This is a genomic window from Streptomyces enissocaesilis (assembly GCF_039533765.1).
Classification (GTDB): Bacteria; Actinomycetota; Actinomycetes; order Streptomycetales; family Streptomycetaceae; genus Streptomyces; species Streptomyces enissocaesilis.
On record NZ_BAAAUD010000031.1, the window covers coordinates 57,203 to 166,222 of the forward strand.

Genomic DNA, 109,020 nt, shown 5'->3' on the forward strand with positions numbered 1-109,020 from the left:
AGGGCCGCGCCCTCTACCCCGCCCTGCTCGCCCTGATGGCCAGGGGCGACAAGTGGTACGCCGACCCTGCCGGGCCACCCGCCCACGTCCGCCACGACACCTGCGGACACCTCGCCACACCGCTCGTCACCTGCGACGTCCGCGGTGACCCGCTCACCGTCGCCGACACCACCCAGCTCCCCGGCCCCGGCGGCCGGACGGGCCCCGGAACCCGGCTGCTCGGCCCCCTGCTCACCGCAGGCGGCAAGCGCGACGAGCACGCCGAGCACCCGTCGACGGGAGAACCCGGCCGGCCCTCGTGATCACGTCAGCCGGTGGGCCGCGTCAGTTGCCGGCCAGGGCGAGTCCGGCCTCGCGCGCCTGCTCCTTGGCGGCGGTGTGGTGCTGGTCCGCGAGGTCCCGCAGCTGCTCCATGGCCGGTGTGGTGGCAGCCAGGGTCAGCTCGCGCTTGACCAGGGTGAGGTCGGCCTGCCACACGTCGCGGATGATGCGCTCGAGGTACGAGGTGGAGTGGTCCCATCCTTCGCGCGGCGTGCCGGGGCCGTAGCCGCCGCCGATGGTGGTGATCAGGGCGGTGGGCTTGCCCTTGAGCACCGGGTCGGTGGGGCCGGCTCCGGCGATCACGAGGTCGACCCATGCCTTGAAGTGCTGGGAGACCCCGAAGTTGTAGAACGGCACCGCGAGGACGACCGCGTCCGCGTCGCGCAGCTCCTCCACGAGCGTGGCAGCGAGAGCCGCCGCCTCGCGCTGGGCCGGGCTCCGGTCCGCCTCGGGGGTGAAGCCGGCCGTGGTCGCCAGGGCCCATGCCTCGGAGGGGAGGGGGTCGGTGGCGATGTGCCGTCGCGTCACGGTGGCGCCGGGGTGTGCGGCAGTCCACTCGGCCTCGACCAGGGAGGCCAGTTCGGCGCTGGCCGAAGTGGTCGGAAAGATGCTCGCGTCCAGACGGAACAGGTTCATGCTGGAACTCCTCAAGGGCAGTCTGTAGAGGGCGGTCGGCGGGAAGGCCCGGGGCGGGCACCTCGCCGCCGCCATAAACGGACTATACCCCGCTTAGCGCGGAGGGCGGTAGGTTGGACAGGTGAACGGATCACTCATCCCCCTGGGCCGGCCCCGCCCCGAACGCGCCGACGCCGTGCGCAACCGCGAGCTGCTCCTCGCGACCGTCCGGGAGATGCTGGCCGACGGGGGCGCCTGCAGCGTCACGATGGACGCCCTCGCCGAACGCGCCGGCCTGGGCAAGGGCACTGTCTTCCGGCGCTTCGGCACCCGCGCCGGCATCTTCCGCGCCCTGCTCGACGCCGACGAGCGAGCCTTCCAGGAACAGGTGCTCTACGGCCCGCCTCCGCTGGGTCCGGGTGCGCCGGCGCTCGACCGCATGGTCGCCTACGGGCAGGCCAGGATCGCCTTCCTGCTGGACCATCACAGCGTCGCCCGCGCCGCCCTCGACCGGAACCAGCCCGTCCCCGCCGGCCCGGCATCGATCACGCGTGCGCACCTGCGCGTCCTGCTGGGACAGGCCGAGGTCGATCTCCCCGACCTGGACAGCCTGGCCGTCCAGCTGACCGGCGCCCTCGAAGGCCCACTGCTGCTGTTCCTGGCCATGCCCGAGACCGGCAGACCCCTCTCCTCGGCCGAAGGCCGCCCCCTGGCCGACAGCTGGAGCGTCCTCGTCCACCGACTGCTGAGCGCCCCACCCGACCGCGAGAGCGGCTGACCGGAAGCGCGGTCACGGGCCCCACGGGCGAGGTGATGATGGCGTAGGAACGCTTCACCGGGGCGTGGGGACCGTCCGTGCGCCCCGGCGGTCAGCCGGTCACCGACGCGCAGGTTGCCGGGGTGGCGCGCGCCGGGTCGAGCGCGTTGGCCATTCCGTGGAAGGCGATGAGGTCGGTCGAGCGACACCTTCGCGTCCCTGCCCGCCGACTCCAGGCGCTCGGCCATCTGCTTCCAGCCCGCGTCCAGGGCCCGCACCAGCTCCGCCAGGTGCTCGGTGACAGGCATGTCCAGGCTTAGCCCGGCCAGCACGTCCTCGCACACCGCGTCCCACGCCGCGCCGTCCAGGAGCCGGGCACGCGGGTCGGACCACCGATGCGAGGGGGGAGGCGAACACGTTGCGGTTGTTCAGGGCCCGGTGCAGCTGCTCCAGCACGCACACCACGTACGCGTCCCGGTCCACCGCACCCTGCGGCAACTGTATTCGAAGCGCGGCATGCCCGGCGTGAAAGACGAACAGCACGTCGGCTTCGGCCTCACGGCTTCCGTCCGCGGAGCTCCTGTCCACGGGTCCGGTCGCACCACGCGCCCGGCAGCACGCCTACGGCCCTCACTCGTCCGGGCGGACCCCCATCCCTCGCCCGCGCTTCTCCGCTCCCCCACCGGCCCTCGAGCCCTTACCGGTGCGCACCGCCAGGTATCGGTCCCTCGAATGGCCCGGCCCTGCGTGCACGCCGCCCGGGCCGCTCCAAGACTGAAGCGGCCCCGACGCCCGCCCACTACAGAAACGAGGCGCTCATGAGGACGATGCTGGTGATCCACATGGACACGGAGAAGACCAGTGAGCTGATCGAGAACAACGGGATGGAGCAGTTCATGCAGTCCGTGCTGGAGCGCCTGCGGCCGGAGGCGGCGTACTTCGGTCCGCACGAGGGCATGCGCACCGGGTTCGTCGTCATCGACCTGGAGGACCCCTCCCAGCTCCCGGTCATCTCCGAACCGTTCTTCTCGCAGCTGGGCGCCAGGATCGAGATGTTCCCGGTGATGACCCCCGACGACGTCCGGACGGGCCTCCAGCGGTACGCCGCGGGCTGAGCCGCGCGCGGGGAGCCCGGAACGACCGAGGCCGTCCGGGCTCCGCCCCCGTCCGGCGGTGGGTCGGGTATCACGAGCGTCAACACCGCCTCGTACGTGACAGGGGCCGGCCGGCGGGGTCCGGCTTCTTCTGACGGTGTACGCCCGGGGCGCCCTGGAGCCGGTGGGCGGCCCCCGCCGGCGCGGATCGACGAGCCCCGGCGGATGCCGGCCGTTCGGTCCCGGGCGGCCGCGGCCGGGCCGCCCCGCCCCGGTTACGGCGACGACCAAGTCAAGGCAGGGCAGGGGCTTCGGGCGGACCGTCCGCACGGGCCCGGCACAAGTGCCGCTCCCCGGGGGACCTCACCCCGGCGGAAGGGTGAGCGGTCCCGGCGTGGCCGCGTGGGGTGGGGATGCCCGCAGAACCTGAGGGGCCAGTCATGGGGCGGGCTGCCGCTGCGGCAGGCGATTGATCCCGTGGCCCGCCGACGGGGCATCGCCGCCGGGACTCTCGGCCGGATCGCGGTCGCGACGGTACGGAGCCAGGACCGCCGGCCGTTCCTGCGCAGGGGAACGGGGCTCTGCGTGCCCTGTACGGCTGTATCGAGCGGAGCTCACTGGTTCTTGCCGGCGGGCACACCGCGCGTCGGGGACCGGCGCCTCCTTCCGAGGATGGACAAGGGTTCGCTTCTCCTCTTGAATGAACGCGTCCGATCAAGGCGATCGCATGTTCGAAAAATAGGGGTGGGCAGTAGTTTGGATCGCACACGAAGGCTGTTACTCGGCGGTGTCACGGTGGGTGCCGTGTCCGTGGTGGCGGGAACGGGGAGCGCCGCCGCGGTGGAGCCCGGGGCAGCCTCGGCACTCGGCTGGCACGACGTCAAGACGTACGGCGCCGAAGGGGACGGCGCGAGCGACGACACCGCCGCGATCCAGGCGGCACTTGATGCCTGCGAACCAGGCAACAGCGTGTACCTGCCCGCCGGGCAGTACCGTACGAGCACGCCCGTACGGGTCCCGCCCTACGTCACCCTCCGCGGCTCTCACGGTTCCGGCGAGAACGAACACGACGTGCCCGACCCGCCGTTCGGCCTGAAGCCGCTCCCCGGTTTCACCGGCGAAGCCGTGGTGCTGATCCTCGACCAGATGCGGGGCGGTTACACGCGCCGGGCGGTGGAGCCGCGGATCTTCGACCTCACCATCGACGGCTCCTCCCTGCCGCGCGACGGGGCGGAGATCGACGGCATCAGGGCCGTCGGCCAGATCCAGCACCTCCAGCTGCGGGACGTCCAGATCCGCAAGGTCACCGGCATCGGCATCAACACCGTCTACAACACCGGCGTGCCCAAGGGGCCGCAGGCCCCCTTCTGTCTGCACTTCGACCGGGTCTCCGTGCAGTGGACCGGCAGTTACGGCATCGCGCTGAACAACTGCACCGATTCCGTCTTCCACGACGTGTACGCGCTCGGCTGCAACGGAACCGGCTGGTGGATCGCCGGCACCGGCAACTCGACGTTCACCAGCTGCCGGGCGGAATGGTCGGGCGGCGACGGGTTCCTGATGCACGGCTGGGAAGGCGTCATCCAGTTCATCGGCTGCTCCACCGACCGCAGCATGCACAACGGCATCAAGGTCGAGGCCAAGAACACCCGGGCCATCCTGCAGCTCACCGGCTGCCGCCTGGACCGGGACGGACGCAACCAGGACCTCGGCGGCGGCGGGTACGCCGGACTTAAGGTCGAGGGCGCGACCGCCAAGGTGCTCGCCGACGGACTCGTCGTCACCGCCGGCAACAACGACGACGGCCGGAGCAAGGCCTCCCCCGCTCGCGGAGTCTCCGTAACCAACTCCGCGTACACCGTCGTCAACTCCGGCTACATCGACGGTGTCGAGATCGACTGGCACGACGGCGGCGGCAACACCGTGCTGAAGAAGGGCCCCCTCGTCTAGGACCCCTTCCGCCCGTACCGGCGCAGACCGTGCCCCACGCGCGGCGCCCCTTTCCCCGCGTCCGGAACGTCCTGACGCAGGCAGCGCGATCGAAGAAAGCTGAGCATGAGACACACCCGCAGAGCGTTCACCGCCCTTGGCGCATCCGCGCTCGCCGCAACCCTTCTCACCGCCCCCGCCACGGCGGCCGAGAGAGCACCGGAACAGGCCGTCTACGGCGAACTGGCACGCAACGGCACCTTCACCACGGACACCGAAGACTGGTGGGGAAGCCCCGGCTCATCGGTGGAGGCGGCAGACGGCGCGCTACGGGCCACGGTTGAACCCGCCGCCCCGGACCAGGTCGGCCAGTGGCACCACACGGTCGTGGGACAGAACCACATCAGGCTGCGCCCGGGCGCCACCTACACCCTGTCCTTCGACGCCAGGGCATCCAGGACCACGAAGATCAAGTCGACGGTCCAGCTGGGGACCCGTCCCTATCCCTCGTCCCTGGACAACGAACTCGACCTGACCACCACCACCCAGCGGTTCAGCTGGACCTTCACGTCCTCACTGGATTCGGACGACGGTCACATCGACTTCCAGGTCGGCGGCCAGGACGTCAGGACCGACATCATCCTGGACAACGTCTCGCTGACCACCTCGACGGCGCGCGAGGGCTTCTACACCGACCCCGACAGCACGGCGATGAAGTGGGTACGGAACACCGAGGAGGACCCCCGCGCCACGAAGATCAAGGCGGCCATCGGCGACCACACCACCGTGAAGTGGTTCGGCAACTGGGACGCCGACGGCAACGCCGCGACCGGCATCCGGACCGAGGTGAGCAACTACGTGGGCGCGGCCGCGGCCCAGGGCAGGCTCCCCGTGATCGTCGCGTACAACATTCCCGGCCGTGACTGCGGCGGCGCCTCCTCGGGCGGCTCCGCGGACGCCGACCGTTACAAGGAGTGGATCGACGCCTTCGCCCAGGGCATCGAGGGCCGTCCGGCCGTCGTGATCCTGGAGCCCGACGCGGTCGCCCAGTCCTCCGACCCCGGGTGCATCTCGGGCGAAGCCCTCGAAGCCCGCTTCGACATGCTCTGGTACGCCAATCAGCACCTCCAGGCGCAGGGCACCTTCGTCCAGACGTACCTCGACGGAGGCAACGCCACCTGGACCCTGGGGCAGGACCTCAGCGGCACCGACGGCAACGGCGGCATCGGCCTGAAGCGGATGGCCTACCTGCTCAACCGCTCCGGTGTCTCGATGGCCCGCGGAGTCTCCCTCGGCGTCTCCAACTTCCACTCCACGGAGATCTCCAACCAGTACGGCAGCAGACTGGCGGCGCAGCTCAAGGCCGACTTCGGCGTCGACACCCGGTGGGTCGTGGACACCGCACGCAACGGCAACGGCGCCTATGTGACCCCGGGTGTCCCGAGCAGCGGGCACGTGGGCTTCTGCAACCCGGCCGGACGCAAGCTGGGCGTGACCTCCCGGGCCGGGACGGGCGGGGCCGAGTACCTCCTGTGGATCAAGAACCCGGGTGATTCGGACGGCGACTCCGCCCAGTGCCCGGCGGGCTCCCCGTCGGCCGGATCCTTCTCCCCGGACCTCGCCGACGCGCTCATCGACGGCCGCTGACCACGTCCCGTCGGAGCCCTCGCCGCCTTCCTGAACCGTGGCCGCCGAGCTGGGCCGCCTTCGCGGCGGCCACGGGGGGGGCGGCCGCCTGGCAGGACTCGGCCGTCCTGCCGTAGCGGGTGGCGCTGCCGCGCCATTGCCCGAGGCGGTCGAAGCACCGTTCCACCACGTGGTGTCGCGTGTGGACCTGCTGGCCGAAGGCCGGGAGTCGGGGTCGGCCACCACGACTGCCGCGCTTGATCCGGTGGCGGCCCTGCTCGGCCCGGAGCACGTGGGTGAAGGTGCCCTCCTCTGCCCAGCGACGGAAGCGCGTACAGGGGTGGCCCCCCGAGTCGTACCGTTCGGGTACGGCTCGCCAGGCCACCCGCTGTACGGAACTTCCACAAGATCCCGTCGAGGGCCGTCCGGTCGTCCAGCCGCCTGCGACCCCGCAACGAGACGGGCAGCAGCGCCCGGACGAAGTCCCTTTCCCTGTCCGGCAGTTCATGACGGCGTATCACCCGTCCATGATCCGCCAGCCGGGATCACATGGACTGCGGACTCTGGGCAGAGGGGCGGGTGACCACGTTGATGTTGAACGTGTGGGCTCCCAGACCGCCCGCGATGCCCATGAAGAGCAGGGCGAAGTGCTCCTGCCCGCGTGCGGTGGTGATGCCGCCGATGTCCAGTTGGGACGACGGGGGCCAGCCGAGGTCGGTGAGCAGCCGGCCGGTGGTCCGTTTGGCTTCGGCGCCGTTGCCGGAGAGGAAGACGGTGCTCGGGCCGTCGAGACCGTCCGGGGCGGTCATCGCGGTGGAGTCCATGGTGCACAGCGTCTTGACGACGGGGGTCAGGGGGAAGGCTTCCTGGATCTGTTCTCCCGGGCTGCTGTTGGGGTGCGAGAGTTCGGTGAAGTCGTCGGAGGCTCCGGCGGCAGGGGCGGGCCGGGGGTGAGAGGCGTGAGGTGCGGGTGGTCGCCCGTATTACGCGGCCGGTGACCGCGGCGGTGGCCGGGGTGCGGGCCTGCCGGTCGAGCAGGGCAGTGCGCCGGGCCATCGGCCGCGCTCTCGCCGGGAGCACGCTTCCTGGTCCGCCTGCGGCTGCCGACACGTCGTGAGGCCGTTCCTGCGCCGGTGCGATGGAGCGGGTGGGCCGTGGCTGCACGACTCCGCGCAGTTCATACCGAATTCTTCGAGGATGGCCACGACGACGGCCCCCGAGTCCGGGGTCGGAGCGACCTCCCTCATGGGCAAGGGTACGGTCGTGCCCGTGGGTGCAACCTGCCAGCTTCCGGCCAACTGTGTTACCCGCACGGCGAGTAGGAGAATGTGATGACCTCTGACGATGTTGAGTTCCGCAAGCAGATACGGTCGGACATACCGCATTCCGCACGGGTGTGGAACGCGTGGCTGGGTGGGAAGGACAACTATCCGGTGGACCGGGAGCTGGCCGACGCGGTCACGGCCGCCTACCCGCAGATGGCCGACATCGCGCAGGCATCGCGCGCGTTCCAGGCCCGGGCGGTACGCCACCTCACCACCTTGGGAGTGCATCAGTTCCTGGATGTGGGAACAGGGCTCCCGGTGGAGAACAGCACCCACGAGGTCGCACAGTCCGTCGCGCCGCACGCCCGGATCGTCTATGTGGACAACGACCCCATCGTCCTGGTTCATGCCGCCGCGCTGCTGACCAGTGCCCCGGAGGGCAAGACGGCCTACGTGGATGCGGATCTGTCCGACACGGACGCGGTGGTGGACGAGGCGGCGAAGACGCTGGACCTGTCCGAGCCGGTGGCGGTGCTCCTGCTGTCGACCCTGGGACATCTGCCCCCGGCCGACGGGATCAAGGTGGTCCAGCAGTACATGGCCCGGATGCCGTCGGGGAGCTACCTGGTGCTCTGCGACACGGTGAAGACGCCGCAGACACTGGCCGCGCAGGAGGCGTACGACTCGGGCGACAACCCGCCCTACCTGGTAAGGGAACCGGAAGAGATCACAGGATGCGCCGAGGGCCTGGAGCTGATCGAACCGGGCTTCGTGTCCATCGCGTTCTGGCGTCCGACGCAAGAGCATCCGGCAGCCGTCGACCAGTGGGGACTCGTCGCCCGTAAGCCCTGAAGGGCAAGACAGGCAGGTTGCTGACCCTGTTCCGGGCCGGGGTGTCCGCGGTGCCGCGCCGCGTCCATGAGGCAGAGACCGCCGAGGTCATGCGTATGGCCGGGGCTCGAACCGCTGAAGTCCCGGCCCGTGGCAGGTGAGGGGAGCCGGCCGTGCCGGTGCGTACGCTGCGGGCAGGAAGTCGCCCCGCACCACCAACAGCACGGTACGAGCTGTGACGGACACACAGGGGACACACAGGGCCGGGACTCCATCGGGTGCCGGCCCTGTGTGGCGTCCGAGCGCGGGAAGCCCCAGAAGGCGGGCAGGGCGGCGAAGGCCGGGAAACTGACGCCGGATCACGGATGGTCGCCGTCGGTCCGCCGTCCGGGGCGCTGGAGCCGTGGCCATGCCCGTGCGGAGAGACGCGAGGAGTGCGGGCAGAAAGCGGAGCCGACGTTCGCGAAGGTCCAGGAGGGCGGCCGAGGTCGGCCGAATTCGAGGGCAGCCCGCCTCACCGCCCGGGGGCGGGCCCGCGCCCGGACCGTCTACTCCGCCCTCACGATGCGTTCGACCGCGGCCGCCACCAGTTCTTCGCGCTCCGTCTCCGTGAAGACGTCCGGCAGGGTGAGCTGCTCGACGATCAGCCAGTTCAGAGCCAGTATGAGCAGCTTGACGGCCATGGCGTCGCCGGGGAGACCGGAGGCCTCGTGGTAGGCGACGTTGGCGTCGACGTCGGCCCGGACTCGCGCGGTGAGGACCTCGCGCAGGGCGGGGCGGCGGGTGGCCTCGAGGCGGAGTTCGAGCAGCGCGAGGTAACCGGTGCGGAAGGAGGCGACGCGGCCGACGAGTTCACGCATCAGCTCCACGTACGTCTCCCGGTCACGGTCGGCCGCCTGGTGGCGCACGATCGTGGCCTCGTCGGGCTGGAGCCGCTCATAGACGCGGGCGCCGGACTGGGTGAGCAGATCGTCACGGTTGGCGAAGTAGTTGGACGCGGTGCCGGCCGGCACCGCGGCCTCGACGTCGACCGCCCGGAAAGTCAGGCCTCGCGCACCTTCCCTGGCCAGCACCTCGATCGCGGCGTCGACGAGGGCGGCGCGCCGCTGGTCGTTCCTTCTCACCATTGACACCACTCCATTCGCAGCACCACATTGAAACCACTGCAATCATAGTACTGCATGTGGAGTGGGCGGAGATGCGAAAGCTCGTGTACTACGCAGGCGTCACGCTCGACGGCCGTACCGCCGGCCCCAGTGGCGAGTTCGACTCCTTTCCGGTCGGCGACGAACAGCAGACCGGCGCCTACTCCGCCCGGACCACCACGCTGTACCCCGAAACCGTCCCGACCGCCTCCCGTGCCACCGCCGGCCCTTCCGACGCGCCCAACCGGCGCTTCGACACGGTCGTCATGGGCCTCGGCACCTACCGCCCCCCTCTCGACGCGGGGATGACCAGCCCATACGCGTACCTGTGCCAGTACGTGGTGTCAAGCACTCTTGAGCCCGACATCGACCCGGATGCCACCGTTGTCCCGGGCGACCCGCCCGCCCTCGTCCGCGAGCTCAAGCAGGAGGAGAACGCCGGCCTGGACATCTGGCTCTGCGGCGGCGGCAAGCTCGCGGGCGCGCTCCTCCCCGAGATCGACGAACTGGTGGTCAAGAGCTACGCCCTGGTCACCGGCGCCGGAATCCCGGCCTTCGACCGCGCCTTCGATCCCGTCGTCTTCGACGTCTCCGAACGCACCGCCTTCCCCAACGGTGTCACCCTCACCCGCCTCATCCGCCCTTACCGACCGTTTCAGAATGAGTTCGGTGTGAGAGCTCGGCAGTTGAGTAACGGTCACGACACCGGCCCTCGCCGGGGCTGTTCACGGAGGGGGTGCTCCAGCCGTGGCCGGCTTCCGAACCCCGGCCGAAGCCCGGCACACCGTACGCGCCCATGCCGCAGCCCCAGGCTCAGGCATCATTCACGCCCGGGACCGGGGCGTGCGCCCGGGGACAGGTCTTCGTTCAACCGGGTGCGCGGGAACAGGAGCGCCCGGGTGTCGGCCTGCCGGGCCAGCCGCTCGGGCAGCGCCCGGATCCGCGGATCATCGCCGTTCCGGACCGCTTGCACGATCTCGCCGTCCGGCTCAGGCGGTGGAGGCCGCAACCACTGCGCCACCTGGTCTGCCACGGGCTGCCGGTTCAGCTCAACGCCACAGCCACCATGGCCCACACGGCCGTGATCACCGCGGCGCAGAGCATCACAGCCCGTTCTCGCCGCGGGGGCGCCTCCCCCACCGGCCAGACGAACGCACCGGATACGGAACCGCCCGGCTCCGTCCTGGCATGTCCGGCCACCGGGTCGTCACCCAGCCGGTCTCGGGTACCTGTCTGCCGCAGCAGCGCACACAACGCGCAGTCGTCACCGTCGTGCACCGGCGAGTCCAGCCAGTACGCACACGCCGACAACCCCCGAGCGATCTCACCGTGGGAACCTTCCATGCCGGGCCAACGTCCGGGTACCGGGAAAAGAACGCCCCTCAGCAGTAGTGCAACCTCACCGAGACGCAGTCGTTAGCAAGCCGCGCGCACATCCACATCAGCGGTCCGCCCAATGCGGCCGGCCCAGCCTCTTCGCCTGCCCGGGCCGGCCCACCTGGTCTTCGTACGCCCCCGCCGTCGGCTCGCCGAAGCGCCACGGCGCTCAGGGCGCCCGCATCATCCGGTCACCGGTGCGGTACCGCGGTGCCACCAGGTGGACGAGTTCCGGCTGGGGAGCGGCGCGGGTCACTGTGACGTACCGCAGCCGACGCGGCACGCCCGCGCCGCACGGCCCGGGGGCGGTGCGGCGCGCCGGTGCGACGAGTGACGATCTGCCGGAGGTCGAAGAACTCCGGGCTGTTTCCTGCGGATGCCTGTGACGGGCTGGTCGGTGTCACGTTCGACCAGTCCTTCGCCATCGGTCATGGAGACGCCCGGGCATGGAGATGCCCTGCCGACCGGCAGTACGGGCGACAGGGCGGGAGCAGGGTGGGTTCAAGCGTGTCGTCGGGTCCACAGAGGGGTGACGCAGGCGACGAGGACGGCAGCGACGCCGATCTGGAAGATGTGCCGGATCCAGTCGATACCACCGGTGTCCCGTACGCCGAAAGCACTGGCCAGCGCATTGCCGACGAGAGCACCGACGACGCCGAGCACGATCGTCAGCCACAGGGGAATGGGCTGGCGGCCGGGCAAGACGAGCTTCGCCAACAGGCCGATGATGAGTCCCGCGATGATGGCCCACAGGAACGACACGACAACTCCTCCTGTCCACTGCCCCGGCTTTCGGGGCCTTGGAACCCGCGTGCCCCCCGAAGCTCGCCGTACTCGTCATCAGAAGGACGGAATCCAGCACAGAAACGATCACTGCCATTCCTGCGCGACCGCGACAACAGCTCTGCGTCCGACCGGGCACCACGAGACACCGGGCTCAACTCACCCTGGGGAAAGCGTCGGCGCGAACATGGGGCATGGCCCTGCTGGCAACACGGTAGCGGCCGTCGGGAAGGTTCGCTGAGGCGATGACGCGCACAGTGAGCGGGCCGGCCCATTCGTAGCCCTTCTCCTCGCCGTGGCGAGCCAGAGCATCCGTCAGCGCTTGCCCCACCCGGTCGCCGTGCCGGACCAGCTCCTCGTATATACGATCGTCGATCCCGACTTCATAGGCGTTGGGCGCTACGACGCGGTTTTCGCTGCACACCACGGCATGGTCGTCGCATTCACGCCGCAGAGCATCGAGCAGCTCGACCGGTTCGCTGTGGGAAACCTTGGCGAGCAGTGCGTTCTGCCAGCGTTCGAGGGCTTGTTCCCATTGATTCAATGCTTCCATGACCACACGCCTGCCCCGGGCGCCTCCCCGCACGCCTCAGTTGCTCGCGACCCCCACCCGCACCGCCGGCCGGTTTCGCCCGGGGGAAGTCGGCCGTCAGGCACGTGTGCGCGGACCCGGGGGAACTGCGCCGCTTTCGGCCGCGTCAGCGAGCGGCACCAGCTCGCCGGTGCAGTGCCCGCAGCGGCGCGCACGGGCAGGGACGGGGTTGAGACATGCGGGGCAGTCCCGCTTGTCCGCCTGGACATCGTGATGCGGGGCGAAACGCTCGTGGACTTTGTTGACCGGCAGGACGACGAGAAAGTACAGCACGCAGGCGATGAGCAGGAAGCTGATCATGGCGTTGATGAAGTTTCCATAGGGAAATATGGTGTGGCCGATCGTGAAGGTTTTGCGGCTGAAGTCGCCCGCCGCACCGGTCGCCAGGCCCACCACGGGGGTCAGAAAAGCTTTCACGAAGCCGTTGACCACAGTGGTGAAGGCGGCGCCGACGACGATGCCGACAGCCAGGTCCACGACGTTTCCGCGCAGAATGAAGCTGCGGAACCCTTGCAGCAAATCCTTCATCAGCTGAGTCCTTCCTCCGTGTCCGCCCGGACAGCGCAGCCGGTCTGCGCCTGCTCTCACCTCACGCATGCCCCTTTCGGCGCCGGCACACCAGCAGCGTCGAGCCGAGCCACCCGGGGACCGGGTTCTGGCCACGGTTCGGGAGGGCAGTGGACCGCGGCGAGGACTTCACGCGGGACCGCGCCGGGCGCCCCCACGGCGAACAGATCGGTCACGGCGGCGATGCGGTGCGGCGTTCCTGGCGCGGCGGGGGCTCCGAGTCCGGCTGCGGGCTGGCAGACGAAGGGGCAGCTGATGAGGCGGCAGCTGAGCTCCTGAACGCGGAGAGCCGTGTGAACGTCAGGCTGTCGCCCACCCCCAGGGCCTGTGCCCGTCCGCCGGGATGGACGATCCGAGGACTGAGTACCTCTGCGGTGGGCAGACGAGTGGAATGGCTGACCTTGGAGAACTTCTGCAAGTAACCATGCGCCGCCGTCGCCTGACCGTGCAGGCCCTCGCGGAGCGAACCGGAATCCGTACGCCACGGATCAGGGCGTTCGTGGAGGACGGGGCGAGCGGACCCGTCCATCCCACTGAGCGGGAGCTGGCAGAACTCGCCGGCGCCCTGGAACTGCCGCTGCCCGAAGTCCTTCACGCAGCCCGGGTTCTCGACAGGGCCGTGGCCTGACACCGCCTGGTGCTCATGGCAGTGATCGCGGTGCTGTTGCCGGCACTCTTCCTCGGCTTAGTGCTTGTGCTGGGCCGATACGAGGAGCGTCTGTTCATGCCCCGGCCTGGCCGTCGGCACCGCCACTCCCGCACGGCCCGGCATGCGAGGCGATGAGACAGGAGCCCGCCCCCTGGGGCGAGTCCCTGTTGTCTTTCCCGGGATGTCTTTCCCGGGCCGGGTTCTGACAGAACGTCCGCGCCCGTCTACAGCTCTGCAAGCCGACGGGCTGGCACGGAAACACATCAGTGGACGCCATGGAGGCGCGTGACCGCGCGGTCGGCACCGGAGGACGCGGAGCGGGTGCCGCCGACTCCGCTTCCCTTGCCCGGTCACCGGTCGCGTGACCGGCAGGCCGGCCCGAAGACGCCCACATGAGACTGAGCCCGTGGTCGCGATGAGCGACACCCGGCGCAGAGAACGATGTTCAGGATCCGGCTTTTTCGGTTACCCGGGTGCCATGGCATCAATGTGGCAGCAAAAGCATGAGGACACGCAGCACCGGCGGACAGACCGTGGAACGGAACTGGGTTCCGGTACTGATCCGGAGCCCGGCCCGGACCCGCAGGTGGAGCGCGACGCACCGGATCGACCCACCGAGATGCGCACGAAGTCGTGGTGGGCGGTGCTCAAGCGGACGGTGGCGGAGTTCGAGGACGACGAGCTGGCCGACCGCGCCGCGGCCCTGACCTACTACGGGGTGCTGGCACTTTTCCCCGCCCTGCTGGTACTGGTCTCACTGCTGGGCATCGCCGGTGAGTCAGCGACCAAGAGCATCCTGGACAACCTCAAGCAGATGACCCCCGGCTCGGCGCGGGACATCATCTCCAGCGCGGTCACACAGCTGCAGGGCAACGGCGGCACCGGATCCGTCCTGGCGGTCATCGGCCTGCTGGGCGCGCTGTGGTCGGCGTCCGGCTACGTGGCCGCGTTCATCCGCTCCTCCAACGCCGTCTACGACATGCCCGAGGGCCGGCCGGTGTGGAAGATACTGCCGGTGCGGGTGGGCGTCACCCTGGTGCTGATGGTCATGGCGTGCGCCAGCGCGCTCATCGTGGTGTTCACCGGCGGCCTCGCCCGGCAGGTGGGAACGGCACTGGGCATCGGAGACTCCGCTTTGACGGTGTGGTCGATCGCCAAGTGGCCCGTACTGGTCCTCCTCGTCACCATCATGATCGCGCTTCTTTACTGGGCCTCCCCCAACGTCAGGGGCCGCGGCTTCGCGTGGGTCACCCCTGGCAGCTTCCTCGCCCTGGTCATCTGGATGATCGCCTCGGCCGGTTTCGCCCTGTACGTGGCTAACTTCGGCTCCTACAACAAGACCTACGGCACGCTCGCCGGAGTGATCATCTTTCTGGTCTGGCTGTGGATCACGAACCTGGCGGTCCTCCTCGGCCTCGAGTTCGATGCGGAGATGGCCCGCGAACGCGCCATCATCGGCGGTCACCCCGAACACGAGGAGCCGTACGTCCAGCCCCGCGACACCCGTAAATGGACCGACGAAGACCGCAAGGAAATGGGTGGCGCCTGATCCCGGCTCCGCCCGGCCCCGGCGCGCGCCGATCGAACTGGGGTAGGGATGCGGACTACGGGGAAGCAGGTGATCATGCGTCCACTCCATGACTTCCTCACACTCGACCGGCAGCTGACCCGTCGGGCCGCCTCCTGGGACTCCCCCTGGGTCCGGCAGGCGCTGCCGGCGGTCGAGTCCGCAGCGGAGAAAACGAAACTCTGGTGGGGTATCGCCGCCGTCATGGCCGCCGCAGGTGGAAGCACCGAACGCAGAGCCGCAGCGGCGGGCCTGGCCGGCATGCTCACCGCGCAGGTGCTCGGCAACGCGGTGTGCAAGCAGCTCTACGACCGGCGCAGGCCTCCCGTGGAGCTGATCCCGCACGACGATGTCGAGGACCGGCCGGAGAGCTCTTCCTTCCCCTCCGGACACACCGCAGCCGCCGTGGGTTTCACCGCCGGAGTGGCCCTCGCCTCCCCATGGTGGGGAGCGGCCTCCGCGGTTCCCGCCGCGATGGTGGCCGTGGAGCGTGTTCACAGCGGAGCCCACTACCCCAGCGACGTCGCGGTCGGCGCCGCCATCGGCCTGACCAGCGCCTGGCTGGTCCACCGCACACCCCGGCTGCTGCTCCACAGGCTGGTGTAATCCCCTGTACGGGGCGCCGGGCGCCCGCATGGCAAGACAGAACCCGGGTACGCGGCGGGGAACGCCCCGTACCCGACACGAGCGGAGAGTGAGGTGTCATGGCGGCACCCTTTGAGATACGGCACCGGCCCGGCAAGGGCTACCACTTCGCTCTGTCCGTCACCAGCGAGCACTACGAGACTGACCGCGCCCGCCCGAACGGCACCGACTCCGTCACACCCCACGCCGACGCGCCCCTCCCTGCCGTCGCCCCCGGCACCGGCAGGGGAAGGTGACACCCGGGATGCGGTCACCGGCGGTCGTGCCGGGGCACGTCCACGCCGTGCCCCGGCTGAGCATGGAAAGGCAGGCAGGACGATGAGCACGTCCATGGCCCCCCGGCCGCGTCAGAGCTCCGAGGCGGAGGAGCCGGTGGGTCAGCTGGTCAAGCAGGCGTCGGAGCAGGTCTCCCAGCTGATGCGGCAGGAACTGCGCCTCGCCCGGGCCGAGATGCAGCAGAAGGGCAAACGCTTCGGGATCGGCGGCGGCCTGCTCGGCGGAGCCGGCGTGGTCGGCTTCCTCGCACTCCAGGCCCTTGCCGCCACCGCGATCGTGGCGCTGAACCTGATGTGGCCGCTGTGGGTCTCCGCGTCGACCGTGACCGCGGTCCTGGCGGCGCTGGCTGCGGTGCTCGCCGCCGTGGGCAGGAAACAGGTCGGCCAGGCGGCCCCGCCCGTCCCTGAGCAAGCTATTGACGGCGTCAAGGCCGACGTCGCTGAGATCAAGGAGAAAGCGCACCGATGACCGTCGACCCGCAGGACAACGGCTCCACGCCCACCCCCGAAGAACTGCGCGAGCAGGTGGAAGGAACCCGCGAGAAGCTCGGCCAGACCGTCGAAGCGCTGGCCGCCAAGGCCGATGTCAAAACCCAGGCGCAGCAGAAGGCCGTACAGACCAAGGAGCGGATCGCGCAGGCAGCGGCCGCCGTGGCAGACAAGTTCCAGGAGAAGACCCCGGATCCGGTCCTGGAGAAGGCGTATCAGGCGCCGGAGAGCGCGCGCAGCAACCGTGGCCTGCTCATCGCCGGAGTCGCTGCGCTCGTCGTGCTCGTCCTCGTGCGCCGTAAGAGGAAGGGGCGCTGACGAAAGCGTCCAAAGTGCCGACAGACCCATCGGCCTGGTGCTCGGAGCCGTCAGCGAGGTCGTGGTCGGCGCGCCCTTCGAACAGGTCTGGAAAGTCAAGGACAGCATGCGGCGGGCACACCTACAAGGGTGGCCGCCGCCCAGGTGAATACGGTCCGGTGCACCCGCTCCCGGCGGTCGTCGGCCGACTCTGCCGCACCCCGCACGACCTGGCCGGTGCACCCGGGCCGACCGGCTCCAGCAGGTCCTGATGAAAGTCACCTGCGCCACAGGAACAGTCCCCGGCTACTCGTGAGCACACCTGGGCGCCGGCAGCTCGGCGCCGGCACCCAGTGCAGGTTCTGCGATTCAGTGAGCACTGTCGTCGGATCACGAGCACTGAATGATCAAATCCAGGCAATCATGAGCACTGACAACGGCCGCTGACGGGCAGCGCGTCGATTCTTGCAATCGGGTCACGCCGCGGGCTCGAGGGAGCGCCCGCCCCAGCGGTTGCCCTTCTCGCAGCGGATGCGGGCTCGCTCACACCGTTCGGCGGCCAGGACTTCCCCATGGCGGGCGTCGGCATTTCGCCAGCGCGGGTTGGAGTGCAGGGCCTGGCTCCGCACAAGGTGGCCGGGGTGGAGTTGGTGAGGGTGAACCGCCGCCGGGGGTCCAGGTCCCTGAACCCCCGGCGGACGCGGGCCGGGGTGAGCCGGGCGGGCTCGGCCCGCTTCTCCCAGGGGCGGCGGAGTGGGACGTGAAGTCGAATGCCTCGTGCCGGGCATCGTGGTGCAGCAGACGCACCTCCGCGACCTTCGCACGAGTGCGGTTCCGTGACGGAACGTATGCCCATGCGGGGGCCGTCCGTCTGTCCGGCGAAAGCCCGTCTGAGTGATTGAGTTCGGGACACCGTTCGAAGCCGCATCGCGTGACGAGAGCTCAGCTTCTGGGCGTCTCGTCGATGACGGGCATCGGCTTCCCGCCCGGATGCCACCGGTTGAGGAAGCTGGCCTGCCGGGTGACGTCAACGAGTTCGATCCGGGCACCGATGCTGTCCATCTGGTGGTAGGCGAACGGCCGGCCGTAGGGACAACCGGAGAAGTCCACGGGCATGCTCGCTTCTTCCAAACGCTGGGAACCGTGCCGTACATCGCTGGTCCAGAAGCCGATGTGGTCGAACCTGGCTCCCCCGGACGCATTCCAGGGACTGCCCGGCGGCCCTTCAATGAGCTCGATGAAGGGCGGCCCGCCTGCGGTGAAGACGATGCGGTAGTCCCACTCACCGAGCCGGTCGGACACAGGATCACTCCACTCGGCCCCGGCCGCACGCTGGAAGTCCTGCATCGCCTGCTCGATGTCCGGCACCACGAAGCACACATGGTAGAAGGCAGTCATCCGCCCATGATCGAGCACTTCACCCCAGAGGCCCGAAGGTCAAAAACAAGCTCAGAGGACGGCCTTCAGGGTGGCCATGGCCCGTTCGCAGAGGACGGGTCTCTCCCTCGCTCGGACGAGGCCGAGAGCTTAGGGGCAGTTGCTCTCCGCCCTTCTCGTGAAGTTCAGAGCATGATGAGCAGGCGCGTCTTCGGCTTGAGCTTCCTGTTCACCGAACGACTCTGCACATACACCTCCAACTTGGGATTGTGCCCCGCCTTCACGGAGACGGTGCCCTGGACACCCGTGCCGAACAGAAGACTGCGGGCCGCGTCGCCCGTGTATGCGCGGTCAGTGTCCTTCTCGACCACGATGACTTCCTTGTCGGGCTGAACCTGGACTCGGTTACCCAACTGGTAGTAACACGACCCGCGTTCGTACGTCACGCCCGGATGCGAATCGACGAAGGATCGAATCTCGGCCTCCGCGTCGACCTTCAGGAGTCGGTACTTGTCGGCCGGGACCGGTTCGAGGTTCGCCCGCACATCGTCGATCGATATGTCCTGGCCGACCGCGAACAGGTTCTTCGTGCCCCGCACGCCCTGCTCGCGGCCACGGAGGAAGCTGGTGGCGGCAGCGCGCACGGTACCGATCGCCTCCTCGACACCCTCCTGGGAATCAGCATCCCAGATGGCGATGTTCCCGGCCGGGAAGCCGTAGTTCTGGGCGGTTCGCTTAGCCAGGGAGTTCGGAACGAGGATCGCGGAAGTCCAGTGGTCCGGAAGCGCGCCCATCTTCGCCGCGATCCTGTCGAGCCAGGGACCGAGGATGGCCATGTCGCCGTCGTGCCGCCTGTCACCGCCGGAGGCGTTCTCCTCGCCGTCCGTCACCACGATCTGGAGGAAACTGTGTTCGCCGTACGCCTCCCAGATGTGGCCCAGGTCGTCCAGGGACTTCAGGGAGGCTTCGATGAGGGCCGTAGCACCATTGTTGACCTTGTACAGACCCCGCATGGACGGCAGATGCTTCACGTCCATGTCCCAGACCAGGTTCTCCACCTTGTGGTCGAAGGAGTAGAGGCTGATCCGGGTCTCATGACCGAGGCTGTCCGACTCGGCCTTCAAGCCCGCCACGAACTCGTCCACGACACGGATGAGTTGGCTCTGGTGCTGACGCATGGAACCCGAACAGTCCACTACCAACGCGACGTGGTTCACCTTGTGCTGGATCTTGTTGGCGGACACGTTTGTGCTCCTTCTCCGAGGTTCCCGAGTGATGTCTCCACACTATGAGGAGGCACTGACAACGGAGCTTGACGAACCCTCACCCGCCCGCTCCGCGACAGACTCCGGGCTCGGACAGGAGGCCGCGGCAAGAGCGGACACCCGTGTTCCGAGCACACAGTTTGCACAGGGTGAACATTCCCGCCTCCTTCCTCACGTCCACGCGATGCACTCGACCGCGCAGCGGCACAGGCGGGTGCTCGGGTGCCGCAGAGGTCGAGCGCGCCGTCGGGGGCCGTCGCGCAGTGCGCAGCGATGTCGGACCACCGGTTCCGGCCGTGGAGGCGGGCATGCCTGCTCTGCCACGTCGCCGGCCGGTCCGCCGACGTCCGGGTTCTCACCGGTGGCCGGCGCTACAGCAGCCCTCGTCCCGAACCGGAAAAGGGAGGACCGCGACCGGGTCTTCGCAGGGACACGCGCTGAGGAGGAACAAGCTTCTCGTGAGCGCCCGAGAGAAGCGCATCGGCCGCCTGGTACTCACCCCCTGCGAAGCCCTCGGCAACCACCCGCCGGGCACCCGGGGCCGGATCCCGCAGGCCGCGGTCCACGTCCCGGGCGGGCTGTTTCTGCTCCTGTCGGTCCCTCCGCTCGCCCTTCCTCGCCGGGATGCAGAGCTCACCGGGCGGCATTCGGGCGGGACCGGACCGCCGGCTCCGCTCCTCCGAAGACACATTGGTCTATACCTTGACACGACCACATCAAGCGCGCTTGAGTGGGTGCACAGCCCCCCACCGCGGCCGAGCCCGGAGCACAACCGCTGCTCCGGGCAAGGCCGTTGTGCTCAGAGGAGTGATCGAGTGCTGAGAACCCGCCTCCTGGCCCTGTTGACGGCGATCCTCGTCGCCACCGGCCTCGCCGTGGTACTGACGCCCTCCGCGTCCGCGGCCTCCCCCTGCGACACCGCGCCCAACTGGCAGCAGGGCGCCCGGTACACGACTGGCAACGTTGTCAGGTACAACGGCGCGTACTACGTGGCCGAGCACGACAATCCGGGCTACGACCCGACCGTCAGCACCTGGTACTGGGACCCGTACAACTGCGGCGGCGGGGGCGGCAACCCGTCGCCTTCCGGCTTCGTGGTCAGCGAGTCGCAGTTCAACCAGATGTTCCCGAACCGGAACGCGTTCTACACCTACAGCGGCCTCACCGCCGCCCTCAGCGCCTACCCCGGCTTCGCCACCACGGGCAGCGACACGGTGAAGAAGCAGGAGGCCGCGGCGTTCCTCGCGAACGTCAGCCATGAGACCGGCGGCCTGGTCCACGTCGTCGAGCAGAACACGGCCAACTACCCGCACTACTGCGACTGGAGCCGGCCGTACGGCTGCCCGGCCGGCCAGGCGGCGTACTACGGCCGCGGACCGATCCAGCTCAGCTGGAACTTCAACTACAAGGCGGCGGGCGACGCACTCGGCATCGACCTGCTGAACAACCCCTGGCGTGTGCAGAACGAGGCGGCCGTGGCCTGGAAGACGGGCCTTTGGTACTGGAACACCCAGAACGGCCCGGGCACGATGACCGGTCACAACGCCATGGTGAACCAGGCCGGCTTCGGTCACACGATCCGCTCCATCAACGGCTCGCTGGAGTGCGACGGCAAGAACCCGGCGCAGGTCCAGAGCCGAGTCGGCAAGTACCAGCAGTTCGCCCAGATCCTGGGCGTGCCCACCGGCTCGAACCTCTACTGCTGAAGCCGGGCCGGCACTGAACGGGCCGGGGGCCGGGGGGAGGCCNAGATCTTGTCCCCGTCTTCCGGGACCGAGAGGCACCCGGGCCGACCGGGTTCCTGGACCACGGAGTCGAGGAGGGGACCGTTGATACGTGCCCGAAGGATATGGGCCACCGCGATAGCGGTGCTCACGGTGGTGGGGGTGTCGCCCGCGGTGGCGCAAGCCCGGCAGCCACCCGATGTCCGGACCGCCACTGCGACGGACGGCAACGACCCTGACCTGCCGCCCGGCTGGCGGATCACCCACGGCGACGGGAACAGCGCGTTGGAGTGGCGCTCACCGCGTCCGGTACCGGTGGGCGACGCGCGCGTGGAGTTCCACGCCGACGGCAAACTGGTCGGCGCTCCCGAGCCGGGCAACGACGGCCGGACCTTCCGGCTGCCCCTCGACGACGCGCGCACGGCGGAACTGACCGGCCTTCAGGTGTTGGCGGCCGGACGTCGTCTGGACCAGGGGGCCGATACCGCACCCGACGCCCGCGACCGGCGTTCCGCGAAGCCACCCGTCCCGAAGTCACCGGCCGGACTCCCGGCGGGCTCCGTCGACCCCGGCAGGCCCGGCGCGTACCGTACGGCCACCGGTGAGTACACGCTCGACCCGGTCCGCCTGCCCGGATTCCCCGCACCGGTCGAGATGCGCGGCGTCGTCGTCGCGCCGAAGGGCGCCCCCGGCAAGCGGCCGGTCGCGCTGTTCCTGCACGGTCGGCACGCCACCTGCTACGTACCGGGCGGTGACGAGGTGACCATCGACTGGCCCTGCGCCGGGGGCGCCGAGCCGATCCCGAGCCACCGGGGCTATCTGCGCGACCAGAAACTGCTGGCCTCCCAGGGCTATGTGACCGTGTCGATCTCCGCCAACGGCGTCAACGGCCAGGACTGGGACGCGGAGGACGGCGGCGCGCAGGCCCGTTCGTCGCTGGTGCGGACGCACCTGGCCCGCTGGGCCGACTGGGCCGCCGAGCCGGCCACGGCCCCGGCGGCCGTCCGCAGGGCTCCGCAGACCGACCTGTCGCGCACCCTGCTCGTCGGCCACTCGCGCGGCGGCGAGGGCGTCAACCGCGCCGCCATGGACAGCCTCTACCCGCCTCCGGCCGGCCAGGACGGCTACCGCGGCAAGGTGCGCTGGCATGTCCGCGGCACCGTGCTCATCGGGCCGACGGTCTTCGGCCAGAACCCGGTGCCGGACGTGCCGTCGCTGACGATCCTGCCGGGCTGCGACGGCGACGTCTCCGACCTCCAGGGACAGGTGTACGCCGACGGCACCCGCGGCGTCAGCCGGGGCAAGGCCCTGCACAGCTCGGTCTACATGGTCGGCGCCAACCACAACTACTTCAACAGCGAGTGGACTCCGGGCCGGGCCCAGGCGCCCGCCGACGACGATTTCTGGCACGACCCCGAGCAGCCGGATCCGGTGTGCTCGCCCGGGACCGCCACCCGGCTGACCGCCGACCAGCAGCACCGGGCCGGCGCCACCTACATCGCCGCCGCCGCCCGGCTGTTCGTCGCCGGGGACGACCGGGTGCGCGAGCTGCTCGACGGCTCGGGCCGCCGGGCCCCCTCCGCCGACCCCGCGCGGGTGCTGACCCACGCGGTCGGCGCGAACCGCGGCGCCGGGTTCCTGCCGGACGGCCCCGTGAAGGTGACCGGCGGGCGGCTGTGCTCCGCGATCGACCCCGACCCGCGCGTCTCCTGCCTGGACACCGGGGCGGGCGGCTCCTCTCCGCACTTCGCGTACTGGCAGCCGGAACGCGAGACCGGCCGCCGCGCCGTGGCGCTGCGCTGGTCCGCGCCGGGCTCGGCGGTGAAGGTGCGCTCCGAGAAGCCGCTCTCCGTCAAGGGGGCCAGGAGCCTCGCGCTGCGCGTCTTCGTACCTCCGAACACCACCGGGACCCAGCTGGACGTGTCCGTCACCGACGCCGCCGGCAAGCGGGCGAACCTCGGTCGCGTCCGGGTGGACGGGCTGCCGGGCAGCGACCGCACCTCCTCCTACTGGGCGCGCGAGGTGCGCGTACCCCTCGCCTCGGCCACCCGCGCCGGTCTCGACCTGCGCCGGGTCGCCTCCCTGGAGCTGACCCCGCGCACCGGCTCCGGGCAGGCGTGGCTGATGGACGCCTGGGCGTGGAACCCCGGCACCCCCGCGGTGCGCGAAGCCCCGCTGACCCGCGTCGACATCGGCCGCCTGAAGGTCAAGGAGGGCGACTCCGGCGTCCGTACGCACCACGTGCCCGTGCGGGTGTCCGGCAAGGGCAGCGGCACGGTACGGCTGTACGTCCTGGACCCCGTCACCGGCACGGCGGAAGACCGCCTGGTGACGGTCCGGCCCGGCCGCAGCAGCATCGACGTGCCGGTGAAGGTGAAGGGCAACAAGCGGTACTCCTGGGACGTGTCCCACGACGTGCTCGTCAAGGCGGTCCGGGGTTCGGTCGTCGGCTCGCACGCGGGCGGGGTCACCACCGAGAACGACGACCCGGTGCCCGAGATCACCGTGGAGCCGGCCGCCGTCAAGGTGACCGAGGGGCAGCCGCTGACCTGGCGGGTCTCCCTGTCCGCGCCCGCCGACGTGGAAATGACGAAGACGCTCCGGATCGCGCCCGTCCCGGGCCGCCCCGAGTTGTCCACCAAGGACGTCGACCCGCAGTGGCTCCTGGACCTGACCGGCGAGGTGCCCGACGGCGAGGTCCCGCTGTCCCGGCTGGACTACGCCTACGTGTGGGCATCGGTGCCCGCCGGACAGACCCTGGCGGAGGTGACCGTACCCACGATCCGCGACCAGGTGGCCGAGCAGACCGAGTACGTCGGCCTCCAGCACACCGACGACGAGGGCGAGCCGCACGGACCGGTCCTGACCGGCACGGTGCTCGACGCTCCGTAGCTCCGCGCCTCACGGCAGGGTGACCCCGCACCACACCGCCTTGCCCGGCCGCGTCGGCCGGCACCCCGGGTGCCGGCCGACGCGGCCACCACCAACGGCAGTCCGCGCCCCGGCGGTACGCCGTCGTACATCAGCGCGTTCGCCGCCGGCCCGACCAGGCACAGCGTGATGTCGCCGGCCCGACGCGCCGGGCACGGCCGCTGCCGGGCTTTGCCGGCGAGGTACGGCTCGTCCCCCGGTGCCGCCCCTGCCGCCGTCGCGTCGGGGACCGCCAACTCCGGGCACCCGTCGGCCGATTGGCGAGATCCGCAGGACTGCTCCCGACCGGCACCGGTATCGGTACCGAAGTGCGCCCGGAACATCAATAGGGTGACCCCATGTCTGCCACGTTGAGTTCCCAAAAAACCGCCACCGCGCTCCGGACATCGGCACGCGTCTCCGTTGAGTTGCTGCTGGTCCTCGTGATGACTGCGGTGGTTCTGTGGATCATGGGCCGGATGTGGTCGGTGGTCTGGCCGCTCATAGTGGGTCTGCTCCTCACCACGCTGACCTGGCCCCTGGCTCGTTTCCTGCGCCGGCACGGGTGGCGCCCCGCTCTGGCCGCGTCGGCTGTGACCGTACTGTTCCTCCTGGTCGCCACGGGCATCGTGGCGCTGATCGCGGTGCCGGTGGCGTCCCAGTCCGGCGAGCTCGCCGACGGTGTGGTCGAAGGCATCCAGAAGCTCCGCGAGTGGGCCGCCGGGCCGCCGCTGAACATCGGCGACGACCAGATCACGCGGGCCTTCGACACCGCGATCGCCCGCATCCAGGACAGCATCGGCAGCATGGTCACCACTGTCGTCACGGGCGTGAGCACCGTGTTCAACGGCGTGGTCACTGCCGTCCTGGCGCTCTTCCTGATGTTCTTCTTCCTCAAGGACGGCCCGCGGTTCCTCCCGTGGCTGACCCGTCAGCTCCCCGGCCGGCTCGCCACCGACGTCCCGGTCGTGGCCTCGCGCGGTTGGGACACCCTGGGCGCGTTCGTGCGTTCCCAGGCGTTCGTCGGCCTGCTCGACGCCGTCCTCATCGGTCTCGGCCTGTGGATTCTGGAGGTACCGCTGGTGCTCCCGCTGGCGGTGCTGACCTTCGTGTCCGCGTTCGTGCCGATCGTGGGCGCCCTGTTCGCCGGCTTGGTCGCGGTGCTCATCGCGTTGGTGTCGAACGGCCTGACAGACGCACTGGTCGTGCTGGCGATCATCGTCGTGGTGCAGCAGCTCGAGGGCAACGTGTTCCAGCCCATGATCCAGAGCCGCGGACTCGGCCTGCATGCGGCGGTGGTCCTGCTCGCGGTGACGTTGGGCGCCAGTCTGGCCGGCGTCGTGGGCAGCCTGCTCGCCGTACCGGTGGCCGCGCTGATCGCGGTGGTCTGGAACTATCTGCGCGAGCAGCTCAGCGACCCTCCGCAGGAGCCGGAGACCGGCGAGTCCCCCACCGGTGCGGCCGTCCCGTCGTAGCGCCCCGCCGCGCCCTGGCCACGGCGCGGCCGAGCGGGATGCCGCAACCGCGCCGTTCATCCCTGGGCGTCCCTGGGCGTCCCTGGGCGGTCGCGGACCGCGCTTGCCCCGATCGACCGGCGAAGGCCCGGTGCGGGCGCCGGAGAGCCGGTCCGGGAGTCGGCCGCAGTCGCGTTCACGTCCGCCCCCGGGCCTTCCAGCCTCTGCCCGCAGGCCACCATGGCCGGCGCCCCATCGACACGCTCGCGGAGCAGGCCGCCACCGGTGCCGGCGCCGGCGCCGACGGCATGACCGTCCGCGTCTTCCCTCCCTGGTGACCAGGGAGGGAAGACGTTCCCCGCAGGCTGACACCGTCGTACGTGATCTGCGTACGCCCCGGTCCGAAGCGCGGACCGTATAGCCCAGCGCTTGCAGAACCGATAAATCATTAGGCCGAATTACTCCCTATGCGACAAGGCAGCCACCCATTTGCCGCGCATCCCGCCCAATGCGTGTTCCGTTGGACGGATTATGACGAATGCAATTTCACCGGTCTCCTCGGGGCGTCTCCTGCCCGGCGCAAAGACCCCCGCATGCGCTGTTCGGCCGGGGAAATCGGTTCTCACCCCGATGGTCGGCCAGCCCACCCGGCGGCCTCTTCATGGCTGAGTCGCGCGGCCGTCACAGTCGCGCAGAGGTTCCCTCTTCCCCAGGCTCCCCAGGCGACTGGTCCCACCCGACCGACAGCCATCCGCCTGCGGGAACCTGGGCTCATCCCCCGACCCTGGCCGACCAGTTGGACGCGCACTGGGATCCGGCAGAGGAACTCGCCCACCTCCTGCACGAGGCTATCGAAACCGAGAAGAGCGCCGGTCCCCCGCCCGCGGATGACGCCGGCCTGCCGCCCACCGAAGGGGCCGACACCCCCCTCGCCGGCCTGACCGAGATCACCGCCGAACTTCCGCCCCTGCGCCCCCCGCCCTCACGCCGCCGCGCCCCCTCGCGGAAGAAGCGCACCACCGGGGCGTTGCGGACCACCAGCTTCTTCCTTGCCGCGCTCACCGCCGCCGTGGCGTCCATGGTGTGCGTTTTCAGCGGTATGGCCGCCTACGACCCCCTGCACCACCTCGCCGCATACCGCACCTCCGGCATCACGGCCGGGTGGTGGCCCCTGCTGGTGTACGGACCGTGGATGGTCGCATCCCTGTCGATCCTGCGCGCCGCCCTCCACCAGCGCCGCGCCGCCCACTCCTGGACTGTGGTGCTGCTGTTCTCCACCGTGTCCATGCTCCTGTGCGTGGCCCAAGCGCCCCGCACCCTGATCGACGCGGCAACCGCGGCACTCCCCTCGCTCGCCGCCCTGGCCTGTTTCCAGCAGCTCGTCCGGCAGATCACCCTCACCCGCCCGCCCCGCCAGACCAAACCACGCCACCGCACCCGGCAGACCCCGCGCCGGCCGAGTGCTGCGGGGCGATGAGAAGCACCCGTCCCGAAGGAGTGACCCGAAGGAGTAAATCGCCACAGGGCGGTGTCCCACGCGGTTACCGAACCTGAACTCGTGCGGCCGGCCGGGCCGGTCGGCCCGGCGTGTGGGGGTGCGCCCGTCGTCGGCGACGAAGGCAGCGGCTCGACTCCCGACGGCCGTGCCGTAAGTGCTCGGTTCCCACGGTCCGGGCTCCACCCGCAGACCGTGGGAACAGCCTGGATGACCTTGCTGGGCCGGGCCCGCCGAAACCGGCCCGGCAAGGTGTCGTGCCTGGTCGGGACGGCGGGCTGAACGGCGGTGCCGCTCGTCCGGACGAGGGAGCACCACCTTGGTCCTCTGCGAGTCCTTGATCGAGTACGCCGACCACCTGGCCGTACGGCCAGGCTCCCGCGCCTGTGCGGCCAACACCCGGAGTGCCCGTACCCGTGCTCGTGCCGCACGTGTGTCTCCTGGGTCGGACTCCCTGTGCCGTCAAGGGGCTTCGTAGAACCACCCCTGAACTGGAGAGCCGATTCCGTCCCGGCCCGGGCAGGCGGCCCGGAGGTCAGCCGATCGGACGACCCCCAGGTCAACCGTCCCGCGTGACGCGTCCAACCAGTACGCCGACAGGACGGGGCCCTGGGCTGGCCCGCCATGGATCTCAGAGCGGGACGGCCCGTACGGCCGGGCCCCGGCCGACCGTCCGGATCCAGGAGTTCGGCACCCATGAAACACGCCGAGAAGGCCTCCACGCACACCCGCGCCGTCACCGGTGGCGCGTCTCCGTTTCCGTTTTCATCTCCGTGGTCGACCGCAACGGCACCACCTTCGCCGCCCTGCGCGGCGACGACGCCGGTGCCGGCCCGCAGTCCTGCGAGCCGGCCGAGAAGGAGGCGCGCACGGCCGTGTCCTGGAAGTCCTGGAACGTGCCCGCTTCCGAGCCGGCCAAGTGCCTGGAGCAGGCGCCGACCCGAAGGCACCGCGTACGAAGTCGACCGCATCATCTTCGGAACCGGATCCGAGGTCGGTGTCCCGGGGATCACCTCCGGACGCCTGCCGGTGCACGGCGCGGGAGCATCACCCTGACCGAGGCGTGGAAGGACGGCCCCCGGACGCTCCACGGCTTCTGCGGCCACGGTTTCCCCAGCCTCTTCCCGCTCGGACCGCTGCAGAACGCCAGTTCCGTCGCCTTCGTCCACGTCCTCGACGAACCGGCGGTCCACGTCACCGAGGTCGTCGCCGAAGCGCGCAGGCGCCGGGCCCTCCGGGTGGAACCGACCGCCGAGGCCGAGGCCGCGTGGGTCGCGACGATCCGTGAAAGACCGCCGACCTGTACGCGTTCCAGACGGAGTGCACCCCCGGTTGCTCCAACGACGAAAGCATGCCCAGGAAGCGCAACGAGTCGTACGGGGACGGGCCGGTCGCCTTCCGCGCCCCGCTCCGGGACCGGCACGCGAACGGCGGGTTCCCAAGGCGCACGGACCCTCCCTGACAAGCCAGTTGACCGGCGCGAACATCGACCGGCCGGGCAGCGCGGAGGAACAGGCCGCCGCCATCGTCTTCCTGGCTTCGGACGCCGCCGCGTTCGTCGACGGCGCCGTCCTCCCGGTCGACGACGGCTGGGCCGCCGTCCGACGAGGCCCTCTTGCCCCAAGCCCTGTGGCGTGCCCGTTCCGGCAGCACCCGTACACCAAGAAGTGCATGTGCGGCGCACTTTCCGCCCCCTGGGCGCGACAGAATCCCCTCTGCGAGGCCGGAAGGAAATCTGTCACGACGGTAGTAGACATTGCCGTCTGATGAGGTAGGGTTCTGTTCGTAGCCAAGACAGCGAGTGAGGCGCGGCAGGGACGAACTGCCGCGCATGCAGGTTCAAGCGAGTTGTGGCACGGCGGTGGAACCTCAGGGCCGGATGTACGCGGGGTCCTCGGGTTGACCGCCGGGCCGGACGGCCCACAGGGGCGGATTGTGGCACGGCAGTGGAGCGAGAGGGCCGGACGCAGAACAGGGGTCCTGTCGCTGACTGCCGGGCCGGCGACTCCAGGAGTCGCGAGCAGTCCCGCAGTTCCAGCAGTACGACAGATTGATCACAAGAAACAAGGAGGCAGACGCCATCAGGATCGCCCGGGCGAGGAAGAGTCCGCCCGGGTACCGAAGGACCCGGAAAGGAAGGTGGTCCCCGGTCACGCATCCGCGATCCCCGCACCCCGCCCCTCCCCCCGGGCGAAGATGCGGAAACAAGAGCCCGGCACAGCAGTAGCCGGCAGATGGTGTTGATCCCCTGGGACCCTGGTGCCGTGCGGCACCAGGGTCCCTTCACGCGTTCAGGCGAAACCGCGGCGCGCCTGGGCGTGTTCTAGCCGGCCGCGCCGCCACGACGCCCGGCACCGCCGCTCCCGGACAGGACAGCGGGCGGGCCGCCGGCTCACGGTGTGACGGATTTCCCGGTCGCCGCGTGCGCGCCGAGGGCGTCGGCGGCGCTGGAGTAGGACGGCATGAGTGTGCTGAGACCGGTGAGGTCCAGCATCCGGGCCAGCCGGCCGGGGGTGGCGGCCAGGGTGAGGGAGCCGCCGGCGTCCTTCGCGCAGCGCATGATGCCGATGAGGGCGTTGAAGCCGGAGGAGTCGCAGAAGGTCACCTGTTCCAGGTCCAGGATCAGGTACGGATGGCCCTGGGCGATGAGCCGAAGCGCTCCGGTGCGCAGGGCGGGGGCACTGTCCACGTCGATCTCACCGGCGGTGGCCACCAGAACGAGGGGGCCTTCGGTGCGCTGGACGGTGAGCGTGAGGGCGTCAGTCACGAGGGGTCAGCGCTCCTGGCCGATGGGGGTGGCGCCCTCGGGGGGCGCCGGGGCGGCGAGGGTGTGGGTGGTCACGGCGGTCGTGGGCTGCTCGGCGGCCGCCCGGTGGGGGACGGACAGGGCAAGCAGGGCAACGTCGTCACCGGCGCCCTGGGGCATGTCCGCGATCAGAGCCACGGTCTCCTCCACGAGCGCGGCGGCCGCCGAGGTGTCGCGGGTGGCGAGGAAGGCGGCCACCCCGTCCTCGCCCAGCATCGCACCGTCCGCCAGGCGGGCCTCGGTGAGGCCGTCGGTGTAGAGCAGCAGACCGTGGCCGGGGGCCAGATACAGGGTGTGGGAGGCGAAGCGGGCCTGGTCCAGGGCTCCGACCAGCATGCCGCCCGTGGGCCGCACGCCCTCCACCCGCACGACGGCGTCGCCGTCGTGCTCCAGGTGGAACAGCGGGGGGTGGCCGCCGGTGGCCACCACCACGGTGAATCCGCCCTCCGGGGCTGGGGTGAGGGTGCCGAAGACACAGGTGCAGTACCGGCTGCCGACCGACGGGTCCAGCAGCAGGGCGCTGTTGAGGGCGTCGAGCACATCGATGGGATCACTGTGGTGCTGGGCCGCCTCGCGCAGGGTGTAGCGGGTCAGCGAGGTCACCGCTGCGGCTTCGGCTCCCTTCCCGCACACGTCGCCGAGGAAGAACGCCCAGCGGTCGCCGCCCAGCGGGAAGACGTCGTAGAAGTCGCCGCCGACGTCGCGCGGAGAGGCGGTCTGGTAGTGGCAGGCCAACTCCAGGCCGGGCACCGCGGGCAGCGCCGGCGGCAGCAGGGTCCGCTGCAGGGCGGAGGCGAACGAGGTGATCGCCTCCTTGTCCCGCTCGGCCTGCTTCCGCGCCTCCTCCTGCTCGATGCGCCGCTCCTGCTCCTCGCGCAGCCGGTACAGCGCCGACAGGCGCAGCTCCAGCGCGTCCACGACCATCGCGGCCAGGTCGGCCAGGGTCGCGGTATCGGCTGCGGTGATCAGGCGCGGTCTGGTGTCGAGGATGTTGACCGTACCCAGCCGGTGCCCGTCGGCGGTGACGATGGGGGCGGCGGCGTAGAACCGCACCCCCATGGGACCTGCCACCAGCGGGTTGGAGCAGGCCACCGGGTCGGCGAGGGCGTCGGGGATCACCATTGTGTCGTCGGTGAGGATCGCCGAGGCGCACAGGCCCGGATCCCGGCCGATCTCAGTGACCCCTTCCAGGCCGTGAGTGGCCTTGAACCAGATCCGGTCCTCGTCCACGATCGTCACCGTCGCGACCGGCACGTCGAACAGGCGGGCGGCCACCGCCGCGACCCGGTCGAACGCACCGTCGGGCGGAGTGTCGAGGATGTCGTAGCGGCGCACCGCCGCCATCCGCGCCGTCTCGGCCGACACGGCGGAAGGGAATCCGAACGGCGTTATGACAGGCACACTCGCTTGGTCGGACATATACCTCGTTTCATCTTCCCCCGTCAGAAAAGGCGACTGTCGGACAACTGCCGCTCCAAGCACCCTACCCAAGGCCACGGACACCTCGGGCTCCCCGGCGTCCCCGTCTCGTCGGCCGGGGGTGAGGTGCGGAAACCGCCACCCCGGGCCGTACGCTCGTCCGCCCGGGGCGACACCGCGGTCGACGACGCCCCTGACCACGGCATCGTCGGCGGCAACCCCGCCGGGCTCGCACGCCGCCGTCACAGCGAGGAGGACATCGCCCGCCTCCTGGCATGGTGCGCGTGCCGGAACGGAGTGCTGCTGGCCACCGATGCCTACGGCGCCGGCCCCCGACCCGCCCCGGCCGTGCTCGTCCGCCTGCCGTACCACAAGAACAGCCGGTACGTCTTCTTCGAGAAGGTCGCGGAGCGGTTCACGGAGCGCGGTTGCGTCATGGCGGTCCAGGACGTCCGCGGCAAGTTCCGCCCGCAGGGCGAGACGCTGGGCTGGACCGGCGAGGCGGTCGTCGGCCGGCGCCCCGCCCTCCGTGCGAGCGTCCCCCGGGCGACCTGCACCAACAGCGTTCCGGGTGTGGCCAGTCACGACACCGGATCCGGCCGCCAGCCCCTGCGGCCGGAGGGCGCCGGCCACAGTCGTACGTCTGGATCGACAACGGCAGCCACGCGTTCGGGACGGACCTCACCAAGCGTCCGCTGATCGCCGCGTACGAGGAGGTTTTCGAGGCCACCGGGAAGCGCTCGGCGGGCTTCGACCTGGTCGTCGGCGGCATCCCGCCGCCCCCGTACAACGGACCGCACCCCCATGACGCGCGTCCGGTCCCCGTCCCGCACTGCGTGGGCTGGTTCGACAACCTCGGCACCGCCCCCATGCGCGACCACACCGAACCGGCCGAACGCCCCGGCTGGGCGGCGGTGCAGTACCTGGTCGCCGACACGACCGACCACGAGAACCGCTTCCTGGAGAACGCCCCCGTCTCCCCCGGGCCGGCCACCTGGTCATCGAGGCCGCTCTGGACGGCATGCCCGACGCGCACACCGGTGCGACACTGGGGCCCTTCGACATCTTCCTGAAGAGCACCGCGCGGCCCGAGTCGCTCCCGCGGGTGCGCTGGAAGCCCGGCCTCGCCGCGGTCGTCGAAGGCAGTTGGTTCCAGCGGGCCCGGACCCGACGAGAAAACCGACACGACGACGAGGAGCCTCGCCCCGCCAGAGATCCCGCCGCCCGCCGGGCCTCCCCCGCTGCGGCACGGACTGGGGACTGGTCAGAACCGGACAGGCGCCCTCGGCGTACGAACAGTGGTGATCGCCGCATAATGCCGCACGGCGCGGTATGCCGGGCGCGGGCGGCGACGGCGTGACGGCCCACGGTTGGAGCGCCCAGCGGCCACACTCCCGAAAGGGCGCGGGGTGAAGACTGCCTCGTGGGGCGGCCGGGATCGATGGGGCGTGTGTGCAAAAGCCACGACGTCAGTACCGCGCCGGGGGCGCGGTCTGCCCGTGCCCAGGGGACGGCAGGATCGCGCCCCCCGGCGGGCCCTTCACCCCTGGACGGCCGTGAGCAGCAGAAAGGGAATCCCATACTCCGGCCGCTGGGCGACAAGGCCGCCGCACAGGACTCCGCCGCTACCGAACCGGTGAACAGCTGATGTCCCACCAGCAAACGCTCGCGGTACTTCATCGCCTCACCACGACGCCCCCGCTCCGCCGGTTCCGCCGCCACGGATCTCGTCGGGCAGGACCGCCGCGACGGGCTTCGCTCCGCCGCGGGGAACACACCCTCCGACGGGCGCGCACAGAGCGGCCGAAAGGCGCCCTTGTTGACGCCCCGGCCGCACCGCAGGATTCCTACCACGCCGATTGACAGGCTCATGACCGCTACGGATGGTCATCCTGCACCGGCGTTCTGATGGGCCCGCCCACCCAGCGGGCCCCGGGATCCCCCACCGGAGGATGTAGTGAACTTCAAGCGCCTCGCCCCCCTCGGCGGCATCACGAGACGTGCCCGGCTGATCGCCGTCGCATCGACTCTGCTGACCGTCTCCGCGCTTGCCACCCCGATCGCCGCGGCCGAACAGGGCGACGACACACGGGCCACCGCCACCCAGCTCGCCCAGACGGACGACGCGGTACTCGGCGCGAACGTACCGGGCACCGCCTGGTACACGGACAAGGCGTCGGGCAAGGTCGTCGTCACCGCGGACAACACCGTCTCGGCCGCCGAGATAGCCAAGATCAAGAAGGCGGCGGGCGCCCAGGCCGACGCCCTGGAGATCAAGCGCACGCCCGGCACGTTCAACAAGCTCATCGCCGGCGGCCAGGCCATCTACAGCGGCAGCGGCCGTTGCTCGCTCGGCTTCAACGTCCGCAGTGGCAGCACGTACTACGCCCTCACCGCCGGCCACTGCACCAACGGCACCGGTACCTGGTACACCAACTCCGGCCGGACCGCGGTGCTCGGTTCCACCACCGGCTCCAGCTTCCCGAACAACGACTACGGCATCATCCGCCACTCCAACGCCTCCGCCGCGGACGGCCGGGTGTACCTCTACAACGGTTCGTACCGGGACATCACCGGCGCGGGCAACGCCTCCGTCGGCCAGGCCGTCCAGCGCAGCGGCAGCACCACCGGCCTGCGCGGCGGCACCGTCACCGGCCTCAACGCGACCGTCAACTACGGCGGTGGAGATGTCGTCTACGGCCTCATCCAGACCAACGTCTGCGCCGAGCCCGGCGACAGCGGCGGCGCCCTGTTCGCCGGCAGCACCGCGCTCGGCCTGACCTCCGGCGGCAGCGGCAACTGCTCCTCCGGCGGCACGACGTTCTTCCAGCCGGTCACCGAAGCGCTCAGCGCCTACGGAGTGAGCGTCTTCTGACCCACGCGGCAACAGCCGGCGGACCCCTTCGGGCGGTCCGCCGGCTTCTGCGTTGCCTACGCCGTCGGACGCCGCCACCCTGACCGGGGCCCCCTGCCAGCCGGAGACCGCCGCCTGCGCGGCACACTGGTGAAGCCGAACCATCCCGATACTTCGATCAACAGGCTGGGGCCATGCACACCGAGCACCACTGGATCACCACCCCCCTCACCGCGGACCTCCTGCGCGGCGCCCTCGACCTGGAGCGCACCGAGCACGGCCTACTGCCGCACCGCCTGCCCGCCCGGGCCCGCGCCCAGTGCACCGACGGACAACTGGCCATGGCCGAGGCCCAGCCGTCGGGCGTGCGGCTGGCCTTCCGCACCCGGGCCACCGCCGTCGAGCTGGACACGCTGCCCACCAAGCGGGTCTACGTGGGCGCCCCGCCCCGCCCGGACGGCGTGTACGACCTGCTCGTCGACGGTCACCTGGCCGGCCGGGCCGGCGTACCGGGCGGCAACACCCTGATGATCGACATGACCACCGGGGCCGCCGAGAACCGGCCCGGCCCGGTCGGCACCCTCCGCTTCACCGGCCTGCCCGACCGCGTCAAGGACGTCGAGATCTGGCTGCCGCACAACGAGACCACCCAGCTCGTCGCCCTGCGCACCGACGCCCCCGTCGAGCCCGCACCGGACCGGGGCCGCAAGGTGTGGCTGCACCACGGCAGTTCGATCAGCCACGGCTCCGACGCCGCGAGTCCCACCACGACCTGGCCCGCACTGGCCGCTTCCAGGGGTGGGGCAGAGCTGGTCAACCTGGGGTTCGGCGGCGGCGCCCTGCTCGATCCGTTCACGGCCCGCACCCTGCGCGACACCCCCGCGGACCTGATCAGCGTCAAGATCGGCATCAATCTCGTCAATCTCGACCTGATGCGCTTGCGCGCCTTCACACCGGCGGTGCACGGCTTCCTCGACACCATCCGCGAGGGGCACCCCACCGCTCCGCTGCTGGTCGTCTCGCCCATCCTGTGTCCCATTCACGAGGACACCCCTGGCCCCGGCGCTTTTGACTTCAGCGCTCTCAGTGCCGGAAAGCTGCGGTTCCGGGCTACGGGGGACCCCGCCGAGCGCAGCGCCGGAAAGCTGACGCTCAACGTCATCCGGGAGGAGCTCGCCCGCATCGTGAAGCAGCGTGCGGCCGACGACCGGAATCTGCACTATCTCGACGGCCGCGACCTCTACGGCGAGGCGGACTTCGCCGAGCTGCCGCTGCCCGACCAGCTCCACCCGGACGCCGCGGCGCACCACCGCATCGGCGAACGCTTCGCCGCCCTGGCCTTCGGCACCGGCGGCCCGTTCGCCGCCGACCGTGTCCGGAACACCCACTCCTGATCCGGCTCCGGGCAGGAGCTAACCCTTCAGCCGCTCATGCAGTTCTTCCGCATCGGCGAGGAACCAGGTCTGCCGCCCGCGGTTGCATTCCCTGACGAAGTCCCGCAGCGCCGAACTGGACGCCAGGTGCCGGGAGATGTCGCCGAGCACGACGACACCCACGCGGTAGTTGACGAACTTCTGGATGATCTCGCCGGCGACACGGGTGCGCAGTCGGAAGAACGTCTCGTCGAGCCGCCCGGCGGGAATGACGACCCATTGGGCGCCCTGGTAAGCGGCGTTGCCCACGAGGTCCAGGACGTCTCGTTCGCCGCAGATCGCCTCGCCCTCGGGGTCACAGATCAGGACGGGCACGTCATGGATCGTCCGCAGGGTGCTCATGGAAGCCGAGGTTAGTTCCGGATGCGGACGCCGTCGACGTGATTCTCCGGACAGAGGCCGCCTGTCAGCGCAGGTCGAGCCGCATCAGGATCCGGGGGTGACCGGCCAGCACCGAGGTGGTGTCGGCGGCGTGGACGAACCCGGCGCGCTCGAAGTTCTTCCGGATCCCGGCGTACGCCATCGTCATGTCGACCTTGGCGTCACCGTTGTCGAGGGGGTACGCCTCGATCGCCGGTGCGCCGTGGGCGCGAGCGAACTCGACCGCACCGGCGATGAGGGCATGCGAGATCCCCCTCTTCCGATGGCCGGGGCGGACGCGGATGCACCACAGCGACCAGACCGGCAGGTCGTCGACGTGCGGGATCGTACGGTTGCGCGCGAACGAGGTGTCCGAGCGCGGTGCCACGGCGGCCCATCCGACCGGCTCGCCGCTGTCGTGGGCGAGCACCCCCGGCGGGGGCTCCGCACGGCACAGCTCGGCGACGTACTCGCCGCGGGCCGGCCCGCGGAGCTCGTTGTTGAGCTTGGACGGGATCCGGTAGCTGAGGCACCAGCAGACGTTGGCCCCGGGGGACTTCGGGCCGAGCACGGTACGGACTTCTTCGAAGGCCGAGGCCGGGCGAACTTCGATGGCCATGGCACCACGATGTCACGGCATGCGCGGCGGCGCCGCTCGGTATGACGGCTGTGGTGACAGTGCCGTGGAAGGGATGGGCACGCCTGCCGTAACCGGAGCAGGCGGGCCGGCCCTTCAGCCCATGAACCGTGTGTCTGATCTGCCGCCCTCGCCGGCCAGGTCCGCGTCGGCCTGCACTGCGTACAGAAGGACGGGAGGACGGGAAGGTGCGAGGGCGGGATGCGGTCCCGGGCGCCGTCGGCCGACCGGCGCCGGTGGCGTGCGCGGCCGGTCTTCCAGCTGCCGAACCGCTCGGGAAGGTCTCGGCAGGGGCCCGGTCCGCACGCGGGCACGGCTCCAGCCGCACCCGCTCCGCGTTCGTCGGATCACCCCGCCCTCTGCCGGGCCTGACGGCCGGACAGCTCCTCAGGGGGCGATGGGCAGCCGGCGCTTGTGATCGGTGAGGCGGTAGCGGCTGACGATCGTCTCGAAGACCCGCTCGTCCACCGGCTTGCCCTCCAGGAAGTCGTCGATGTCGTCGTAGGCGACCCCGAGCGCGTCCTCGTCGGCCTTGCCCGGGTCGAGGTCCTCCAGGTCGGCCGTCGGAATCTTCCACACCAGCTCGGCGGGTGCACCCAGCGCGTCCGCAACGGCGCGCACCCGGCGCTTGGTCAGGCCGGTCAGCGGGACCAGGTCGGCGGCGCCGTCGCCGAACTTGGTGAAGAAGCCGGAGACCGCCTCGGCGGCGTGGTCGGTGCCGACGACCAGGCCGCCGTGCGCGCCGGCCACCGCGTACTGGGCGATCATGCGCTGCCGGGCCTTGATGTTGCCGTGCACGAAGTCCTGGTGGTGGGCGTCGCGGAAGTCCACGCCGGCGGCCAGCGAGGCTTCGAGCGCGGCGTCGCTCGCGGGCTTGATGTCCACGGTCAGCACGTGGTCGGCCCGGATGAAGGAGAGCGCGAGCTGGGCGTCGTGCTCGTCGGTCTGCACTCCGTAGGGCAGCCGCATCGCGTAGAACCGCGCCTCGTGCCCGGCGGCCCGGGCCCGCTCGACGGCGAGCTGGCACAGCCGGCCGGCGGTGGTGGAGTCGACGCCGCCGCTGATGCCGAGCACGAGGGAGCGCAGACCGGTGGAGGTCAGCCGCTCGGCGAGGAAGGCCACCCGGCGTTCGATCTCCCGCTCGGCCTCGAAGGTCTCGGCGACCTGGAGTTCCCGGGCGATCTCCTGCTGCAGGGCGATGGACGCCGACTCACTCACGTCTGCTCCTTGTTCCGGTTCACGATGTGCTGCCGGGCCCACCCTACCCAGGAGTGTCCGGCGGATCTCGACCGACGGTCGCCGGGGGCGCGAGACAGGGAGCCGGACCGTCCTTGCGCCAGGCGACGGCATGACGGCCCGCGTGATCAGATCCGGGGAGACGGGGGCGTCCTGCCGACAGCGGGCGGGGTGGTCCGACCGACCACGAGTGGTCACGGCCGGTCCTGCGGCGCCCCGGTCCTGATCCGACGTACCGGCCCTGGTTCGGAGGACGCCCGCTGCGTTACGACTGCCACGCCCGTGAAACGCACCGCGTCACCGCACACCAGCCCTCGCCCGCCCGTTCCGGAGGCCGTCCTCGCGGTCATGCCCCTCGCCACCGGATTGTCACCACCGGACCGGGCCCTCACCACCTCACGGCGTACCGCGCTCGCCCGTAGGCCCGTCGGCTCTTGCACTACGGCTACTTTCGGCCGTCGCTCCCGCAGCCCGGCGGGGCGCCGCCCGCCCCTCGTGCCGCCCGCTGCCTCTCCCACCCCACCCGGCCCGCCAGGAACGGCTGACAGGCGCCCTGCCCCACCCCACCCCCGCGCCCGGATCCTTCAGACATGGGGGATGTCGACCTGCCACAGACCGACGAGGAATGGGCGGCGCTCGCCCGGCACACCGACGCCGAACAGGCACACGACGAAGGCGCCACCGCGGCCGGTCCGCCGGCCGGACCCGACTGCCCGGACTGCGGACTGGCCGGTGACCGGTACCTCACCCACTACAACGGGTGGATCCTCCTCGAACCGCTCCCCGCCCTTCCCGCGCACGCCATACCGCCCCGGCAACGGTGGCTCGTCGGAAACAGCACCGACGGCGAGGGCCTCGCGTGGAACACCGGCGACGAGGAACCCCGGCCCGGAGCCGAGTGCCGCATCGCGCACCGCCTGGTCTGCCCCGGGATCCGGTGTGGTGATGTGCTGCCCCGGCTGGCGGCGCTGCGGGAGAGAAACCGGCTCCGTGCGGCACGCCTGGACGCGAGGCGCACCCTGCCCGGCGACCTGCCCGAAGCCGGGTGACCGCTCCGAACCGGCGTTGCCGGCGTCCTCGGTCACCGTGAAGGGGAACGGGCGCGGCCCGATCCCGTCGTCGAAACCGGCGCGGGTTCCGCTCTCGCCCGGCGGCGCCCTGGTCACCTGACGCGAGTGCCCTGATCACGTAGGGTCGGCGGATGGCGAAATACTTCGACGTGCATCCCGAGAACCCCCAGCGGCGCACCATCGGCAACGTGGCCGACGGTGTCCGCTCCGGCGAGCTCATCGCGTACCCGACGGACTCCTGTTTCGCGCTGGGGTGCCAGCTCGGCAACCGTGACGGCCTCAGCCGTATCCGGTCGATCCGGAATCTCGACGACCGTCACCACTTCACCCTCGTGTGCCAGGATTTCGCACAGCTGGGCCAGTTCGTGCACATCGACAACGACGTCTTCCGCGCGATCAAGGCGGCGACGCCCGGCAGCTACACCTTCATCCTCCCCGCGACGAAGGAGGTGCCGCGCCAGCTGCTGCATCCCAAGAAGAAGACGGTCGGGGTCCGGATCCCCGACCACGTCGTCGCCCAGGCCCTGCTCGCCGAACTCGGCGAGCCACTGCTCTCCAGCACCCTGCTCCTGCCCGACGAGGACGAGCCGCTGACACAGGGCTGGGAGATCAAGGAACGGCTCGACCACGCGCTGGACGCCGTGGTCGACTCGGGTGACTGCGGCACCGAGCCGACCACGGTCATCGACTTCTCCAGCGGCGAAGCCGAGATCGTACGCCGGGGGGCGGGCGACATCTCACGGTTCGAGTAGCCGCCCCGTCGTCATCGCCGTGTGCCGGGGCGCAGGTGCGGCGGCCGGGTCCGCACCGTCAGGCGTGGCCCCCACTGCTTCGCCGGTCCCTCCGTCAGCACGATGTTCGGCGCGTCCACCGGGGTGCTGCCCGGTGTCGTCGCCGAGGAGGGGTACGACCAGTCGTTCGCCGCGTTCCACGCCCCCGTCGAGCCGATCCGGAACTGCACCTCCTTGCGGTACGCCGACTGCCCGGCCGGGGCGATCGTCGCGGCCGGGCAGTCCACGCTCACGTAGTAGACGTTGTCCTCGTACTCGGCGGCCCGCGTGGGTCCGGAGACCTTGCCGCACTGGTTGTAGTGGGTGCTGTGCTGATCCGGCCCGGCGTGACGCCCGGTTCCAGGGTGAAGCAGTAGCGCAGCGAGGCGTCGGCCAGCGCCCGCGCCGGCCAGGCCGACTCGTTGACGAGATACGCCTTGATCTCCGTGAAGTTCGGCCCGGTGGCGTTCACCGACGCCTGTACGGAGATCTCCGGGCCGTCCGGTCGCTCCGCCTTCGGGAAGTCGGCGAGCGGGCTGCCGCCGTACTCTCCGTAGAGCCGGGCCAGCGCCCCGGTGAAGGCCGCGTTGCAGTCGGTGGCGACCTCGTTGTTCACGTAGTTCGGGGGGTTCCCTTCCGTACGTCAGCCGGTTCTGGTCGGGCGGGCCGGGTGGGCCGGGTGGGGCTGTTCGCCCGGNGGCGGGCGGTGTGCCCCAGGCGTGGCGGGTGCCCGTGTAGGCGGGGATCGCCGGGGCGTCCGCGTACGCCGTGGCCGTCGAGTGGCTGTGGTCGTCGGCCTCGTTGAAGTTCGACCAGTCCGACTTGCTCATCCGCACCTGGATGTCACCGGTGTCCTTGCCCGCCGCGAGGGAGCCCCCGGCGAACGACACCTCCAGGTAGGCGTCCGCGCCCGCGACCGGCGTGGTCAGCGGGACGACCTTCAGCTTCACCTGCGCGCACCCGACCGCCGCGTAGTCGCAGAACGCGCTGACCGACGGGGCCCCGCCGTCGCGGGTGAAGTAGTAGCGCGCCGACACCGTGCTCAGGTCGAGGGGGGCGGAGCCGGTGTTGACGATCTGGAGCCCCGGGCGGATGGCGTTGTCCGTGGCCGAGCCGTCGTTGTTCTTGTGGCGGACCTTCACCGTGCCCGACGGGCCGCCGCCACCACCGTCTCCGGCCCCGGTCGTCACGCTCAGCGGCGCCGACGGCGCCGACACGTTGCCCGCCGCGTCCCGTGCCCGCACGGTGTAGCTGTACGCGGTCGAGGGCGAGAGGCCGGTGTCCGTGAACGACGTACCGGCCACCGGCGTCGTGTTCACCTTCACCGTGCCCCGGTAAATGTCGTAACCGGTGACCCGCACGTTGTCCGTCGACGCCGACCACGACAGCGACACGCTGCTCGCCGTCTTCGCCGTGCTGGTCAGGGCAGTGGGCGCGGTCGGCGCGGTGGTGTCCGTCGGGTCCGGGCCACCGCCACCGTCCCCGTACACATCGGTCAGGCTGACGCCCGTGGTGCTCCCGGCGCCACCCAGCGGGACCTCGTGGTCGAGGCTGACGAACTTGCCGCCGTGCTGCCACAGGGCGGGCTTCAGCAGGGCGTACTTCTCCTCGTCCCACGACTTCCAGTCGCCCAGCAGGAGACCGCCGGTGTCGCCGGAGTTGGGGTTGACGCACCAGAAGGTCTGGTGGATACGGTTCTCCACGATGAGGTCGCGCAGCGCCTTCATCCACTTCTCGTTCGGTCCGCCGTCGAGGAAGCCGCCCCATTCGCCGATGAGGAGCGGCGACTTGTTCTCCTTGTGCAGGTAGAGCCAGTTGGGGTCCCAGACGTCCCGTTCGAGCGTGGTGCGGTCCCAGTTTCCGGTGAACCAGGGCTGGGCGTGGACGAGCGGGCCGTAGTCGTGCGGGGAGTACACGAGCTGGTCCCTGTTGGCGCCGAGGTCGACCGGGTGGTCGCGTACGCCGCGCAGGTTGCCGCCCCACCAGGTGGAGTAGTAGTCGGTCGGGGTGGTGGAGGTCCAGCTCACACCGGCCTTGGGGTACACCTCGACGCCCTCGCACAGCACCAGGACGTTCGGGTTGATCACCAGGATCCGTTTGCCCGCGGTCTCACAGGCGTACTTGAAGTTGTCCTGGTCGGTCGAGCCGTCCCATTTGGCGCGGGTGGCTTCGTTCGCCTTGCCGTGCGGCTCGTTCTTGATGTCCATGGCGACGAGGGTGTCGTCGGCCTTGTAGCGGGCTGTCACCCACTCCCACGCGGCGTAGAACTGCTCGGACGTGATGGCACCCTTCCACCACACCGGGTAGTTGTGACCGGAGTTGTCGGCCTCCGCGCTGTGCACGTCGAGCATCACCTTGATGCCGTACTGCTCGCACAGGCGCAGCCAGTAGTCGAAGACCTCCAGTGAGGTCTTGCCCGCGATCTCGGGGTTGGCGTGGTTGTTGACGCCGGACGGGACGGCCGCCTGCCCGTTCTTCCACTCCAGCAGGAGCTGCGTCGAGATCGGCACCCGGACCATGTTGATGCCCCGGTCGGCCATGGACTCGGTGATGCCGGTGATGTTGCCGGACCACAGTCCGTGGAAGACGCGTTCCGAGGCGTTGAAGCCGAACCAATTGGCGCCGGTGAGCCAGACCTCGTCCCCGTTCGCGTCCACGATCTTGTTGCCCTCGGTGTGCAGCCAGTCGTCACCGGCCGCGGCGGCGCCGTTCGCCGCGTCCTCGGCCACCGGGGCCGTCTCGGCCGTATCGGCCGCCTGGGCCGCTGCTCCGCCCGCGAGGCCACCCACCGATACGAGTCCCGCGGTCACGACCGCGGCCACCAGCCTTCGGAGGCGCTGTCTTCCTCTTCGTTCGCTTCGTACGCTTCGTAACTGTCCCGACTGTCCCACTGTGTGCCGCCCTTCCGTCTGTAGCGGAGAGAAAGGAGTTGCACGTGCTGGATTGGGAGCGCTCCCAAGGGTTCGGCCAGGACTGTAGGGGCGCCTCGCCTCGCTGACAAGAGAAGTGGCACGTTCACGGGGATGCGCGTGGAGTGGCGGGAACTCCCTTGCACCGCAAGGGCGGCGAGGGCGAGGGCCTCCCGCGGCCCGAACGGGTCAGTACGCCACAGAGGACCGAGTCCGGGAGCCTCTCAACGGGTGCGGTGCGCGGCACGCCACTCGGGTGCGAGCACCGACCAGATCTCGGTGTCCTGCCGTACGCCCCGGTAGGGGTCGTTCCGGCGCTGCACTCCGTCGAGGCTCATGCCGAGCCGCTTGACCACGTTGATGCTCGCAGTGTTCTCGGAGGACACCAGCCACTCCACCCGGCGCATTCCGCGTTCCAGGACCGCCCAGTCGATGATCACGCGTACCGCCCGGGTGACCAGGCCGCGTCCCGCCGCGGCCGGCTCCAGCCAGCAGCCGGCCTCGCAGTTGCCCGTGTCCGCGTCGAAGACCCTGAAGAGGACGCCACCCACGAGGAGTCCGTCGAGCCGGATGCCGTACAGCCGGCCGGTGTCGGCCGCGGTCCTGTCGGCGTACACCTGGAGCCAGTTCCGTGCGGACTCCAGGTCGGCCGTGATGTCGGGAGTCCTACGTACCGGCCGATGTACTCGCGGCCGCGGTCCATGTGGGCGAGGAACTCCCCGGCCTGCCAGGGCTCCAGCGACCGCAGGTCAGCTCCGTCACCTAGGGGTGTCGCGAACATCCTCATCCTCCGCAGCGGCCGTGAACGGTTCCTGGATCCTCGCACGGCCGTCCGCGCGTTCCGGTGGTCGGTCGCAGGTACTCGGCCACCCGGGTCCCGCCATGCGCGCCCGAACGGCGGGGCCCTTCGAGGGCCGCATGCCGGATGCGCGACGGACCGGGAGGACCGGTCAGGCGGGCGGTACCGCGTCGACGCGTTCGGCTGCCCGGCCGTGATCGCCGGCAGGTGGCGTCGCGCGGGTGTCGGTGCGGGTGGCACCGATTCCGGCGATCACGACACACATGACACCGACCGCGGAGACGGGGCCGGGGATCTGTCCGAGGGCGACGGCGCCGATGACGAGTGCGACGGCGGGCTCCAGGCACATCAACGTGCCGAAGGCAGTGGTGGTGAGCCGGCGCAGGGCAAGGAATTCGAGACTGAAGGGGACGACGGGGTGGAGCACGGCCAGCGCCAGTCCGGTGAGTACCAGGGGCCAGGTCACATCGCCCAGTGCGGAGGGGCCGGCGGCGAGGGTGGCGACCAGGCCGGCAACGGGCATGGAGACGGCCAGTCCGCTCAGGCCGGTGACCCGGTCCCCGACCCGTCGGGTCAGCAGGATGTAGGCGGCCCAGCAGACCGCGGCGGCGAGGGCGAACCCGACCCCGACCGGGTCGACGGCGCCGTGCCAGGGCTCGGTGAGCAGCAGGACCCCGAGCGCGGCCGTAAGGGCCCACACCCTGCGCCCGCCTCTGCCCGCGTACATGGCTACCGCGAGTGGTCCGAGGAACTCCAGGGCACTCGCGGTTCCGAGGGGGATGCGGGTGACCGCGCACATGAAGAGGATCATCAGTCCGGCCGTTGCCGCACCCAGCACGACGGACGCCAGCAGGTCCTCGCGGGTGAAGTCCGAGGGCCGGGGCCGTACCAGGGCCAGCAGGAGAACACCCGCCCACGCGAGACGCAGCCACGCGGTGCCCAGGGGCCCGAGCTGGTCGAACAGGTGCACCGAGAGGGCCAGTCCCAGCTGGACGCAGAACATGGACGCGATGGCCATCACGGCCCCGCCGCCGGCTCCGACGGGCGGGTGCGGACGGCTGGCGGTGCGTCGGAGGGTGGATTCCGGCGGGGTCATGGGGGTCAGTAGACGGTCCGCGCATCATTGCTGTCCACGTGCCGATCGTGGACATTCCGTTCGGGAAACCTGAACAATGAGGAGATGGAGACACGGCGACTGGAAATGCTGGCGGAACTGTCGCGGCGGGGGTCGATGCGCGCCGTCGCGGATGTGCTGGGAACCACGACTTCTACGGTGTCCCAGCAGATCGCCACTTTGTCCCGGGAGACGGGCACGGTGCTCATCGAGCCCGAGGGGCGCCGGGTCCGGCTGACGCCCGCCGGCCGCCGACTGGCCGAACACGCGGTGACGATCCTTGCCGCGGTCGAGGCCGCGCGTCTCGACCTGGGCCCCGGGGCGGAGCCCAACGGCACCCTGCGAGTCGCCGGATTCAGCACCGCCGTCCGTACGTTTCTGCTGCCCGTCATCACCGGCCTCGCGGCCGGCCACCCGCGGGTGCGGGTCCTGGTCCGGGAACACGAACCCGCCGAAGCCCTCGCCCTTCTCGCCACGGACGAGGCGGACCTGGCGCTGACCTACGACTACAACCTGGCCCCGGCCGCCGACGACCCCACCGTCCGGACGACACCACTGTGGACGGCGAAGTGGGGCCTGGGTGTTCCCGCCCGTATCGATGTCCCGGGCGGCACCACGCTGGACGTCTTCGCCCGGTTCGCCACGGCGGAGTGGATCACCAACTCCCGCAACACCGCCGACGAACACGTCGTCCGCACCCTCGCCTCCATGGCGGGGTTCAGTCCCCGGGTGACCCATCAGGCCGACAGCCTCGACCTGGTGCAGGACATGATCGTCGCAGGCATGGGCGTGGGGCTGCTGCCCATGGGCCATGAGACTCTCCCCGGCGTCCGGCTGCTCCCCCTGACCTCCCCGGACGTCGAGCTGCGGTCGTACGCCGTCGCCAGGCACGGCCGCCTCGACTGGCCTCCGCTCGCCCTGGTGACCGGCCTCCTCGCCGCGCGCACCGGCCGCCGCACGGCGCCGCCGGGTGCGGATGCGTATATTCGGCTGCCGTGAAGCGGTGACCGGGCTTCCGACGTGGTGTCGCGCCAGATGGTGGAACGTGGAAAAGAAGCAGGAAGAGGGTCCGATGACGACGACCGCCCGTGCGAGCGTGCAGCACGAAGACGATCAGGTGCGTGTCACGCGCTGGGATTTCGAGCCCGGCACGCGCACCGGCCGGCACGTGCACGCGTACGACTATGTCGTCGTGCCGGTGGTGGACGGCCACATCAGCGCGTTCGCCCCGGACGGGTCGGTGAGCGAGTCGCACCTGCGCGCGGGACAGTCGTACGCCCGCCCCGCAGGCGGCGAACACGATGTCGTCAACACGGGCGGAGCCTGGCTGGCCTTCGTCGAGATCGAGCTCAAGGGCTCCTCTCCGGTCTCGTGAACGCCGTGCCCCGGGCGGAAAAGCAGGCCGGCGGCAGGGCGACGGGGCGGGAAGGCCGGTGCGGGAGACGTATTCTCGCCCGGGGCACCCCGCGCGAAGGACGGACGGTACAGGTGGCGGACAGCAGCAGGACCGGCCCGGGCCGTGGCACCGACGGTCCCCCGCGTACGCCGGCCCCGCTCAGTGCGCAGGCGCGCGAAGCGATCCGGCAGCGGATCGTCGACCGGCGCTACCCGCAGGGCTCCCGCCTCGTCGAGCGGGAGGTCGCCGAGGAACTCGGCATGTCCCGGGTGCCGGTGCGGGAAGCGCTGCGCGCACTGGTCACCGAAGACCTGCTGGAGCTGCTGCCGCACAGCGGGGTGCGCGTGCGCCGCTTGGAGAGCACCGATGTGGAGCACCTGTACGAGGTGTGGGAGCCCCTCGCGGTCCAGGCGTCGCGGCTGGCGGCGCGGGCCGCGGCAGGCGACCCCGAGGGCCTGGCCGCCCTGGAGACCACTCTGCGCCAGGCCGAACAGGCGGCCGCGGCGGACGAGGGGGCACGCGAGGTGGCGGCCCACACGGCTTTCCACGAGGGCGTCGTGGCGCTGTCGGGCAACCCGCTGCTGGCCCGCACGATGGAGCAGTTGAGCTGGCAGCTCCAGCTCCTGTTCGGCTTGCGGGAGGAGCCTGCGCACATGCGGGCGCAGCACGCGGAGATGTTCCGGCACATCGCGGCCGGCGACGGGGACGCCGCGGCGGCGAGCACCCTGCTGCATGTCCGTGACAGCAGGACGGTGGCGCTGCGCTCCCTCTTCAAGTCCGACCGGTGACTTCTTTGTATACCAGAAGTCGGCCTTCCGAGCCGAGACTCCACCCGGACGCAACAAGCGGACTCCACGGGGCCCGCCGGGACGGCCGGGAGCGGTACTGATCCCCACTTCCGCCTTCGCGGAACGGAACATTCCTTGCCCGACTCCTCGTCTTGGTATACAAACAGTGGGTCCGCGGTATCCACACCCCGAGGAGCCCCCATGTGCGTCGAAGCTGCGCCACCGCCGTCCAGCAGGCTGACCCGCCGCGGAGTCCTCGCGGGCGCGGCCGCGCTCGCGGGCACCGTGACGGTGGCCTCCCCCGCGTCGGCGAGCCGGCGCGGCACGGAACGAGGCGGCACCGAACGGGGCGGCGACCTCGTCATCCAGGGCGGCACGCTGCTCGACCCGGCGACCGGCGACGTCACCGAGGACTCGGTCGTCGTCATCGAGGGCGGGGTCGTGCGCGCGGCCGGCCCCCGGGCCCGCGTCGCCGTACCGAAGGGAGCGAAGACGCTCGGGGCCCACGGCAAGTGGGTCCTGCCCGGCCTGGTCGACGCGCACATCCACCTGAGCACCGCCGCCGAGGCCCGCGACGCGGTCCGTGCGGGCGTGACCAGCGCCCGCAGCGGTTCGACGAACTTCTACCAGGACATCGCCGTACGGGAGCTGGCGCGCCGGCTCCCCGCACGGGCGCCGCGGCTGAGGGCCGCCGGGGTCTTCGTCACCCCGGACCTCGGTGACACCGTACTGGCCGACCCGGACCTCACACCGCTGGCCCGCCTCCGGGACGGCGTGCGCTCGGCCGAGGCACTGCGCCGGGTGGTCGAGGTGAACCTCGCGCGCGGCGCGGACGTCATCAAGACGCGCGTCAACGAACGCGCGGGGCTGCCCGACCAGGACCCGCTGACCCAGGTGTACTCGCGCGAGCAGTTGTCCGAGGTCGTCGCCGCGGCCCGGCGCGGCGGCAAGGGCGTCCTGTGCCACAGCTACAGCGAGAAGGGCTGCCACGACGCGGTGACGGCGGGCGTGCTCTCCCTGGAGCACGGGGCGTTCGTCGGTGAGCGCACGCTGCACGAAATGCGCCGCAGGGGCACGTACTTCACGCCGACGCTCACCGCGATCGCCGGCCTGGCCGCATCGTCGGACCCGGTCCTCGCCGAACGGGGCCGCGCCTACCTGCCCGTTCTGAAGCGGGCGGTTCTGGCCGCGCACGAGCTGGGCGTGGAACTGGCGGCGGGCACGGACTCCTCGGGCGGGAAGGTCGTTCCCGTGGGCCGCGAAGTGGAGCTGATGCGTGAGGCCGGCCTGCCGGCGCTCGACGCGATCCGCACGGCCACGACCGCCGCGGCGCGGCTGCTCGGCGTGGAACGCACGGTCGGCCGGCTCGCGCGCGGGTTCGCCGGCGACGCGATCGTCGTGGACGGTGACCCGCTGGCGGACGTCTCCGTGCTGAAGACACCGGTACGGGTGGTGCGCGCGGGCGTCGCGGTCTGATCCGGAGGGTCTCCCCCGGCACCACCACAGCATTCCGCTTTCCCTCCCCCGCCGCACCACCGAAGGAGTGCCCATGAAGCCGTTCCCCAGCCCTTCCGGCGGACTGTCCCGGCGCAGCATGCTCGCCGGCGCGGCGCTGGCCGGTACCACGGCCGCGCTGCCCACCGCCGCCTCCGCCGCGGACCGGGGCGGCGCCGTTGCCGGCACGGACGCGCGCGGGCCCGGCGGCCGCCCCTCCCGGGCCGTGGTGTTCCGTAACGTACGTCCCTTCGGCGCGAAGACCCCGGTGGACCTGACGGTCGTGGACGGCCGGGTCACGGACCGCCGGGCGCCGGCGGACGCCGAGGTCGTCGACGGCGCCGGCCGTATCGCGCTCCCGTCGCTCGTGGACGCGCACATCCACCCCGACAAGACGACGTGGGGCGGCCCCTGGGTGACGCGCAGGCCGGCCGGCGGCATCGCCGACTACGTCGAACAGGACGTGGAACTGTTCCGCAGCCAGCCTCGCCCCGTCGCGGAACGCGCGTACGGCCTGATGGCACATGCCGTGACCCGCGGCACCCGTGCGATGCGCGCCCATGCGGACGTGGCCCCGGCCTACGACCTGGCCGGCGTCGAGGGTGTGGGCGCGGCCCGCAAGCGTCTGCGGCACGCACTCGACGTCCAGATCGTGGCGTTCCCGCAGCACGGCGTCGTCCGCACCCCCGGCACCGTCGAACTGCTGGAGGAGGCCGCCCGTACGGGAGCCGTCGACATGATCGGCGGCATCGACCCGATCGGTTTCGACGGGGCACTCGACGAGCAGCTCGACCTGGTCTTCGGCATCGCGGACCGGCACGGCGTCGGGCTGGACATCCACCTGCACGACCGGGGCGAGAAGGGGCTCACGGAACTGCGGGGCGTCATCGACCGTACGCGGGCCCTGTCCCTCCGCGGGAAGGTCACCCTCAGCCACGTCTTCTGCCTGCCCGGCCTCACCGACCGCGAACTCGGCGCGATCGCCGCCGACCTGGGGGACCTCGGCATCTCACTGACGACGGTGGCGCCGTCCGCCTCGCTGGTCCTGCCGATCGCGCGGCTGCGGGAGCACGGCGTGCGCGTGGGCCTCGGATCCGACGGGGTGCGCGACGCGTGGAGCCCGTTCGGCAACGCCGACATGCTGCACCGCGCGCATCTGCTGGGCTGGGTCACGGATGTCCGTCTCGACGAGGAACTGACGGACTGTTACCACGTGGCGGCACACGGCGGCGCGGACGTCATGGGCCTCGCCCACGCGGACTTCGAGCCCGGCTCCCCGGCCGACTTCGTTCTCGTACGCGGCGAGTGCCTGCCACAGGTCGTGGTGGACATGCCGCAGCGCGACATGGTGGTGCACGGCGGCCGCGTCGTGGCTCGTGACGGAGAGCCGGTCGGCTGAGGCCCGTCTTCGAAGGTGGGGCATGCGTGACGATGACGGGTCCGGCCGACCGTCGATAGCATGGGCCGTATGGCTGGACAGTGGAATTCGACAGATCCCGGGATCATACGGTTCCCCTCAGGCATCCTGGTGCGCGGCCGGGGCCTGCGCCACCCCCTCCCTTCAGGTCCGGCCCCGTCCTTCGCGGTCCACCTGCTCGGCAAGCGGCCCCCGTCGACCGAGTGGGACGCTCGATGGCTGCGCTGGCCCGATTTCCGGCTTCCCAAGGACCGCCGGGAGGCCCGGAGCGTGTTCGAGGAGGCGCTGAGCCGGGCGGCGGACGAACGCGTCGAGATCGCCTGCGGTGGTGGGCGCGGGCGGACAGGAACGGCTCTGGCCTGCATGGCCGTTCTCGACGGGGTCCCGGCAGACCGGGCCGTACAGTTCGTCCGCCGGCACTACCACCCTCGCGCTGTGGAAACCCCCTGGCAGCGACGCTTCGTATCGCGCTTCGAAGACGCGTAGCGCTCCTCCGGTGCGCCGTCGGCGGAGACCGGCGCCGTACACGTGGTCGACCGCCGTCACCATGAACCCCCCGTGACCGGCATCACACCCTGCCCCGCGCTCCTGGCCATCCTGCGGACACGCCTGCATCCGGCCTGCTGGTGACCCGACTGGATTCGACCTCGAGTGTTCATAATATTTCGGATCGTGACTGGTTTCGACCTGCCGGACCGCATGCGGGAGCAGGTCGCGAGATTGCATGAATGGCAGATTCCGCTTGTTATGCAATTTCACTTTACGAGCCGATGAAGAATTCTCCGGAGAAAGAGAATTGATGGCGACTCAACGGCCCAGGCGCTACCGTTCATTCACACGGCATACGTGAGACCGAGGAGCCCCGTAAGGAACTGCGAAGCCATCGGAGCCCCTCCGGAGTCGACCGTCGAGGAAAGAGAATCCCATGGGTGACCAGTTTTCCGCCGCGGGCCGTTTCGCGTCAGCGGAAGGGCGCGGCGACACCACTCCCCCATCGCCCTCAGTGAAACTCGGGCCCTGACTTTCCGGGTTGTCACGCTGGAGACCAGCACTTCCCTTCCCGTGCCGGAGACCACGGGCCCGGGCCGGAAGGCACCGCCCGGCATCGTCCGTCTTCTCCCCCGACCCGCGACCTGCTTGCGCCGACACCCCGGGAAGGAGATCACCACCATGGCCGGGACATCTCACCACCCCGGGCCCGGTCGCAGCGGCGTACGGGCCCACCACCCCTCCGAGCCGCCGGAGCCACTGACGGTCCGCCTGCCGCTGGACTACACCGCGTTCTGCCTGCTCCACCGGGACGCGTACCTGCGCTACGCCCGGGCCCGGCTCACCGATGCCGGGACGAGCCGTGCGGCGGTGGAGGCCGCGCTGGGGCAACTGGCTCTGATCTGGCCCACGGCGCTGAGCAGTTCCTGTCCGGCCGCCGTGGCCTGGCGGCTGCTCGGCCACCAGATCACGTTGTCGGTGGAGCAAGCCGCGCCGGCTGCGGTGGGCCACGAGGACCTTCACGGGCGGTTACCGGCCGCCCAGGCCGATGCGGTGCTCCTGTGCCACCACCTCTCCCTGACGCCGAGGCAGGCTGCCGCCCTCATGGGAGTGCAGGAGCCGACGGTCAGCAGCCGGCTCAACGCGGCCCGGCGCGGTCTGCCGACGTCCTGAGACTCGGCTTCCCCCTATCGAGGTCTGGTTCCGCTGCCGCCGACTTGCTTACCATGTGGCTTCACCGAAGCGACGCGCTGTCACCACAGTGCGGTGGGGGGCCGGATGAACCACGGGGATCGACCGCTGTCCGCATCAATCGACGTCACCGTACCGAGCGTGGCCCGCATGTACGACTTCCTTCTCGGCGGCAAGGACAGTTACCCCGCCGATCAGCAGGCCTGTGCGCAGCTGCTGGAGCAGGTGCCCAGCACAAAGGCTCTGGCCGTGAACAACCGGCGTTTTCTGCAGCGTGTGGTGAGGACCCTGGCGGCGGAGTACGGCGTGCGTCAGTTCATCGACCACGGGTCCGGCCTGCCGACCCGTGACAATGTCCACCAGGTCGCCCAGCGCGTCGATCCGTCCTCCCGGGTGGTCTACATCGACAACGACCCGATCGTGCTGGCACACGGCCGCGCCCTCCTGGAGGAGAACACCTCCACCGCCGTCATCCACGCCGACATGCGGGACACCGACGGCATCTTCGACCACCCCGACACCCGGCGCCTCATCGACCTGAGTCAGCCGGTGGCCGCCCTGTTCGTGTCGGTGCTGCACTGCATTCCCGACGACGACGATCCGGCCGGCCTCGTCCGCCGCGTGGCATCGCGCTTGGTCCCGGGCAGCTTCCTGGTGGTGTGCCAACTGGTCAGCCCCGACCCCGCGGTGCGTGAATTCGTCACCGAATTCATGCGGGAGAGCACCCAGGGAAGGTGGGGGCGCGTCCGCGAGGAGAGCGACGTACACGCGTTTCTCGAAGGCATGGACATCGTCCGCCCCGGGCTCGTGGAAGTCTCCACGTGGCGGCCCGACTCCGACGTGGCTCCGCGCCAGGAGACCGACGAGTGGACCGAGTTCGGCGGTGTCGCCCGGATCCAGTGATCCGTGCTCCGGGCTTCGAGCCGCCGCGTCAGGCCGAGAGGTCCTGAATGGTCTTCTTCAGCAGTTCCCGAGTGGCTCTGGGCGTGAGGGCCGCCGCGGAGAGGCGGTCCAGCAGGGCGCGGTATTCCACGGTCGCCTCGGGGCGCTCCAGGAATTCCGCGCCGTTGAGCTGTTCCAGGTACACGACGTCGGGCACGTCCTGTTCGGGGAAACGCAGATGGGTGAACGGGGTGTTGGACGACAACGCCTCGGGGGCGTCCCGAGGGACCACCTGCAGCGTGATGGCGGAGTTCGCGTCCGACAGCCTGGAGACGTCCAGCAGGTGCTGCAGCTGCTCCCGCATCACGTCGGGCCTGCCCAGTGTCCGGTGGAGCGCGGATTCGTCGATCAGCGCCCACAGGGAAGGCGGATTCGGCCGTGCCAGCATCTCCTGGCGGCGCATCCGGAGCTGCGTACGCTGCTCCACCTCGGCCCGGCCGGCCATCGGAAGACCGAGGCTGATCACGGTACGGGCAAAGCTCTCGGTCTGCAGCAGTCCGGGGATGAGCTGCACCTCGTAGGTACGGATCGTCTCCGCGGACTCCTGCAGACCGATGAACTGCTCAAGCCACTCGGGCAGCGTGGTGTGGCTGTACCGCTGCCACCACACGGACCCCTCGGCCCGGTGCAGCAACTCCCGCACCAGACACGCCTCGTCCGGCCCGGCGCCGTAGAGGCCGAGCAGAAGAGTCACGTCCTTCTCCTCGGCCGGCTTCTTGCCGCTGCCCTGCTCGATCCGGCAGATCTTCGAGTTGCTGAACCCGGCGCGCTTGGCGGCCTGTCCCTGCGAGAGGCCCGCGTCCTCGCGCAGGGCTGCCAGGTGACGGCCCACGAGCCTCTTCAGCAGGACGGGTGCCTGGCCGGGGCGTCGCAGGTAACGCTCGAGGGACACGACTCGGTTCGGCAGGGCGGACATAGCGGCTCCAGCTCGACGGCAGGGGACGAAGACGAGTGTCGCAGCCAGACGCCCGGACCACGCCCGATATCCGCTATGTCACGCGCCCCTCCAGGGCGAAATGATCGAATTCCCCTTCTTTCACGCCGGCGAGAAAGGCGTCGATCTCGGCACGTGTGTACACCAGGGCCGGGCCCTGCGGATCCCGGGAGTTGCGGACCGCGACCCCACCGCACGAAAGGGCCGCCACCTCGACGCAGTTGCCCACCGCGTTGCTGTGCCGGCTCTTCACCCATGTGACGTTCACCAGGGAACCGGCCGGAACTCCGTTGCTGACCTGTCGCATAACACCTCTCTCTCACCGAACCGTTCGGACAACTCCGCAACACGACTGCGGCGACCGCCCCGAACGCGGGAGCAGACGCGCCCGCGAGAAGATCCGTGGAATTTCTCGTGCAATTGCACGCGCCGTGCGGACGGTGGGGATACTAACTTCACGCCCCGACCACTCGCGGACCGCTCGATCGGCGATTCTCCGGGAAGACAACGTGCCGTCGTATGCGAAAACCGCACAAAATCGACCTGGGAACGCCACCAAGGTCTCCCAGCACACACCCGGCAGTTCACTCGAAAGAGGAGTGCGGGCGCGGCTTCCCCCTCCCGGCCGGTCCGGCGGGTCCGGGGGCTGCGTGCCCGGCCCCACTCCGGTTCTCCCACCCTCTGGTCTCCGCTCATCTCCCCTGTCGGCCGGATGCCGAGCCCGAGGCAGAAGCACGTTCCGCCTCGGCGGCCAGGCGTGGGGGACCCAGTTCCGTCCCGAGGCGATGCCACGGAGCGTCACCGGACGGGCCCGGGAGAACGCCATTCCGCGCAAGGCGGGCGCCGGGGCGGACGAGATCGTCGCGTGACTCGGCGCGGCGCGGGCCGAGACCGCACGGGTGCGGCCTCCGGTCACCCACCGCTGGGCCTCCCTCGTCCACCAGTGGCGCGAGGACCGGACAGCCCCACCGCGTCAGCGGTGCGCCCTGTGGCCGGGCATCGGCCCGGGCGGTGTGCGAGGCCCGGGGCCCGTGGCTTTCCTTGACCTCAAGTCCGGTTCAGGACCTAGCTTTCCGTGTGCGCCCCGGGCCACTTCGGCCGACGGGTACCGCGTCGGCCCACCAGCCCCGGAGGCACCTCATGGACATGGAAGTCACCGCGTGGACATCGCTGCACAGCGCGGTCAACGCCCCGCAGGACCGGAGGCCCTTCTCCCGGGCCACCCTGCGCCGCATCGCCTCCTTCGCCCGGCCGCACCGCCGGCAGCTGTACCGCTTCCTGCTGCTCAGTGTGGTCACCGCCCTGCTCGCGGTGGCCACGCCCGTCCTCGCCGGCCACGTCATCGACGCGATCGTCCGGGGCCGGGAGGCCGGCACGGTCACCCGGCTCGCACTCCTCATCGCCGTCATCGCCGTCGTCGAGGCGGGTCTCGGCCTGCTGACACGCCGGCTGTCGGCCTCCCTCGGCGAGGGGCTGATCCTCGATCTCCGCACGGCGGTCTTCGACCACGTCCAGCGCATGCCGGTCGCCTTCTTCACCCGCACCCGGACCGGCGCACTCGTCAGCCGGCTCAACAACGACGTCATCGGCGCGCAGCGGGCCTTCAGCAACACCCTCTCCGGCGTCGTCTCCAACCTCGTCACCCTGCTGCTGACCCTCACCGTGATGCTCGGCATCTCCTGGCAGATCACCCTGCTCGCCCTCGTCCTGCTGCCGGTGTTCGTCGTCCCCGCCCGCCGGATGGGCTCCCGGATGGCGAAGCTGCAGCGCGAGGCCGCCCACCACAACGCCGCCATGGGCACCCAGATGACCGAACGCTTCTCCGCCCCCGGCGCGACCCTCGTCAAGCTCTTCGGACGCCCGGCCGACGAGTCCGCGGAATTCGCCGCACGCGCCCGCAGCGTGCGGGACATCGGCATTCGTACCGCCATGGCCCAGTCCGCGTTCATCACCGCCCTCACCCTGGTGTCCGCCCTGGCGCTCGCCCTGGTCTACGGACTCGGCGGCCACTACGCGCTGCGCGGCAGCCTCGACCCGGGAGCCGTCGTCGCCCTCGCCCTGCTCCTGACCCGCCTCTACGCCCCGCTGACCGCACTGGCCGGCGCCCGGGTCGAGGTGATGAGCGCGCTGGTGAGCTTCGAGCGGGTCTTCGAGATCCTCGGCCTCGACCCGCTGATCGCCGAGAAGCCGGACGCCCGCCGGGTGCCGGACGGGCCGGTGTCCGTGGAGTTCGACGGGGTCTCCTTCGCCTACCCCTCCGCCGACAAGGTCTCCCTCGCCTCCCTCGAAGACGTCGCGACCCTCGACTCCCGTGACGCCGCCGAGGTTCTGCACGGCGTCTCCTTCCGCGCCGAGCCCGGCCGGATGGTCGCCCTGGTCGGCTCCTCCGGCGCGGGCAAGTCCACGATCGCGCAGCTCCTGCCGAGGCTGTACGACGCCGACTCCGGTTCCGTACGGCTGAACGGCGTCGACGTACGGGACCTGAGCGCCGCCTCGATCCGCGAGACCATCGGCATGGTCACCCAGGACGGGCACCTCTTCCACGAGTCCGTACGCGCCAACCTGCTCCTCGCCCGGCCCGACGCCACCGAGGACGACATCTGGGACGCCCTGCGCCGGTCCCGCCTCGACGCCCTGGTGGCCTCGCTGCCCGACGGCCTCGACACGGTCGTGGGCGAACGCGGCTACCGGTTCTCCGGCGGCGAGCGGCAGCGGCTGACCATCGCCCGGCTGCTGCTGGCCCGCCAGCGGGTCGTCATCCTCGACGAGGCGACCGCCCACCTCGACTCCACCTCCGAGGCGGCCGTCCAGGAGGCTCTGGACGAGGCGCTCGAAGGCCGTACCGCCGTGGTGATCGCCCACAGGCTCTCGACCGTACGGGCCGCCGACCTGATCCTGGTCGTCGAGGAGGGCCGGATCGTCGAACGCGGAACCCACACGGAACTGCTGGCCGCCGGAGGCCGGTACCAGGAGCTGTACCGCACCCAGTTCGACCGGCCGGGGGCGGACATCATCACGTCGTAGACGGCGGGAGACGCGTACTGACCGGCACGACGGGAACCGGCCCTCGCGAGAGGAGCCGGGTGCCGTCATGGCCCGAACGGGGCCAGTTGTGTGGGCCGGGCGAGGGACAGGACGGCATGGCGTGTTTCCCGGCGACCGGCCCGGGGTCCATATGACCAGGTTCCCGTGAAACCAGGGCTGGAGTACGCACATGAGTTCTGCCGCCGGTGTGGGGCATCGCCTGTCCGACTCGTGCGGAAAACCGGGAGCACGGCACACCGCGTCACATGGCGTCCGGGGACGAGACCGCCTGGAACACCGGCTCGATCCGGCGCTGCCCCCGGATCCTCCTGATCGTCCGGTGACGCCGACGGTATCCATCGACCGCAGTCGCGGAGGGAAGCAGCCATGACCACCTTGTGCAGGCCGGCCGTCGCCGTCCCTGACCACATCATCACTCTCGACGAAACACTGGAACTCGCCCGGCAGCTGCACCCCGACCACGAGCAACTGGGCCTGGCTCTGCGGCTGATCGAGAACACCGGCGTACGCACCCGGCACATCGTCCAGCCGATCGCCGACACCCTGCGCCATCCGGGATTCGAGCAGCGCAACCTGCTGTACGCCGCGGAGGCCAAGTCGCGCGTCCCCGACGTGGTCGAACGCGCGCTCGACCACGCGGAGCTGAAGGCCCGGGACATCGATCTGCTGATCTACGTCTCGTGCACCGGGTTCATGATGCCCTCGATGACGGCATGGATGATCAACTCGCTCGGGTTCCGCTCCAACACCCGCCAGCTGCCCATCGCCCAGCTCGGATGCGCGGCCGGCGGTGCCGCGATCAACCGGGCCCACGACTTCTGCCTCGCCTATCCGCAGTCCAACGTGCTCATCGTCGCCTGCGAGTTCTGCTCGCTGTGCTACCAGCCGACCGACCTGGGAGTGGGGTCGCTGCTGTCCAACGGACTGTTCGGCGACGCCCTCGCCGCAGCCGTCGTACGCGGCGAGGGCGGCACGGGCGTGGCGCTGGAGCGCAACGGCTCGCACCTGGTCCCGGACACGGAGGACTGGATCTCCTACAGCGTCCGCGACACCGGCTTCCACTTCCTCCTGGACAAGCGGGTCCCGGGCACGATGGAGATGCTCGCGCCCGCGCTGCGTACACTCGCGGACCAGCACTTCTGGGACGTCTCCGGTCTGGACTTCTACATCGTCCATGCCGGTGGACCGCGCATCCTGGACGACCTCTCCCACTTCCTGGACCTCCCGCCGGAGACCTTCAGGTTCAGCCGCGCGACGCTCACCGAACGTGGAAACATCGCGAGCGCCGTCGTCTTCGACGCCCTCGACCGCCTCTTCGAGGAAGGCCGGGTCGCCGGTTCCGGTACGGGGCTGATCGCCGGGTTCGGTCCCGGCATCACCGCCGAGATCGCCCTGGGCCGCTGGACGGGGACATCGCCCGTCGGCGGCGCGGTGGACGAGAGGACCGTCTTCCCCGAACGCGACGTACTGTCCTCCGGGCTCCGACGCGCCCCCGCCACCGCCACCGCCTGCCCGCCGGCCACCGCCCGGCCGGTGAAGTAGGAGGTCCGGTCGCCGGAACACGGGCGGGTCAGGTCTTCAGCAGACCCGAGCCGAACCAGTCGGAGGCGTCGCGCACCCCGGGCAGCACGAAGAAGTACCCGCCGCCGGTCGGCGAGACGAACCGGGCGAGCGGCTCGCCCGCCAGCCGCTTCTGCATCGTGGCGAACTGCCGGACGACGTCCTGCTGGTAGCAGCAGAAGACCAGGCCGAGGTCGAGGCTGCCGTCCGTGTCGAATCCACCGTCGTAGTTGTAACTCCTGCGCAGCAGGAGGGAGTCGGCGGTTTCGGCTGTACGCGGATTGGCGAGCCGGATGTGGGAGTCCAGCGGGGTCTTCCTGCCGTGCGGATCCTTGCTGTAGTCCGGCAGGTCCTTCTCACGGCGGCCGTCCAGGGGGGCGCCGGACGCCTTGCGGCGGCCGAAGATCTTCTCCTGGGCCGCTGTCGGCACTCTGTCCCAGGACTCCACGCGGAAGCGGATGAGGCGGAGCACCTGATAGGAGCCGCCCGCGGTCCAGGCCGGCTCGCCGGAGGACGGCTTCACCCACACGAGCCGGTCCATCTCCTTGGACGAGGCCGTGTCCGGATTGACGATCCCGTCCTTGAAACCGACGAAGGTGCGTGAGGCACCCGAGGGCCGCGCCGGATTGTGGAAGCCGTCGGCCCGCCAGCGGGGCCGCATCTTCCCGTCGGTCCGGCGCGCCAGTTCCCGGATGACGTGCACGACGGCGTCCGGGTGCTCGGCACAGATCTGCAGCGAGAGATCCCCGTGACAGGTCGTCGGGTCAAGCCGGTCGTCGGGAAACTCCGGCATCGGGGTGAGGAGCCGTGGCCGGCGGCCGGCGAGACCGAAACGGTCGTCGAAGAGCGACGCGCCGACGCCGAGCGTGATGGTCAGACCGTCCTGGGTCTGCGGCTCGGCGGCCACCTCCACGTCCTTGGGCTTCACCCCACGGATGAGGATGCGGGCCTGTTCGGTGAGCGTCTTGAACAGTTCCGTGAGTTCCTTGCGGTCCTCGGCCAGGACATCGAAGGAGATGAACCCGGCGAAGGCCTGCTGCTCCGTGGTGATCCCCGCCTGGTGAGCGCCGTGGAACGGGTAGCGGCCCACCGTCCCACGGCAGGACCCGGCGGCCGGGGCGCCGTGCGCGGCCGGCTGGGCGGCGTACGCTTCGAGGCTTCCGAAGCCAGTGGCCGCCGCACCCGCGACGGTGGCGGCCCGTCGCAGAAATCTTCGCCGCCCGTCGTCCTGCCGCCGCGCATCGACCTGGTCACGTCCCATCGTTCCGCCGTCCTGTCGTCGCACGACCCACTGACTCGCTGCCCAGGGTGGAGCGGCCCGGAACGGGGAGCTCGGTGCCCCGGTAGCAGCATCCGTGCGCGATTCTGGGACATCGCTGGTCAAGGAGTTGGACCAACACTTCGACGGCTGCCGGATTCATGCAGGAGTGTGCCGGGCTGTCGTCCGCTTGGACTACCGGCCACGGGCGGGGGTTCCGGACTCCGCCTGCCGGAAGCGTGCCGGAGGCGTGCCGTGGGCCATGGGCTCGGCGCGGGGCCGCCTCCACGAGCGCGGGAGGCGGCCTCGTGCCGCGGGCGCGGCTCAGCGAAAGCGCGCCCGGCGGACCGTCATGGGCCCACCGGCCGGCCATGACCTCGTAACTCCGGCTCCGGCTCGGCCACTCTGCTCGCCGTACCGCGTCGGACCGGAACGGAGGGGCCCTTAGCCGCCGAGCACACAACTGCGCCTGCGCGGGAGCCAGTTCTCGTAACCCGCGCTCCGTCATACGCCGTCCCCGGCGACGCTTCACGTCGCGGCGGTGGCGGGTCGTTACGCGCCTTCGTCTCCCGTACTCGGCACGGAAATCGGCTGCTGCGTCGCGGATTCGTTCTTGACGACCCGGTAGTAGACGGACTTCTGCTGCTTGGTCCGTTCGCTCTGGTTCTTGGCGACCGATGCCTCAAGGGCATTGCGCACCACTGTGACGCTCAGCGTGCGTTCGGGGTGTTCCTGCGACAGCTCCTGGGCGACTTCGGCCGCCGACCGTGGTTCCTCGTGCTTGGCGAGGACGGCCACGACGAGTTCCCGCAGCGGGGGCGCGGACTTGTCGGTCTTTGCTCCGCTCTTCGGTTCCGCCGCCTTCCTGGGGCGCTTGTCGTTGTCGGAACTGGCCTTCGCGCGCCGCGCCCTGGGAACTGTTGCGGTCTTGGCCGCCTTGGCCTTCTTCCCGGAAGGAGTGCCCAGGGCCGCCTGCATGCTCACCAGCAGTTCGTGGTCCTTCTGCAGACCTTCGAGTTGCGCCTGCAGAGTGGCGACCTCGGACCTGATGCGTTCCTGCTCTCGCGTGTTGCGCTCCAGGTCGGCGTCGACCTGCTGGGCGTACTGGGTCTGCAGAGTGGGATTGCTTTCCGCCATGACTACTCGCTTTCCTTGGACGTCTGTTGGAGGCGGATGTTACTCACATTTGTTGCTCTTCAGAACCTCGTGGGATTTACGTCACCAGCAGACACCCCTCATACCGTGCCGACGCACACGGTGTTCGTCCCGCACACCGCTCAGCAAACAGAGGCGGACGTTCTCACTGGAACCATGCGTGGGTGGAGAGTTCCGGGCGTACGCCGTGCTGGGCGCGGGCGAGGACGACGGCGTTCGAAATGAGCCCGACGTGACTGAGTCCTTGGGGGAAATTGCCGAGGAAGGAGAGGTCGCCCGGGTCGATCTGCTCGGCGAAAAGGCCGAGCGGGCTGGCGTAGGAACACAACTTCTCGAACAGTTCCGAGGCTTCGTCGACGCGGCCCTGGCCTGCGAGGTTGTCCACCATCCAGAAACTGCACAGCAGGAACGCGCCCTCCGGCTCGTCGAGTCCGTCGGGTGAGTCCTGCGGAAGGTAGCGGTACAGCAGACCGTCACCCGCGCCGAGCCGTTCGGCGATCGCCTGTGTGGTGGCGACCATGCGCGGATGGTCGGCGGGCAGAACGCGTCTGAGCGGCAGGGCGAGGAGTGAGGCGTCCAGTCCCCCTCCCCGGCCGAGGTGCTCGGTGAGGGAGTTCATACGCTCGTCCCACGCGTCGCGGATGATCGTTTCGGTGAGGTGCCGGGCCTCCGCGGCCCATGTGGTGGCGTCGCCCGGCAGGCCCGAACGGGTGACGAGCCGCGCCGCGCGGTCGAGTGCCACCTGGCACATCGCCGCGGAGTACGTGAAGGGGCGCCCCGGGGTCCGTACCTCCCAGATGCCGTGGTCCGGTTCTCTCCAGGCGGTGCGGGCCTGTTCCGCCAGGTCGGCCAGGCGGTGCCACAGACCGTCGCTCAGCGTTCTGCCGGTGGCCGCCCACTGGAAGGCACAGTCCAGGAGTTCTCCGTAGACGTCGTGCTGCACCTGTTCCGCCGCGGCGTTTCCCCAACGCACGGGCGGAGACCGGCGGTACCCCTCCAGTTCCTCGTCGACCACTTCGACCGGCGGTGGCCGGCCGTCCACGGCGTACAGGACGCGCAGCCGTCCTTCGCGCCGGGCGGCGGTGAGCGCCCAGTGGAGGAAGCCGCCGGCCTCGGAGGTGAGGCCGATCCGGCGCAGGGCGAACACCGTGTACGCGGCATCACGTATCCACGCGTAGCGGTAGTCCCAGTTCCGGTCTCCTCCGACGCACTCGGGCAGCGACGAGGTGGGGGCGGCGACAATGGCACCGTTCTCGACGTGGTCCAGGAGCTTGAGGGTGATGGCCGAGCGGCGTACCAGGGCGGCGCGGGGAGAGTCGTGCACGATGTGCGCCGACCAGCGCCGCCACGCTTCCACGGTGTTGCTGATGCAGTTGTCGGCCGGCGGGTCCGGGCCGGGGGCCGCCCGGCCCCACTGTCCGTTCCAGCGCAGGCCCACCCGGAGTTCCTCCCCCTCACCGAGAGGCAGCGTGCACCGGGGGCCGGACAACGGCCGGGAGGCGTTCAGGCGCAGCTCCAGGGACTGACGCGGGCAGACCAGCCGGCAGCCCCCGGCGGTGCGCTCGGACCGGGCGCCGCCGTACGGTCGCACCGCCACGGTCAGGTCGACACTGCCGTGTACGACCTTCGCGCGGCGAATCAGTTCCCCCCTGCCGGCCGGGGCGTGTTCCTCCAGGTGCGCACCCGCTTCGAGGAGGAACGCATCGGTGACCTCGACGACCCCTGTGTCCGCGTGCAGCTCTGTCACCAGGACCCCGGTGTCCTCGACGTAGTACTGGCGGCTTTCCCGCAGGCCCCGCGGTGCGAGCAGGAAGGAACCACCGCCGTGCCGGTCGAGCAGTGAGCAGAACAGCGGCGGAGCGTCGAAGCGGGGGACGCACATGAAGCTGACGGCGCCGTCGCGGCCCACCAGGGCGCACCCACGGCCGTCGCCGATCAGCCCGTGGTCCTCGATCGGCAGGTACCCGTCCCGGGGCAGTCGCGACCGCTCGTTCATACCCGGTCCAGTACCCACTGAGCGCGGACAGGATCAGCCCGCGGAGCTCGGCGTCGTCGCGTGGCCTGCGGCGGCCGGGAGGGCGGGACGGCCGTCGGCGTGCGGGTGTGGTGGGGCTGTGTGACGCTTGCCGCACAACCATGCCTCACCGACGGGAGGAGACGGTGATGAATCAGCTCGGAGACAAGCCGGAAGAGGTCCGCAAGCGGCTGGAGGAAGAGAAGCGGCACACCCCGGAGAAGGACCGGAGCCGGGATTCCGCCGAGCGGGTCCCCGAGCCGGAGGAGCCGTCCGGGAAGGCGCACGAGCCGGCGTACGGGGACGAGCGGGATTCGGACTGACCGCGGACCGTCGGAGCCGGACCGGTGTCGGGCGGCCGACCGCCGTCGTCAGCGGCGTGGTCGATGCTGTGGTCCGGGGCCGTGGGCGGCGCTCAGGACGCTGAGGGGCCGCAGCAGCGAAGCATCGAGGGGCATCACAGCGCGTGCGCGCTCACCGGAGGCGAAGAAGCCCGGTCAGCCGCCGGGAGCGGGGGCGCGTCGGCCGTGGCTGCGCCCAGGAACCGCGCAGCGCTCCGGCCGGTGCGCGGGGCGCGTCTTCCGCGAGGTGCCGGCCCGACTCGGCCGGGCCGCCTTCCGGCCGGCCCGCGGTCCAGTGGCACCACACCGCCGGGACGCCGCCGTAGAACTCGGCCGTGGCGTCGGGGGCGGCGCAGAGTTTCACCGGCCGGCACGGCGTCGAGCACGGTCGGAGAGCGGACGGCGTCCGGATCCGTCCGGACCGTCCTGTCTCCACCGCCCTGTCTTCGTCAGTGGGCCGACCACGAGCGAGGTGGATGCGTGAGCATGTCCTGTCCCGGCTCCGCGACCGCTGAGTGCCACCCCGGCCCATGCGGGGCTGAGGCCCCGGGTGTGGTCCATGGGTGTGTGTGGTTCATGGGTGTGTGGTCCTTGGGTGTGTGGTCCTTGGGTGTGGTCCCGCCCGACGGAACGACGTACGGCGGGCAGCACCGGGGGACGGCGTCACGGCATCGCTGTGGCACGCTCTCCGGCCCGTACCGGATCGGCCTACCAGCGCATCGCTGTCGCACGTACAGAGCTGAAGTCCATGGCCTGCTCCACCTCCCGCAGGGTCTGCTCGGCGATCTGGCGCACCTCGGCGGGTACGTCGCCTCGCTCCTCTATGAGACCTGCGTAGATCGGTGCCTCGGCATGGTTTGCGGAACTCACGTGATGAGGGCCCTTCAAGTCGGTAGGTGCGGTTTTAGGTGCGGTTTCTGGCGGCGGCAGGAAACGGAGGACGAGTGTAGGGGGTCCGCGGAGTGCCGGAGCGGACCGCCCCCGTGTCCGGGGTCGCGACCCGCAGCTTACGGCGTGGCCGTCGTGTGGCTCCGGTCCGCCCGGCCCGCCGGGGCGGTGTCAGCGGGGCGTGACACCATGCGGCGTACGGCGAAGCCACACGCCGGACACGGCCGGACATGTTCCGGGAAGAAGTTTTCCCCGTCCGCGCACTGGCCTTCGTGTGGGATCTCTCTCCTTCCGGGTCGCTCACCCGCGGGGAATCCCCGCCCGGGTCCCCCCAGCACGAGTACTTCCCCGAAAGCGCCACCACGTCGCTGTGTCCGGGGAAGGACGTCGCCCGCTGCCGCGGTGTGGCTGTCGAAGGAACCCCTGGGCAGTAGCCCCTCACGACGCCGAACGCCCCGGTCCGCCACCCTCCGGACCGGGGCGTTCGGCGTCGGCGCTCACGAGGCGGCGCTCACCCGCTCGGCGGGGAAACCGTGGGTGCGGGCGGTCACCACCACGAACAGCACCGGGCCCAGGAGCACCAGGACGCTCCAGGGGAAGGAGCCGGAGCCGAAGCGGTCGAGGAGAGGCCGCCGACGACTCCGTCGCCCGCCATGGCCGCGTTCCACAACGTGACGAGCACGGCCTGCGCGGCGTCGGCCGAGTCTTTGCCCGCGTCGCCCACGGCGGTCTGCAGCAGCGTGGGGGCGCCTCCCCATCCGGGCCCCCACAGCGTCACGGGTTCCGGGACGCGGGCAGGCTGCCGTCGGTTCGGGGTCCGGCGGCGACGGGCGACGGTGCGGTGGCGTCCCCGCCCCGGGGCATTCGCGGCCCGGGGCGGTTCGAGGCCGCGCTCGTGCCGGTCGCCGCGGCGGCCGACGGAGCGCTGGTCCTGCCCGAAGAGCCCGGCACCGGCGGGCGGTGGGCGCTGGGCGCCGCTCCCGACGCCTCCCGCGGAACCGTGCTGGTCGCCGGTCGCCTCGACACCCGCGAAAGCGGGCCGGGGGTGTTCGCGGCGCTGCACCAGTGGGAGCTGGGCGCCCGCACCGTGCTGACCGGCGCCGACGGCCGGGCCCACACCTACCGGATCACGGCCCGCCGCAGCTACCGGCAGGAAACGCTGCCGGGCGGCCTGTTCGACTCCGGCGGCGCCCCCCGGCCGGCGCTGGTCACGTGCGCCGGGCGTTACGACCGCGCCACCGGCCGGTACGAGGACAACCTGGTCCTGTACGGTACGCCCGCCTCCCCACCCTCCCCGTCCATCTCGCCCTCACCGCCGCAGCGCCGTTGACGTCCCCGTGCGGCCGGGGGCGCGAGGCCGCGAACGGGACGCGCGACCGCAGGTTTCGCGCGACACTGGGCATGACAGAGTGACAGAAGTGCCCTCTCCCTGCCGGAGGTGCAGCGTTGCCGGAAAGCCACCTCCCCCAGCGCGCCCCCGAGCGGGTCAGAGCTTCGGCGGCACTGCGTCTGCACCGCACGCTGCGCTCCCTGACCGACCGCTTCCCGGCCCGCAGCCGGCTGCTGTGGCTCAGTGAGGCGAGTACCCGGATCGGCACGACCCTGGACCTGGACCGGACGGCCCGTGAACTGGCCGAGTTCACCGTTCCCCGGCTCGCCGACGCCGCGGCGGTGGACCTGCTGGAGTCCGTGCTGCTCGGCCAGGAGGGCGAACGCATGTCCGGGCCCGACGCGCCCGTCACCCGGGCCCTCGCCGTCGCGGCGGTCGACGGCCTGGCCCGGCGTCTGGAGCCGGACCCGGTCGGTGCGATCTCGTATCACCCGCACTCGGTCGCCTCGGTGCACTGCCTGGTCGCGCGGGAACCCGTGCTGATCGCCCGGATGGGACCGGACGACTACGAGCGGGTGGCCGTCACCGCGTCCGGCGCCGCCAGGATGCGCGAGACCGGCGTGCACAGCTACATGGCGGTACCCCTCATCGCCCGGGGCGTGCTCCTCGGCGTCGCCGACTTCATGCGACTGGGCACACGGCCGCCCTTCACCCGCGCGGATGTCGCTCTCGTCATGCAACTCGCCCACCGCGCGGCCGTGTTCATCGACAACGCCCGCCTGTACGGCCGGGAGCGCGAGCACGTCGTCGCCCTCCAGCGCAGCCTGTTGCCACGGGGCACGCCGACGACGCCCGGACTGCGCGTGTCCGCCTGCTACACACCGACGGCCGACGTCAGCGGCGTGGGCGGCGACTGGTACGACGTCATGGCCCTGCCGGGCGGACGCACCGCTCTGGTCGTCGGGGACGTCATGGGGCACGGTCTGCCGGCGGCGGCCACCATGGGACGGCTGCGGACGGTCGCCCGGACCCTCATGGCCCTGGACACCGCGCCCGAACGGGTCCTGGCCCGCGTGGACATGGCCGCCCGCGACCTGGAGGACGACCAGGTCGCGACGTGCCTGTGCGCCGTCTTCGACCCCGCCACCGCCTCCTACACCCTCGCCAGTGCCGGACATCCACCGCCGCTCCTGGTGACCGCCGACGGTGAGGCGTCGTACGTCGGCGTACCGGTGGGCGCGCCCCTGGGCGCCGGGGTCATTCCCTACGATTCCGTACGGCTGCCCGCACCGGCCGGCAGCCGGCTCGTGCTGTACACGGACGGACTGGTCAAGACGCGCACCGAGGATGTGGACGCGCAGCTGGAGGGGTTGCGGCGGGCGGCGGCGGGGCTGGCCGCGCCGGACCTGGAATCGTGCGGTCTGGTCACGAGGACGGCGGGGCACGAGATCCGGTTCGACGAGGCGGTGCTGGTGGTCGCCACGAGCCGTCCGCCCCGGCCCGAAGCGGACCTGTCGGTCTGGACCCTGGCGCAGGGTGAGGAGCCGGCCGCGACCGCCCGCAGGCTGGTCAGGGAGCAGCTCGGCCGGTGGCGGCTGTCCGAGCACAGCGACGTCATGGAACTCGTCGTCAGCGAGCTGGTCGGCAACGCGCTGCGCTACGGCGGCGGACCCGGCGAGCTGCGCCTGATGCGGCACGACCGGCTCACCGTCGAGGTGTCCGACACCGGGCCCGACCTGCCGCAGATCCAGCACGCGAGCCTCAGCGACGAAGGCGGCCGGGGGTTGCAGCTCATCAACATGCTGTGCCGGCGGTGGGGCGCCGTCCGCACACCCGCCGGAAAGATCGTCTGGGCCGAACACGACATCCCCGCGGCGCCGGAAACCTCCCCGTGAGCGCGGGCGGCACCGGTTTCCGTGCCGCCGGGCCCGTGGCGGATCTTCGTCCTTGACAGCGGGTGAAGCCGTGGGTGAGTCTTCGGGCGTCCGGTGGGAACGTTCCCATCGGCCGGGGCACGCAAGCGCCCGGGCCTCGCCGCACCCCGCGCAACAGGAGACAGCACATGTCCGATCGTCCGGTCCGCTGGGGCATCCTGGCCACCGGCCCCATGGCCGCCGCCTTCACCGAAGACCTGGCCCTGATCCCGGAGGCGGAGGTGGTCGCCGTCGGTTCCCGCTCCGAGCGCTCCGCCCGGCTCTTCGCCGACCGGTTCTCCATCCCCCGCTCGTACGGCAGTTGGCACGATCTCGCGGCGGACCCGGAGGTCGACGTCGTCTACGTCGCCACGCCGCACGCCCATCACCTCGCGGCCACCACCGTCTGCCTCGACGGCGGCAAGGCGGTGCTGTGCGAGAAGCCGTTCGCCCTGAACCGGGCGCAGGCCGCGTCGATGGCCGCGCTGGCGGAGCGTCACTCCCTCTTCCTCATGGAAGCCATGTGGACCTCCCTCAACCCCCTGATCCGGCGCGTACGCTCCATGGTCGACGACGGCCTCATCGGTGAGGTCCGCTCCGTGCACGCGGACTTCGGCTCGCGCGTCCCGCACGTCCCCGGAAACCGGCTGCGCGACCCCGCCGCCGGCGGCGGCGCCCTCCTCGATCTCGGCACGTACCCCGTGTCGTTCGCCCACCTCCTGCTGGGCCCGCCCGACCAGGTGGCGGCCTGGGCCGACCTCACCGGCCACGGGGTGGACGAGAGCACGGCGATGGTCCTGGGCTACGACAGCGGGGCCATGGCCGTCCTGTCCTGTTCGCTGGCGTCCGAGAGCGCGCGCAGCGCCGTCATCCACGGGACCGGGGGACGGATCGAGATACCCGCCGACTTCTACAACCCGCGGTCCCTGGTCCTGCGGCGCGACGGACACGACCCGCAGACGCTCGTCGCGGAGCCGCAGAGCGGCAACGGTTACGGCCACCAGGCGCGGGAGGTGATGCGCTGCCTGCGGGAGAAGCGGACCCAGTCGGACCTGCTCCCGCTGCGGGGCACCCTCGAGGTCATGGGCACCCTGGACAGGGTCCGCGAACTCGTCGGTCTGCGCTATCCCGGCGAGTGAGCGGGTGAGCAGGTCAGCGAGCGGGTGAAACACACACATGTCCCCCAGGCCGAATTGAGGATGATGCACACCATGGAACAGCGACTTCTGGGCAGGACCGGCCGGAGCGTCTCCGTCGTCGGGCTCGGTACGTGGCAGCTCGGCGCCGACTGGGGCGCCGTACGGGAAGAGGACGCCCTGGACGTCCTGGACGCGGCGGTCGAGGAGGGAGTCACGTTCTTCGACACGGCCGATGTGTACGGGGACGGGCGCAGCGAGCAGCTGATCGGGCGCTATCTGCGCGAGCGGCCGGACGCCGGTGTGTTCGTCGCCACCAAGATGGGCCGCCGCGCCGAGCAGTCGCCCGAGAACTACGTGCTGGACAACTTCCGCTCCTGGACCGACCGGTCGCGCGAGAACCTCGGCGTGGACACCCTGGACCTGGTGCAGCTGCACTGCCCCCCGTCCTCGGTCCACTCCTCCGGCGCGGTCTTCGACGCGCTGGACACCCTGGTGGCCGAGAAGCGGATCGCCGCCTACGGCGTGAGTGTCGAGACGTGCGCCGAGGCCCTCGCCGCGATCACGCACCCGGGTACGGCGAGCGTGCAGATCATCCTCAACCCGTTCCGCCTCAAGCCGCTCGAAGAGGTGCTCGGGGCCGCCGCCGAGGCCGGCGTGGGCATCATCGCCAGGGTCCCCCTCGCCTCGGGCCTGCTGTCGGGGAAGTACACCGAGGAGACCGTCTTCGCCGGTGACGACCACCGGACCTACAACCGGCACGGCGAGGCGTTCGACCAGGGCGAGACGTTCTCCGGCGTCGGCTTCAGGACCGGTGTCGAGGCCGCCGCCGAATTCGCCGCTCTCGCCCCGGACGGGGCGACGCCCGCGCAGACGGCCCTGCGGTGGATCATCCAGCAGCCCGGTGTGAGCAGTGTGATCCCGGGTGCGCGTTCGGCCGAGCAGGCCCGCGCGAACGCGGCGGCCGCGGCGCTGCCGGCACTGCCGGAGGCCACTCTCGGCTCCGTACGGAAGCTGTACGACGAGCGCATCCGCGCGCAGGTGCACCACCGCTGGTAGGCGCTCCGCGCCCACCGGGCAGGACGGGGCCCGGCGTGCTGTGCGCGCGCCGGGCCCCGTCGTCAAGTGGTCGGTACGGGCAGGCTACCCGGCCGGTGACCGGGGCACCGTCAGCGCGTCCGTCGCGGGCAGCGTGCCGGTGCGCACCACGTCGGCGTACCAGCGGGCACTCGCCTTCGGGGTGCGCCGGCCGGTCGGGTAGTCGACGTAGACGGCGCCGAAGCGCTTGCTGTATCCGTAGCCCCACTCGAAGTTGTCGAGCAGGGACCACAGGAAGTAGCCGCGGACGTCCACGCCCGCCTGGATCGCCCGGTGCACCGCGGTGAGGTGGCCGTGCAGGTAGGCGACCCGGTCGGGGTCGATCACCTCGCCCTGCGGGTTGACGTAGTCGTCGAACGCCGCGCCGTTCTCCGTGATCATGAGGGGCAGGTCCGGGAAGTCCTCCTTGAGCCGGAGCAGGAGGTCGTACATGCCGCTGGGGTCCACGGCCCAGCCCATCGCCGTGGTGGAGCCCGGAGGCAGGTGGAAGTTCACGTTGTCGGCGCCCGGCCACGGGCTGTGCGCGCTGTTGCCGTGGCCGTCGGAGCCGTGGCCGGCCGTGCCGTCGGCGGCGGACACCAGGGTGGGCGTGTAGTAGTTGACGCCCAGGAAGTCGAGCGGCTGGTGGATCTCGGCCGTGTCGCCGTCCCGCACGAAGGACCAGTCGGTGAGGTGGGCCGTGTCGCTCAGCAGGTCGGCCGGGTACGCGCCGCCGAGTACGGGGCCGGTGAAGATCCGGTTGGCCAGCGCGTCGATGCGGCGGGCCGCGTCCACGTCCTCGGCGCTCCCGGTGAGCGGCCGCACGTGGTGGACGTTGAGGGTGGTGGAGATCCGCGCGTCGCCGGGCAGGGCGGCGCGCAGTGCCCGCACGGCCTTGCCGTGGGCCAGGTTGAGGTGGTGGGCGGCGCGCAGGGCGGCGACGGGTTCGGTGCGGCCCGGTGCGTGGACGCCGGAGGCGTAGCCGAGGAAGGCGCTGCACCAGGGCTCGTTGAGGGTCGTCCAGGTCCGTACGCGGTCGCCCAGGGCGTCGGCCGCCAGGGCGGCGTACTCGGCGAAGCGTTCGGCGGTGGCGCGCTCCGGCCAGCCGCCCATGTTCTCCAGTTCCTGCGGCAGGTCCCAGTGGTAGAGGGTGGCGACGGGCTTGATGCCCTTCTCCAGCAGCTCGTCGGTCAGCCTGCGGTAGAAGTCCAGTCCCTTCTGCACGGCGGGGCCGCGGCCGGTGGGCTGGATGCGGGGCCAGGCCAGGGAGAAGCGGTAGGCGCCCACACCGAGGTCGGCCATGATGGCGACGTCCTCCTGCCACCGGTGGTAGTGGTCGGTGGCGATGTCCCCGGTGTCGCCGTTGCGGACCTTGCCCGGGGTGCGGGAGTAGGTGTCCCAGATGGACGGGGTGCGCCCGTCCTCCGTCGCCGCTCCTTCGATCTGGTAGGCGGCGGTGGCCGTGCCCCAGAGGAATCCCGGGGGGAAGGTACGGATGTCGGAGGCCTGGGGAGCGGGCTCGTTGTGTCGGATCGCGGTGGCCACGTACGTGGGTCCTTCCGGGAAGGGGATGTTCGGGTGCGTGCGATGTCGTACGGACGTGAGACGTCGTACGGAGGAGAACGAGGAGGAGGGGCGCAGGGGGCCGTGCGCTCAGCCCTTGACCGCGCCCTGCATGATGCCGCCGACGATCTGGCGGCCGAAGACGACGAACATCGCCAGCAGTGGCAGTGTGCCGAGGAGCGCGCCCGCCATGATCACCGACTGGTCCTTGACGTATCCGGCGCTGAGCTGGGTCAGCGCGACGGGCACCGTCGGGTTCTCCATGTTGAGCGCGACGAACGGCCAGAAGAAGTCGTTCCACGCGTGCACGAACGTGATCATGAAGAGGACGGACATCGCCGGGCGGGCGACCGGCAGCACGATGCTCCAGAAGATGCGCAGCGAGTGGGCGCCGTCCACCCGGCCGGCCTCGACGAGTTCGTCGGGCAGCGCCTCACTGAGGTACTGCCGCATGAAGAACACGCCGACCGCGCTGATCAGGGTGGGGAAGATGACGGAGGGCAGCTTCTGGCCCCAGCCCAGGTCGCTCATCATCATGAACAGCGGTACGACGCTGAGCTGCGGCGGGACCATCATCGTGCCGATGACGAGCATCAACAGGAGGTTGCGGCCCTTGAAGCGCAGCTTGGCGAAGGCGAACCCGGCCAGGGTGGCGAACAGCACCGTGGCGGTCGCGATGGAGCCGGCGACGATCAGGCTGTTGACCAGTGCCTTGCCCATCGCGGCGTCGTCCCACGCCCTGGCCAGGTTGGAGAAGAGGTTCGGGCCGGGGAGGAACGGCGGCGGGGTCTGCGCGACGCGGGTGTTGTCCGTCGAGGCCGCCACCATCGTGAAGTACAGCGGGAACAGCGAGGCGAGCGCGGCGATCCCGAGCAGGATGTACGCGAGGGGTCCCGCGTGGTGCTGGCGCCCGGCACCGGTGCGCAGCATCCGGCGGCGGCTGCGGCCGCCGGGTGCCGTGGTGGTCTTGCGTGGGGCGAGCTCGTCCGGCCGGGCCTGGAGGCTGTCGGTGGTCATGGGCTGGCTCCTGGTCAGGATGAACGGGGCGACGTGAGGCGCTGGAGGAGACGCTGCAGCAGGAAGATGAGGATGACGATGAGGAACATCGCCCACGCGACGGTGGCGGCCCGCCCCATCTGGTAGTTCTTCCAGCCCGCCTCGTACAGCAGCAGGCCCAGCGTCTGGTACTGGTTGTCGGTGCCGCCGCTGATGCCGTTGGGTCCCTGGCCGAAGATCAGCGGCTCACCGAAGATCTGGGTCGCCCCGATGGTCGACAGCACGATCGTGAAGACGATGGTGGAGCGGATGCCGGGGACGGTGACCTGGCGGAACTGCTGCCAGCGCGAGGCGCCGTCGATCGCCGCGGCCTCGTAGCGGTCGCGCGGGATGGCCTGCATGGCGGCCAGGTACAGCAGCGCGTTGTAGCCGGTCCAGCGCCAGATGACGATCGTCGAAATGGCGAACTGGGCGGGCCACTTGGAGTCCTCCCAGTCGATGCCGTCGGCGCCGAACACCCCGAGGAACCAGTTGATCATGCCGAAGTCGCGCTCGAACAGCATGGTGAACACGAGCGCCGCCGCGCCCACCGAGGTGGCGTACGGGGCGAGCGCGGCGACCCGGAAGAAAGTCGAACCGCGCAGCTTGTAGTTGAGCAGGTGCGCCAGGCCCAGCGCCATCATGAGCTGCGGCACCGTGGAGATGACGCCGATGGTGAAGGTGTTGGCGAGGGAGTTCCAGAACTGGTCGTCCTGGACCAGTTCGGTGTAGTTGCCGAACCCCTTCCACTCCATGACGTCCAGAGTGGCGAGCTCCACCTTGTGGAGCGAGATCCAGAACGTGTAGAGCAAGGGGTAGAGGCTGAACGCCGCGAAGACGAGGAAGAACGGTGCCACGAAGCTGTACGGGGCGCCCTTCAGATCGAGGCGGTGCAGGAGGTTGCGCCGGCCCTGCCGAGGACGGCCCCCTTCACCGCTGGCCTTGTCCTTCTTCGTACCACCGGCCGGAGCCGGCCGGGCTCCTTCGGCGTGGGGGGCGGAGGTGGGGGTGGCCACCGGAGGCCTCCTTCCTTGAGGGTGTGCAGAAGCGGTCCCCGGCGGCCGGGACGGCCGGTGCGGCACGTCCGCGGTCGCCGGGGACATCAGGACAGGAGGTCAGCCGACGGCCTTCTTGATGCGCTCGTCGGTGGTGTCCCACGCCTTGCCGGGTTCGGTGCCCTTGTCGACGAGCTGGAGGCCCTGCGAGAAGATGTCCTTGATCGCGCCGTCCTTGCGGCCGAGGACCTGCTCGTTGGGGATGTCCTGCGCGGCGGCGCCGAAGATCTCGCCGGTGGGAGCGTCACTGAAGTACTCGTGCTTGGCACCGGTGACCTCGGGCTTGCTCAGCGCCTCCTGGGAGGAGGGGAAGTTGCCGAGCTTGCCGAAGATGTACGCCTGCTGCTCGGGCGCGGTGAGCCAGGCGACCAGCTTCTTGGCCTCCTCCTTCACCGGGCTGTTCTCCATGACGCCGAGGAAGGTGCCGCCCCAGTTGGCGCCCTTCGGAGCCTTGGCGATGTCCCACTTGCCCTTGTTCGCAGGGCCGGCCTTCTCGCTGATGTGGGCGAGCATCCACGCCGGGCACACGGTGGAGGCGAAGGTGCTGTTGGCCAGGCCGGGGTCCCAACCCGGCTGGAACTGGGGCAGCTTGGCGCTCAGGCCCGCCCGCCCGGCCTCGACGGCCAGGTCCCAGGCGTCCTTGATGACGGGGCTGTCCTGGTAGACCAGTTCGCCGTCCTTGTCGTAGAACTGCTCGCTGTTGCCGTAGATGGTGGCGTTGAACAGGCCGGAGGAGGCGTCCATGAAGGCCACCTTCTTGTTCTTGTTGCCCGCCTTGAACTGCTTGCCGACCTCGACGTACTTGGCCCAGTCGCCTTCCCACAGCTTGGCGACCTCCTCGCGGTCGGTCGGCAGACCGGCCTGCTCGAACAGGTCCTTGCGGTAGCAGACCGCCATCGGACCGATGTCCGTGCCCAGACCGATGACCTTCTTGTCCGGCGTGGTGACCTGGCTGAGCTTCCACGGCAGGAAGTGGTCCACGCCCTCGACCTTGGACATGTCGGTGAATTTGTCGGCCTGGGTGTCGACGAGTTCCTTGGCGCGGGCGATCTCTATGCCCTGGATGTCCTTCAGACCGCTGCCGGCGGCGAGGCGGGTCTGCAGCGCGGTGTAGTACGTCTGCTCGTCGCCCGCGACCTCGGCCTTGACCGTGACGTCCGGGTTCTCCTTCATGTAGCGGTCGAGGAGACCGGTCTCCTTGATGCCCATGACGCCGAACAGGCCCATGGTGATGGTGACCTTGCCGTCCTTGACACCGCCGCCGGTGCCACCGCTGTCGCTGCCGCTGCATCCGGCGACCAGGCCGAGTGCGGCCACGGTCGAAACGGCCGACACGACCCTTGTGCGCAACAGCTTGTGAGCCCTGCTCATTTAGCCCTCCCAGTGGCGGCGCCGACGCCCCGGAGGGCAAGCCCCCGGCCGGTCCGCTCTGCGGCTTCGATGATGGAGTGGGTACGTTCCCACTTGGTGGTGGGAACGTGCCCACCACGGTTCACGAAGACTGACCGCCGGGCGTCAGGTCTGTCAAGAACTTGAATCCACTTCGTTGCACACCGATGTCGTCGACAATCCGCTGGGAGCCGCGAAGCTCGGTTACCGTCTGGCACAATGCGCTGGTGAACGGCGCCCGGACGCCGTTCTACGAGGAGGAAGCCATGGAGGGAAGGCGACGCCCGACCATCAAAACCGTGGCCGCGAGAGCCGGCGTGGGGCGTACGACCGTCTCACGTGTCATCAACGGTTCGACGCTCGTCAGCGAAGAGGCGCGGGCCGCCGTCCTGGCCGCGATCGACGAACTCAACTACGTTCCGAACTCCGTTGCCCGCGGCCTCGTCACCAGCAGGACCAACTCCATCGCGCTCGTGATCCCGGAGTCCGAGAGCCGCCTGGGATCGGAGCCCTACTTCTCGGCCGTCATCCGCGGCGTCAGTACCGGCCTGGCCGACACCAGGACCCAGCTCCAGCTCATGCTCGTACGGGACAAGGGCGAGCGGGACCGGCTGACCGACTCGGTCGCCGAACGGCGCGTGGACGGCGTGCTGCTGGTGTCGGTGCACGAGCAGGATCCGCTGCCCGGCCTGCTGGAGGACATGGGCCTGCCGACCGTCCTCGCCGGCCGGCGCTCCCCCACCGAGTCCCTCAGCCACGTCCACTGCGACAACCTCGGCGGTGCGACGGCCGCGGTCCGGCACCTGCTGGGGCGCGGCCGGACGACGGTCGCCACGATCGCCGGTCCGCTGGACATGGACGTGGGCCGTACGCGGCTGCAGGGGTGGCGGGACGCGCTGGCCGAAGCAGGCTGTGACGCCGGCCGGCGGCTGGTCGCCTCGGCCGACTTCACCGAGGCCGGAGGCGAGCACGCGATGCGTTCACTTCTTGAAGCGGCGCCTGACCTGGATGCCGTCTTCGTGGCGTCCGACGTCATGGCCGCCGGCGCGATGATGGAACTGCGCAGGCAGGGACGGCGCGTTCCGCACGACGTGGCCGTGGTCGGCTTCGACGACTCGTTCTTCGCCCGCCACACCGACCCTCCCCTGACGAGCGTGCGCCAGCCCATCGAGGAGATCGGCACGATGATCGCCCGCATCCTGCTCCAGGAGATCGCCGACCCCGAAGCACCCCGGCAGCACACCCTGCTCCCCACGGAGCTCATCGTCCGCGACTCCTCGTGAGCAGGCCGGCCGGCACCGGGCCCGTTCCCCGGAGCGGCGGCCGGCGCCGGAAGGCGTAACGCTGCGCACCCGCTCCCCCACCCTCGGGCATATCCGTCGATCAGATGTGTGAGACGGATCTGAGGAGGAAGGCGACCAGGACGCTCGCGCCACCAGCGCCCCGCGAGGGAACGCTGCGCACCGGGCGCGAAGCGGAACGAGCCGGCCAAGGAGAGCAAGTGAGCGCACGCAAGAACATATTCGTGATCGGCCTGGACGAGGCCAATCTGCCGACCCTGCGCGCCGTGCCCGACGCACAGCAGTACGAGTTCCACCCCCTGCTCACCATCGAGGAGCTCCAGCACGGCGAGGTGTCGGTGGCGGAGCTGTTCGAGAAGGCGCAGAAGGTGCTCGACGCCTTCGACGGCAGCATCGACGCGATCGTCGGCTACTGGGACTTCCCCGTGAGCACGCTCGTGCCGATGCTCGGTGAGCGCTACGGCACGCGCAGCACCAGCCTGGAGTCCGTCGTCAAGTGCGAGCACAAGTACTGGAGCCGGCTGGAGCAGCGGAAGGTCGCCGACGAGCATCCGCGTTTCGGCCGGGTGGACCTGGAGACGGACGATCCGCGACCGCCCGAGGGCGTGCGCTTCCCCATGTGGCTCAAGCCCGCCCTGTCGTACTCGTCGGAACTCGCCTTCGGCGTCAAGGACCAGGAGGAGTTCCTCGAAGCGGTCGAGGCGATCCGCAAGGGCGTCGCCCGGGTGGGCCGGCCCTTCGAGTACGTCCTCGACCGGCTCGACCTGCCCGAGGAGATGGCCGGTGTCGGCGGTCAGGTCTGCCTGGCCGAGGAGGCCCTCTCCGGGATCCAGGTAGCGGTGGAGGGGTACGTCCACGACGGCGAGGTCACCGTCTACGGCGTCCTCGACTCCATCAACTACCCGGACTCCTCCAGCTTCCTGCGCCACCAGTACCCCTCGGCCCTGCCCGAGCCGGTGGTGCGCCGGCTGCACGACGTGTCCGAGCGGGTGATGCGGCAGATCGGCATGGACTCGGCGACCTTCAGCATCGAGTTCTTCTACGACCCGCGGACCGACGCGATCAACCTGCTGGAGATCAACCCCCGGCACTCGCAGTCGCACGCGGAGCTGTTCGAGTACGTCGACGGCGTCCCGAACCACCACTGCATGCTCAGCCTCGCCCTGGGCAAGGACCCGTCCCTCCCGCACCGGGCCGGCCCGTACAAGGTGGCCGCCAAGTGGTACTACCGGTGGTTCGCCGACGGCGCGGCCCACCAGGTGCCCACCCCCGAGGACATCGAGCGGATCGAGAACGAGATCCCGGGCGTGCGGGTCCACGTGGTGCCCGAGGAGGGACAGCGCCTGTCGGAGACTCCGCACCAGGACAGCTACAGCTACGAACTGGCCCACATCTTCACGGGTGGGAACAGCGAAGAGGAGCTGCGGGAGAAGTACGACCGCTGCGTGGCGGCCCTGGGCCTGACCTTCGACGAGACCACACCGGGCGGCCGCGACCAGAAGAACGTCTGAGGACCCGAGGGAAAGGAGCGCCCCGCCGTATGCGTTTCGTGAGCAACCTGCCGTACGCGACGAAGGAAGAAGAACACGTCCTCGTCCCCATGTCCGACGGCACCCGCCTGTCGGCGCACGTCTGGCGTCCGGTCTCCTCGGACGAGGAGCCGGTGCCCGCGGTGCTGGAGTACATCCCCTACCGCAAACGCGACCTGACCGCGGTCCGCGACTCGGTCAACCACCCGTACATCGCGGGCCACGGCTACGCCTGCGTGCGCGTGGACCTGCGGGGCACCGGCGACTCCGAGGGGGTGCTGGCCGACGAGTACCTGGAGCAGGAGCAGGCCGACGCCGAGGAGGTCCTCGCCTGGCTGGCCGAACAGCCCTGGTGCGACGGCGCCACCGGCATGATGGGCATCTCGTGGGGTGCCTTCGCCGCCCTCCAGACCGCGGCCCGGCAGCCACCGAGCCTGCGCGCCGTCGTCATCGCGTCCTTCACGGACGACCGGTACGCCGACGACATGCACTACATGGGCGGCGCGATGCTGTCGGACAACCTCGCCGAGGCGGGGACGATGTTCGCGTACGCAACCTGCCCGCCGGACCCGGCGGTGGTCGGCGACCGCTGGCGCGACATGTGGCACGAGCGGATGGAGCACACCCGCCCGTGGGTCCTGGAGTGGCTGCGCCACCAGCGCCGCGACGACTACTGGCGGCACGCCTCGGTGTGCGAGGACTACGCGGCCGTACGCTGCCCCGTCCTCGCGTCCAGCGGGTGGGCCGACGGCTACTCCAACGCGGTGACGCGGCTGCTGGGGAATCTGGACGTACCGCGCAAGGGTCTGATCGGACCCTGGTCCCACAAGTTCCCGCACCTGGGCGAGCCCGGTCCGGCCATCGGCTACCTCCAGGAGGTCGTGCGCTGGTGGGACCACTGGCTCAAGGGCGTCGACAACGGCGTCATGGACGGTCCCATGCTCCAGGCGTGGATGCAGGACAGCGTGCCGCCCTCGACGTCGTACGAGGAGCGGCCCGGCCGGTGGGTCGGCGAGCCGGACTGGCCCTCGCCGCACATCGGGCCGGTCACCCATCCGCTGCTGCGCCACCGCATCGTCAGGCCGGGGGAGACAGTGCCGGCGAAGGACGGCGGTGAGGACGGCGAGGACGTGATGACCGTGCAGTCACCGCTGTCCGTGGGGCAGTTCGCGGGCAAGTGGGCTTCGTACAACGCCCCGCCGGACCTGCCGTACGACCAGCGCGAGGAGGACGGCGGTTCGCTGGTCTTCGACACAGAACCGCTGGACGAGCCGGTCGAGGTCCTCGGCTCCCCGACCGTCGAACTCGACCTCTCCGTCAGCGAACCGGTGGCCACCGTCGCCGCCCGCCTCTCCGACGTCGCGCCCGACGGCCGTGCCACCCGCGTCACGTACGGCGTGCTCAACCTGACGCACCGCGACGGCACGGGCGAGCCCGAACCGCTGGAGCCCGGCCGGCGTTACCGCGCCACCGTCCGGCTCAACGGCGTGGCCCAGGTCTTCCCGCCCGGCCACCGCATCCGGCTCTCCCTGTCCACGTCGTACTGGCCGCTGGCCTGGCCGCCGCCCAGGCCCGTCCTGCTGAGCGTCCACGAGCGGTCCAGCACCCTGACGCTGCCGGTGCGCCCGGCCGACGAGCCGGACGAACTGCCGCAGCGCCCCTTCGGCGAGCCCGAGGGTGCTCCGCCCCTCACCACCACCCGGCTGTCGCCCCCCGAGCAGCGCTGGGAGGTCAAGCGCGACCTGATCGGGTACGACTCCGCGCTGGAGATCGTGAAGGACCGGGGCACCGTGCGCATCGACGGCATCGGGCTCGACGTCGGCTGTCGCGCGTACGAGCGCTACACCGCCACGGCCGACGACTTCACCTCCGTCGGCGGGGAAGCGGCCTGGACCATGCGGTTCCGGCGGGACGACTGGGACGTACGCGTGGAGACCCGCACCGAACTGCGGTGCAGCGAGACGGAGTTCTTCGTCGACGCGACCCTCGACGGGTACGAGGGGGAGCGACGGGTCTTCTCCCGCACCTGGAACGAGACGCTGCCGCGGGACTGTCTGTAAACAGTCCCCCCTCGGGGCGGTCCGCGCCGAAATGCAACGCGCAGCGTAGTGGATCGACTACGCTGCGCTGCGTCGCATGGTGGACCGCACATCCGAGGGGACCCTGAGTGAATCGCGTTCGCACCGTACTCGCCGCGCTCGGCATCACCGCCGCGGCGGCGCTCGCGCCCGCCGCGAGCGCCGCCCCGCAGCAGCACGAGGAACGGCCCTCCGCCGGCGCGCCCCGGCCCGGGCCGTGCACCGGCTCGTTCCGGGGCGACGCACGGCTCGGGCCCGAATGGCTTCCGCGCAAGCACGAGAAGCCGGTGGGTCCGCTGCTGAAGGGCTACCAGCGGACCGGGAAGCTGTCGTCGGAGGACTTCCTGAAGAAGTACTGGCAGGGTCCTGCCGACTCGGGTGGCTGGAAGTATCCGCCCAACGACGGGTTCGGGGAGGTCAACGGCGAGGTGGACAAGGAGCCGACGAAGCTCCGCGACGGCCGGCGCCTGGACCGTTTCGGTTCGGAGTACGGTTCCTACCTGGCGCCCGCCGGCGACCCGTACGCCAAGCGCGCGCTGCCTCCGCAGAACCTGAACACCCGTGAACCGTCGGTGCCGTGCGACTACCGCGTCTACGAAGTCACCAAGCCGTTCTGGGTGTGGCAGGGCAGCATCGCGCCGTGGTTCGAGCAGCCGGGCGGCGGGCAGCAGATCAAGCTCGACCAGGTGTTCCTGAATCCGGGCGAGGGACAGCGGCTGAACGTGAAGTGGCTGCTGGAGCACGGCTACCTCGAACCGGTCGGCGCGTAGCCTCGTCCTCATGGATCGCCACGAACTGCGGGTCGCGCTGAGCGCGGCGGGAGTGCCCGACGACTGCTTCCGCATCGAAGGCGTCCACGAACCGGTCCCCACGCCCCCCGACTTCCTGTATCTGAGGAAGATCCGGGGCGGCGGCGGGGCGTGGGAGACCGGTGCGTACGAGCGTGGTGTCCACGAGCCCGTCAGCCGGCACGCGAGCGAGGCCGAGGCCTGCGCGCAGCTGCTGCGCCTGCTCACCCGACCCTCGTGACCCTTCCGGTCCCGGTCACTCCCATTGCACCGTCAACGTGGCGGACGCCCCGGACTTCAGGAACACGTACGCCGTGGTGGTGGGCGCGGACGCCAGGCGCAGGCGCACCTGGGTCGTCCCCGTGTCGTTGACCGTCGTGAAGTCGGCCGAGGTCTGCGTGCCGGAGGCGAACCGGCCGATCTCCGCCACCCCGGACACCGACGCGGCGGCGCTCCAGTCGTCGGCGGCCGTCGCGCAGCCCGCGCCGAAGCAGCCGGACCTGACGTCGAGGACCATACGGTTTCCGGACGCCCAGGGATCACCGCTGCCGCTGCCGTACGCCACGGTCAGGAAGGCGCGCTTCACGGTCGCCCCGTCCGGTACGGACGAGGTGTCGAACGAGAGCAGCGCGCGGTTGTGCAGCCCGTCCGCGCCCCGGCCCACGGCCACGCCGTAGGTGCCTTCCAGGGGCCCGGCCGCCGGTCCGGCGCCGGTGGCCGACGCCTTCACGTATCCGTCGTCGGCGGCCCGGCTCGGCAGCACCACCGTTTTCGTGCCGCCTCCGGGAGGCGGCGGTGTTCCGCTGTCGTCGAGGCCCCAGAACTGTCCGATGCGGTACGCGGCGCACAGGTCGACGTCGAGGATGTAGGCGCCCGCGACGCCGCACTGCTCCGCGCCGGTCCCGGGGTCGACGGGCTGGCCGTGGCCCATGCCGGTGATCGAGTAGGTCTCCACGACCGGCCGTCCCGCGCTGTCGCGGTACACGGCGTGCGGGTGGCCGGCCACGGTGTCCGAGGTGTCGGGCGTGGTGTCCGCGCCGTGGACATGGGTCCACTGCTCGACGGTCTCCGTCATGTTGGCGGGTACGACCGTCGTGTCGCGCGTTCCCTGCCAGACGGAGACGGCCGGCCAGGGGCCCGCGTAACCGGGGTACGCGGCACGGACCTTGTCGCCCCAGGCGGCGGGCGAGAGGTCGGTTCCGGGGCTCATGCAGCCGTAGGCGGCCGCGACGGAGGTCGCGCAGGCGTACGGCAGGCCGGCCACAGGGGCTCCGGAGGCGAAGACGTCGGGGTACGCGGCCAGCATGACGTTGGTCATGGCCGCGCCCGCGGACAGCCCGGTGGCGTGGACGCGGGAGGGGTCGCTGCCCAGGTCCGACTTCATCCGGTCGGTCATCTGCTTGACCGACAGCGCCTCGCCCGAGCCGCGCCCGATGTCCGCGGACTCGAACCAGTTGAAGCAGGAGTTGAGGTTGTTGCCGGACTGCTGCTGGGGCAGCAGGAGCGCGAAGCCCCAACGGTCGGCCCAGGTCGTCCAGCCGGTCTCCGTGTCGAACGCGGCGGCCGACTGGGTGCAGCCGTGCAGGGCCACGACGAGGGGACGACCGGTCGGCAGGCCGTCCGGAACGTACCGGAACATGCGCAGGTTGCCGGGGTTCGTCCCGAACCCGGTGACCTCGGTGAGCGACGCGGCCCGGGCGGCGGGCGCGAAAGCCGTCCAGCCGGCGCCGAGCAGCGTGGCCAGCAGCGCCAGCAGGACCGCGACGGCGGGGAGTCTCTTCTTCTTACGAGAGGGGTGTGCATCCATGGCGGCTCGCTCCTTCAGAAGGCCCCCGTCCGGAGAGGGACTGTAGGGCCGTCCGTACGCCGCGCAGGAGGGGGCGGCGCCACCTTCACCCGTCGTGCGCGATGTGGTCCGGACACGTTGCCGTCCGCCGCACCGTCCTTCGCGAAACGGCCCGGACAGCGATGCTTTTCAGTCGAAGCGGCCTGACCGAAGAATGAACCACCTGACCACAAGAGCAGGTCAGAGGGTCGTTTTGCGTTGTACCACCGACGCCTGTCCACATGATGGACACCCCGTCACAGGACATGCGCACCGGGCCCGAGCTGCCCGAACGACCATTCGGTCACCGTCGCCCGGTCCTCCACGGCCGGAATGGGGCGATCAGTGTGCGTTCACCGTGCGCATCGGCAACACTCCACAGCGCAACAACCCCGTAACTGATCCGAACCCAGAGGAGAAACACCCATGCGTCACATCCGGAACACGCTCGGCGCCCTCGGCGCGGCGGCCGTCCTGACGCTCACCGGCGCCGTCACCACGGGCACGGCGCACGCACAGCCGGCCGAGGCGACCGGTCTCTACGCACCGTCCGCCCTCGTGCTCACCGTGGGTTCGGGGGAGGAAGCCTCCACGGCGACCGTCGGGCGAGCCGTGACGCTGAGCTGCGCCCCCCGCCCCGGCGGCACCCACCCGTCCCCCCAGGCCGCCTGCGAGGAACTGCGCGCCATGCACGGCGAGCTCTCCGGGCTGATCGACACGTCGCCGCAGCGGATCTGCACGCGCGAATGGGACCCGGTCGTCATCACCGCCCAGGGCGTGTGGCAGGGCAAGCCGGTCTCCTGGTCGGCCACCTTCGGCAACGCATGCGAAATGAAGGGCGGCCTGACGGAGAACGCGCTGTTCGCCTTCTGACCGGCGCCGCGCACGGAAAAGCCCCGGCTGGTCGGGGGAAACCAGCCGGGGCGGCAAGGGTGCGGGCGCGGAGGGCGGTCGCCTCTCGGCGCGTGGCTCCACGGGGCTTCAGCCGAACGGTCTTCCCCACGGCCGGAGGTGAGGCCCGGGGACACCGTCCCCTCCGTACCCACATCTGGTTGAACGGCCAACCGCAGGTGGATGTTCCGCTCCCCTCCCCGGCTCCGGCGTGATGTGCGCCACTGACCTGCCCGGAGACAGCACCCTGCTCGTCATGGACGGATGCTGTGAGGCCTCCGCCGCTGTCTCCCCGGGGCGGTTGTACGGACTACGAACACAGTCCTTTGTCGGCATCCTGCGTCACTCGGGGCTCCTCGGCCCCTCGCCTTCCTGCCTCCCCGGCCCCCCGCCCCCCGGGATCAGGGTCGCGGCGGGGCGAGGTGGGGGAAGCGGAGTTCGGTGCGGCTGCGCGCCGTCTCGCCGGGGCGCAGCACGGTGGTGGGGTGGCCGGGTCGGTTGGGCGAGTCGGGGAGGTGCTGGGTCTCCAGACAGACCGCGGCGTGCCGTTCGTGGCGCCGGCCGGCGGCGTCGGCGAACGAGCCGTCGAGCTGGTTGGCGGTGTAGACCTGGATACCGGGCTCGGTGGTCCACACCTCCATGACCCGCGTCGCGCCGGGGGCGGTGAGCCGCGCCGCGCGGCGGAGGGCGGGACCGGATCCGGGGGCCGGGCCGGGCTCGGGGTCGGGGTCGGGGTCGCGCAGGATCCAGCAGTGGTCGAAGCCGCCCGCCGACCGGAGCTGTCCGTCCGGCAGGCCGATCCGCTCCCCGATCACGTGCGGGCTGGTGAGGTCGAACGGTGTGCCCCGGACGTCCGCGGCCGGACCCTGCGGAATGCCGTCCTCGTCCACGGGCAGATACGCGTCGGCGTCCACTTCCAGGGTGTGGCCGAGGATGTCGCCGTCCGCGGCCAGGTCGAAGTACGCGTGGTGGGTGAGGTTGACCACCGTGGGGCGGTCGGTGGTCGCCGTGTAGGCGAGGGCGAGCGTGCCCGACGTGTCGAGGGTGTACGTCACCGTGACGTCGAGCGCGCCGGGGAAGCCCATGTCGCCGTCGGGGCTGTGCAGGGTGAGCCGCAGGACCGCGGCGTCGGCGGTGCTGTGCGCCGCCGCTTCCCACACGCGGGTGTGGAAGCCGTCGGGGCCGCCGTGCAGGGCGTGGCCGCGGTCGTTGGCGGGGATGCGGTACGTGGTCCCGTCGAGCGTGAAGCGGCCGTGCGCGATGCGGTTGGCGTAACGGCCGACGAGGGCGCCGAAGTAGGGGTGCTTCCCCGTGTAGTCGTCGAGGGTGGCGAGCGACCGGACGACCGAGGCCCCGGCCCCCTCGGTGTCCGGCACGGTGAGGTTGTGCAGGATGCCGCCGTAGGTGAGCACCTCGGCCCGTACCCCTGTGCCCGGGTCGAGGGTCCAGAGGTCGACCGTGGTGTCCGGGTCCCCGGGGACGGTGCCGAACGGTTCGCGGTGCGCGGTGGGGCGGGGCATCGGAGATCCTTGTGACGAGCGGGCGGGTGAGCGGGTGAGCGGGTGAGCGGGTGAGCGGGTGAGTGAGCGTGAGGGACGGCCGGGGCGGGCTTCTCGGCCGTCCCTCACGTTCCGGTCCGCCGGGGTCCGGTCGATTCGCGGACGACGAGGCGGTAGCCGGGGCGGGCCCGGCGTGGTTCGGGCACCGGTTTTCCCGAGAGCCGTTCCACGAGGCTGTCGACGGCGAGCCGGGCGATGGCCTCCTTGTCCGGCGAGATCGTGGTGAGCGTGGTGGTGCCGTACCGGCCCTCCTCGATGTCGTCGAAGCCGACGACGGCGACGTCGGCCGGGATGTCCAGTCCGCGCTCGGTGAGCGTGCGCATCGCCCCGACGGCGATCAGGTCGTTGTACGCGAAGACCGCGTCGGGGCGTTCCCCGCGGTCGAGGAGGGCCGCCATGGCCGCGGCCCCGTCCTCGCGGCCGTAGCCGTCGGTGACCACCACGAGTGCCTCGTCGGGTGTGATGCCCGCGGCGGCGAGCTCCTCGCGCCAGCCGCGCAGCCGCAGGTGGGCCGGCTGGCGTTCGCGGCCGGTGCGCGAGCCGAGGAAGGCGATGCGGCGGTGCCCCTGGTCGAGGAGGTGCCGTACGGCGGTCCTGGCCGCCGCCACGTTGTCGATCGCGATGTGGTCGTACGGGGCTTCGTACTCGCGCTCGCCCAGCAGGACCAGCGGTGCGGTCTCCTCGCGCGCCATCAGGTCCTCGGTCTCCAGGTGGATGGGGCTGAGGATCAGACCGTCGATCACATGGGACCGGAAGCCCTGGCTGACCAGGAGTTCCTTCTCCCGCAGTCCGGCGGTGTGGTCGACGAGGACGGTGTAGTCGTGCCGGGCGGCCGCGTCGACGACCGCGCCGGCCAGTTCCGCGAAGTACGGGTTGCCGAACTCGGGGACGGCGAGGGCGATGATGCCGGTGCGGCCCTTGCGCAGGTGGCGTGCGGTGAGGTTGGGGCGGTAGCCGAGTTCGTCGATGGCCTGCTGCACCTTGGCCCGCATTTTGGGGGTGACGTGCTGGTAGTTGTTGACCACGTTCGACACGGTCTTGATGGACACGCCCGCCCGTTGCGCAACGTCCTTGAGGCTGACGCCCACGGCTCTCCTCGGCTCGGCCTGGCCGGGTGTACCGGCTCCGGCGCTTCAGGTGGTTCAGGTGGTTCAGGTGTTCGGACGATTCAGGTGGTTCTGCGGCTGCGTGCCAGGTAGCGCTGCGCCACGACGACAACGATAAGGAAGCCTCCACTGACCACCGACTGGTACGAGGAGTTCAGCGAGCCGATCTGGTTGATCAGGTTCTGGATGACGGCCAGCAGCAGGACGCCCCAGAGCGTGCCGCTGACCGATCCGGCGCCGCCGACGAGGAGGGTGCCGCCGATGACGACGGCGGAGATGGCGTCCAGCTCCATGCCCACGCCGACGATGGTGACGCCGGAGGACAGCCGGGCGGCGCTGAGCGCACCGGCGAGTCCGGCCAGCAGCCCGCTCAGCGTGTAGACGAGGATCTTCGTACGGGCGACGGGCAGCCCCATCAGGGTGGCCGCGTCAGCGCTGCCGCCGACGGCGAAGAGCGTCTGCCCGAACGAGGTGCGCTGCAGGAGCAGCCCCCCGGCCCCGAACAGCGCCAGGGCGATCAGGACGGGATGGCCGAAGCCCCAGACGCCGCCCTGCCCGAGCTCGGCGAAGGCGGAGTCCTTCGGAACCAGGTACGTCGTCGCTCCCTCGTCGGTGAAGGCGAGGAGGATTCCGCGCGCGGCCAGCAGGGTGGCGAGGGTGACGATGAAGGGCGCCATCCCGGCGCGGGCGATGAGCACCCCGTTGAGCAGGCCGAACGCGCCGCACACCACCAGGGGCACCAACAGCGCGGGGAAGAAGCCCCACGGGGACGCCCAGGCGGCGAGGACGCCGCCGAGCGCGAACACCGAGCCGACCGACAGGTCGATGCCGCCCGTGATGATGACCAGGGTCATGCCGAGGGCGACCACGGCGAGGAACGACGCCTGCACGGTCATGCCGCGGGCGTTGTCCAGGGTGGCGAACGTCGGGTAGACGAAGGAGGCGACGAGCACGACGGTCAGCAGCACCGCGAGGACGCCCTGGCGCTGCACGAGTTCCGCGACGCGCTGCTTGACGGCCGGTTCGGCGGCACGCGCCGGGCCCGGGGCGCTGCCGCCGGCCGGGGCGGGCGTCTGCACCGGTGTGCGCACCGGAGAGCCGGGTGCGGGGGTGGTTTCGTTCATCGGGACCGACGCTCCCGGGCGACGTAGACGGCGGCGATGATGATGGCCGCCTGGGCGATCTGTGCGGTGGAGTCGGGCAGGTCGTGCTTGACGAGGGTGGCGCGCAGCAGCTGCATCAGCAGGGCCCCGGCGACCGTGCCCAGCACCCGGACGGAGCCGCCGCTGAGCGGGGTGCCGCCCACGACGACCGCGGTGATGGCGGAGAGTTCCATGAGGGTGCCGAGCGAGGAGGGGTCGCTCGCGGTGAGCCGGGCCGTGGCGAGGATGCCGGCCAGTGCGGCCAGTACTCCGCAGAGCACGTACACCCCGATCAGTACGCGCCTGACGGGCAGTCCGGCGAGCGCGGCGGCGGGGCGGTTGCCTCCGATGGCGACGACCTGGCGTCCGAAGGTGGTGCGCCGGACCAGGAAGGCGACGGCGACGGCCAGCACCCCGGCGATGAGGACGACCAGGGGCACGCCGAGGAAGGAGCCGGTTCCGAGGGCGAGCAGGTCGGGGTTGACGATCTGCTTGAGCTGCCCGTCGGCCATCACCAGGGCGAGCCCCCGGCCGCCGACGAACAGCGCGAGGGTGGCGACGATGGGTTGCAGCCCGACCAGTGAGACCAGGGTGCCGTTGACGGCTCCGACGGCCGCGCCGGCGAGGAGGGACACGACGAGCGCCGGGACGAGCCCGTACCCGAGGTAGAGCGGCAGGAACGCGGCGGCGAGCGCCATGGTCGAGCCGACCGACAGGTCGATGCCCTCGGTGCCGATGACCAGGGCCATGCCCAGCGCCACGATGACGACGGGGGCGACCTGCACGAGCTGGGTGCGCAGGTTGCCGGCGGTCATGAAGTGCTCGGTGAACAGCGCGTTGAAGAGCAGCAGCACGGCTACGGCCACGTACACGCCGTATTCCTGGTACCAGGCGGGATCGCGCAACCGCGCCAGGGGGCGTGCGGGCGGGGAGAGGGTGGCCTGGGCGGTCATCGCGGGTCCTCCTGAGCGGCCGGGTCCGGGGCCGGGGCGGCCTTCCCTCCGGGCACCGGCGAGTGGTCGGCGAGCACTTCGAGGAGCCGGCTCTCGCCGACGTCGTCGCCCTCCAGTTCGCCCGCGACGGCGCCGCCGCGCAGGACGACGATCCGGTCGGCGCCCTCGACGAGTTCCTCGATGTCGGAGGAGACGAGCAGGACGGCCAGGCCCTCGCGGGCGAGGTCGTCGATCAGGCTCTGGACCTCGGCCTTGGCGCCGACGTCGATGCCGCGGGTCGGCTCGTCGAGCAGGAGGATTCTGGGTTCCAGGCAGAGCCAGCGGGCCAGCAGGACCTTCTGCTGGTTGCCGCCGGAGAGTTCGCCGACCTTCTGCTCGGGGCTCGACGCCTTGATCCGCAGTCGCTTCATGAAGATGTCGACGACGCGGTTCTGCCGCGCGCGGGAGACCACGCCGGCGCGGGAGAGGCGGGGCATGGCGGCCAGCACGATGTTCTCGCGCACGGACAGGCCGGGGACGATCCCTTCGGCCTTGCGGTCCTCGGGCAGCAGGCTGATGCCCGCGCGGACGGCGCCCGCCGAGGTGAGGCGGCGCAGCGTGCGGCCGCCGACGGCGATCTCTCCCGAGTCCAGGCGCAGCGCCCCGGCCAGCGCCTTCACCGTCTCACTGCGGCCGGAGCCGAGGAGGCCGCCGAGACCGAGCACTTCGCCGCCGTACAACGACAGGGACACGTCGTGGAGCCGGTGGCGGCTGGAGAGGCCGGTGGCGGTGAGTACGGGGGTGCGGGACGCCTCGTGTCCCCCGGCGGCGAAGCCGGTCAGGCCGGTCCGGCCGGCCTTCGCCAGGTCCCGGCCGAGCATCATGGACACGAGCTGCATCCGGTCGAGGTCCGCGAGGTCGCCGGTGTGGACGTGCCGGCCGTCGCGGAGCACGGTGACGCGGTCGCAGATCCGGTAGAGCTCGTCCATGCGGTGGCTGACGTAGAGGACGGCGATGCCCTGGCCGCGCAGGTTCCCGATGACCCGGAAGAGGGTCTCCACCTCACGCGGTTCGAGTGAGGAGGTGGGTTCGTCCATGATGACGACCTGCGCGTCGACCGAGACGGCGCGGGCCAGGGCGACCATCTGCTGGGTGCCGATGCCCAGGGTGTGCAGGGGCCTTCGGGGGTCGACGCGTACGCCGAAGCCGTCGAGCAGCTCCGTCGTCTCCCGGTGCATCCGGGCGAAGTCGATGAGGCCGACGCGGTTCCTGGGTTCACGGCCCAGGAAGATGTTGCGCGCCACGCTCATCAGCGGGACGAGGTTCACCTCCTGGTAGATGGTGGAGATGCCGGCCTGCAGGGCCTCGGACGGCCGGGTGAACCGCACGGGCCGGCCGGTCATCCGCAGCTCGCCCCCGTCGGGCCGGTACACGCCGGTCAGCACCTTGATGAGGGTGGACTTTCCGGCGCCGTTCTCGCCCACCAGCGCGTGGGTCTCCCCCGCGCGCAGGGAGAAGGTGACGTCGTCGAGGGCGAGGACACCCGGGAACCGCTTGCTCACCGCGCGGGCTTCGAGGACGGCGGCAGCGGCGGACGGGGCGGCGGCTTCCGGTGCCTGGTGGGGTACGGGTACTGCTTCGGGTGGTGCCATGGGTCTGACGGCCTTCCGACTGGTCCAGGGGGACGGGCCCGCAGGCCGCCGCGGCAGGTGGGAGCGCCACGGCGGCGGGCCGCGGAGGATGGGGGCGCCACGGCGGCGGGCCGCAGGAGTCAGTGCGCTCAGTAGGCTCCGCCGAGCGATGCCTTGGCGTTGGTCTCGTCGTACGCGCGGTCGGTGATGACGACGTTCTCCGGGATCTCCTCGCCGGCGTAGAACTTCTCGGCGGTGTCGAAGGCCAGCGGGCCGAAGCGCGGGTTCGACTCGATGACGGCGTTGTACTCGCCGTCGACCAGGGCCTGGACGGCGTTGCGGGTGCCGTCGACAGAGACGATCTTGACGTCCTTGCCGGGCTTCTTGCCGGCCGCCTTCAGCGCGGTGACGGCGCCGAGGCCCATCTCGTCGTTCTCGGCGTAGACGGCGGTGATGTCGGGCTTGGACTGGATGAGCTGCTCCATGACCTGCTGGCCCTTGTCGCGGGCGAACTCCCCGGTCTGCTGGGCCACTATCTCCAGCCCGGGGGCCTCGGCCTCGATCCGGTCGACGAAGCCCTTGGTGCGGTCGGTGGTGACGTTGTTGCCCGACGAGCCGAGCAGGATGGCGACCTTGCCCTTGCCGCCTGTCGCCTTGATCATCGCGTCGGCGGCGCGCCTGCCCTGCTCCACGAAGTCGGAGCCGAGGAAGGCCACGTAGTCCTTGCACGGGGTGGAGTTGACCTTGCGGTCGATGGTGAGGACGGGGACCTTCTTCGCCGCGGCCGCCTTGAGCGCGGGCTCCAGGCCGTCGGAGTTCAGCGGGGCGACGATGAGGAACTGGGCACCCTGGGACAGCATGTCCTGGATGTCGCTGATCTGCTTGGAGAGCTGCGACTGCGCGTTGGTCGTGAGCAGTTTCCTGACGCCGACCTTGGCGGCCTCGTCCTTGATGGACCGGGTCTCGGCGATACGGAACGGGTTGGCTTCCTTCTCCGACTGGGAGAAGCCGACCACCGCGTTCTTCAGGTCCAGTTTGGGTCCGCCGTACGTCTTCAGTGAGCAACCGGGGCCGGAGGACTTCTCGGGGGTCTTGGCCTCCTGGGCGCCCTGGCCGCTGTCACCGCCCGCGGTGGCCGGGGTCTCCGACTTGGAGCAGCCGGAGGCGGCCAGCGTGGCGGTGGCGGCGAGCAGGCAGGCGACGGCGAGGTGACGGCGGGATCGGCGCTGGGTGATCATGCGCGGGCGCTCCTTGGCGGGATGACGGCACTCCGGTCGGCGTGCGGTCGGGGCATGGCTGGATGGCACATCGGCCGCGTTCATGACTGATGCCGGTGCATTCCTTGCATTCCTCACGACCCCGCTTCGAGCTGCGCACACTGCGGTCGTGAGGGTCTGCGCGGCCTGCCGGCGGCTCGGTTTACAACGTTATATAGGCGGCGCGGCTCGGACGGCAAGAGAGTTGTCGGCGCGTTTCCAAAATGTGTCGCGCCGCCGCGCGGTGACGGGTCGGCCGACCCCTCTCCGTCCGGCCGGTACCGGGTGCCGCACATTCCCTGGACAGTCGGTGGACGGCGTGCCGCCATACCGCCGGGCCTCAAGTTTCCAGCGTCGCACGGCAGTTGTCTTCCGCGCGCCCCCATCGCACAGAGGAGACGCACCGATGACCCGTGTGTCCCTGCCCGGCCGCCGGCCGTGGTGGAGACGCTCGACCCTGGCGAGCGCACTGCCGGCTCTCGTGGCGTGGAGGCGCCCCGGGCCCCCCGGCCCGCGTCCGGCTTGGCCGTGGGACCTGGACATGGCCGGGGCCGCGTGCCGCCGGCCTCAGGCGTCGCCCGTGACCGGGCCTTCGACGATGTGCTTCCGGACGATGCGCGCGGACCCGCTCGGGCCGGAATCCCCGTACGCGCAGGGCCGCCCTGTCGTGGTGCGCGTCGTCGCCCCCTGCGTGCCCGGGCGGTGCGGGACCGCCTCGCACCAGTGAGGTACGGCGCGCGGCCGGACCCTGAGTCACCACCCCACACGCGTCACAACGGGTGCCCGACCACGATTTCGACGAGGGAAGGACAGGCGCCCCGCCGCTTTGTCCTGACCGCGGAAGAAGTTGTGAATGCGGATGCGAAAGGGGTTACGCGGCGGGACCAAGCCCGCTAACTTCCTTGAAATGAACCGGACATGCGTAGGTGGCCGGTGACCTTCCGGCGCGACGGCGCGCGCCTGGCTCCTCCGGCGGGACTTACTTCCCGGTCCGTCGGACACCCCCACCCTGTTGGGAGACTTCTGTGCGCAAAAGACCCTTCAGACCCCGTCAGATCCCCGCGCTACTGCTCACCGCGTTGCTCACCGCGGGCTTCCTGGCACCCGCCGGTTCCGCCGCGGCCGCTCCCCGTGACGCGGACCGGGAGACCTCGGCAGCCGGGGCCCGAACCGCAGCCCCAGCCGCAGCCGAGGAGTTCCAGCAGGTCACCCTCGCCAAGGGCGTCGCGGAGACCGGCGAGCCGATGACCATGGCGGTCCTCCCCGACCGCTCGGTACTGCACACCTCACGCGACGGCACGCTACGCCTCACGGACGCGGCGGGCACGACGAAGGTCGCGGGAAAACTCGACGTCTACAGCCACGACGAGGAAGGGCTCCAAGGCATCGGCGTGGACCCCGGATTCGCCTCCAACCGCCTCATCTACCTGTACTACGCCCCGAAGCTCAGCACCCCGGGCGGCGACGCCCCGGGTGACGGCACGGCCGCCGACTTCGCCCCCTTCGACGGCGTGAACCGGCTCTCCCGCTTCTCCCTCGGCACCGACGGGACCCTGGACCTCGCGAGCGAGAAGAAGATCCTCGACGTACCGGCCTCGCGCGGGATCTGCTGCCACGTGGGCGGTGACATCGACTTCGACGCGCAGGGCAACCTGTACCTCACCACCGGGGACGACTCGAACCCCTTCGCGTCCGACGGGTACACGCCGATCGACGAACGCGCGTCCCGCAACCCGTCGTACGACGCCCAGCGTTCCTCGGGCAACACCAACGACCTGCGCGGCAAGGTGCTGCGCATCAAGGTGAACGCGGACGGTTCGTACTCCACCCCCTCGGGCAACCTCTTCGCGCCCGGCACCGCCAAGACCCGCCCCGAGATCTACGCCATGGGCTTTCGCAACCCGTTCCGGATGAGCGTCGACAAGGCCACCGGGACCGTCTACCTCGGCGACTACGGGCCCGACGCGGGAACGGCGAGCGGGACCCGGGGCCCCGCCGGCCAGGTCGAGTTCAACCGCATCACCAAGGCCGGGAACTTCGGCTGGCCGTACTGCACCGGCAAGAACGACGCGTACACCGACTACAACTTCGCCACCGGCGCCTCCGGCGCGAAGTTCGACTGCGCCGCCCCGAAGAACAACTCCCCCCGCAACACCGGTCTGACCGACCTGCCCCCGGCCCAGCCCGCCTGGATCCCGTACGACGGCGGCTCGGTACCCGAGTTCGGCAGCGGCTCCGAGTCCCCCATGGGCGGGCCGGTCTACCGCTACGACGCGTCCTCCACCTCGGCCGTCAAGTTCCCGCAGAGCTACGACGGGAACTTCTTCGCCGGGGAGTTCGGCCGCAAGTGGATCAAGCGGATCGCGCAGGGCACCGACGGAACCGTCCAGTCCATCAACGCCTTCCCCTGGAGCGGCACCCAGGTGATGGACATGGCCTTCGGCCCCGACGGCGCGCTGTACGTCCTGGACTACGGCACCGGTTACTTCAGCGGGGACGCGAACTCGGCGCTGTACCGCATCGAGCACCTCACCGACGGCCGCTCCCCCATCGCCCAGGCCAAGGCCGACCGCACCTCGGGCAAGGCACCGCTGGCCGTGGCGTTCTCCTCGGCCGGCACCTCCGACCCGGACGGGGACGCGCTGAGTTACGCGTGGAAGTTCGGTGACGGGGGCACGTCGACCGCCGCGAACCCCTCGCACACCTACACGGCCAACGGCCAGTACACCGCCACCCTCACCGTCTCCGACACCACCGGCAAGAGCGCCACCGCCTCGGTGCAGGTGACCGTCGGCAACACCGCGCCGACCGTCAGGCTGGAACTGCCGGTCGACGGCCGGATCATCGACCCGGGCGCGGCCGTCCCGTACAAGGTGACCGTCACCGATCCGGAGGACGGCACCATCGACTGCTCCAAGGTGAAGATCACCTTCATCGTCGGGCACGACAGCCACGGCCACCCGCAGACCTCCGCGACCGGCTGCTCCGGCACGGTGCAGACCATCGCGGACGGCGAGCACGACCCGAACGCGAACATCTTCGGCGTCTGGGACGCGGAGTACACCGACAAGGGAGCGAACGGCCAGCCCGCCCTGACCACCCACGCCCAGCACATCAGCCAGCCCAGCCACCGCCAGGGCGAGCACTACGGCGGTTCGTCGGGCGTCGAGGTCGTCAGCCACACGCCGGCCCATGGCGGCAAGACGGTCGGCTACATCGACAACGGCGACTGGATCTCCTTCAAGCCGTACGCCCTCGACGACGCCACCCGGTTCACCGCCCGGGTCGCCTCCGCAGGCGCCGGCGGGACGATCGAGGTACGGGCCGGCTCTCCCACCGGGACCCTCCTGGGCACGGCGACGGTCCCCGTGACCGGTGGCTGGGAGACGTACCAGGAGGTCGGCACCGCGCTGTCGAACCGGCCCGCCGGTACGACCACGCTGCACCTCGTCTTCAAGGGCGGCAGCGGATCGCTCTTCGACGTGGACGACTTCCGCTTCACCACCTCGGGCAGCGGCGGCGGGGCGCGGACGGGTGAGGTGAAGGGCGTGAACGGCAAGTGCCTGGACATCGCGGACGGCGCGTCCGCCGACGGCGCCCAGGTCCAGGTGTGGACCTGCAACGGCAGCGGCGCCCAGAAGTGGACGCTGCCCGGCGACGGGACGCTGCGGGCGCTGGGCAAGTGCCTGGACATCAGCGGCGGAGCAACCGCCGACGGCACGAAGATCCAGCTGTGGACCTGCAACGGCAGCGGCGCGCAGCAGTGGGCGCCCCAGACCGACAGCACCCTGCGCAACCCGCAGTCGGGCAAGTGCCTCGACGCCGAAGGCGGCACCTGGAACGACGGCACCCGCACCCACCTGTGGACCTGCCACACCGGCCCCAACCAGAAATGGACCCTGCCGTAGCAGGAGAGGAGGCACAACCGACATGCGCAACACTCTCACCAAGGCCGGCTGCTGGATCGCCGGAGCGCTGCTCTGCGCGACCGCCGCGCCCGCTGTGGCCGCGAACGCCCAGGCGCCGGGCGAACCCGCCCGCGCCGCCGTCCGGGACGTGACCGCGGCCGTGGACACGGCCGCGAGCGCGGCCGATCCGGCGTACAAGGTCCTCGTGTTCTCCAAGACGGCGGGCTTCCGCCACTCGTCCATCGCCGCCGGTCTCTCCGCACTGCGCGAGCTGGGCGGCGCGAACAACTTCACCGTGGACGCGACGGAGGACGCCCAGGCCTTCACCACCGGCAACCTCGCGCAGTACAAGGCCGTCGTCTTCCTGTCCACGACCGGCGACGTGCTCAACGGCACCCAGCAGACGGCGTTCGAGCAGTACATCAAGGGCGGCGGCGGTTACGCCGGCATCCACGCGGCCGCCGACACGGAGTACGACTGGCCGTTCTACGCCGGTCTCGCCGGGGCCCTGTTCCACTCCCACCCGCACAACCAGACGGCGACCGTCAAGGTGGAGGACCGGGCGCACGACGCCACCGCCCATCTCGGCACCACCTGGCAGCGCTTCGACGAGTGGTACAACTACCGCACCAACCCGCGGACGACCGCCCACGTGCTGGCCTCACTCGACGAGTCCAGCTACTCGGGCGGCAACATGTCCGGCGACCACCCGATCTCCTGGTGCAAGGGCTACGAGGGCGGCCGCGCCTTCTACACCGGTGGCGGTCACACCGACGAGTCGTACGCCGAACCGGCGTTCCGCAGGCACCTGCTCGGCGGGATCCGCTGGGCGGCGGGCATGACGGAGGCGGACTGCCGTCCGGAGACGGGGTACACGTCGTTGTTCGACGGGTCGGGCACGGCCGGCTGGAAGCAGGCCGGACCCGGTTCCTTCACGCTGGCCGACTCCACGCTCACCTCGCAGGGCGGGCTCGGGATGCTGTGGTACTCCGCCAAGGAGTACACCGGCGACTACTCCCTCAAGCTCGACTGGCGGATGGACGGCGACGACAACTCAGGCATCTTCCTGGGGTTCCCGGCCTCCGACGACCCCTGGTCGGCGGTCAACAACGGGTACGAGATCCAGATCGACGCCACGGACAGCGCCGACCGGACGACGGGGGCGGTGTACGGCTACAAGTCCGCCGACATCGCCGCCCGCGACGCCGCGCTCAACCCGCCCGGCGAGTGGAACACCTACGAGCTCCGTGTCACCGGCGAACGGCTGGAGATCTTCCTCAACGGCCGCAAGATCAACGACTTCACCAACACCGACCCCGTCCGCAGCCTGCGGCAGGGGCACATCGGGATCCAGAACCACGGCGACGGCGACCAGGTGTCCTTCCGCAACGTCCGGGTGAAGACATCCGGCGGCACCCAGCCGGGTCCCCTCGCGGGCGAGGTCAAGGGCGTCAACGGCAAGTGCCTGGACGTCGCCGGCGGCGCGACCGGTGACGGCACCCAGGTCCAGCTGTGGACCTGCAACGGCAACGGCGCCCAGAAGTGGACGGTGCCGGGCGACGACACCTTGCGCGCGCTGGGCAAGTGCCTGGACGTCAGTGGCGGGGGAACCGCCGACGGCACGAAGATCCAGCTGTGGACCTGCAACGGCAGCGGCGCCCAGAAGTGGACGCCGCAGCCGGACAGGACCGTCCGCAACCCGCAGTCGGGCAAGTGCCTCGACGCCGAGGGCGGCACCTGGAACGACGGCACCCGCGTCCATCTGTGGAGCTGCCACACCGGCCCCAACCAGAAGTGGACCCTGCCCTGACGGGTCGGCAACAGCGCCTGGGGCGGCGGCCCCGGGCCGGCGGGTTCCGGTCCCCGCGGGGAACCGGGACCCGCCGGATGCCGGCCCCGGACGCTCACGCCCGGCTTCGGCACCGGTCTCCGGTGACACATGGCAGTCCCCGGTGCGCGCGCCTCACGTCAGTTCCGTCGCGCGGGCGATGAGCAGCGCCACGTCGTCGTGGTCCCCGGGATGGCGCAGCGCGTGCAGGAGCAGGTCACAGGTCTCCTCCAGGGACCGCGGAGGTTCGGTGAGGTGGGTGAGGAGGGCGTCCAGCCGTTCGTCGATGGCCTGGTCGCGCGTCTCGACCAGGCCGTCGGTGTAGAGGACCAGCCGGTCGCCGGGGCGCAGGGCGAGCGTAGTGGTGTGAAAGGTGACTTCGCCGACGCCGAGCGGGGCGCCGGTGGGCAGGTCGAGCAGTTCGGGGGGCCGGCCTGGGCGTACCAGGACGGGCGGCAGGTGCCCGGCGTTGGAGATGTGGCACTCGGCCCGGTGGGGATCGTAGACGGCGTAGGTGCACGTGGTGATGGTCTGCCCCATGCGGTCGGTGATGCGGTCGAGGTGGTGCAGCACCTGGGCGGGGTCGAGCCCGAGTTCGGCCAGGGTGCGGGTGGCGGTGCGGAGCTGGCCCATCGTGGCGGCCGCGCTGACGCCGCTGCCCATGACGTCGCCGACGACGAGGGCGCTCTTGTCGTCCGTCAGGGGGATGACGTCGAACCAGTCGCCGCCGACCTCGTCGGCCGCCTGGGCGGGCTGGTAGCGGCTGGCGACCTCCAGGCCGGGCTGGTCCGGTGGCCGTTGGGGAAGGAGGCTGCGCTGGAGGGTCAGGGCGGTGTTGCGCGCCTGCCGGTACCAGCGGGCGTTGTCGATGCACACGGCCGCCCGTGCGGCGAGCTCGCCGGCCAGGATCTCGTCGTCGGCGCTGAACGGTTCCGGGTTGCGGGTGCGCTTGAGGTCGAGGGCGCCGAGGACCTTGCCGCGCGCGATCAGCGGCACGGCCAGGTAGGAGTGCAGTCCCGCGGCGTCCAGCAGCGCGGCGGCTTCGGGGCTGCGGGCGATGCACCGCAGGTCGTCGCGGTCCACGTGGGACACGCGGACGGGGTGGCCGGTGTTCACGCACTGGGTGACCAGCCGGTCGGCCTCGTACCTGGCCACCTCACCGGGCGGGTCGGCCGCGCGCACCGCCTCGCTGGGGTACGCGCTGGCCACGGCGAGAGCGCGGAACACCGCGGGCCCGGTCCGCGCCGTCGCGGCCGAGCGGCCGTTGAGGACACTGTCGAGCACGTCCACGGCGGCCACGTCGGCCAGTTGCGGCACCGACACGTCGGCGAGTTCGCGGGCGGTCTCGTCCAGGTCGAGGGTGGTGCCGATGCGGATGGAGGCGTCGGCGACGACGGCGAGGCGCTGGCGGGCCTGTGCGGCCTCGATGGTGGCGCGTCGCCGGTCGGTGACGTCGACGACGGAGGCGGCCACCCCGAGCACCTTCCCGTTGGACGCCTCCAGCCGGTAGAAGGACACCGACCACGTGTTCTCGTGGTCCGGGTCGGCCGGGGTGTGCCCGACGGACTCCTGGTCGAGGATCGGGACGCCGGTGGCGAGGACCTGGCGCATCGAGGCCTCGATGGACTCGGTGTCCAGGAACGGCAGCGCCTCGTGCACGTTCCGGCCGACGTGCTCGGCAGCGGACAGGCCGTTGATGCGTTCGAGTGCCGGATTGACGGTGACGTACCGCAGGTCGGTGTCCACCACCGCCAGTCCGATCGGGGACTGGGCCACCAGCCGGGTGGACAGCGCGAGGTCCCGCTCCACCTTGCGCAAGGTCGCCTGGTCGGTGGCCAGGCCCAGGGCGTAGAGGTCCCTGCGGTCGTCCTCCAGCCGCATGTTGCGGAACTCCACCAGCCGGGTGCTGCCGTCCTTGTGGCGCATGGGGAAGACCCCTGCCCAGCTCGCCCCTCCTTTGCCTGCCATGACCTGGGCGAACAGCCGGTCCACCAGCTCCAGGTGCTGTTCATGGACCAGCAGCCGGCCCGCGAACCCGCCGAGTGCCTCGTTCGCGGAGTAACCGAACAGTTCCTCCGCCTGGGGGCTCCACAGCACGATCCGCCCGTCGGCGTCCAGCACCACGGCAGCGACGCTCAGCAGGTCCAGCAGTCCTCCCGACGCGGGCCGCGCGCCCCCCGGCTGATCAGGGCTGGCAGAGACGGAGTCGGTCACACGCATCCGGGGCTCCTTCCGCCCGCCGCCGGTATCTCCCATCGTCTCTCTACCCAGGCTGCGCCCGCATCCTCGGCCCGGACACGTACGGCCCGCGGAGAACCGACAACCCCGCGACGGCGTGATGATGGATGTGGGAGCTGCCGCCGCTGTGGTCGAGGGGCGGCGGTGTGCCTCCCACGGTCCGACTCCGAAGGGCGGCAGCCATGCGGGCAGCCAGAGGGAAGAGATCAGTCGCAGCGTCACTCGCCACACTGGCGCTGCTCGTCGTGGCGGCGTGCGGCGGCTCCGGAGGGGCGAACACCTCTCCCCCACCGGACGGCCGGGTCCCGTCCGACGCCCGCGTCCTCGCGGTGAAGATCGACAACGTCGCGGCGGCCCGGCCGCCGACCGGGCTGGACAAGGCGGACATCGTCTACGTCGAACAGGTGGAGGCCGGTCTCAGCCGCATCCTCGCCGTCTATGCGTCCGCCGTGCCGTCCGTCGTCGGCCCGGTACGCAGCGCACGCGAGACGGATCTGGAGCTGCTGCGGCAGTTCGACCGGCCGACGCTCGCCTACTCCGGCGCGCAGAGCAGGCTCGATCCGCTCATCGAGGCGGCGCCGCTGAACGCGCTGTCCCCCTCGGAGGCACCGGACGCGTACTTCCGCAGCGACGACCGGGCCGCACCGCACAATCTCTATCTGAGGCCCGGGAACATACCGCACGCCCCCTCCGGCAGGAACGCCGCCGAGGACATCGGGCTCCGCTTCGGCCCGCCGCCGTCCGGCGGGAAACCCGCCGACGAGCACACGGTCCGCTATCCGTCGGCGCGCTTCGCCTTCACCTGGTCCACGGACCGGCAGAAGTGGCTGGTGGAGATGGACGGCACGCCTTCCCGGACGGCCGACGGGCAGCGGCTCGCCGCGGCCACGGTCGTCGTGCAGCAGGTGACCGTGCGTCCGTCGGTCTTCAAGGACCGGTGGGGGAACACCTCTCCGTACACGGAGACCGTGGGCTCCGGTCCGGCCGTCGTCCTGCGCGACGGAAAGGCGTACGACACCGAATGGAGACGGGACACCGCTGCATCCCGGACGTCGTTCACGACCCCGGACGGCAAGCGGATGACGTTCGCCTCCGGTCAGACGTGGATCGTGTACGCGGCACGGTGACCCGTCGCCGGGCGCTCCGCGCGGCAAGGCGTCCGGCGGGACGGGCGAGGGCCCCGACCGGTTTCTCCCCGGTCGGGGCCCTCGTCGTTGTCCGGCCTCACACGCGTTCCGGCGCTCCGAGCAGTGCCGTCGCGGTCTCGAGGGGGGTCAGGACACGGGGCGGGACCAATGCGGGAACGGCGCGGCAGGTGAAGCCGAGGCGGGTGAGCGCCCTGGTCACTTCACTGGCGCTGAAGTCGCGGCGGTCCTGCCTGGTGATCACTTCTCCCACCTGCTTGACCGGGTAGTGGCGGCGGCCGATGATCACGGACTCGCCCGTGACGGGTTCGGGCTTGATGCCCTTCATCGACTCCTGCACGTCGCTCTTGAACAGGTCGAAGGGGAAACGGGCGATGACGCAGCGCATAGTGCCTCAGCAAGGTTCGGAAGAGCCGGAAGGACGGCCGTCCTCACGGACGGGACGAACGACGGGACGAGACTCATGCGGCGCGGGAGAGCGGTGCCTGGCGCTGCGGCGCTGCGGCGGTACGTGACTGGGGCGCTCCCACCGATCCGACGGAGCGGCGCGCGGTCCGGGCGGGGCGGCCGCGCCGGCCCCGGGACGACGACTCGCCGCGCTTCGGGCGCTCCACCACGGGGGCGACAATCGTGACGGGAACGCCGGAAGGCGTCCGGGCGCCGGTGATCCGGGTCAGTTCGGCGTCGCCGGAGCGGACCTGGGCGGTGTGCGGGGTGATGCCCGCGGCCTGCATCAGGCGGGTCATCTCGCGGCGCTGGTTGGGCTGCACCAGGGTGACGACGCTGCCGGACTCGCCGGCGCGGGCGGTACGGCCGCCGCGGTGCAGGTAGTCCTTGTGGTCGGTCGGCGGGTCGACGTTGACGACCAGGTCGAGGTTGTCGACGTGGATGCCGCGCGCCGCGACATTCGTCGCGACCAGTACGGTCACGTGCCCGCTCTTGAACTGGTCGAGCGTGCGCGTGCGCTGCGGCTGCGACTTCCCGCCGTGCAGCGCGGCCGCCCGTACGCCGCTGGCCAGCAGGTGCACGGTGAGCTTGTCCACGGCGTGCTTGGTGTCCAGGAACATGATCACCCGGCCCTCCCGGGCGGCGATCTCCGTGGTCATGGCGTACTTGTCGGCGCCCTGGACGTGCAGCAGGTGGTGCTCCATCGTCGTGACCGCGCCCTGCGACGGGTCGACCGAGTGGACCACCGGGTCGGTCAGGTAGGTGCGGACCAGCTTGTCGACATTGCGGTCCAGCGTGGCCGAGAACAGCATCCGCTGTCCCTCCGGGCGCACCTGGTCGAGCAGTTCGGTGACCTGGGGCATGAAGCCCATGTCGGCCATCTGGTCGGCCTCGTCCAGCACGGTGACGGCGACCCGGTCCAGGCGGCAGTCGCCACGCTCGATGAGGTCCTTGAGCCGGCCCGGGGTCGCCACGACGACCTCGGCGCCGCTGCGCAGCGCGCCGGCCTGGCGGCCGATGGACATGCCGCCGACCACCGTGGTCAGCCGCAGCGCCAGCGACCTGGCGTAGGGCGCGAGGGCGTCGGTGACCTGCTGGGCCAGCTCACGGGTGGGTACGAGCACCAGCGCCAGCGGCTGGCGCGACTCGGCGCGCTGCCCTGCCGTGCGGGCCAGCAGCGCCAGCCCGAAGGCCAGGGTCTTGCCCGAGCCGGTGCGCCCGCGGCCCAGGACGTCGCGTCCGGCCAGCGAGTTCGGCAGCGTGGCGGCCTGGATCGGGAACGGCACCGTCACGCCCTCGACGGCGAGCGCCGCCAGCAGGGGCGCGGGCATGTCCAGGTCGGCGAACGCCTCGACCGCGGGCAGGGCGGGCGTCGTGCTGACCGGCAGGGCGAACTCGCCCTGGAGGCCGGCGGGGCGGCGACCGAAACCACCGGAACGGCTCGGAGCGCCCTGGCGGCCGGGGACCTGCGACCGGAAGCCGCCACGGCTCGCGCCGTCGGTGCGGGTGCGGGAATAACTGCCGTTGGTGCGGGCTGTGCGGTTCATGCAGAACCTTCCTCGATGCGGCACGTATCAAGGAATTCCCGGCAGCAACGGAAAGCGCAGAGAATTACAATAACGAGCCAAGAAAAGACGACCCCGCTCCCGAGCCGGGAGGGGAAAATGTCCACTCGTAATGTCATGGGCACGAGCGAGCCCTCAGAAAAGCAACGAGCTGGGGCCCGCACCCCAAGGTGCGGGCCCCAGCTGCGTCGTACGCTTCAGCGTCAGGCGGGAACGATGTTCTCGGCCTGCGGGCCCTTCTGGCCCTGCGTGACGTCGAAGTTCACCTTCTGGCCCTCCTGGAGCTCACGGAAGCCCTGGGCGGCGATGTTCGAGTAGTGGGCGAAGACGTCGGCGCCGCCGCCCTCCTGCTCGATGAAGCCGAAGCCCTTTTCCGCGTTGAACCACTTCACGGTGCCAGTAGCCATGTCATATCTCCTTCGGGGCAGTGCCCAGAGGCCCGCACTGTGCGAGCCCCGAGTCGCCGCGATGATCGCCCCTCCGGAGAACAGCACCGGAAATACAAAAGTGTGCCTGCCGACATGAACGGCAGGCAAGAACACTTGAAGTCTTCGGGAACCACAACTGCAACTGGCATTTACCGTAGCACGACTCGGACATCGGGGCGCGGCAAGTAATACCGCTCGGCCGGGGAACCCATAAATCCTCGTCTGCGTATTGCGCTAATTTCTGTCGTGGCGGTCACAGATATTAATTGTGCCCGCCGGCTCGCGCCCGCCCCTCCGGTCGCGGGCCGGGAGACTCGCCCGCCTCCGCGCCGGCCTTGCGCAGTTCCTCGTTGAGGCGCAGGGCCTCTTCGAGCTGATCCTCCAGGATGACGATGCGGCAGGCGGCCTCGATCGGCGTACCCCCGTCGACGAGTTCGCGTGCGCGGGCCGCGATGCGCAGCTGGTAGCGGGAGTAGCGGCGGTGACCGCCCTCGGAGCGCAACGGCGCGATGAGCCGGGCCTCGCCGATGGCGCGCAGGAAGCCGGGAGTGGCGCCGATCATCTCGGCCGCCCGCCCCATGGTGTAGGCGGGGTAGTCGTCGTCGTCGAGTCTGCTGTTTGTCTGCGGTGTGGCTTCTGGGGTCACTTGCACCTCTCACGGGACGCGTCGAGGGGCCCCGGTGCCGTGCGGCACCGGGGCCCGTAAGGGTTGAACACCATCTATCGGCGCTCGGCGCCGACTCTTGTTCTTCCGCACGTCCGCCGAAGAGGCCGGAGATGCGTGGATCGTGAATGCCTGACCGGGGACCACCTTCCAATCCGGGGCCTGCGGTACCTGAGCGAACTGGATCCTCGCTCAGGCGATCCTGATGGCGTCTACTCCTCTCCTGCCGATCTGTCTTTCCTCACTGCTCTACTGCTCTTCATGCGGTTCTGCCGGCGGCCCTGAGGCCGCCCGGCCCGGCAGTCAGTCATGAGACCTTCACGCACTTCCTGGCCCCACGACTCCACTGCCGTGCCGTGTACTGCTCGCACCAGTTCGTCTTCGCCTCTGGTGCGCTGTGCTGACTTCGTCGGCTATGCCAGAAACTCTAGCCACAGAGCGACCGGATGTCTACCTTCACCATGACAGATTTCTCGGCGGTGCGGCGGGAGCTATTCCAGCGCATCGCGGAACGCGGCGGGAAGGAGGGCAGCTCCTCACCTCGGCGTTGGTGGGGCTCGTCACGTCCCGCGGCCGGTGGTCCTCCGCAAGGCCGTCGGTGCATCGCGGCCCCGGGTGCGCCCGACCGGTGGTGCGCCGGTGGTGCGGTCAGCCCCGGCTCGGGAACGCGCCGATTTCCTGGTGCGGCTGTACCGGGAGACCGATGCCCCACCGCTGCGCCGCTGCGCCGGCCAGGTCGCGGCTCCCCTGCCAGCTGCGCTGCGCCGCTGCGCGTACCGCCTCCTGGTGCGCGGGGGCGGTGGTGGCGGTGTAGCGGTCGCGGTCGGACACGGGCAGGTCGTCTTCGAGGGACCGGCTGGGTGTGAGCCGGTGCGCCGTGGAGTCGCGCAGCAGTCGGCACAGCCGTGGTTGCTGCGGGGCGATGACGCTGTGCAGCAGGGCGTGGGCCCGGGCGGTCTCGCCGCGGGCCGGCACGTGGGCGAGCATGAGGGTCCAGTCGGCGAGTTCGCCGGTGAGCCGCTGGGCCGTGGTGACCGGCTCGGGCGGCCGGAAGTCGGCGAGCAGGCGCGCCGCCGCGGTCAGGCGTCCGCTGCGGTCGAGCAGGACGGCGGCGCCGGGATCGGGCAGGTGCACCTGTCCGCGCCAGGAGGGGACTTCCTCGATGCCGGGGCCGGCGGGCACGACGTGGAACTCCCCGCGCATGAGGTCGTCGAAGACGACCGCGAGAATGCCGTACATGCTGGTGCAGGCCAGCTTCAGCGGGGCCGGCCGCTCGATGAACTCGCGGCCGTCGAAGTCCTCGGCGTGGGCGTCCCGCACATGGAGAGGTACGCCTCGATGTCGGAGTGGGCGTCGGCCTCACCGAGGGTCCACGAGCCGTACAGCAGTACGCCGTCCAGCCGCTGGTCCGACCGGGCGATCGCGCGCAGCCGCTCGATGCGGCGGTCCAGGGCGGGGGCGGGTGACATGCGGGGCATGGGTCTGATCTCTCCTGAGCTGGTGCGAAGGCGTACGGAGGAGGCCCGGCAACTGCTGCCGGGAGGCTGGTCTCGGACCGGGTTCGCGTGCTCAGGAAACGCCCATGCGCGCATCGTACGAGCTTCGTGACGCCGGCGGCGGGGAATTCATGCGCCGTGAAACGCACACGTCTGGAGTTCGACGGCTGGATCGCCGGTGTCGGAACCTCCTCCGGCACCCGGGTGGTGCTCGGGCACTGGGTCCGGTCGCCGTTCGGTCCGTTCAGCGACGTCATGCTCGAACAGGCCGACGGCACACGTCTCCTCCTCGCACCGTCCCGGCCGATCGGTGATTTCGTCGCCGGCGTCTACACGTTCGACCAGGTGCGGGTCGTACCGGTGACGGTGAGGGTGGAGGGTACGTCCTGGGCTGTCGAGGCCGGGCCGCTGGAACTGCGTTTCACGGTAGGTGCGCGGGGCCCTCTGGGGCTGCTGCTGCGGGCGGTGCCCCGCCCGCTCGCCACCCGGCCGGCGTGGGCGGCGCTGGTGGACTTTCCCGCCCGGCTGCTGCCCGGCGTACGGACCCGGGGCAGCTCGGGCCCCGGCCGCCGGGGGTGGTACGGCGCGCTGGATCTCCGGCCGGTCACCGCCGCCACGGCCGTCTTCGAGGGAAACGGCCTCGGGCCGCTCGCTCCGGTCGACCCCCCGGTGCGCTTCGGGTTCGGTTCAGTCCCCCGGCCTCCCGCCCTCACGCGCGTCGTCACCACGGTGGAGCTGCGCGGGCACCGGGGCGGCTCCTCGGGGTGAGGACGGACGCGTGCCGGCATCCGCTTCGGACCGGGTACGCGTCCGGGTGCGCGGGGATCTGCGCGCCGGGGCGGCAGCGGGACCGCGGCGGCGCCGGTCCCGGGCCGCCCGGGCGCGGCCGGTGGCGGCGTACCACTGTGTCGCCAGTGCGGCGCCGAGCGCGGCCTCGGCCAGGTCGCCGCCGTAGTACATCAGTTGGGCGCCGGTGCGCAGGTCGGCCCCGGTGAAGGCGGTGCCGGGCGGGGGCGTGACGTAGAGGGTCTTGGCGAGGACGGCGTGGGCCGCCCCGGCGGCCAGCAGGGCGGCGCCGCGCCAGGGCAGGCTCCAGCGGCGGCGCAGCGGGTCGAGCCGGCAGACCGCGAAGGTGAACAGCAGCCCGGCGGCCAGGACATGGAGGTGGACCGCGGCGCGCAGCAGGGGCCGGTCGTGGACGGCGGCGAACAGTGGGGTGCGGTAGAGGATCCACAGGCCGCCGACGTCCAGCAGAGCCGCCGACGGCGGGAAGGCCAGCCAGGCGGCGGGCCGGGAGTGCGCCGTCGCCAGCAGGCCGCGGCGGGCGGGGCCTGGCGGCAGGGTGCGCAGGACGAGGGTGAGAGGGCGGGCGAGGACCAGCAGCAGAGGGGCGGCCATGGCGGCGACGAGGTGCTGGGCCATGTGGGCGGTGAACGCTCCGCCCGGCGGCGTGGCCGTGGCGGCCGCGGCCAGGGCGATGCCGCCGGCGGCGAAGGACGCGTCCCGCCGGAGGGGCCAGGCGTCGCCGCGGCGGCGCAGGCGGGCGGCAGCCGTCAGGTAGAGCGCGACGGCCAGTACCGCGCCTGCCGCGGCGAGCAGTTGGGCCGTTCCGGGGGACGCTTCGGCCAGGGCGGGATGGGTGTGAGCCGGTGTCACCCGGCCGCCCGCCCGCTGGGCGCGTGGCGCGCCGCACGGACGGCCAGGGCGCCGCCGACGGCCAGGAGGACCAGGGCGGCGCCGTTCCAGGCCAGGTCGTAGGGGGTGATGTCGACGCCGTAGCGGATCTGGTGCAGGCGCAGCAGCTTGTGGTCGACGACGCCGTCGAAGAGCTGGAAGGCCCCCAGACCCAGGACCAGCCCGGCCCGGGCGTGTGCCGGGGAGAGCCCGCGGCGGCGGCGCAGGTCGGCGTAGAGGGCGGCCCCGGCGACCAGTCCCAGCAGTTCGGCGGTGTGCAGCAGACCGTCCGAGAGCAGGCCCACGGACAGCGTGGAACGGTCGTAGAAATGGTGCCAGGCCAGGATCTGGTGGAACACGATCTCATCGACGGCGGCCATGAGCGCGGCGCCGATCAGCGCGCAGACGGCCATCGACCGGCGGGGCCGGGGGCGGGCGCCGGACACGGCGGGCCGGACCGGTTCGCTCATGGGCTCTGCTGCCTTCCTGGCGGTGGTGGCGTCGTGACCGGCGGGCACCGGGCGATGCGGCGGAGTGCTCCGGTCACCGTCCCGGGCACTCCCGGGACACCTGGGCGGGTACGCCCCGACCTGCGGTCGCGCCGGACGCCCCACGCGGTGGGAGCCGGGCCGAAGCCGCTGCTGCGGCGCGTTCGGACGGGGAACCCACGGCGTGGGCGGGCCGGCTCAGGCCTTGGTGGCCTTGCCGACGAGCGTGCTGTAGGCCAGCTGCATGGTGTCCGCTGCCGCCAGTGCGGTCAGTGCGCCCGTCGCCGTCCTGGTCGCCCGCGGCCAGATCAGCTGGGCCGCGGTCAGCGTGGTGACCACCCACACACTCAGGCAGAACGGGCAGGTGAGGAGCTCGCCGACCGCTTCCTTGGGCCCCTCCCCACGGCTCTTCTCACTCAGCTCCGCCGGGCCCGCAGGCCCCTCGAACTCGGTGAACGGAGCGCGCAGCGGACTGGTCACCGACCCCTTGCTCAACAACCTGCTCAGCCGGAACGTGGCCGCGGAGATCATCACCAGGTCCCGGGGGTCGGGGCGGCTGGGCAGCGGCCGGCCCGAGCGGCGGACCAGAGCCGCCCATCCGGCCGTGTACGCGCCGAACGCGGTCAGCGAAGCGGCGTAGCCGACGAGCGGGCGCTCCTCACCGGCCGAGTAGTTGTGGTGTTCACGGCGCAGGACGTTCTTGAGCAGGCGTACCCCGCCGCCGAGTCCGGTCTCACGATCCATGTTTTTTACCTTCCGTTCAGTCGGACGGGTCTGCGCGAAGCCGCCGGGAGGAGGCGGGCACGTCGTCCGTACCCGGAGCGGGATCTCTCATGATCATTCTTCGGCGCGACACCTAGGTGGCACGGTACCCAGTCTGCGCAGCACGACTCACGGTTGATCCGTACCGGGCGGGGACCGGGGCGGACCGCGTCAGATTCCCGCGGCCGGTGTACGGGGGATGCGGGGGATGCCCGGCGGCGGCGTGGCCACCCGAGCAGGACGACCGGACACACCGCCGCGCACGCGTACCAGGTGGAGATGGGTACCAGCCGCCACAGCGCCGCGCATGTCACCGCCCCGAAGGCGACCAGGGCCCCGGGCAGCCGCAGCCGTCGGCCGTCGGCGAGGAACAGGGAGCCGACGGTGGCAAGGAAGCAGCCCGCGACGGGCAGCGCCGGATGCCAGGCCGAGTAGGAAGCCGAGCGTGCGACCACGGATCTCGGCGGTCACGGGGCGGGTGGCGAGGCAGTACGCGAGTGACGCGGCCGTCGTGACCGCGACCGCCAGCGGAACCAGCAGACGCCGGCGGGCGTGCGGCGGCGCGGCGCACACCACGCCCACCGGCACCCACCACGCCGGCAGGGGAAGGGCGGGGACGGCCCGGACGACGGTGGCAGGGCCCGCGCCACCGCCGGAGCGCCGGATCAGCGCCTCGATGATCCGGTGTGTCCCGAGGAGCAGCGGAAGCGCGGCCGGCGGCAGGTCGCGCGCCCGGGACGGGCGCGCGGTACAGGCCACCCCGATCGCGGCGATACCGGTGCCCGCGACGAGATCAGCCGTGGCGCTCCGGCACATGGTGACAGCCGGGCGTCCTGAATCGCGTGAATCGGTCTTTGCCGGGCAACGGTACGGCTCTCCCGGTCGACGCCTCCGGTGCACCGCTGCCAGCATTCGGGTGAGGCGGTCGGCAGGCGGGTGCTTCCCGGGCCGGGCAGGTGGTGGAGGACGACGACTCGGGGTACCCGCAACCGCATGATGAAACGCGCGCTGTGGCAGGGCCTGGTCGCCGGAGCGGTCGGCACCGTGGTGATGACCGTGGGCGAGAAGGCGGAGCAGCGCCTGACCGGCCGGCCCGACTCCTACGTCCCGGCCCGCACTCTGGAACGCCTGACCGGTATGGCCGAGCGGCCCGGACGTCAGCCGGCTCCGGTCAACTGGGCCATGCACTTCGGGCAGGGAGCGCTCCTCGGCGTGCTTCGCTCGGTCATGGCGCACGCCGGGCTGCGCGGGCCGTTGCCGTCGGCGATGTTCGCGGTGGTCCGGCTGACCAACGACCAGATCCTGGAGAACGCCACGGGGGTGGGCGCTCCGCCCCAGACCTGGCCCCGATCGGAACTGGCGGTGGACCTGGTGCACAAGACGGTCTACGCCTTCGCCACCGGCGCCGTGGCCGACGCCCTGGCCGCCCGCTCCGGTCCGGGGCCCGGGCAGCGCCACGCCATGATGCGTCCGGGCCGCCGCACCCATGCCGGACCGCCGTCCCGCGACGACGCCTACGGCCGGTGAACCGGTCCGCCGGGCGGAGACCGGAACGTGGGTGAGCGATGGTCTCGTACGGAGCGGAGCGGCGGCTTCGGCTGCGGGTGCTGCGGGCCGACTGGCTGAACCAGGCGTTCGTGCACTGGCCGTACCGGCCTGCCGACGTCCAGGCGCTGCTGCCCGGCGGGCTGAGAGCGGACACGTACGACGGCGCGGCCTGGGTCACTCTCACGCCGTTCCTGATGGCCGGCGTGCGCCCGGCGGGTGTCCCGTCCTGCGTCCCCGCCCTCGGCAGCTTCCTCGAGACGAACCTGCGGACCTATGTCCGGGGCCCCGACGGACGCCAGGCGTTGTGGTTCCTGACGATCGAGGTGTCCTGCCCGGCCATGCTGGCCGCGAGGGCCGTGGGGGCGCCGTACCACCGGGGGTCGCTGAGTCTGCGACGGAACGACGAGATCTGTTCCTACTCCGGCGCACGCCGGGGCGGCGAAGGTGCGTACCGCCTGGCTGTGCGGTGCGGGGCACCGGTCGTGCCGTCGGAGCGCGACGTATGGCTGACCACCCGGTGGCACGCCTTCACGCGCCGTGCCGGGCTGGTCTGGGACACCCCTGTGGAGCACGCGCCCTGGCCGCTCCACACCGGCGCGGTCGAGAACCTGACGCAGTCGCTGACGACGGCGGTGGGCCTGCCCACGCCCTCCCGCGACCCGCTGGTGCACTTCTCACCGGGGGTGAGGGGGGTGCGCATCGGGCCTTCGCGGCCTCGGTGGCGCGCCGCCGGATCCGCTGGCGGGGCGCTGCGGAACTGACTGCCGGAAACTGCCGGAAAGTGTGTCCGGCCCCGCTCTTGTGCCGGCCGTCCGGTCGCCCGGTCGGTCGCCCGCCCGGTCGGTCAGGGGGTGGTGCTCTGTGTGGTGATCAGGTCGATCAGGGAGGGCAGTCCCTGGGCGAGCGCGCGGCGCTGGCGGTCCGC

At 71.0% G+C, this 109,020-nt stretch carries 91 protein-coding genes and 9 pseudogenes; 53 read left to right on the plus strand and 47 right to left on the minus strand.

All coding sequences use genetic code 11. The features are described 5' to 3' along the window. The first annotated feature begins 35 nt into the window (after positions 1 to 35). Positions 36 to 302 (plus strand): hypothetical protein, encoded by a 267-nt coding sequence (locus tag ABD374_RS14110; RefSeq protein WP_344495024.1) that lies wholly within the window; start codon positions 36 to 38, stop codon positions 300 to 302. A 22-nt stretch (positions 303 to 324) separates the two neighbouring features. On the opposite strand, the gene ABD374_RS14115 is transcribed toward ABD374_RS14110, so the two are convergent. Then, a complete protein-coding gene (locus ABD374_RS14115) occupies positions 325 to 957 on the minus strand; it encodes an FMN-dependent NADH-azoreductase (RefSeq protein ID WP_344495026.1) in 633 nt (210 codons plus the stop codon). 121 nt (positions 958 to 1,078) lie between these two features. On the opposite strand from ABD374_RS14115, the gene ABD374_RS14120 reads away from it, so the two are divergent. After that, positions 1,079 to 1,714 carry a TetR/AcrR family transcriptional regulator gene (locus ABD374_RS14120; protein ID WP_344495028.1) on the plus strand — a complete coding sequence of 212 codons (636 nt, stop codon included), beginning with the start codon at positions 1,079 to 1,081 and terminating at the stop codon, positions 1,712 to 1,714. Between the two features lie 176 nt (positions 1,715 to 1,890). Here ABD374_RS14120 and ABD374_RS14125 read toward each other — a convergent pair. After that, positions 1,891 to 2,191, minus strand: a pseudogene (locus tag ABD374_RS14125) (hypothetical protein); the annotation flags it as partial. A gap of 320 nt (positions 2,192 to 2,511) precedes the next feature. On the opposite strand from ABD374_RS14125, the gene ABD374_RS14130 reads away from it, so the two are divergent. The 3 genes from ABD374_RS14130 to ABD374_RS14140 all read left to right on the plus strand — a co-directional run bounded on the left by ABD374_RS14130 (position 2,512) and on the right by ABD374_RS14140 (position 6,363). Continuing rightward, a complete protein-coding gene (locus ABD374_RS14130) occupies positions 2,512 to 2,808 on the plus strand; it encodes a hypothetical protein (protein WP_344495030.1) in 297 nt (98 codons plus the stop codon). Positions 2,809 to 3,591: 783 nt separating this feature from the next. Continuing rightward, the gene (locus tag ABD374_RS14135) at positions 3,592 to 4,737 is read left to right on the plus strand and encodes a right-handed parallel beta-helix repeat-containing protein (protein ID WP_344495032.1); all 1,146 of its coding nucleotides are present in this window, start codon (positions 3,592 to 3,594) and stop codon (positions 4,735 to 4,737) included. A gap of 105 nt (positions 4,738 to 4,842) precedes the next feature. Continuing rightward, complete coding sequence (locus ABD374_RS14140; protein ID WP_344495033.1) at positions 4,843 to 6,363, plus strand: glycoside hydrolase family 6 protein; 1,521 nt, start codon at positions 4,843 to 4,845, stop codon at positions 6,361 to 6,363. Positions 6,364 to 6,887: 524 nt separating this feature from the next. On the opposite strand, the pseudogene ABD374_RS14145 reads toward ABD374_RS14140, so the two are convergent. Beyond that, positions 6,888 to 7,271 (minus strand): annotated as a pseudogene (locus ABD374_RS14145) (NAD(P)-binding domain-containing protein); the annotation flags it as partial. A gap of 402 nt (positions 7,272 to 7,673) precedes the next feature. Between ABD374_RS14145 and ABD374_RS14150 the strand changes: the two are divergent. Then, positions 7,674 to 8,459, plus strand: a complete 786-nt coding sequence (locus tag ABD374_RS14150) for an SAM-dependent methyltransferase (protein WP_344495034.1) — start codon at positions 7,674 to 7,676, stop codon at positions 8,457 to 8,459. Positions 8,460 to 8,986: 527 nt separating this feature from the next. On the opposite strand, the gene ABD374_RS14155 is transcribed toward ABD374_RS14150, so the two are convergent. Continuing rightward, positions 8,987 to 9,565 (minus strand): TetR/AcrR family transcriptional regulator, encoded by a 579-nt coding sequence (locus ABD374_RS14155; RefSeq protein ID WP_344495036.1) that lies wholly within the window; start codon positions 9,563 to 9,565, stop codon positions 8,987 to 8,989. A 71-nt stretch (positions 9,566 to 9,636) separates the two neighbouring features. Between ABD374_RS14155 and ABD374_RS34610 the strand changes: the two are divergent. Then, a pseudogene (locus ABD374_RS34610) lies at positions 9,637 to 10,224 on the plus strand (dihydrofolate reductase family protein); the annotation flags it as partial. 403 nt (positions 10,225 to 10,627) lie between these two features. Here ABD374_RS34610 and ABD374_RS14165 read toward each other — a convergent pair. The 4 genes from ABD374_RS14165 to mscL form a co-directional block, all read right to left on the minus strand. Then, positions 10,628 to 10,927: a hypothetical protein gene (locus tag ABD374_RS14165; RefSeq protein ID WP_344495040.1), complete on the minus strand. Its 300-nt coding sequence runs from the start codon at positions 10,925 to 10,927 to the stop codon at positions 10,628 to 10,630. 534 nt (positions 10,928 to 11,461) lie between these two features. Continuing rightward, positions 11,462 to 11,722 carry a GlsB/YeaQ/YmgE family stress response membrane protein gene (locus tag ABD374_RS14170; protein WP_344495042.1) on the minus strand — a complete coding sequence of 87 codons (261 nt, stop codon included), beginning with the start codon at positions 11,720 to 11,722 and terminating at the stop codon, positions 11,462 to 11,464. Positions 11,723 to 11,897: 175 nt separating this feature from the next. After that, the gene (locus tag ABD374_RS14175) at positions 11,898 to 12,296 is read right to left on the minus strand and encodes a DUF3662 domain-containing protein (RefSeq protein ID WP_344495044.1); all 399 of its coding nucleotides are present in this window, start codon (positions 12,294 to 12,296) and stop codon (positions 11,898 to 11,900) included. A gap of 96 nt (positions 12,297 to 12,392) precedes the next feature. After that, positions 12,393 to 12,863 carry a large conductance mechanosensitive channel protein MscL gene (gene mscL, locus ABD374_RS14180; RefSeq protein ID WP_344495046.1) on the minus strand — a complete coding sequence of 157 codons (471 nt, stop codon included), beginning with the start codon at positions 12,861 to 12,863 and terminating at the stop codon, positions 12,393 to 12,395. 463 nt (positions 12,864 to 13,326) lie between these two features. Between mscL and ABD374_RS14185 the strand changes: the two genes are divergently transcribed. From ABD374_RS14185 to ABD374_RS14210, 6 genes are all read left to right on the plus strand, one after another. Next, on the plus strand, positions 13,327 to 13,530 hold the full coding sequence (locus ABD374_RS14185; protein ID WP_344495048.1) for an XRE family transcriptional regulator: 204 nt from the start codon (positions 13,327 to 13,329) through the stop codon (positions 13,528 to 13,530). Between the two features lie 508 nt (positions 13,531 to 14,038). Beyond that, on the plus strand, positions 14,039 to 15,100 hold the full coding sequence (locus ABD374_RS14190; RefSeq protein ID WP_344495050.1) for a YihY/virulence factor BrkB family protein: 1,062 nt from the start codon (positions 14,039 to 14,041) through the stop codon (positions 15,098 to 15,100). Between the two features lie 75 nt (positions 15,101 to 15,175). Continuing rightward, positions 15,176 to 15,724, plus strand: a complete 549-nt coding sequence (locus ABD374_RS14195; protein ID WP_344495052.1) for a phosphatase PAP2 family protein — start codon at positions 15,176 to 15,178, stop codon at positions 15,722 to 15,724. A gap of 98 nt (positions 15,725 to 15,822) precedes the next feature. Continuing rightward, entirely contained in the window at positions 15,823 to 15,999 is a 177-nt protein-coding gene (locus ABD374_RS14200) for a hypothetical protein (protein WP_344495054.1), read from the plus strand. An 82-nt stretch (positions 16,000 to 16,081) separates the two neighbouring features. Beyond that, a complete protein-coding gene (locus ABD374_RS14205; protein ID WP_344495056.1) occupies positions 16,082 to 16,507 on the plus strand; it encodes a phage holin family protein in 426 nt (141 codons plus the stop codon). Further along, positions 16,504 to 16,845 (plus strand): DUF3618 domain-containing protein, encoded by a 342-nt coding sequence (locus ABD374_RS14210; protein ID WP_344495058.1) that lies wholly within the window; start codon positions 16,504 to 16,506, stop codon positions 16,843 to 16,845. Before ABD374_RS14205 ends, ABD374_RS14210 begins: the two co-directional genes overlap by 4 nt. Before the next feature lie 921 nt (positions 16,846 to 17,766). Here ABD374_RS14210 and ABD374_RS14220 read toward each other — a convergent pair. Both ABD374_RS14220 and ABD374_RS14225 read right to left on the minus strand, forming a co-directional pair. Continuing rightward, complete coding sequence (locus ABD374_RS14220) at positions 17,767 to 18,195, minus strand: VOC family protein (RefSeq protein WP_344495060.1); 429 nt, start codon at positions 18,193 to 18,195, stop codon at positions 17,767 to 17,769. Between the two features lie 191 nt (positions 18,196 to 18,386). Beyond that, entirely contained in the window at positions 18,387 to 19,445 is a 1,059-nt protein-coding gene (locus ABD374_RS14225) for a vWA domain-containing protein (protein ID WP_344495062.1), read from the minus strand. 839 nt (positions 19,446 to 20,284) lie between these two features. Between ABD374_RS14225 and ABD374_RS14230 the strand changes: the two genes are divergently transcribed. From ABD374_RS14230 to ABD374_RS14260, 7 genes and pseudogenes are all read left to right on the plus strand, one after another. Continuing rightward, positions 20,285 to 21,172: a glycoside hydrolase family 19 protein gene (locus ABD374_RS14230; protein ID WP_425577239.1), complete on the plus strand. Its 888-nt coding sequence runs from the start codon at positions 20,285 to 20,287 to the stop codon at positions 21,170 to 21,172. A gap of 123 nt (positions 21,173 to 21,295) precedes the next feature. Continuing rightward, positions 21,296 to 24,082 (plus strand): alpha/beta hydrolase, encoded by a 2,787-nt coding sequence (locus ABD374_RS14235; RefSeq protein ID WP_344495066.1) that lies wholly within the window; start codon positions 21,296 to 21,298, stop codon positions 24,080 to 24,082. Between the two features lie 377 nt (positions 24,083 to 24,459). Continuing rightward, positions 24,460 to 25,575, plus strand: a complete 1,116-nt coding sequence (locus ABD374_RS14240; protein WP_344495068.1) for an AI-2E family transporter — start codon at positions 24,460 to 24,462, stop codon at positions 25,573 to 25,575. Between the two features lie 775 nt (positions 25,576 to 26,350). Beyond that, positions 26,351 to 27,031, plus strand: coding sequence for a DUF2637 domain-containing protein (locus ABD374_RS14245; RefSeq protein WP_344495070.1), 681 nt, complete (start codon positions 26,351 to 26,353; stop codon positions 27,029 to 27,031). Between the two features lie 779 nt (positions 27,032 to 27,810). Continuing rightward, positions 27,811 to 27,987: pseudogene (locus ABD374_RS14250) on the plus strand (heme-binding protein); the annotation flags it as partial. Positions 27,988 to 27,994: 7 nt separating this feature from the next. Next, a pseudogene (locus ABD374_RS14255) lies at positions 27,995 to 28,511 on the plus strand (monooxygenase); the annotation flags it as partial. Continuing rightward, positions 28,457 to 28,651: pseudogene (locus ABD374_RS14260) on the plus strand (SDR family oxidoreductase); the annotation flags it as partial. The pseudogenes ABD374_RS14255 and ABD374_RS14260, both read left to right, overlap by 55 nt. Positions 28,652 to 29,441: 790 nt before the next feature. On the opposite strand, the gene ABD374_RS14265 reads toward ABD374_RS14260, so the two are convergent. Both ABD374_RS14265 and ABD374_RS14270 read right to left on the minus strand, forming a co-directional pair. Then, entirely contained in the window at positions 29,442 to 29,816 is a 375-nt protein-coding gene (locus ABD374_RS14265) for an STAS domain-containing protein (RefSeq protein WP_344495071.1), read from the minus strand. Positions 29,817 to 29,822: 6 nt separating this feature from the next. After that, positions 29,823 to 31,220: a PP2C family protein-serine/threonine phosphatase gene (locus tag ABD374_RS14270; RefSeq protein ID WP_344495072.1), complete on the minus strand. Its 1,398-nt coding sequence runs from the start codon at positions 31,218 to 31,220 to the stop codon at positions 29,823 to 29,825. Positions 31,221 to 31,400: 180 nt separating this feature from the next. Here ABD374_RS14270 and ABD374_RS14280 point away from each other — a divergent pair, with 180 nt between their 5' ends. The 4 genes from ABD374_RS14280 (at position 31,401) to ABD374_RS14295 (ending at position 35,522) form a co-directional block, all read left to right on the plus strand. Beyond that, positions 31,401 to 31,973 (plus strand): CocE/NonD family hydrolase, encoded by a 573-nt coding sequence (locus tag ABD374_RS14280; RefSeq protein WP_425577236.1) that lies wholly within the window; start codon positions 31,401 to 31,403, stop codon positions 31,971 to 31,973. Between the two features lie 137 nt (positions 31,974 to 32,110). Next, positions 32,111 to 32,347, plus strand: coding sequence for a hypothetical protein (locus tag ABD374_RS14285; protein ID WP_344495074.1), 237 nt, complete (start codon positions 32,111 to 32,113; stop codon positions 32,345 to 32,347). An 884-nt stretch (positions 32,348 to 33,231) separates the two neighbouring features. Next, positions 33,232 to 34,149 (plus strand): S1 family peptidase, encoded by a 918-nt coding sequence (locus ABD374_RS14290; RefSeq protein WP_344495076.1) that lies wholly within the window; start codon positions 33,232 to 33,234, stop codon positions 34,147 to 34,149. 173 nt (positions 34,150 to 34,322) lie between these two features. Next, positions 34,323 to 35,522: a GDSL-type esterase/lipase family protein gene (locus ABD374_RS14295; protein WP_344495078.1), complete on the plus strand. Its 1,200-nt coding sequence runs from the start codon at positions 34,323 to 34,325 to the stop codon at positions 35,520 to 35,522. 18 nt (positions 35,523 to 35,540) lie between these two features. On the opposite strand, the gene ABD374_RS14300 is transcribed toward ABD374_RS14295, so the two are convergent. The 3 genes from ABD374_RS14300 to nadE all read right to left on the minus strand — a co-directional run bounded on the left by ABD374_RS14300 (position 35,541) and on the right by nadE (position 37,776). Then, on the minus strand, positions 35,541 to 35,903 hold the full coding sequence (locus ABD374_RS14300) for a DUF4180 domain-containing protein (RefSeq protein WP_344495080.1): 363 nt from the start codon (positions 35,901 to 35,903) through the stop codon (positions 35,541 to 35,543). A gap of 64 nt (positions 35,904 to 35,967) precedes the next feature. Beyond that, positions 35,968 to 36,540, minus strand: coding sequence for a GNAT family N-acetyltransferase (locus ABD374_RS14305; protein WP_344495082.1), 573 nt, complete (start codon positions 36,538 to 36,540; stop codon positions 35,968 to 35,970). 405 nt (positions 36,541 to 36,945) lie between these two features. After that, positions 36,946 to 37,776, minus strand: a complete 831-nt coding sequence (nadE, locus tag ABD374_RS14315) for an ammonia-dependent NAD(+) synthetase (protein ID WP_344495084.1) — start codon at positions 37,774 to 37,776, stop codon at positions 36,946 to 36,948. A 608-nt stretch (positions 37,777 to 38,384) separates the two neighbouring features. Here nadE and ABD374_RS14320 point away from each other — a divergent pair. Further along, entirely contained in the window at positions 38,385 to 38,843 is a 459-nt protein-coding gene (locus tag ABD374_RS14320; protein WP_344495086.1) for a DUF6083 domain-containing protein, read from the plus strand. Between the two features lie 152 nt (positions 38,844 to 38,995). Further along, positions 38,996 to 39,616, plus strand: a complete 621-nt coding sequence (locus ABD374_RS14325; RefSeq protein WP_344495088.1) for an L-threonylcarbamoyladenylate synthase — start codon at positions 38,996 to 38,998, stop codon at positions 39,614 to 39,616. Positions 39,617 to 39,627: 11 nt separating this feature from the next. On the opposite strand, the gene ABD374_RS14335 is transcribed toward ABD374_RS14325, so the two are convergent. The 3 genes and pseudogenes from ABD374_RS14335 to ABD374_RS14345 form a co-directional block, all read right to left on the minus strand. Next, entirely contained in the window at positions 39,628 to 42,525 is a 2,898-nt protein-coding gene (locus ABD374_RS14335) for a cellulase family glycosylhydrolase (RefSeq protein ID WP_425577237.1), read from the minus strand. A 242-nt stretch (positions 42,526 to 42,767) separates the two neighbouring features. Next, positions 42,768 to 43,324: pseudogene (locus ABD374_RS14340) on the minus strand (GNAT family N-acetyltransferase). A gap of 169 nt (positions 43,325 to 43,493) precedes the next feature. Then, positions 43,494 to 44,438, minus strand: a complete 945-nt coding sequence (locus ABD374_RS14345) for an EamA family transporter (RefSeq protein WP_344495090.1) — start codon at positions 44,436 to 44,438, stop codon at positions 43,494 to 43,496. A gap of 84 nt (positions 44,439 to 44,522) precedes the next feature. On the opposite strand from ABD374_RS14345, the gene ABD374_RS14350 reads away from it, so the two are divergent. From ABD374_RS14350 to ABD374_RS14385, 8 genes are all read left to right on the plus strand, one after another. Further along, the gene (locus ABD374_RS14350) at positions 44,523 to 45,455 is read left to right on the plus strand and encodes a LysR family transcriptional regulator (protein WP_344495092.1); all 933 of its coding nucleotides are present in this window, start codon (positions 44,523 to 44,525) and stop codon (positions 45,453 to 45,455) included. A 73-nt stretch (positions 45,456 to 45,528) separates the two neighbouring features. Next, entirely contained in the window at positions 45,529 to 45,831 is a 303-nt protein-coding gene (locus ABD374_RS14355) for a cupin domain-containing protein (protein ID WP_344495094.1), read from the plus strand. Positions 45,832 to 45,944: 113 nt separating this feature from the next. Then, positions 45,945 to 46,640, plus strand: coding sequence for a GntR family transcriptional regulator (locus ABD374_RS14360; RefSeq protein ID WP_425577238.1), 696 nt, complete (start codon positions 45,945 to 45,947; stop codon positions 46,638 to 46,640). A gap of 201 nt (positions 46,641 to 46,841) precedes the next feature. Next, positions 46,842 to 48,116: an amidohydrolase family protein gene (locus ABD374_RS14365; RefSeq protein ID WP_344495096.1), complete on the plus strand. Its 1,275-nt coding sequence runs from the start codon at positions 46,842 to 46,844 to the stop codon at positions 48,114 to 48,116. Positions 48,117 to 48,189: 73 nt separating this feature from the next. Beyond that, positions 48,190 to 49,533, plus strand: coding sequence for an amidohydrolase family protein (locus tag ABD374_RS14370; protein ID WP_344495098.1), 1,344 nt, complete (start codon positions 48,190 to 48,192; stop codon positions 49,531 to 49,533). A 69-nt stretch (positions 49,534 to 49,602) separates the two neighbouring features. Continuing rightward, complete coding sequence (locus ABD374_RS14375; RefSeq protein ID WP_344495100.1) at positions 49,603 to 50,037, plus strand: protein-tyrosine phosphatase family protein; 435 nt, start codon at positions 49,603 to 49,605, stop codon at positions 50,035 to 50,037. Between the two features lie 684 nt (positions 50,038 to 50,721). Beyond that, positions 50,722 to 51,213 (plus strand): sigma factor-like helix-turn-helix DNA-binding protein, encoded by a 492-nt coding sequence (locus ABD374_RS14380; RefSeq protein ID WP_344495101.1) that lies wholly within the window; start codon positions 50,722 to 50,724, stop codon positions 51,211 to 51,213. A 105-nt stretch (positions 51,214 to 51,318) separates the two neighbouring features. Beyond that, positions 51,319 to 52,134 carry an SAM-dependent methyltransferase gene (locus ABD374_RS14385; RefSeq protein WP_344495103.1) on the plus strand — a complete coding sequence of 272 codons (816 nt, stop codon included), beginning with the start codon at positions 51,319 to 51,321 and terminating at the stop codon, positions 52,132 to 52,134. A 28-nt stretch (positions 52,135 to 52,162) separates the two neighbouring features. On the opposite strand, the gene ABD374_RS14390 is transcribed toward ABD374_RS14385, so the two are convergent. Then, on the minus strand, positions 52,163 to 53,089 hold the full coding sequence (locus ABD374_RS14390) for a helix-turn-helix domain-containing protein (RefSeq protein WP_344495105.1): 927 nt from the start codon (positions 53,087 to 53,089) through the stop codon (positions 52,163 to 52,165). A gap of 73 nt (positions 53,090 to 53,162) precedes the next feature. After that, positions 53,163 to 53,414: a DUF397 domain-containing protein gene (locus ABD374_RS14395; RefSeq protein WP_344495107.1), complete on the minus strand. Its 252-nt coding sequence runs from the start codon at positions 53,412 to 53,414 to the stop codon at positions 53,163 to 53,165. Between the two features lie 833 nt (positions 53,415 to 54,247). Here ABD374_RS14395 and ABD374_RS14400 point away from each other — a divergent pair. Both ABD374_RS14400 and ABD374_RS14405 read left to right on the plus strand, forming a co-directional pair. Continuing rightward, positions 54,248 to 56,131 (plus strand): ABC transporter ATP-binding protein, encoded by a 1,884-nt coding sequence (locus ABD374_RS14400; protein WP_344495109.1) that lies wholly within the window; start codon positions 54,248 to 54,250, stop codon positions 56,129 to 56,131. 387 nt (positions 56,132 to 56,518) lie between these two features. Beyond that, positions 56,519 to 57,694, plus strand: coding sequence for a type III polyketide synthase (locus ABD374_RS14405; protein ID WP_344495111.1), 1,176 nt, complete (start codon positions 56,519 to 56,521; stop codon positions 57,692 to 57,694). A 28-nt stretch (positions 57,695 to 57,722) separates the two neighbouring features. On the opposite strand, the gene efeB is transcribed toward ABD374_RS14405, so the two are convergent. The 3 genes from efeB to ABD374_RS14420 all read right to left on the minus strand — a co-directional run bounded on the left by efeB (position 57,723) and on the right by ABD374_RS14420 (position 62,121). Further along, positions 57,723 to 58,973, minus strand: coding sequence for an iron uptake transporter deferrochelatase/peroxidase subunit (efeB, locus tag ABD374_RS14410; protein ID WP_344495113.1), 1,251 nt, complete (start codon positions 58,971 to 58,973; stop codon positions 57,723 to 57,725). Between the two features lie 549 nt (positions 58,974 to 59,522). Continuing rightward, positions 59,523 to 60,107 (minus strand): hypothetical protein, encoded by a 585-nt coding sequence (locus tag ABD374_RS14415; RefSeq protein ID WP_344495115.1) that lies wholly within the window; start codon positions 60,105 to 60,107, stop codon positions 59,523 to 59,525. 163 nt (positions 60,108 to 60,270) lie between these two features. Continuing rightward, on the minus strand, positions 60,271 to 62,121 hold the full coding sequence (locus tag ABD374_RS14420) for a glycoside hydrolase family 15 protein (protein WP_344495117.1): 1,851 nt from the start codon (positions 62,119 to 62,121) through the stop codon (positions 60,271 to 60,273). 167 nt (positions 62,122 to 62,288) lie between these two features. Between ABD374_RS14420 and ABD374_RS14425 the strand changes: the two genes are divergently transcribed. Next, the gene (locus ABD374_RS14425) at positions 62,289 to 62,462 is read left to right on the plus strand and encodes a hypothetical protein (RefSeq protein ID WP_344495119.1); all 174 of its coding nucleotides are present in this window, start codon (positions 62,289 to 62,291) and stop codon (positions 62,460 to 62,462) included. Between the two features lie 726 nt (positions 62,463 to 63,188). Here the strand turns inward: ABD374_RS14425 and ABD374_RS14430 are convergent. Then, positions 63,189 to 63,350, minus strand: a complete 162-nt coding sequence (locus tag ABD374_RS14430) for a hypothetical protein (RefSeq protein ID WP_344495121.1) — start codon at positions 63,348 to 63,350, stop codon at positions 63,189 to 63,191. Between the two features lie 515 nt (positions 63,351 to 63,865). Continuing rightward, positions 63,866 to 64,140: pseudogene (locus ABD374_RS14435) on the minus strand (MFS transporter); the annotation flags it as partial. Positions 64,141 to 64,209: 69 nt separating this feature from the next. On the opposite strand from ABD374_RS14435, the gene ABD374_RS14440 reads away from it, so the two are divergent. From ABD374_RS14440 to ABD374_RS14455, 4 genes are all read left to right on the plus strand, one after another. Then, a complete protein-coding gene (locus ABD374_RS14440; RefSeq protein WP_344495123.1) occupies positions 64,210 to 64,698 on the plus strand; it encodes a class F sortase in 489 nt (162 codons plus the stop codon). 173 nt (positions 64,699 to 64,871) lie between these two features. Next, entirely contained in the window at positions 64,872 to 66,593 is a 1,722-nt protein-coding gene (locus ABD374_RS14445) for an ATP-binding SpoIIE family protein phosphatase (protein ID WP_425577240.1), read from the plus strand. Positions 66,594 to 66,760: 167 nt separating this feature from the next. Continuing rightward, positions 66,761 to 67,750: a Gfo/Idh/MocA family protein gene (locus ABD374_RS14450; RefSeq protein ID WP_344495125.1), complete on the plus strand. Its 990-nt coding sequence runs from the start codon at positions 66,761 to 66,763 to the stop codon at positions 67,748 to 67,750. Positions 67,751 to 67,813: 63 nt separating this feature from the next. Then, positions 67,814 to 68,806 carry an aldo/keto reductase gene (locus ABD374_RS14455; protein WP_344495199.1) on the plus strand — a complete coding sequence of 331 codons (993 nt, stop codon included), beginning with the start codon at positions 67,814 to 67,816 and terminating at the stop codon, positions 68,804 to 68,806. A gap of 84 nt (positions 68,807 to 68,890) precedes the next feature. Here ABD374_RS14455 and ABD374_RS14460 read toward each other — a convergent pair whose 3' ends face one another. The 4 genes from ABD374_RS14460 to ABD374_RS14475 all read right to left on the minus strand — a co-directional run bounded on the left by ABD374_RS14460 (position 68,891) and on the right by ABD374_RS14475 (position 73,848). Further along, positions 68,891 to 70,369 carry a GH1 family beta-glucosidase gene (locus ABD374_RS14460; RefSeq protein ID WP_344495127.1) on the minus strand — a complete coding sequence of 493 codons (1,479 nt, stop codon included), beginning with the start codon at positions 70,367 to 70,369 and terminating at the stop codon, positions 68,891 to 68,893. Positions 70,370 to 70,477: 108 nt separating this feature from the next. After that, a complete protein-coding gene (locus ABD374_RS14465; RefSeq protein WP_344495128.1) occupies positions 70,478 to 71,404 on the minus strand; it encodes a carbohydrate ABC transporter permease in 927 nt (308 codons plus the stop codon). A gap of 14 nt (positions 71,405 to 71,418) precedes the next feature. Then, positions 71,419 to 72,438 (minus strand): carbohydrate ABC transporter permease, encoded by a 1,020-nt coding sequence (locus ABD374_RS14470; RefSeq protein ID WP_344495130.1) that lies wholly within the window; start codon positions 72,436 to 72,438, stop codon positions 71,419 to 71,421. Between the two features lie 99 nt (positions 72,439 to 72,537). Then, positions 72,538 to 73,848 carry an ABC transporter substrate-binding protein gene (locus tag ABD374_RS14475; protein ID WP_344495132.1) on the minus strand — a complete coding sequence of 437 codons (1,311 nt, stop codon included), beginning with the start codon at positions 73,846 to 73,848 and terminating at the stop codon, positions 72,538 to 72,540. 284 nt (positions 73,849 to 74,132) lie between these two features. Between ABD374_RS14475 and ABD374_RS14480 the strand changes: the two genes are divergently transcribed. The 5 genes from ABD374_RS14480 (at position 74,133) to ABD374_RS14500 (ending at position 79,803) form a co-directional block, all read left to right on the plus strand. After that, positions 74,133 to 75,149 (plus strand): LacI family DNA-binding transcriptional regulator, encoded by a 1,017-nt coding sequence (locus tag ABD374_RS14480; RefSeq protein WP_344495201.1) that lies wholly within the window; start codon positions 74,133 to 74,135, stop codon positions 75,147 to 75,149. Between the two features lie 218 nt (positions 75,150 to 75,367). Then, positions 75,368 to 76,678 (plus strand): ATP-grasp domain-containing protein, encoded by a 1,311-nt coding sequence (locus ABD374_RS14485; RefSeq protein WP_344495134.1) that lies wholly within the window; start codon positions 75,368 to 75,370, stop codon positions 76,676 to 76,678. Between the two features lie 29 nt (positions 76,679 to 76,707). Then, complete coding sequence (locus ABD374_RS14490; protein WP_344495135.1) at positions 76,708 to 78,756, plus strand: CocE/NonD family hydrolase; 2,049 nt, start codon at positions 76,708 to 76,710, stop codon at positions 78,754 to 78,756. Between the two features lie 107 nt (positions 78,757 to 78,863). After that, positions 78,864 to 79,544, plus strand: coding sequence for a TNT domain-containing protein (locus ABD374_RS14495; RefSeq protein WP_344495137.1), 681 nt, complete (start codon positions 78,864 to 78,866; stop codon positions 79,542 to 79,544). A 10-nt stretch (positions 79,545 to 79,554) separates the two neighbouring features. Next, positions 79,555 to 79,803 (plus strand): hypothetical protein, encoded by a 249-nt coding sequence (locus tag ABD374_RS14500; protein WP_344495139.1) that lies wholly within the window; start codon positions 79,555 to 79,557, stop codon positions 79,801 to 79,803. Positions 79,804 to 79,818: 15 nt separating this feature from the next. On the opposite strand, the gene ABD374_RS14505 is transcribed toward ABD374_RS14500, so the two are convergent. Continuing rightward, positions 79,819 to 81,369 carry an extracellular catalytic domain type 1 short-chain-length polyhydroxyalkanoate depolymerase gene (locus ABD374_RS14505; RefSeq protein WP_344495141.1) on the minus strand — a complete coding sequence of 517 codons (1,551 nt, stop codon included), beginning with the start codon at positions 81,367 to 81,369 and terminating at the stop codon, positions 79,819 to 79,821. 444 nt (positions 81,370 to 81,813) lie between these two features. Between ABD374_RS14505 and ABD374_RS14510 the strand changes: the two genes are divergently transcribed. Then, a complete protein-coding gene (locus tag ABD374_RS14510; protein WP_344495143.1) occupies positions 81,814 to 82,260 on the plus strand; it encodes a subtilase-type protease inhibitor in 447 nt (148 codons plus the stop codon). 419 nt (positions 82,261 to 82,679) lie between these two features. Here ABD374_RS14510 and ABD374_RS14515 read toward each other — a convergent pair whose 3' ends face one another. The 6 genes from ABD374_RS14515 to ABD374_RS14540 all read right to left on the minus strand — a co-directional run bounded on the left by ABD374_RS14515 (position 82,680) and on the right by ABD374_RS14540 (position 89,886). Then, positions 82,680 to 83,798, minus strand: coding sequence for an aldose epimerase family protein (locus ABD374_RS14515; RefSeq protein WP_344495145.1), 1,119 nt, complete (start codon positions 83,796 to 83,798; stop codon positions 82,680 to 82,682). Between the two features lie 104 nt (positions 83,799 to 83,902). After that, positions 83,903 to 84,925, minus strand: a complete 1,023-nt coding sequence (locus ABD374_RS14520) for a LacI family DNA-binding transcriptional regulator (RefSeq protein WP_344495147.1) — start codon at positions 84,923 to 84,925, stop codon at positions 83,903 to 83,905. Positions 84,926 to 85,005: 80 nt separating this feature from the next. Further along, complete coding sequence (locus tag ABD374_RS14525) at positions 85,006 to 86,067, minus strand: ABC transporter permease subunit (RefSeq protein ID WP_344495149.1); 1,062 nt, start codon at positions 86,065 to 86,067, stop codon at positions 85,006 to 85,008. Next, positions 86,064 to 87,038 (minus strand): ABC transporter permease, encoded by a 975-nt coding sequence (locus ABD374_RS14530; RefSeq protein ID WP_344495151.1) that lies wholly within the window; start codon positions 87,036 to 87,038, stop codon positions 86,064 to 86,066. The genes ABD374_RS14525 and ABD374_RS14530 overlap by 4 nt, the downstream gene beginning before the upstream one ends. After that, entirely contained in the window at positions 87,035 to 88,669 is a 1,635-nt protein-coding gene (locus ABD374_RS14535; protein ID WP_344495153.1) for a sugar ABC transporter ATP-binding protein, read from the minus strand. The genes ABD374_RS14530 and ABD374_RS14535 overlap by 4 nt, the downstream gene beginning before the upstream one ends. 128 nt (positions 88,670 to 88,797) lie before the next feature. After that, positions 88,798 to 89,886 (minus strand): ABC transporter substrate-binding protein, encoded by a 1,089-nt coding sequence (locus ABD374_RS14540; protein WP_344495155.1) that lies wholly within the window; start codon positions 89,884 to 89,886, stop codon positions 88,798 to 88,800. Between the two features lie 1,073 nt (positions 89,887 to 90,959). On the opposite strand from ABD374_RS14540, the gene ABD374_RS14545 reads away from it, so the two are divergent. Together ABD374_RS14545 and ABD374_RS14550 are read left to right on the plus strand one after the other, a co-directional pair. Then, positions 90,960 to 93,812, plus strand: coding sequence for a PQQ-dependent sugar dehydrogenase (locus tag ABD374_RS14545; protein ID WP_425577241.1), 2,853 nt, complete (start codon positions 90,960 to 90,962; stop codon positions 93,810 to 93,812). A gap of 22 nt (positions 93,813 to 93,834) precedes the next feature. Continuing rightward, the gene (locus ABD374_RS14550; protein ID WP_344495159.1) at positions 93,835 to 95,622 is read left to right on the plus strand and encodes a ThuA domain-containing protein; all 1,788 of its coding nucleotides are present in this window, start codon (positions 93,835 to 93,837) and stop codon (positions 95,620 to 95,622) included. Positions 95,623 to 95,775: 153 nt separating this feature from the next. On the opposite strand, the gene ABD374_RS14555 is transcribed toward ABD374_RS14550, so the two are convergent. Continuing rightward, positions 95,776 to 97,860 carry a SpoIIE family protein phosphatase gene (locus ABD374_RS14555; protein WP_344495161.1) on the minus strand — a complete coding sequence of 695 codons (2,085 nt, stop codon included), beginning with the start codon at positions 97,858 to 97,860 and terminating at the stop codon, positions 95,776 to 95,778. Positions 97,861 to 98,060: 200 nt separating this feature from the next. Between ABD374_RS14555 and ABD374_RS14560 the strand changes: the two genes are divergently transcribed. Beyond that, a complete protein-coding gene (locus tag ABD374_RS14560; RefSeq protein ID WP_344495163.1) occupies positions 98,061 to 99,005 on the plus strand; it encodes a DUF3048 domain-containing protein in 945 nt (314 codons plus the stop codon). Positions 99,006 to 99,102: 97 nt separating this feature from the next. On the opposite strand, the gene ABD374_RS14565 is transcribed toward ABD374_RS14560, so the two are convergent. The 6 genes from ABD374_RS14565 to ABD374_RS14590 form a co-directional block, all read right to left on the minus strand. Continuing rightward, positions 99,103 to 99,411 (minus strand): SCO5918 family protein, encoded by a 309-nt coding sequence (locus ABD374_RS14565; RefSeq protein ID WP_344495165.1) that lies wholly within the window; start codon positions 99,409 to 99,411, stop codon positions 99,103 to 99,105. A gap of 73 nt (positions 99,412 to 99,484) precedes the next feature. Next, the gene (locus ABD374_RS14570) at positions 99,485 to 101,017 is read right to left on the minus strand and encodes a DEAD/DEAH box helicase (protein WP_344495167.1); all 1,533 of its coding nucleotides are present in this window, start codon (positions 101,015 to 101,017) and stop codon (positions 99,485 to 99,487) included. 221 nt (positions 101,018 to 101,238) lie between these two features. Beyond that, positions 101,239 to 101,442 (minus strand): cold-shock protein, encoded by a 204-nt coding sequence (locus ABD374_RS14575; RefSeq protein WP_006604711.1) that lies wholly within the window; start codon positions 101,440 to 101,442, stop codon positions 101,239 to 101,241. A gap of 283 nt (positions 101,443 to 101,725) precedes the next feature. Then, positions 101,726 to 102,043, minus strand: coding sequence for a MerR family transcriptional regulator (locus ABD374_RS14580; RefSeq protein WP_344495203.1), 318 nt, complete (start codon positions 102,041 to 102,043; stop codon positions 101,726 to 101,728). A 732-nt stretch (positions 102,044 to 102,775) separates the two neighbouring features. Beyond that, positions 102,776 to 103,447 carry a nucleotidyltransferase domain-containing protein gene (locus ABD374_RS14585; protein WP_344495169.1) on the minus strand — a complete coding sequence of 224 codons (672 nt, stop codon included), beginning with the start codon at positions 103,445 to 103,447 and terminating at the stop codon, positions 102,776 to 102,778. After that, positions 103,384 to 103,605, minus strand: a complete 222-nt coding sequence (locus ABD374_RS14590) for a hypothetical protein (RefSeq protein WP_344495171.1) — start codon at positions 103,603 to 103,605, stop codon at positions 103,384 to 103,386. The genes ABD374_RS14585 and ABD374_RS14590 overlap by 64 nt, the downstream gene beginning before the upstream one ends. A gap of 156 nt (positions 103,606 to 103,761) precedes the next feature. On the opposite strand from ABD374_RS14590, the gene ABD374_RS14595 reads away from it, so the two are divergent. Beyond that, a complete protein-coding gene (locus ABD374_RS14595; protein WP_344495173.1) occupies positions 103,762 to 104,391 on the plus strand; it encodes a hypothetical protein in 630 nt (209 codons plus the stop codon). Here the strand turns inward: ABD374_RS14595 and ABD374_RS14600 are convergent. From ABD374_RS14600 to ABD374_RS34615, 4 genes and pseudogenes are all read right to left on the minus strand, one after another. Next, on the minus strand, positions 104,311 to 105,279 hold the full coding sequence (locus ABD374_RS14600) for a cytochrome c oxidase assembly protein (protein ID WP_344495175.1): 969 nt from the start codon (positions 105,277 to 105,279) through the stop codon (positions 104,311 to 104,313). The two genes, ABD374_RS14595 and ABD374_RS14600, sit on opposite strands and share 81 nt — an antisense overlap. Further along, the gene (locus ABD374_RS14605) at positions 105,276 to 105,767 is read right to left on the minus strand and encodes a DUF2243 domain-containing protein (protein WP_344495177.1); all 492 of its coding nucleotides are present in this window, start codon (positions 105,765 to 105,767) and stop codon (positions 105,276 to 105,278) included. The genes ABD374_RS14600 and ABD374_RS14605 overlap by 4 nt, the downstream gene beginning before the upstream one ends. A 216-nt stretch (positions 105,768 to 105,983) precedes the next feature. Then, positions 105,984 to 106,529, minus strand: a complete 546-nt coding sequence (locus ABD374_RS14610; RefSeq protein ID WP_344495179.1) for a DUF1360 domain-containing protein — start codon at positions 106,527 to 106,529, stop codon at positions 105,984 to 105,986. A gap of 5 nt (positions 106,530 to 106,534) precedes the next feature. Next, a pseudogene (locus ABD374_RS34615) lies at positions 106,535 to 107,459 on the minus strand (DUF6629 family protein). A gap of 81 nt (positions 107,460 to 107,540) precedes the next feature. Between ABD374_RS34615 and ABD374_RS14625 the strand changes: the two are divergent. Both ABD374_RS14625 and ABD374_RS14630 read left to right on the plus strand, forming a co-directional pair. Continuing rightward, a complete protein-coding gene (locus ABD374_RS14625) occupies positions 107,541 to 108,074 on the plus strand; it encodes a hypothetical protein (protein WP_344495181.1) in 534 nt (177 codons plus the stop codon). Positions 108,075 to 108,112: 38 nt separating this feature from the next. Then, positions 108,113 to 108,856, plus strand: a complete 744-nt coding sequence (locus ABD374_RS14630; protein WP_344495183.1) for a YqjF family protein — start codon at positions 108,113 to 108,115, stop codon at positions 108,854 to 108,856. The last annotated feature ends 164 nt before the right edge of the window (positions 108,857 to 109,020 follow it).

Excerpts from the sequence above, each read along its gene's own strand:
- ABD374_RS14110 (WP_344495024.1), top strand. The coding sequence starts at position 36 with ATGGCCAGGGGCGACAAGTGGTACGCCGACCCTGCCGGGCCACCCGCC.
- ABD374_RS14115 (WP_344495026.1), bottom strand. The coding sequence starts at position 957 with ATGAACCTGTTCCGTCTGGACGCGAGCATCTTTCCGACCACTTCGGCC.
- ABD374_RS14130 (WP_344495030.1), top strand. The coding sequence starts at position 2,512 with ATGAGGACGATGCTGGTGATCCACATGGACACGGAGAAGACCAGTGAG.
- ABD374_RS14140 (WP_344495033.1), top strand. The coding sequence starts at position 4,843 with ATGAGACACACCCGCAGAGCGTTCACCGCCCTTGGCGCATCCGCGCTC.
- ABD374_RS14150 (WP_344495034.1), top strand. The coding sequence starts at position 7,674 with ATGACCTCTGACGATGTTGAGTTCCGCAAGCAGATACGGTCGGACATA.
- ABD374_RS14155 (WP_344495036.1), bottom strand. The coding sequence starts at position 9,565 with ATGGTGAGAAGGAACGACCAGCGGCGCGCCGCCCTCGTCGACGCCGCG.
- ABD374_RS14165 (WP_344495040.1), bottom strand. The coding sequence starts at position 10,927 with ATGGAAGGTTCCCACGGTGAGATCGCTCGGGGGTTGTCGGCGTGTGCG.
- ABD374_RS14175 (WP_344495044.1), bottom strand. The coding sequence starts at position 12,296 with ATGGAAGCATTGAATCAATGGGAACAAGCCCTCGAACGCTGGCAGAAC.
- mscL (WP_344495046.1), bottom strand. The coding sequence starts at position 12,863 with ATGAAGGATTTGCTGCAAGGGTTCCGCAGCTTCATTCTGCGCGGAAAC.
- ABD374_RS14185 (WP_344495048.1), top strand. The coding sequence starts at position 13,327 with ATGCGCCGCCGTCGCCTGACCGTGCAGGCCCTCGCGGAGCGAACCGGA.
- ABD374_RS14190 (WP_344495050.1), top strand. The coding sequence starts at position 14,039 with ATGTGGCAGCAAAAGCATGAGGACACGCAGCACCGGCGGACAGACCGT.
- ABD374_RS14195 (WP_344495052.1), top strand. The coding sequence starts at position 15,176 with ATGCGTCCACTCCATGACTTCCTCACACTCGACCGGCAGCTGACCCGT.
- ABD374_RS14200 (WP_344495054.1), top strand. The coding sequence starts at position 15,823 with ATGGCGGCACCCTTTGAGATACGGCACCGGCCCGGCAAGGGCTACCAC.
- ABD374_RS14205 (WP_344495056.1), top strand. The coding sequence starts at position 16,082 with ATGAGCACGTCCATGGCCCCCCGGCCGCGTCAGAGCTCCGAGGCGGAG.
- ABD374_RS14210 (WP_344495058.1), top strand. The coding sequence starts at position 16,504 with ATGACCGTCGACCCGCAGGACAACGGCTCCACGCCCACCCCCGAAGAA.
- ABD374_RS14240 (WP_344495068.1), top strand. The coding sequence starts at position 24,460 with ATGTCTGCCACGTTGAGTTCCCAAAAAACCGCCACCGCGCTCCGGACA.
- ABD374_RS14295 (WP_344495078.1), top strand. The coding sequence starts at position 34,323 with ATGCACACCGAGCACCACTGGATCACCACCCCCCTCACCGCGGACCTC.
- ABD374_RS14300 (WP_344495080.1), bottom strand. The coding sequence starts at position 35,903 with ATGAGCACCCTGCGGACGATCCATGACGTGCCCGTCCTGATCTGTGAC.
- ABD374_RS14305 (WP_344495082.1), bottom strand. The coding sequence starts at position 36,540 with ATGGCCATCGAAGTTCGCCCGGCCTCGGCCTTCGAAGAAGTCCGTACC.
- ABD374_RS14320 (WP_344495086.1), top strand. The coding sequence starts at position 38,385 with ATGGGGGATGTCGACCTGCCACAGACCGACGAGGAATGGGCGGCGCTC.
- ABD374_RS14325 (WP_344495088.1), top strand. The coding sequence starts at position 38,996 with ATGGCGAAATACTTCGACGTGCATCCCGAGAACCCCCAGCGGCGCACC.
- ABD374_RS14345 (WP_344495090.1), bottom strand. The coding sequence starts at position 44,438 with ATGACCCCGCCGGAATCCACCCTCCGACGCACCGCCAGCCGTCCGCAC.
- ABD374_RS14350 (WP_344495092.1), top strand. The coding sequence starts at position 44,523 with ATGGAGACACGGCGACTGGAAATGCTGGCGGAACTGTCGCGGCGGGGG.
- ABD374_RS14355 (WP_344495094.1), top strand. The coding sequence starts at position 45,529 with ATGACGACGACCGCCCGTGCGAGCGTGCAGCACGAAGACGATCAGGTG.
- ABD374_RS14365 (WP_344495096.1), top strand. The coding sequence starts at position 46,842 with ATGTGCGTCGAAGCTGCGCCACCGCCGTCCAGCAGGCTGACCCGCCGC.
- ABD374_RS14370 (WP_344495098.1), top strand. The coding sequence starts at position 48,190 with ATGAAGCCGTTCCCCAGCCCTTCCGGCGGACTGTCCCGGCGCAGCATG.
- ABD374_RS14375 (WP_344495100.1), top strand. The coding sequence starts at position 49,603 with ATGGCTGGACAGTGGAATTCGACAGATCCCGGGATCATACGGTTCCCC.
- ABD374_RS14380 (WP_344495101.1), top strand. The coding sequence starts at position 50,722 with ATGGCCGGGACATCTCACCACCCCGGGCCCGGTCGCAGCGGCGTACGG.
- ABD374_RS14385 (WP_344495103.1), top strand. The coding sequence starts at position 51,319 with ATGAACCACGGGGATCGACCGCTGTCCGCATCAATCGACGTCACCGTA.
- ABD374_RS14390 (WP_344495105.1), bottom strand. The coding sequence starts at position 53,089 with ATGTCCGCCCTGCCGAACCGAGTCGTGTCCCTCGAGCGTTACCTGCGA.
- ABD374_RS14395 (WP_344495107.1), bottom strand. The coding sequence starts at position 53,414 with ATGCGACAGGTCAGCAACGGAGTTCCGGCCGGTTCCCTGGTGAACGTC.
- ABD374_RS14400 (WP_344495109.1), top strand. The coding sequence starts at position 54,248 with ATGGACATGGAAGTCACCGCGTGGACATCGCTGCACAGCGCGGTCAAC.
- ABD374_RS14405 (WP_344495111.1), top strand. The coding sequence starts at position 56,519 with ATGACCACCTTGTGCAGGCCGGCCGTCGCCGTCCCTGACCACATCATC.
- efeB (WP_344495113.1), bottom strand. The coding sequence starts at position 58,973 with ATGGGACGTGACCAGGTCGATGCGCGGCGGCAGGACGACGGGCGGCGA.
- ABD374_RS14415 (WP_344495115.1), bottom strand. The coding sequence starts at position 60,107 with ATGGCGGAAAGCAATCCCACTCTGCAGACCCAGTACGCCCAGCAGGTC.
- ABD374_RS14420 (WP_344495117.1), bottom strand. The coding sequence starts at position 62,121 with ATGAACGAGCGGTCGCGACTGCCCCGGGACGGGTACCTGCCGATCGAG.
- ABD374_RS14425 (WP_344495119.1), top strand. The coding sequence starts at position 62,289 with ATGAATCAGCTCGGAGACAAGCCGGAAGAGGTCCGCAAGCGGCTGGAG.
- ABD374_RS14450 (WP_344495125.1), top strand. The coding sequence starts at position 66,761 with ATGTCCGATCGTCCGGTCCGCTGGGGCATCCTGGCCACCGGCCCCATG.
- ABD374_RS14455 (WP_344495199.1), top strand. The coding sequence starts at position 67,814 with ATGCACACCATGGAACAGCGACTTCTGGGCAGGACCGGCCGGAGCGTC.
- ABD374_RS14465 (WP_344495128.1), bottom strand. The coding sequence starts at position 71,404 with ATGACCACCGACAGCCTCCAGGCCCGGCCGGACGAGCTCGCCCCACGC.
- ABD374_RS14475 (WP_344495132.1), bottom strand. The coding sequence starts at position 73,848 with ATGAGCAGGGCTCACAAGCTGTTGCGCACAAGGGTCGTGTCGGCCGTT.
- ABD374_RS14480 (WP_344495201.1), top strand. The coding sequence starts at position 74,133 with ATGGAGGGAAGGCGACGCCCGACCATCAAAACCGTGGCCGCGAGAGCC.
- ABD374_RS14490 (WP_344495135.1), top strand. The coding sequence starts at position 76,708 with ATGCGTTTCGTGAGCAACCTGCCGTACGCGACGAAGGAAGAAGAACAC.
- ABD374_RS14500 (WP_344495139.1), top strand. The coding sequence starts at position 79,555 with ATGGATCGCCACGAACTGCGGGTCGCGCTGAGCGCGGCGGGAGTGCCC.
- ABD374_RS14505 (WP_344495141.1), bottom strand. The coding sequence starts at position 81,369 with ATGGATGCACACCCCTCTCGTAAGAAGAAGAGACTCCCCGCCGTCGCG.
- ABD374_RS14510 (WP_344495143.1), top strand. The coding sequence starts at position 81,814 with ATGCGTCACATCCGGAACACGCTCGGCGCCCTCGGCGCGGCGGCCGTC.
- ABD374_RS14515 (WP_344495145.1), bottom strand. The coding sequence starts at position 83,798 with ATGCCCCGCCCCACCGCGCACCGCGAACCGTTCGGCACCGTCCCCGGG.
- ABD374_RS14525 (WP_344495149.1), bottom strand. The coding sequence starts at position 86,067 with ATGAACGAAACCACCCCCGCACCCGGCTCTCCGGTGCGCACACCGGTG.
- ABD374_RS14530 (WP_344495151.1), bottom strand. The coding sequence starts at position 87,038 with ATGACCGCCCAGGCCACCCTCTCCCCGCCCGCACGCCCCCTGGCGCGG.
- ABD374_RS14535 (WP_344495153.1), bottom strand. The coding sequence starts at position 88,669 with ATGGCACCACCCGAAGCAGTACCCGTACCCCACCAGGCACCGGAAGCC.
- ABD374_RS14540 (WP_344495155.1), bottom strand. The coding sequence starts at position 89,886 with ATGATCACCCAGCGCCGATCCCGCCGTCACCTCGCCGTCGCCTGCCTG.
- ABD374_RS14550 (WP_344495159.1), top strand. The coding sequence starts at position 93,835 with ATGCGCAACACTCTCACCAAGGCCGGCTGCTGGATCGCCGGAGCGCTG.
- ABD374_RS14555 (WP_344495161.1), bottom strand. The coding sequence starts at position 97,860 with ATGCGTGTGACCGACTCCGTCTCTGCCAGCCCTGATCAGCCGGGGGGC.
- ABD374_RS14560 (WP_344495163.1), top strand. The coding sequence starts at position 98,061 with ATGCGGGCAGCCAGAGGGAAGAGATCAGTCGCAGCGTCACTCGCCACA.
- ABD374_RS14565 (WP_344495165.1), bottom strand. The coding sequence starts at position 99,411 with ATGCGCTGCGTCATCGCCCGTTTCCCCTTCGACCTGTTCAAGAGCGAC.
- ABD374_RS14570 (WP_344495167.1), bottom strand. The coding sequence starts at position 101,017 with ATGAACCGCACAGCCCGCACCAACGGCAGTTATTCCCGCACCCGCACC.
- ABD374_RS14575 (WP_006604711.1), bottom strand. The coding sequence starts at position 101,442 with ATGGCTACTGGCACCGTGAAGTGGTTCAACGCGGAAAAGGGCTTCGGC.
- ABD374_RS14580 (WP_344495203.1), bottom strand. The coding sequence starts at position 102,043 with ATGGGGCGGGCGGCCGAGATGATCGGCGCCACTCCCGGCTTCCTGCGC.
- ABD374_RS14590 (WP_344495171.1), bottom strand. The coding sequence starts at position 103,605 with ATGCCCCGCATGTCACCCGCCCCCGCCCTGGACCGCCGCATCGAGCGG.
- ABD374_RS14605 (WP_344495177.1), bottom strand. The coding sequence starts at position 105,767 with ATGAGCGAACCGGTCCGGCCCGCCGTGTCCGGCGCCCGCCCCCGGCCC.
- ABD374_RS14610 (WP_344495179.1), bottom strand. The coding sequence starts at position 106,529 with ATGGATCGTGAGACCGGACTCGGCGGCGGGGTACGCCTGCTCAAGAAC.
- ABD374_RS14625 (WP_344495181.1), top strand. The coding sequence starts at position 107,541 with ATGATGAAACGCGCGCTGTGGCAGGGCCTGGTCGCCGGAGCGGTCGGC.
- ABD374_RS14630 (WP_344495183.1), top strand. The coding sequence starts at position 108,113 with ATGGTCTCGTACGGAGCGGAGCGGCGGCTTCGGCTGCGGGTGCTGCGG.